98 protein-coding genes and 1 tRNA gene (2 of these 99 only partly in view) are annotated in these 113,173 nt (G+C 67.5%); 48 read left to right on the top strand and 51 right to left on the bottom strand.

All coding sequences use genetic code 11. The features are described from left to right. The 3 genes in view from rfbD to rfbC are tightly spaced (at most 20 nt apart) and all read left to right on the top strand, a layout consistent with a single transcriptional unit that may run on beyond the window. Positions 1 to 85: the 3' end of a dTDP-4-dehydrorhamnose reductase gene (rfbD, locus tag METFAM1_RS0106415; protein WP_019918779.1), read on the top strand. Its footprint begins 809 nt before the window's first position; only the last 85 of its 894 coding nucleotides appear in the window; its start codon lies off the left edge, out of view; the stop codon is at positions 83 to 85. 20 nt (positions 86 to 105) lie between these two features. Next, entirely contained in the window at positions 106 to 987 is an 882-nt protein-coding gene (gene rfbA, locus METFAM1_RS0106410) for a glucose-1-phosphate thymidylyltransferase RfbA (protein ID WP_019918778.1), read from the top strand. Continuing rightward, positions 987 to 1,538 (top strand): dTDP-4-dehydrorhamnose 3,5-epimerase, encoded by a 552-nt coding sequence (gene rfbC, locus METFAM1_RS0106405; RefSeq protein ID WP_019918777.1) that lies wholly within the window; start codon positions 987 to 989, stop codon positions 1,536 to 1,538. The genes rfbA and rfbC overlap by 1 nt, the downstream gene beginning before the upstream one ends. 152 nt (positions 1,539 to 1,690) lie before the next feature. On the opposite strand, the gene ylqF is transcribed toward rfbC, so the two are convergent. Beyond that, on the bottom strand, positions 1,691 to 2,593 hold the full coding sequence (gene ylqF, locus METFAM1_RS0106400) for a ribosome biogenesis GTPase YlqF (protein WP_020647623.1): 903 nt from the start codon (positions 2,591 to 2,593) through the stop codon (positions 1,691 to 1,693). 115 nt (positions 2,594 to 2,708) lie between these two features. Between ylqF and METFAM1_RS0106395 the strand changes: the two genes are divergently transcribed. After that, positions 2,709 to 3,143: a BLUF domain-containing protein gene (locus tag METFAM1_RS0106395; RefSeq protein WP_019918775.1), complete on the top strand. Its 435-nt coding sequence runs from the start codon at positions 2,709 to 2,711 to the stop codon at positions 3,141 to 3,143. A gap of 18 nt (positions 3,144 to 3,161) precedes the next feature. On the opposite strand, the gene METFAM1_RS0106390 is transcribed toward METFAM1_RS0106395, so the two are convergent. Both METFAM1_RS0106390 and METFAM1_RS0106385 read right to left on the bottom strand, forming a co-directional pair. Further along, positions 3,162 to 3,917, bottom strand: a complete 756-nt coding sequence (locus METFAM1_RS0106390; RefSeq protein ID WP_019918774.1) for a DUF1223 domain-containing protein — start codon at positions 3,915 to 3,917, stop codon at positions 3,162 to 3,164. Positions 3,918 to 3,983: 66 nt separating this feature from the next. Continuing rightward, complete coding sequence (locus tag METFAM1_RS0106385; protein ID WP_019918773.1) at positions 3,984 to 5,573, bottom strand: gamma-glutamyltransferase family protein; 1,590 nt, start codon at positions 5,571 to 5,573, stop codon at positions 3,984 to 3,986. 187 nt (positions 5,574 to 5,760) lie between these two features. Here METFAM1_RS0106385 and METFAM1_RS0106380 point away from each other — a divergent pair, with 187 nt between their 5' ends. Continuing rightward, positions 5,761 to 7,119: a chloride channel protein gene (locus METFAM1_RS0106380; RefSeq protein WP_019918772.1), complete on the top strand. Its 1,359-nt coding sequence runs from the start codon at positions 5,761 to 5,763 to the stop codon at positions 7,117 to 7,119. Here the strand turns inward: METFAM1_RS0106380 and METFAM1_RS0106375 are convergent, their stop codons facing one another. From METFAM1_RS0106375 to METFAM1_RS0106365, 3 genes are all read right to left on the bottom strand, one after another. Continuing rightward, the gene (locus METFAM1_RS0106375; protein ID WP_019918771.1) at positions 7,120 to 8,151 is read right to left on the bottom strand and encodes a fatty acid desaturase; all 1,032 of its coding nucleotides are present in this window, start codon (positions 8,149 to 8,151) and stop codon (positions 7,120 to 7,122) included. A 29-nt stretch (positions 8,152 to 8,180) separates the two neighbouring features. Beyond that, entirely contained in the window at positions 8,181 to 9,404 is a 1,224-nt protein-coding gene (locus METFAM1_RS0106370; protein WP_019918770.1) for a cytochrome P450, read from the bottom strand. A gap of 131 nt (positions 9,405 to 9,535) precedes the next feature. Further along, complete coding sequence (locus METFAM1_RS0106365) at positions 9,536 to 10,612, bottom strand: SGNH/GDSL hydrolase family protein (protein ID WP_232419669.1); 1,077 nt, start codon at positions 10,610 to 10,612, stop codon at positions 9,536 to 9,538. Between the two features lie 673 nt (positions 10,613 to 11,285). On the opposite strand from METFAM1_RS0106365, the gene METFAM1_RS0106360 reads away from it, so the two are divergent. The 10 genes from METFAM1_RS0106360 (at position 11,286) to METFAM1_RS0106315 (ending at position 32,944) form a co-directional block, all read left to right on the top strand. Beyond that, complete coding sequence (locus METFAM1_RS0106360) at positions 11,286 to 18,023, top strand: SDR family NAD(P)-dependent oxidoreductase (RefSeq protein WP_051102846.1); 6,738 nt, start codon at positions 11,286 to 11,288, stop codon at positions 18,021 to 18,023. Between the two features lie 21 nt (positions 18,024 to 18,044). Then, the gene (locus tag METFAM1_RS0106355) at positions 18,045 to 19,382 is read left to right on the top strand and encodes a flavin-containing monooxygenase (protein WP_019918768.1); all 1,338 of its coding nucleotides are present in this window, start codon (positions 18,045 to 18,047) and stop codon (positions 19,380 to 19,382) included. Positions 19,383 to 19,416: 34 nt separating this feature from the next. After that, on the top strand, positions 19,417 to 24,657 hold the full coding sequence (locus METFAM1_RS0106350; RefSeq protein WP_019918767.1) for an alpha/beta fold hydrolase: 5,241 nt from the start codon (positions 19,417 to 19,419) through the stop codon (positions 24,655 to 24,657). Then, positions 24,657 to 27,374, top strand: a complete 2,718-nt coding sequence (locus METFAM1_RS0106345) for a beta-ketoacyl [acyl carrier protein] synthase domain-containing protein (protein ID WP_019918766.1) — start codon at positions 24,657 to 24,659, stop codon at positions 27,372 to 27,374. Before METFAM1_RS0106350 ends, METFAM1_RS0106345 begins: the two co-directional genes overlap by 1 nt. Further along, positions 27,371 to 28,516 (top strand): ACP S-malonyltransferase, encoded by a 1,146-nt coding sequence (fabD, locus tag METFAM1_RS0106340; protein WP_024300522.1) that lies wholly within the window; start codon positions 27,371 to 27,373, stop codon positions 28,514 to 28,516. Before METFAM1_RS0106345 ends, fabD begins: the two co-directional genes overlap by 4 nt. After that, positions 28,513 to 28,770 carry an acyl carrier protein gene (locus METFAM1_RS0106335; RefSeq protein WP_019918764.1) on the top strand — a complete coding sequence of 86 codons (258 nt, stop codon included), beginning with the start codon at positions 28,513 to 28,515 and terminating at the stop codon, positions 28,768 to 28,770. Before fabD ends, METFAM1_RS0106335 begins: the two co-directional genes overlap by 4 nt. Before the next feature lie 2 nt (positions 28,771 to 28,772). Continuing rightward, positions 28,773 to 30,557, top strand: coding sequence for a fatty acyl-AMP ligase (locus METFAM1_RS0106330; protein WP_019918763.1), 1,785 nt, complete (start codon positions 28,773 to 28,775; stop codon positions 30,555 to 30,557). Next, a complete protein-coding gene (locus METFAM1_RS0106325; RefSeq protein WP_019918762.1) occupies positions 30,547 to 31,311 on the top strand; it encodes a thioesterase II family protein in 765 nt (254 codons plus the stop codon). Before METFAM1_RS0106330 ends, METFAM1_RS0106325 begins: the two co-directional genes overlap by 11 nt. Before the next feature lie 2 nt (positions 31,312 to 31,313). Further along, positions 31,314 to 32,027 (top strand): 4'-phosphopantetheinyl transferase family protein, encoded by a 714-nt coding sequence (locus METFAM1_RS0106320; RefSeq protein ID WP_232419667.1) that lies wholly within the window; start codon positions 31,314 to 31,316, stop codon positions 32,025 to 32,027. 107 nt (positions 32,028 to 32,134) lie between these two features. Next, a complete protein-coding gene (locus METFAM1_RS0106315) occupies positions 32,135 to 32,944 on the top strand; it encodes a DUF6502 family protein (protein WP_019918760.1) in 810 nt (269 codons plus the stop codon). Positions 32,945 to 32,954: 10 nt separating this feature from the next. On the opposite strand, the gene METFAM1_RS0106310 is transcribed toward METFAM1_RS0106315, so the two are convergent. Continuing rightward, positions 32,955 to 33,605 (bottom strand): SGNH/GDSL hydrolase family protein, encoded by a 651-nt coding sequence (locus METFAM1_RS0106310; protein ID WP_024300520.1) that lies wholly within the window; start codon positions 33,603 to 33,605, stop codon positions 32,955 to 32,957. 340 nt (positions 33,606 to 33,945) lie between these two features. Here METFAM1_RS0106310 and METFAM1_RS0106305 point away from each other — a divergent pair, with 340 nt between their 5' ends. After that, positions 33,946 to 35,610: a methyl-accepting chemotaxis protein gene (locus METFAM1_RS0106305; protein WP_019918758.1), complete on the top strand. Its 1,665-nt coding sequence runs from the start codon at positions 33,946 to 33,948 to the stop codon at positions 35,608 to 35,610. A 35-nt stretch (positions 35,611 to 35,645) separates the two neighbouring features. Beyond that, the gene (gene cybH, locus METFAM1_RS0106300; protein WP_019918757.1) at positions 35,646 to 36,350 is read left to right on the top strand and encodes a Ni/Fe-hydrogenase, b-type cytochrome subunit; all 705 of its coding nucleotides are present in this window, start codon (positions 35,646 to 35,648) and stop codon (positions 36,348 to 36,350) included. On the opposite strand, the gene METFAM1_RS0106295 is transcribed toward cybH, so the two are convergent. Both METFAM1_RS0106295 and METFAM1_RS0106290 read right to left on the bottom strand, forming a co-directional pair. Then, positions 36,322 to 36,981 carry a PEP-CTERM sorting domain-containing protein gene (locus METFAM1_RS0106295; RefSeq protein WP_019918756.1) on the bottom strand — a complete coding sequence of 220 codons (660 nt, stop codon included), beginning with the start codon at positions 36,979 to 36,981 and terminating at the stop codon, positions 36,322 to 36,324. The genes cybH and METFAM1_RS0106295 overlap by 29 nt on opposite strands. A 154-nt stretch (positions 36,982 to 37,135) precedes the next feature. Then, positions 37,136 to 37,759: a c-type cytochrome gene (locus METFAM1_RS0106290; RefSeq protein ID WP_019918755.1), complete on the bottom strand. Its 624-nt coding sequence runs from the start codon at positions 37,757 to 37,759 to the stop codon at positions 37,136 to 37,138. A 155-nt stretch (positions 37,760 to 37,914) separates the two neighbouring features. Between METFAM1_RS0106290 and METFAM1_RS0106285 the strand changes: the two genes are divergently transcribed. Beyond that, a complete protein-coding gene (locus METFAM1_RS0106285) occupies positions 37,915 to 38,574 on the top strand; it encodes a pyridoxamine 5'-phosphate oxidase family protein (RefSeq protein ID WP_019918754.1) in 660 nt (219 codons plus the stop codon). Positions 38,575 to 38,595: 21 nt separating this feature from the next. On the opposite strand, the gene METFAM1_RS0106280 is transcribed toward METFAM1_RS0106285, so the two are convergent. Continuing rightward, positions 38,596 to 39,702, bottom strand: a complete 1,107-nt coding sequence (locus tag METFAM1_RS0106280) for an FUSC family protein (protein WP_019918753.1) — start codon at positions 39,700 to 39,702, stop codon at positions 38,596 to 38,598. 263 nt (positions 39,703 to 39,965) lie between these two features. Next, entirely contained in the window at positions 39,966 to 41,210 is a 1,245-nt protein-coding gene (locus METFAM1_RS0106275) for a methyl-accepting chemotaxis protein (protein ID WP_019918752.1), read from the bottom strand. Between the two features lie 213 nt (positions 41,211 to 41,423). Between METFAM1_RS0106275 and METFAM1_RS0106270 the strand changes: the two genes are divergently transcribed. Next, positions 41,424 to 42,395: a catalase family peroxidase gene (locus tag METFAM1_RS0106270; protein WP_019918751.1), complete on the top strand. Its 972-nt coding sequence runs from the start codon at positions 41,424 to 41,426 to the stop codon at positions 42,393 to 42,395. A 10-nt stretch (positions 42,396 to 42,405) separates the two neighbouring features. Here METFAM1_RS0106270 and METFAM1_RS0106265 read toward each other — a convergent pair whose 3' ends face one another. The 9 genes from METFAM1_RS0106265 to METFAM1_RS0106225 form a co-directional block, all read right to left on the bottom strand. Continuing rightward, a complete protein-coding gene (locus METFAM1_RS0106265; RefSeq protein WP_019918750.1) occupies positions 42,406 to 42,879 on the bottom strand; it encodes an OsmC family protein in 474 nt (157 codons plus the stop codon). Positions 42,880 to 42,947: 68 nt separating this feature from the next. Continuing rightward, the gene (locus tag METFAM1_RS0106260) at positions 42,948 to 43,412 is read right to left on the bottom strand and encodes a hypothetical protein (protein WP_019918749.1); all 465 of its coding nucleotides are present in this window, start codon (positions 43,410 to 43,412) and stop codon (positions 42,948 to 42,950) included. Positions 43,413 to 43,424: 12 nt separating this feature from the next. Beyond that, positions 43,425 to 43,865 carry a DUF1810 domain-containing protein gene (locus METFAM1_RS0106255; RefSeq protein WP_019918748.1) on the bottom strand — a complete coding sequence of 147 codons (441 nt, stop codon included), beginning with the start codon at positions 43,863 to 43,865 and terminating at the stop codon, positions 43,425 to 43,427. Continuing rightward, positions 43,862 to 44,632, bottom strand: a complete 771-nt coding sequence (locus METFAM1_RS0106250; protein WP_019918747.1) for a hypothetical protein — start codon at positions 44,630 to 44,632, stop codon at positions 43,862 to 43,864. Before METFAM1_RS0106250 ends, METFAM1_RS0106255 begins: the two co-directional genes overlap by 4 nt. 70 nt (positions 44,633 to 44,702) lie before the next feature. After that, positions 44,703 to 45,572, bottom strand: a complete 870-nt coding sequence (locus METFAM1_RS0106245) for a PEP-CTERM sorting domain-containing protein (RefSeq protein WP_019918746.1) — start codon at positions 45,570 to 45,572, stop codon at positions 44,703 to 44,705. Between the two features lie 135 nt (positions 45,573 to 45,707). After that, positions 45,708 to 46,886: a PepSY-associated TM helix domain-containing protein gene (locus tag METFAM1_RS0106240; protein ID WP_019918745.1), complete on the bottom strand. Its 1,179-nt coding sequence runs from the start codon at positions 46,884 to 46,886 to the stop codon at positions 45,708 to 45,710. Positions 46,887 to 46,928: 42 nt separating this feature from the next. Further along, positions 46,929 to 49,334, bottom strand: coding sequence for a TonB-dependent siderophore receptor (locus tag METFAM1_RS0106235; protein ID WP_019918744.1), 2,406 nt, complete (start codon positions 49,332 to 49,334; stop codon positions 46,929 to 46,931). 93 nt (positions 49,335 to 49,427) lie between these two features. After that, the gene (locus METFAM1_RS0106230) at positions 49,428 to 50,417 is read right to left on the bottom strand and encodes a FecR domain-containing protein (RefSeq protein WP_019918743.1); all 990 of its coding nucleotides are present in this window, start codon (positions 50,415 to 50,417) and stop codon (positions 49,428 to 49,430) included. Continuing rightward, complete coding sequence (locus METFAM1_RS0106225; RefSeq protein WP_019918742.1) at positions 50,414 to 50,908, bottom strand: sigma-70 family RNA polymerase sigma factor; 495 nt, start codon at positions 50,906 to 50,908, stop codon at positions 50,414 to 50,416. The genes METFAM1_RS0106230 and METFAM1_RS0106225 overlap by 4 nt, the downstream gene beginning before the upstream one ends. Before the next feature lie 219 nt (positions 50,909 to 51,127). Here METFAM1_RS0106225 and METFAM1_RS0106220 point away from each other — a divergent pair, with 219 nt between their 5' ends. The 3 genes from METFAM1_RS0106220 to METFAM1_RS0106210 all read left to right on the top strand — a co-directional run bounded on the left by METFAM1_RS0106220 (position 51,128) and on the right by METFAM1_RS0106210 (position 54,722). Then, the gene (locus METFAM1_RS0106220; protein WP_019918741.1) at positions 51,128 to 52,948 is read left to right on the top strand and encodes a DUF1800 domain-containing protein; all 1,821 of its coding nucleotides are present in this window, start codon (positions 51,128 to 51,130) and stop codon (positions 52,946 to 52,948) included. A gap of 45 nt (positions 52,949 to 52,993) precedes the next feature. Beyond that, positions 52,994 to 54,190: a DUF1501 domain-containing protein gene (locus METFAM1_RS0106215; protein WP_019918740.1), complete on the top strand. Its 1,197-nt coding sequence runs from the start codon at positions 52,994 to 52,996 to the stop codon at positions 54,188 to 54,190. Between the two features lie 100 nt (positions 54,191 to 54,290). Further along, positions 54,291 to 54,722 (top strand): hypothetical protein, encoded by a 432-nt coding sequence (locus METFAM1_RS0106210; protein ID WP_024300519.1) that lies wholly within the window; start codon positions 54,291 to 54,293, stop codon positions 54,720 to 54,722. Here METFAM1_RS0106210 and METFAM1_RS0106205 read toward each other — a convergent pair. From METFAM1_RS0106205 to METFAM1_RS0106195, 3 genes are all read right to left on the bottom strand, one after another. After that, positions 54,715 to 55,446 carry a hypothetical protein gene (locus METFAM1_RS0106205; protein WP_024300518.1) on the bottom strand — a complete coding sequence of 244 codons (732 nt, stop codon included), beginning with the start codon at positions 55,444 to 55,446 and terminating at the stop codon, positions 54,715 to 54,717. The two genes, METFAM1_RS0106210 and METFAM1_RS0106205, sit on opposite strands and share 8 nt — an antisense overlap. 197 nt (positions 55,447 to 55,643) lie before the next feature. Beyond that, complete coding sequence (locus METFAM1_RS0106200; protein WP_019918737.1) at positions 55,644 to 56,255, bottom strand: DUF502 domain-containing protein; 612 nt, start codon at positions 56,253 to 56,255, stop codon at positions 55,644 to 55,646. Between the two features lie 490 nt (positions 56,256 to 56,745). Continuing rightward, entirely contained in the window at positions 56,746 to 57,579 is an 834-nt protein-coding gene (locus tag METFAM1_RS0106195; protein ID WP_019918736.1) for a class I SAM-dependent methyltransferase, read from the bottom strand. 228 nt (positions 57,580 to 57,807) lie between these two features. Here METFAM1_RS0106195 and METFAM1_RS0106190 point away from each other — a divergent pair, with 228 nt between their 5' ends. Then, a complete protein-coding gene (locus METFAM1_RS0106190; RefSeq protein ID WP_269745046.1) occupies positions 57,808 to 58,800 on the top strand; it encodes an AraC family transcriptional regulator in 993 nt (330 codons plus the stop codon). A 135-nt stretch (positions 58,801 to 58,935) separates the two neighbouring features. Here METFAM1_RS0106190 and METFAM1_RS0106185 read toward each other — a convergent pair whose 3' ends face one another. The 10 genes from METFAM1_RS0106185 to METFAM1_RS0106150 all read right to left on the bottom strand — a co-directional run bounded on the left by METFAM1_RS0106185 (position 58,936) and on the right by METFAM1_RS0106150 (position 67,222). After that, positions 58,936 to 59,262: a hypothetical protein gene (locus tag METFAM1_RS0106185; RefSeq protein ID WP_019918734.1), complete on the bottom strand. Its 327-nt coding sequence runs from the start codon at positions 59,260 to 59,262 to the stop codon at positions 58,936 to 58,938. Positions 59,263 to 59,412: 150 nt separating this feature from the next. Continuing rightward, the gene (locus tag METFAM1_RS0106180; RefSeq protein WP_019918733.1) at positions 59,413 to 59,835 is read right to left on the bottom strand and encodes a type II toxin-antitoxin system VapC family toxin; all 423 of its coding nucleotides are present in this window, start codon (positions 59,833 to 59,835) and stop codon (positions 59,413 to 59,415) included. Beyond that, positions 59,835 to 60,068 (bottom strand): antitoxin, encoded by a 234-nt coding sequence (locus METFAM1_RS0106175; RefSeq protein WP_019918732.1) that lies wholly within the window; start codon positions 60,066 to 60,068, stop codon positions 59,835 to 59,837. Before METFAM1_RS0106175 ends, METFAM1_RS0106180 begins: the two co-directional genes overlap by 1 nt. Positions 60,069 to 60,336: 268 nt before the next feature. Then, positions 60,337 to 61,956, bottom strand: coding sequence for an NACHT domain-containing protein (locus tag METFAM1_RS20555; protein ID WP_269745056.1), 1,620 nt, complete (start codon positions 61,954 to 61,956; stop codon positions 60,337 to 60,339). A gap of 27 nt (positions 61,957 to 61,983) precedes the next feature. Next, positions 61,984 to 62,628 carry a hypothetical protein gene (locus tag METFAM1_RS20805; RefSeq protein ID WP_157256673.1) on the bottom strand — a complete coding sequence of 215 codons (645 nt, stop codon included), beginning with the start codon at positions 62,626 to 62,628 and terminating at the stop codon, positions 61,984 to 61,986. A 199-nt stretch (positions 62,629 to 62,827) separates the two neighbouring features. Then, positions 62,828 to 63,271 carry a cyanase gene (gene cynS, locus METFAM1_RS0106170; protein WP_019918731.1) on the bottom strand — a complete coding sequence of 148 codons (444 nt, stop codon included), beginning with the start codon at positions 63,269 to 63,271 and terminating at the stop codon, positions 62,828 to 62,830. A 23-nt stretch (positions 63,272 to 63,294) separates the two neighbouring features. Then, entirely contained in the window at positions 63,295 to 64,158 is an 864-nt protein-coding gene (locus METFAM1_RS0106165) for an ABC transporter ATP-binding protein (protein WP_019918730.1), read from the bottom strand. 116 nt (positions 64,159 to 64,274) lie between these two features. Then, a complete protein-coding gene (gene ntrB, locus METFAM1_RS0106160) occupies positions 64,275 to 65,126 on the bottom strand; it encodes a nitrate ABC transporter permease (RefSeq protein WP_019918729.1) in 852 nt (283 codons plus the stop codon). Further along, on the bottom strand, positions 65,123 to 66,484 hold the full coding sequence (locus tag METFAM1_RS0106155; RefSeq protein ID WP_019918728.1) for a CmpA/NrtA family ABC transporter substrate-binding protein: 1,362 nt from the start codon (positions 66,482 to 66,484) through the stop codon (positions 65,123 to 65,125). The genes ntrB and METFAM1_RS0106155 overlap by 4 nt, the downstream gene beginning before the upstream one ends. A 27-nt stretch (positions 66,485 to 66,511) precedes the next feature. Further along, positions 66,512 to 67,222, bottom strand: a complete 711-nt coding sequence (locus METFAM1_RS0106150; RefSeq protein WP_019918727.1) for a DJ-1/PfpI family protein — start codon at positions 67,220 to 67,222, stop codon at positions 66,512 to 66,514. A 232-nt stretch (positions 67,223 to 67,454) separates the two neighbouring features. Between METFAM1_RS0106150 and METFAM1_RS0106145 the strand changes: the two genes are divergently transcribed. Next, the gene (locus METFAM1_RS0106145; RefSeq protein WP_024300517.1) at positions 67,455 to 68,126 is read left to right on the top strand and encodes a PEP-CTERM sorting domain-containing protein; all 672 of its coding nucleotides are present in this window, start codon (positions 67,455 to 67,457) and stop codon (positions 68,124 to 68,126) included. Between the two features lie 675 nt (positions 68,127 to 68,801). Here METFAM1_RS0106145 and METFAM1_RS0106140 read toward each other — a convergent pair. The 5 genes from METFAM1_RS0106140 to METFAM1_RS0106120 form a co-directional block, all read right to left on the bottom strand. Next, positions 68,802 to 69,566 carry a TIGR01458 family HAD-type hydrolase gene (locus METFAM1_RS0106140; RefSeq protein ID WP_019918725.1) on the bottom strand — a complete coding sequence of 255 codons (765 nt, stop codon included), beginning with the start codon at positions 69,564 to 69,566 and terminating at the stop codon, positions 68,802 to 68,804. A gap of 123 nt (positions 69,567 to 69,689) precedes the next feature. Continuing rightward, entirely contained in the window at positions 69,690 to 70,331 is a 642-nt protein-coding gene (locus METFAM1_RS0106135; protein WP_019918724.1) for a response regulator, read from the bottom strand. After that, on the bottom strand, positions 70,328 to 71,491 hold the full coding sequence (locus tag METFAM1_RS0106130; RefSeq protein ID WP_019918723.1) for a sensor histidine kinase: 1,164 nt from the start codon (positions 71,489 to 71,491) through the stop codon (positions 70,328 to 70,330). The genes METFAM1_RS0106135 and METFAM1_RS0106130 overlap by 4 nt, the downstream gene beginning before the upstream one ends. 138 nt (positions 71,492 to 71,629) lie before the next feature. Next, positions 71,630 to 73,036, bottom strand: coding sequence for a sigma-54-dependent transcriptional regulator (locus METFAM1_RS0106125; RefSeq protein ID WP_019918722.1), 1,407 nt, complete (start codon positions 73,034 to 73,036; stop codon positions 71,630 to 71,632). Further along, complete coding sequence (locus tag METFAM1_RS0106120; protein WP_027491019.1) at positions 73,033 to 74,460, bottom strand: sensor histidine kinase; 1,428 nt, start codon at positions 74,458 to 74,460, stop codon at positions 73,033 to 73,035. Before METFAM1_RS0106120 ends, METFAM1_RS0106125 begins: the two co-directional genes overlap by 4 nt. 433 nt (positions 74,461 to 74,893) lie before the next feature. On the opposite strand from METFAM1_RS0106120, the gene ccmA reads away from it, so the two are divergent. The 9 genes from ccmA to ccmI all read left to right on the top strand — a co-directional run bounded on the left by ccmA (position 74,894) and on the right by ccmI (position 81,656). Next, a complete protein-coding gene (ccmA, locus tag METFAM1_RS0106115; RefSeq protein WP_019918720.1) occupies positions 74,894 to 75,544 on the top strand; it encodes a cytochrome c biogenesis heme-transporting ATPase CcmA in 651 nt (216 codons plus the stop codon). Then, entirely contained in the window at positions 75,538 to 76,206 is a 669-nt protein-coding gene (ccmB, locus tag METFAM1_RS0106110) for a heme exporter protein CcmB (protein WP_019918719.1), read from the top strand. The genes ccmA and ccmB overlap by 7 nt, the downstream gene beginning before the upstream one ends. A gap of 116 nt (positions 76,207 to 76,322) precedes the next feature. After that, positions 76,323 to 77,111, top strand: a complete 789-nt coding sequence (gene ccmC, locus METFAM1_RS0106105; RefSeq protein WP_019918718.1) for a heme ABC transporter permease CcmC — start codon at positions 76,323 to 76,325, stop codon at positions 77,109 to 77,111. Then, positions 77,108 to 77,305, top strand: a complete 198-nt coding sequence (ccmD, locus tag METFAM1_RS0106100) for a heme exporter protein CcmD (RefSeq protein WP_019918717.1) — start codon at positions 77,108 to 77,110, stop codon at positions 77,303 to 77,305. The genes ccmC and ccmD overlap by 4 nt, the downstream gene beginning before the upstream one ends. Continuing rightward, complete coding sequence (gene ccmE, locus METFAM1_RS0106095; RefSeq protein ID WP_019918716.1) at positions 77,302 to 77,748, top strand: cytochrome c maturation protein CcmE; 447 nt, start codon at positions 77,302 to 77,304, stop codon at positions 77,746 to 77,748. The genes ccmD and ccmE overlap by 4 nt, the downstream gene beginning before the upstream one ends. A gap of 63 nt (positions 77,749 to 77,811) precedes the next feature. After that, entirely contained in the window at positions 77,812 to 79,815 is a 2,004-nt protein-coding gene (locus tag METFAM1_RS0106090; RefSeq protein WP_019918715.1) for a heme lyase CcmF/NrfE family subunit, read from the top strand. Next, the gene (locus METFAM1_RS0106085; protein ID WP_019918714.1) at positions 79,812 to 80,339 is read left to right on the top strand and encodes a DsbE family thiol:disulfide interchange protein; all 528 of its coding nucleotides are present in this window, start codon (positions 79,812 to 79,814) and stop codon (positions 80,337 to 80,339) included. The genes METFAM1_RS0106090 and METFAM1_RS0106085 overlap by 4 nt, the downstream gene beginning before the upstream one ends. Position 80,340: 1 nt before the next feature. Further along, complete coding sequence (locus METFAM1_RS0106080) at positions 80,341 to 80,814, top strand: cytochrome c-type biogenesis protein (RefSeq protein WP_019918713.1); 474 nt, start codon at positions 80,341 to 80,343, stop codon at positions 80,812 to 80,814. Next, on the top strand, positions 80,811 to 81,656 hold the full coding sequence (gene ccmI / locus METFAM1_RS0106075; protein ID WP_024300516.1) for a c-type cytochrome biogenesis protein CcmI: 846 nt from the start codon (positions 80,811 to 80,813) through the stop codon (positions 81,654 to 81,656). Before METFAM1_RS0106080 ends, ccmI begins: the two co-directional genes overlap by 4 nt. A 508-nt stretch (positions 81,657 to 82,164) precedes the next feature. Here the strand turns inward: ccmI and METFAM1_RS0106065 are convergent. Both METFAM1_RS0106065 and METFAM1_RS0106060 read right to left on the bottom strand, forming a co-directional pair. Continuing rightward, complete coding sequence (locus METFAM1_RS0106065; RefSeq protein WP_019918711.1) at positions 82,165 to 82,653, bottom strand: DUF7931 domain-containing protein; 489 nt, start codon at positions 82,651 to 82,653, stop codon at positions 82,165 to 82,167. Then, the gene (locus METFAM1_RS0106060) at positions 82,646 to 83,773 is read right to left on the bottom strand and encodes a cupin domain-containing protein (RefSeq protein WP_019918710.1); all 1,128 of its coding nucleotides are present in this window, start codon (positions 83,771 to 83,773) and stop codon (positions 82,646 to 82,648) included. Before METFAM1_RS0106060 ends, METFAM1_RS0106065 begins: the two co-directional genes overlap by 8 nt. Before the next feature lie 81 nt (positions 83,774 to 83,854). Here METFAM1_RS0106060 and rlmD point away from each other — a divergent pair, with 81 nt between their 5' ends. Next, positions 83,855 to 85,177: a 23S rRNA (uracil(1939)-C(5))-methyltransferase RlmD gene (rlmD, locus tag METFAM1_RS0106055; protein ID WP_019918709.1), complete on the top strand. Its 1,323-nt coding sequence runs from the start codon at positions 83,855 to 83,857 to the stop codon at positions 85,175 to 85,177. An 83-nt stretch (positions 85,178 to 85,260) separates the two neighbouring features. Here the strand turns inward: rlmD and METFAM1_RS0106050 are convergent, their stop codons facing one another. Beyond that, positions 85,261 to 85,950: a Bax inhibitor-1/YccA family protein gene (locus METFAM1_RS0106050; RefSeq protein WP_019918708.1), complete on the bottom strand. Its 690-nt coding sequence runs from the start codon at positions 85,948 to 85,950 to the stop codon at positions 85,261 to 85,263. A gap of 140 nt (positions 85,951 to 86,090) precedes the next feature. Between METFAM1_RS0106050 and METFAM1_RS0106045 the strand changes: the two genes are divergently transcribed. Continuing rightward, positions 86,091 to 86,180: transfer RNA gene (locus tag METFAM1_RS0106045), tRNA-Ser, on the top strand. Positions 86,181 to 86,228: 48 nt separating this feature from the next. On the opposite strand, the gene METFAM1_RS0106040 is transcribed toward METFAM1_RS0106045, so the two are convergent. Both METFAM1_RS0106040 and rlmM read right to left on the bottom strand, forming a co-directional pair. Continuing rightward, positions 86,229 to 87,677, bottom strand: coding sequence for a DEAD/DEAH box helicase (locus METFAM1_RS0106040; protein WP_019918707.1), 1,449 nt, complete (start codon positions 87,675 to 87,677; stop codon positions 86,229 to 86,231). A 339-nt stretch (positions 87,678 to 88,016) separates the two neighbouring features. Beyond that, positions 88,017 to 89,117, bottom strand: a complete 1,101-nt coding sequence (rlmM, locus tag METFAM1_RS0106035; RefSeq protein WP_019918706.1) for a 23S rRNA (cytidine(2498)-2'-O)-methyltransferase RlmM — start codon at positions 89,115 to 89,117, stop codon at positions 88,017 to 88,019. Between the two features lie 98 nt (positions 89,118 to 89,215). Here rlmM and METFAM1_RS0106030 point away from each other — a divergent pair, with 98 nt between their 5' ends. The 4 genes from METFAM1_RS0106030 to ugpQ are packed head-to-tail and all read left to right on the top strand — an operon-like array spanning position 89,216 to position 92,617. Then, positions 89,216 to 90,265 (top strand): aldo/keto reductase, encoded by a 1,050-nt coding sequence (locus METFAM1_RS0106030; protein WP_019918705.1) that lies wholly within the window; start codon positions 89,216 to 89,218, stop codon positions 90,263 to 90,265. 47 nt (positions 90,266 to 90,312) lie between these two features. Then, the gene (locus tag METFAM1_RS0106025; RefSeq protein ID WP_019918704.1) at positions 90,313 to 91,686 is read left to right on the top strand and encodes an extracellular solute-binding protein; all 1,374 of its coding nucleotides are present in this window, start codon (positions 90,313 to 90,315) and stop codon (positions 91,684 to 91,686) included. Further along, positions 91,656 to 91,892 (top strand): hypothetical protein, encoded by a 237-nt coding sequence (locus tag METFAM1_RS0106020; RefSeq protein ID WP_019918703.1) that lies wholly within the window; start codon positions 91,656 to 91,658, stop codon positions 91,890 to 91,892. Before METFAM1_RS0106025 ends, METFAM1_RS0106020 begins: the two co-directional genes overlap by 31 nt. Next, positions 91,889 to 92,617, top strand: coding sequence for a glycerophosphodiester phosphodiesterase (gene ugpQ / locus METFAM1_RS0106015; protein WP_019918702.1), 729 nt, complete (start codon positions 91,889 to 91,891; stop codon positions 92,615 to 92,617). Before METFAM1_RS0106020 ends, ugpQ begins: the two co-directional genes overlap by 4 nt. 3 nt (positions 92,618 to 92,620) lie before the next feature. Here ugpQ and METFAM1_RS0106010 read toward each other — a convergent pair whose 3' ends face one another. Continuing rightward, on the bottom strand, positions 92,621 to 93,454 hold the full coding sequence (locus METFAM1_RS0106010; RefSeq protein ID WP_019918701.1) for a substrate-binding periplasmic protein: 834 nt from the start codon (positions 93,452 to 93,454) through the stop codon (positions 92,621 to 92,623). Between the two features lie 187 nt (positions 93,455 to 93,641). Between METFAM1_RS0106010 and METFAM1_RS0106005 the strand changes: the two genes are divergently transcribed. Beyond that, positions 93,642 to 95,024 (top strand): HAMP domain-containing sensor histidine kinase, encoded by a 1,383-nt coding sequence (locus tag METFAM1_RS0106005; RefSeq protein ID WP_019918700.1) that lies wholly within the window; start codon positions 93,642 to 93,644, stop codon positions 95,022 to 95,024. Further along, entirely contained in the window at positions 95,021 to 95,671 is a 651-nt protein-coding gene (locus METFAM1_RS0106000) for a response regulator (RefSeq protein WP_019918699.1), read from the top strand. The genes METFAM1_RS0106005 and METFAM1_RS0106000 overlap by 4 nt, the downstream gene beginning before the upstream one ends. A 7-nt stretch (positions 95,672 to 95,678) precedes the next feature. Here METFAM1_RS0106000 and glpK read toward each other — a convergent pair whose 3' ends face one another. Further along, entirely contained in the window at positions 95,679 to 97,190 is a 1,512-nt protein-coding gene (gene glpK / locus METFAM1_RS0105995) for a glycerol kinase GlpK (RefSeq protein WP_019918698.1), read from the bottom strand. A 192-nt stretch (positions 97,191 to 97,382) separates the two neighbouring features. Here glpK and METFAM1_RS0105990 point away from each other — a divergent pair, with 192 nt between their 5' ends. From METFAM1_RS0105990 to METFAM1_RS0105980, 3 genes are all read left to right on the top strand, one after another. After that, a complete protein-coding gene (locus METFAM1_RS0105990; RefSeq protein WP_019918697.1) occupies positions 97,383 to 98,405 on the top strand; it encodes an LLM class flavin-dependent oxidoreductase in 1,023 nt (340 codons plus the stop codon). A 97-nt stretch (positions 98,406 to 98,502) separates the two neighbouring features. Continuing rightward, positions 98,503 to 101,121, top strand: coding sequence for an alanine--tRNA ligase (gene alaS, locus METFAM1_RS0105985; protein ID WP_019918696.1), 2,619 nt, complete (start codon positions 98,503 to 98,505; stop codon positions 101,119 to 101,121). Then, a complete protein-coding gene (locus METFAM1_RS0105980; protein ID WP_019918695.1) occupies positions 101,118 to 101,411 on the top strand; it encodes a hypothetical protein in 294 nt (97 codons plus the stop codon). Before alaS ends, METFAM1_RS0105980 begins: the two co-directional genes overlap by 4 nt. Before the next feature lie 63 nt (positions 101,412 to 101,474). On the opposite strand, the gene METFAM1_RS0105975 is transcribed toward METFAM1_RS0105980, so the two are convergent. From METFAM1_RS0105975 to METFAM1_RS0105960, 4 genes are all read right to left on the bottom strand, one after another. Further along, the gene (locus METFAM1_RS0105975) at positions 101,475 to 102,314 is read right to left on the bottom strand and encodes an HDOD domain-containing protein (RefSeq protein WP_019918694.1); all 840 of its coding nucleotides are present in this window, start codon (positions 102,312 to 102,314) and stop codon (positions 101,475 to 101,477) included. Positions 102,315 to 102,333: 19 nt separating this feature from the next. Continuing rightward, positions 102,334 to 103,569 (bottom strand): EAL and HDOD domain-containing protein, encoded by a 1,236-nt coding sequence (locus METFAM1_RS0105970; RefSeq protein ID WP_019918693.1) that lies wholly within the window; start codon positions 103,567 to 103,569, stop codon positions 102,334 to 102,336. A 119-nt stretch (positions 103,570 to 103,688) separates the two neighbouring features. Then, on the bottom strand, positions 103,689 to 105,065 hold the full coding sequence (locus METFAM1_RS0105965; protein WP_019918692.1) for a phosphomannomutase/phosphoglucomutase: 1,377 nt from the start codon (positions 105,063 to 105,065) through the stop codon (positions 103,689 to 103,691). Positions 105,066 to 105,173: 108 nt separating this feature from the next. Beyond that, the gene (locus METFAM1_RS0105960; RefSeq protein ID WP_019918691.1) at positions 105,174 to 105,743 is read right to left on the bottom strand and encodes a TetR/AcrR family transcriptional regulator; all 570 of its coding nucleotides are present in this window, start codon (positions 105,741 to 105,743) and stop codon (positions 105,174 to 105,176) included. Positions 105,744 to 105,859: 116 nt separating this feature from the next. Between METFAM1_RS0105960 and METFAM1_RS0105955 the strand changes: the two genes are divergently transcribed. From METFAM1_RS0105955 to METFAM1_RS0105945, 3 genes are all read left to right on the top strand, one after another. Next, a complete protein-coding gene (locus METFAM1_RS0105955; protein ID WP_019918690.1) occupies positions 105,860 to 106,612 on the top strand; it encodes an electron transfer flavoprotein subunit beta/FixA family protein in 753 nt (250 codons plus the stop codon). Between the two features lie 10 nt (positions 106,613 to 106,622). Next, entirely contained in the window at positions 106,623 to 107,558 is a 936-nt protein-coding gene (locus METFAM1_RS0105950; protein ID WP_019918689.1) for an electron transfer flavoprotein subunit alpha/FixB family protein, read from the top strand. A 78-nt stretch (positions 107,559 to 107,636) separates the two neighbouring features. Further along, positions 107,637 to 109,421 carry an acyl-CoA dehydrogenase gene (locus METFAM1_RS0105945; protein ID WP_024300515.1) on the top strand — a complete coding sequence of 595 codons (1,785 nt, stop codon included), beginning with the start codon at positions 107,637 to 107,639 and terminating at the stop codon, positions 109,419 to 109,421. Positions 109,422 to 109,774: 353 nt separating this feature from the next. On the opposite strand, the gene METFAM1_RS0105940 is transcribed toward METFAM1_RS0105945, so the two are convergent. Continuing rightward, entirely contained in the window at positions 109,775 to 110,371 is a 597-nt protein-coding gene (locus METFAM1_RS0105940; protein WP_019918687.1) for a response regulator transcription factor, read from the bottom strand. A gap of 5 nt (positions 110,372 to 110,376) precedes the next feature. Continuing rightward, complete coding sequence (locus METFAM1_RS0105935) at positions 110,377 to 112,308, bottom strand: sensor histidine kinase (RefSeq protein ID WP_232419665.1); 1,932 nt, start codon at positions 112,306 to 112,308, stop codon at positions 110,377 to 110,379. A 295-nt stretch (positions 112,309 to 112,603) separates the two neighbouring features. On the opposite strand from METFAM1_RS0105935, the gene METFAM1_RS21320 reads away from it, so the two are divergent. Beyond that, a protein-coding gene (locus METFAM1_RS21320) for a methyl-accepting chemotaxis protein (protein ID WP_269745044.1) crosses the window boundary here: on the top strand, positions 112,604 to 113,173 show its 5' portion. It continues 582 nt past the right edge of the window; the window shows 570 of its 1,152 coding nt (coding positions 1-570); its start codon is at positions 112,604 to 112,606; the stop codon falls past the right edge of the window.

Here is a 113,173-nt window from a genome sequence, read left to right as displayed (position 1 = left end):
TACCCGTCGGTTGCGCGAGGCCTTCGGTCTCGTGCTGCCGCCCTGGCAGCAGGGCGTGGACCGCATGCTGGCCGAAATCCTCTGAACAGAATCAGGAGCACCCACATGACACGCAAGGGCATCGTACTGGCCGGTGGATCCGGCACGCGCCTGCACCCGGTGACGATCGCGGTATCGAAGCAGCTGATGCCGGTCTACGACAAGCCGATGATCTACTACCCGCTGAGCACGCTGATGCTGGCCGGCATACGCGAAGTGTTGGTGATCTCGACGCCGCAGGACACGCCGCGCTTCCAGTCGCTGCTGGGCGACGGCTCGGCCTGGGGCATGAAGATCGAGTACGCGGTGCAGCCCAGCCCGGACGGTCTGGCGCAGGCCTTCATCATCGGCGAGGACTTCATCGGTGGTGAGCCGTCGGCGCTGGTGCTCGGCGACAACCTGTTCTACGGTCACGAATTCGCGCATGACCTGAAGTCGGCCAGCGCACGCGAAGCGGGGGCCACCGTGTTCGCCTACGGCGTGACCGACCCGGAACGCTACGGCGTGGTCGAGTTCGACGCAAACGGACGCGCGATCAGCCTCGAAGAGAAGCCGGCCAAGCCGCGCAGCCGCTACGCGGTGACCGGGCTGTACTTCTACGACGGCCAGGCGAGCACGATTGCCAAGTCTCTGAAGCCCTCGCCGCGCGGAGAACTGGAAATCACCGACCTCAACCGCGTCTATCTCGAGCGTGGCGAACTGGAAGTACAGGTGATGGGCCGCGGCCACGCCTGGCTGGACACCGGCACGCACGACTCGCTGATCGAGGCCGCACAGTTCATCCAGACACTGGAAAAGCGTCAGGGCCTGAAGATTTCCTGCCCGGAAGAGATCGCCTGGCGGCAGGGCTGGATCGACTCGAAGCAACTGAAGAAGATCGCCACACCGCTGGCCAAGAGCGGCTACGGCCAGTACCTGCTGCGCATCATCGACGAACAGGTGTTCTGATGAAGGTGATCGAAACAGGCATCGCAGGGCTGCTCGTGCTCGAGCCGAAGGTGTTCGGCGACGCCCGCGGCTTCTTCATGGAAAGCTTCAACGCGCGCACCTTCGCCGAGGTGACCGGGTTGAAGCTGGATTTCGTGCAGGACAACCACTCGCGCAGCGGACGCGGCGTGCTGCGTGGGCTGCACTACCAGGTCAGGCAGCCGCAGGGCAAGCTGGTGCGCGTGTCGCAGGGGCGGGTGTTCGACGTCGCGGTCGATCTGCGCAAGTCCTCGCCCACCTTCGGCAAGTGGTACGGGGTGGAATTGAGCGGCGAGAACCACCGCCAGTTCTGGGTGCCGGCCGGCTTTGCGCATGGTTTCTACGTGCTGAGCGAGTCGGCGGACTTCCTGTACAAGACGACCGACTATTACGCCCCCGAGTACGAGCGCAGCCTCGCATGGAACGACCCGACGGTGGGTGTGCAGTGGCCGCTGGACGGCGAGCCGCTGCTGTCGGCGAAGGATCTCGCGGGCAAGCCGCTGGGTGAGTGCGAGGTGTTCGAGGGGCTTTGAGTCGGGCGTGCTTTTCGTGGGAGCGACCTCTGGTCGCGATGCGGCTTCTGCAGGCTGCCGGCTTCGGTTCAGGCCGCCATCGCGAGCAAGCTCGCTCCCACGGGAGGCCCGGCTCCGGCTAGGGGGCTGGCGTCCGCCCGCATACCTGACTGTCAGGTTTCGCCGCTGTTCTCTGCTGCCGCGGCGGCCTTCGCCGCTTTCTCCTCGGCCAGCATCTGCGCCCTCGTTTCCGGCGTTTCCAGGCTGACGCGGCCGATCAGGCCGTCGCGGTAATCCTGCAGCAGCGTGAACGCAGCCTTTTCCAGATCCGGTGCACCACCCTTGATGCGGTAGCCGCGGCGGGCGGCGATGTGTTCGATCACCGCCACGCCGTCCATGTCGGCCGTGCAGCCGTAGCGCGCCGCCAGCATCTGCGGATAGCGGGCCTGCAGCAGGTTGCCGAGAAAGGTTGCGACCTCTTCGTCGATGATGGCGTTGCGGCCGATGGCGTGGCTGGCGGCCAGCATCAGCCCGTCGCTCTCGTGCTCGATCTTCGGCCACATCAGGCCGGGCGTGTCGTAGAGCGTGAGTCGCGGATTCAGATGAATGCGCTGGATGCTCTTGGTGATCGCCGGCTCGTCGCCGGTCGCCGCCACCTTCTTCTTCACCAGCGCGTTCATCAGCGTCGATTTGCCGACGTTCGGAATGCCCATGATGATGACGCGCAAGGGTTTCAGGTTGTCGTCGCGGTGCGGCGCCAGCGACTGCGCCAGCGACTGGATGCGTCCCGCGTCGCCCGGCTTGCGCGCCGAAATGGCGACCGCCTTGGTGTTCGGCTGACTGTTGAAGAACTTCAGCCAGGCCGCGGTTACGTCCGGATCGGCCAGGTCTGCCTTGTTCAGCAGCTTCAGGCAGGGCCGGTTCCGGTGCGTGCGGATGGCGTGGATCATCGGATTGCTGCTCGCCTCCGGCAGGCGCGCGTCGAGCACCTCGACCACGACGTCGATCGATTTCATCGCGTCGGTCGCATGCTTGCGCGCGGCGGTCATGTGACCGGGGAACCACTGGATGGACATGTGAGGCGGGCGGGACGGCGGGAAAGGTCGCCATTCTACCGGTCGACGTCGCGCATCGCCCTGAAACACCGGAACCCCTGATGCGGTCGAAGCGGACACTTCACAGGAGACCGCCATGCTCGTCCGCCTCATCTACGCCAGCAAGGTCCGCGACGGCCTCGCTCCCGGCGACATCGACGACATACTCGCCCGTTCGCAGGCGAACAACGCGCGCATCGGCGTCACCGGGGCGCTGTGCTACACCGGTGGCGTGTTCCTGCAGTGCCTGGAGGGCGGAAGACGGGAGGTGAACGAGGTCTATCACCGCATCGTTGGCGACCCGCGCCACCGCGATCCGGCCATTCTCGGCTTCACCGAGGTGACGGCGCGCGACTTCGCCGACTGGGCCATGGGTTACGTCGGCTACACGGCTGACAACCGCGCGCTGTTCCTGAAGTACGGCCCGCGCCCCGAATTCGACCCCTACGCGATGAGCGCCGCATCGGTCGAGGCGCTGCTGCATGAATTGCTGGGCGTCGCGCGCTGGAAGACCGTGCGCGCTGCCGGCTGATGCCGGCAGCAGGCCGCTTCATCCGGCGCATCCTTCGATCGTCGCTCCAAGCAGGCTGGCGCCGGAACCGGCGTCCGCCGCGATCAGCGCTACGCCAAGATCCGCGCGCTTCCAGCCGGCGTCGAGCATGAATTCGTGCTTCAGCGCGAGTCTGGCGTCGCGGTCCGCACTGAACGGGCCCGAGAGCTTGCGCACGACGAAGTCGTGGCGGAGGCGGTGGCCGGCGTTCTCTCCGCGGCTCACGTTCGAGACGAGGTGGCGCTCGTAAAGCGCCAGGTACCCGACCGTGTGTGGCGGCAGGGTCGCCACCGCGCGGACTTCGGCACGATGCCCGCTGGTGTCGAGCGCAAGCTCGACCGGCACGGATTTCTGCGGTGTATGCAGTGCGATCCGTGTACTCACCTGGCCGGCCGATCGCCAGCCGCGGAAATCGTCGCCGGCCAGCCTGACCTGAGGCGTATAGACGACGCTGCCACCCTCCGCCTGCGCCAGGCGTCGCTGGTGCGCGGAATGCGCCGGGTCGGCAAAAGGATCCGTCCAGCCGATGTAGTTCCAGTAATCGACATGAAAGGCCAGCGGCACCACCCGGTGGGCGGCGGCTGCATCGTCCAGCGAGCCCAGCCAGGCCTCGGCCGGCGGGCAGCTGCTGCAGCCCTCCGAGGTATAGAGCTCGATCACAGGCGCCCAGGTGCGGCTCGCCCGGCAGCTTGCGGCATCGGCGCTGGCAGCGGCAAGGCAGGCAGCCAGCGCAAGCAGCAGGGCAGTCGGTTTCATCGCTGTCTCCGGTCAGTTGTTCCTGCAGTGGACCGATGACCGGCGGCTACCCTTACATCGTCGGCCTCAATCGGTGCCGACCGCCGCTCCGTCCGACCGTGGGTCTGCTGCGCCTTCGACGCGGCCATCCGGATACCGCACGATCAGTCCCGCGTGGCCGGCGCTGTCGTCGAAATCGCTGAGCGACTCGATCACATGGCCGCGAGCGGTCAGCTGCTCGAACACCTCGGGGGCGAAGCGCGATTCCAGCTTGAGCGTCTCGCTGGCCGATCCCCATGTGCGGCCGAGCAGCCAGCGCGGTGCCGAAACGGCGTCCTGCACGCTGTCGCCGAACACGAGATGGCGGGTGAACACTGTGGCCTGGAACTGCGGCTGACCGTCGCCACCCATGCTGCCGTACACCACGGTGCGTCCGTCCTTCAGTTGCGCCATCGGCGGGTTCAGCGTGTGGAAGGGCTTGCGGCACGGGTCGAGCGCATTCAGCGCGCCCGCCTGCAGCGAAAAGCTGACACCCCGGTTCTGCCACAGCACGCCGGTATCGCCGGCCACCACGCCGCTGCCGAACTCGTGATAGATGCTCTGGATGAAGCTCACCGCACGACCTTCGCCGTCGACCACGCCGAGCCAGACGGTGTCGCCGGGCGCCGTGTTCACGCGGCCGCCGGCGCGCTCGGGATCGATGCCGTCGGCCAGGGTGTCGAGGCACTCCGGTGACAGCAGCGATTGCGCGTCGACACGCATGCGCGCCGGGTCGGTCAGATAGCGGTCGCGGATGCGGAAGGCCTGACGGGTGGCTTCGACCACGCTGTGGATGTAGTCGACCGATTGCCCGTGCAGCCCCTTCAGATCCAGCCGGTCCAGCTGCCCCAATATCAACAGCGACAGCAGGCCTTGGGTCGGCGGTGGCATGTTGTAGATGCGCCCCAGGCTGTGCTCGAGTACCAGCGGTGTGCGCCACTGTGCGCGGTGCGCCGCGAAATCCGACAGGCGCAGCGGGCTCCCCGCACGCTCCAGCGCCGACGCCATGCGCCGGGCCAGTTCGCCGGTATAGAAATCGGACAGACCCTCGCGCGCGAGCTGAGCCAGCGTATCGGCAAGCCGCAACTGGTAGAGCGTGCTGCCGGCTGCGGGCAACTCGCCGTCGGGCATGAAGTTCAGCGCGAAACCGGGCTGCGGGCCGACTTCAGGTTCCTTCACGCGCAGGCTGCGGGCCAGGTTCTCGGTCACCCTGACGCCGTGCCGCGCGTGGTGTTCGGCGTCGCGCAGCAGGCGCGACAGCGGCAACCGGCCCCCGGCTTCCGCCGCCGCCTGCAGTGCGAGCTGCCAGCCCGACACCGTGCCGGCCACGGTCAGCGCGGCCAGCGGACCGCGGTTCGGAATGCGCTCCCGCACGTCCTGATCGGCGTACCAGGCGCGGCTGGCCAGCGCGGCGGATGCGCCGCAGGCGTCGATCGCGCGCGGCGCTTCGCCCGGCTCGGCGATCAGCCAGAAACCGTCGCCGCCGAGCGCATTCATGTGCGGATAGACGACGGCGATGGTGGCCGCTGCGGCGATCATGGCCTCGATCGCGTTGCCGCCCTCGCGCATGATGTCGCGCGCGGATTCTGCGGCGAGGTGGTGGGGGGCGACGGCGATGCCGCCCGTGTGTGAAGTCATGTCTGGCTCCTGGTTCGGGTGGGCGCGAAGTAACGCCGTGCGCCTCTATGGTGCATCAGTCGCGTCCGCCGTGCATCCTGGACGCTGCAAAGGGGTATAACGCCCTGAATCGGCGGGCAAACGCGCGGCATGTATCTTGCACGTGTCGCTCGAAGCAGCTTGCCCACCTCCGACAACGACGTCCGACATGGCCGATCAGAAAACATTGCGTGCCCGGCTGACCGCTGCCTGGCTACGCCTGAAGAATCCCATCCTGCGCCGGCGTCATTACGCCTATCTGAAAGTCTGGCTCGGACGCCTCGTGCTGTGGGGCGGCGCGGTCGGCGTCGGACTGCTGGCGGTCGGCTTTGCGCAGCTTTCGGACCATGCGGTGCACCTGTTTCGTGACACCACGTCCAGCCACCCTTGGTGGCCCTTCGTGGCGGCACCGCTCGGTGGAGCGCTGTGCGTATGGATCACGCGCCGCTGGTTCGCCGGTGCAGAGGGCAGCGGCATTCCGCAAACCATCGCCGAAATGTCGAGGCCCGAAACGTCGGGCTGGCGCCCGCTGCTGACGCTGCGCATCATCGTCGGTAAGGTGTTCATCGGCGTCGCGGCCGTCGGCAGCGGCTTCTCGCTCGGCCGCGAGGGCCCGACGGTGCAGGTCGGTGCTTCGCTGATGAATGTGCTGCATCGCTGGCTGCCGGGCGCACTGCACATTCCGCGTACCCACATGCTGGTGGCTGGCGGCGCGGCCGGCATTGCCGCCGCCTTCAACACGCCGCTGGCCGGCATCGCTTTCGCGATCGAGGAACTGACGCGCAGCGTCGAAGCACGCATGAGCGGTCTCATCATCACCGCCATCGTGCTCGCCGGCATCGTGTCGCAGACCTTTCTCGGCAAGGCCAGCTATTTCGGACAGATCGTCATCGCCGGCAGCGACCGCGACATGGCGCTGGCCGTTGCGGTCACCGCACTGGTGTGTGGCGTAGCTGGCGGCCTGTTCTCGCGCATGCTCATCATCGGTTCGACCTCGTGGCGAGGGCCGCTGGCCGATCTGCGCGCCCGCCGCCCGGTGCTGTTCGCAGCGGGGTGCGGTCTGCTGGTGGCGGCGCTCGGCTTCGTCAGTGGCGGCCTCAGCTTCGGCAGCGGCTACGCCGAGACCCGCGCACTGCTCGAAGGCAATACCGAGCTTGCGTGGTACTACGGGCCGGTCAAGTTCATCGCCACGCTGATCGCCTACCTGAGCGGCTTGCCGGGCGGCATCTTCGCGCCCAGCCTCGCCATCGGTGCCGGCATCGGCCACGACCTGGCACCGCTGCTCGGTCAGCAGGACGCTCAGGGCCTGCTGCTGGTGCTGTGCATGGCCGGCTTTCTCGCGGCCGTCACGCAGGCGCCGATCACCTCCTTCATCATCGTGATGGAAATGGTCGACGGCTACTCGGTCATCATCGGCCTGATGGCGGTGTCGCTGCTGTCGGCCGGCGTGTCGCGCTTCTTCAGCCAGCCGCTCTATCACACGGTGGCGCGGCACATCATTGCCCGCAATACCGCGCCGCCTCCGTGATCAGCCGCGCGGGAAGGGCATCCAGACGTGGCGGCGGTAGTCGTACATCTGGCAGTCGTTGAGCACGGTCAGGAATTCCTTCAGCGTCAGCTTCACCTTCTTCACGTTGCCGCTGAAGGTCTGTTCCAGTGAAGCCTGCGTCTTGACCAGCCGGTAGAGCGGAATCTTCTTGTCGACGTGGTGGGCGGTGTGCTGGAACACGCGGGCGAACGAGAAATCCAGCCAGGCCGGTACTTCCGTGTGGATGGACCCTTCGACCTGGGCGCGGAAGTAGTTCCACTCGTCACGGTTGTCGTACCACCGTATGGTCGGGTAGGTGTGGTTCTGGATGGTCACGAAGGTCATCACGTAGTTCCACACCAGGAAGGGCAGCCCGACGCACAGCACGAGGTTCCACGCGAACCCGGCCGCGTCGGCGGCGAACAGGTAGGCCATGAACACCTCGAAGGCGAGGAAGCCGAATACGGCGACGAAATCGGCCAGCGCGACGGCTGGCGGAATTTCCTTGCCGTTTTCCGAGCGCCGCAGGATGAGCACCTTCCACCAGATGTCGAACAGGTAGTAGCAGCCGAAGCCCCAGATGCTGCGGTAGAAGCGATGCACGCGCTTCTGCCACGGTGACAGCGCGGCGAACTCGTCCGGCGACATCGGCGGATACACCGGATCCATGCCCTTCAGATTGGTCCAGCCGTGGTGCATCTTGTTGTGCTCGATCTTCCATGTGCACACCGGATGCAGCGAAGGCATGAAGGCGAGCGTCGCGTACAACCGGTCAAAGAAGGGCCGGTTGGTCAGTGATCCGTGCGCGGCGTCGTGACCGATCACGAACATGATGCCGATGGCCTGGCCGCTCATGACGCCGAACAGCGCCTTGAGGGCCAGATTGTCCATCGACAGCGACAAGGTCCATAGGCCCGCGAACAGGCTGGCTACCGTCAGAAAGAGCAGGCTGCCGAGCGGCAGGCTGTAGGCGTAGGCGATGTCGGGCAGCGTGGAACGGACATCGAGCGGGGTCGGGCAGCGTTCGGTCACGGAAGTACTCCTGCAGTGGATTGAGGGCGTCAGACGGCGACGGCGTCGGCCGGCTGGGTCTGCATGTCGAGGCGAAGCGTGCTCAAGCCGCGGAAGCCGAAGTTCGCCAGCCATTCGGGGCGCGCGTCGACGGCGGAAATGTGCGGGCAGCGTGCGAGCAGCGCGTCGAAGGCGATCTCCGCTTCGAGCAGCGCGAGCCGTGTGCCGATGCACACGTGCGGCCCGTGGCCGAAGGCGAAATGGGTGGTGTCGGCGCGACCGATGTCGAATCGGTCAGCGTCGGCATGACGCGCCTCGTCGCGGTTGCCGGAGGCGATCAGCGGCACCACCATCTGCCCGCGCCTGATCTGCGCGCCGGCGTATTCGAAATCCTCGGCAGCAATCCGGGTGAGGTATTGCACCGGGCTGTCGTAGCGCAGCATTTCGCGCACCGCGTTCGGAATGCGCGAGTGGTCCTCGCGCAGGGCCTGCATCTGTTCGGGGTGGCGCAGCAGCGCGAGCATGCCGTTGCCGAGCAGGTTGCGCGTCGTTTCGTGGCCGCCGAACATGAGCATCGAACACTGCGATGCCACCTGTTCGCCGTTCAGCGCTTCCTCGTCCTCCTCGATGCGGATGAGCAGGCTGATCAGGTCGTCACCGGGCGCGTGCCGACGCTGCTCGACCACCGCCTCGAAGTAGCGCGTCATCGCCAGCAGGCTGTCGCGCCCACGATAGGCGACTTCGAGCGAACTGGCCGGATTGCCGAAGAAGCGCGCGATGGCGTCCGACCACTCGATGAATTCGGCCTGATCGCGCGCGTCGACGCCCATCAGTTCGCAGATGACCAGCGCCGGGAAAGGGTGGGCGAAGCTGCCCATGTAGTCGACGGTGCCGTGCGCGGGCAGGCGATCGATCAGCAGGTGCGCGGTGCGCGTGATCGCATCGCGCCACAGGTCCATCACCTGCGGCGCGAAGCCCTTGTTCATCAGCTTGCGCAGCAGCGTGTGTTCCGGCGCGTCCTGGAACAGCAGCCACATGCCGAACACGCGGTTGAATTCCGCGAACGCCGGCTGCGCCGGTTCAGGTAGCAAGGCGCTGTAGCAGTGGCTGCGCTGCGCGCTGAGCCGGCTGTCGCGCAGCACCGGGGCGATGTCGGCATGCCGAGGCAGCAGCCATGCACCACCGAGAAAGTCGCCATTCCAGTGCGCGGCGCCGGCTTCGCGCAGCGCACGGTAGGTCGGGTAGGGGTTCTCGATGAAATTCTGGTCGAACATGGTCGCGTCTCCGTCTGGGCGATGTCGGTCCGCGGATGCGGATCCGTATCGGATGTGAAAGGGCGGCAAGGTGAGGGGGCGCATCGCCGGCAGCGAGTCCGGGATGCAGGTGATTGCGAGGTACTTCAGCGTCAGGCCGCCTTTGCGGTCGTCACGCGTCGTCGGCGAAGCAGGAGCAGCAGGCCGCCCGCAGCCATCAGTGCTGCGGCCGAAGGTTCGGGCACCGGCGCGGCGGCGACGCCTGCGAGTTCGCCGGCCAGCATCGAGTACGCCGCGGTGGTGAGGTGGATCGAATCCCAGAAGAAGTACTCGTCCGGCGCACCGCAGGCGGCGAAGGCGCTGCCGTTGAAGTCGAGGCAGGCGGACACGGCGTTGGTCAGTCCTCCCGGTGCGTTGCCGGCCAGCACGGCGGCAATCGTGTCCTCGTACCAGTCCTGCGCGTCGAAGCGCATCAGGTTCAGGGCCTGCTGGCTGCTGTCCAGCGTGTCGAGCAGGTTGTCGAGCTGGATGTTCATGGTGTCGACGCCCTCGTGCAGCAGGGCGCGCAGGTTGGGATCGGCGGCGAAGGCGCTCGCCCAGAAAGGCTCGTGTTCAAGCGCAATGCTGTTGAGCACGAGGATGTTGCGGGCGCCGGCGTCGACCAGCGCATCCACGTTGGCTGCGATGTCCTGCGCCGCCGTCAGGCCCGCCTGCTGGAGGGCTGCGCGGCGCGTTTCGTCGCCGAGGGCGGCGGGCAGGGCCTGGCCCAGGCCCCAGAAGTCGTTGTGTCCGCCCCAGACGAAGTACAGCGCGTCCGGATCGGCACTGCCGGTGAGCGAAAGGTGAGTGTCGACCTGGTCGCGCAGCCCGGTCGCTCCGAAGGCGGTGTTGACGAAGGGCAGCACGTTGCCGTGGCCGCTGAGCGCACCGGTCCAGGCGTAGTTGGTCAGACCGATGCCAAGCGCGCCGGCGAGGTGCTCGACGGCCGACAGGCCATTGGTGGGACGCCCCTCGAAGAAGCCGTCGGCGTAGCCGGGAATGGAGAAGGGCGGCCACCAGGCGAGCACGTCCTCGATCGGCCGCGTGGACAGCGCACCGACCAGGTTGCCGGTATCCGATAAGCTGTCTCCGAACGCGTATATCGCCGAGTACGGTGACGCCGCCCAGACGGATGACGCACCCCCGGCAATCGCGGCCGCCATGGCCAGCCGGCACATGAACCTTCTCATCAGATATGTCCTTCCATGGGTGAGGATCGATCGTTCGCCGACGGCGCACATGACCGGATTTCTGTGTGTGCGCCGCACAAATATCGATGTTCGTCCGGTCGCGGCTGCAGCGTCAGCAATACGCATGCCAGAGGCATCGGCAGTGCCGCGCCAGGAGAATCGGAAGGGGAGGAAGGGGCACCCGCCGGGGCGGCGGAAATCGCCGTGACCAGGGCCTCCGCATGCTGGATCGAAGCGGGGAAAGGCTGCGGGGAACGATTTCGTGCGAGGAGCGAGGGCCAGCGATTCGTGACCGTGCTCGCGTGAATCATTTGCCTACGAATGTCAATGCGATATCAAAAAAGCATTTATTTGACCATCGTCTTAGGCTAAAAGTAGTACATGTGTCGCAATGCTGGACAGATTGTGTCCAACTGCAAACTTCGATGCCGAAGTCATTCGTCACCGTGCGCGGGGTGAATCACCTGTCATGACATCTTGTTTCACTTCCGGAATCTGACCTGCGTTTTCCTTGCGCAGCCGATGTTTCGTGTCCGTGTGCCCGGTCCGATGGAGCGCTGGTCGGACTGCACTTCCGTGCGTCATTTCACATGTTGCAGCGAAGCATAAATGCCCTGGCACGGTAATGGCTATTGAGCGCTCCGGCGCCGTGCGTTCTGCACGGATGGGTGTCATGAACGGGGCGGTGATCGGCGTGGAACTGCAGAACGACAACTTGCTGGCGTGGCTCATCGATCGATTTGCCGATGTACTAGGGCATGACGCATCGCGCATTCATCCGCACGGCACGCTGGAGGAACTCGGACTCGAGTCGATGTCCGTGGTGGCCATGGGGCGCGTGCTCGAAGCGCACTTTCCGATGCTGCCCAGGACCTTCCTGTACGACTGCAGGACGGTGGCCGATGTCCATGACTATCTGCGCACGCACTTTCCCGGCGAGGCCGCGCGGCTGTCGGCGTCGCTGACGCCGGTTGCCACGCACGCCGCCGCGGCGCCGCGCTTCAGCGACCAGTGGGAAACGCTGGACGAAGTTCCGGCCGATGCCGGCGTCGCGGCGATGGATCAGGCGATCGCGATCGTCGGCGTGGCCGGGCGCTACCCCGGGGCCGCCGACCTGGAGTCGTTCGCCGCTGCCCTGGGAGCCGGCGTCGATGCCGTCGGCGAAGTGCCGTCCGAACGCTGGTCCGCCGACGGTCTGTTCAGCCGCGATCCGGTGGCCCGCACGCAGTGGGCCAGCATGTCGAAGTGGGGCGGCTTCCTGCGCGACGTCGATGCCTTCGATTCGGCCTTCTTCGGCGTGTCGGCGGTCGATGCCGACGTGATGGACCCACAGGAGCGGCTGTTCATCGAGTGCGCGTGGCACGCACTGGAACACGCCGGCCTCGGGCCGGAGCGCCTGCCGCGCTCGCAGCCCGGAGCGGCCGCGCGCGTCGGCGTGTTCGCCGGCACCACCACGCTGTCCTATCCCTTGCTCGGCGAGACGCACTGGCGCAGCGGCGGCGGTCAGGTGCCGACGGCCATGCCGTGGTCGGTCGCCAACCGCCTGTCCTGGCTACTCGATTTCGACGGCCCCAGCATCGCGCTCGACACCGCCTGCTCGTCGTCGCTGACCGCGCTGCACCTGGCCTGCGAAAGCCTGCGCCGCGACGAGTGCGCGGTGGCGCTGGCCGGCGGCGTCAATCTTTACCTGCACCCGTCCAAGTATGTTCAGCTGAGTCAGCAACGCATGCTGTCGCCCACCGGTCGCTGCCACGCCTTCGGCGACGCGGCGGACGGCTTCGTGCCGGGCGAGGGCGTGGGCGTCGTCGTGCTGCGCCGACTCGCCGACGCACGCGCGGCCGGTGACCGCATCCTCGGCGTGATCCGCGCCACCGGCATCGCGCACGGCGGCCGCACCACCGGCTACACGGTGCCCAGTTCGCGCAGCCAGGGTGTGCTGATCCGCGACACGCTGGCGCGCGCCGGCCTGGGCGCATCGCGCATCGGCTATGTCGAGGCACATGGCACCGGCACCGGGCTGGGCGATCCGGTCGAGGTCGAGGGCCTGCTCGCCGGTTGGGCGGGCGAGCGGCCGCAGCGCTGCGCGCTCGGTTCGGTCAAGGCGAATATCGGTCATCTCGAATCGGCCGCCGGCGTCGCCGGACTGACCAAGCTTCTGCTGCAGTTCCGCGCGCGCACGCTGTTCGCCTCGCTGCACTCGGCGCGGATCAATCCGGCCATTGATCTGTCACGCACGCCGTTCCGCATTCCGCAGCGCACTGAGCCCTGGCCCGACGAGGCGCAGCCGCGCTGTGCCGCGCTCAGTTCATTCGGTGCTGGCGGCGCCAACGCGCACGTGATCGTCGAGGAGTGGGTCGATGTACCGGCGGACGTCGCTGGTGGCGCCGTCGCCACGGTGTTTCCGTTCTCGGCCGGCGACGACGAACAGCTCGATGTGGTGCTCGCGCGTTTCCGTGACTGGCTGGCGCCGCGTCTGGCAGAACTCGATACACCGACCGGACGCGCCCGCGTCGCGGCGACGCTGCAACTCGGACGTACGCCACTGCGCGCCCGGGCACTGGTCGTCGCCGCCTCGCTGGCCGAACTGTTGCAGTCGCTGTCGGCCGGTGACGTGCAGCGGGGCCTTGTCGGCGGCGCGTCTGCGGCTGCGGATGCAGGCACCGGCGACCCGCTCGCGCTGGCGGCGCGCTGGCTGTCCGGCGCGCCGGTGCAGTGGTCGGCGCTGTGGCTGACGACGGGACCGGTCATGCCGCAGCCGCTGGATCTGCCGGGCTATCCCTTCCGCCGCACCCGCCACTGGATAGGCGGCGCGCAGACACCGTCCGCAGTGCGTTTCGACGTCGCGCCGGCGAGCGCAGCGCTCGCGGGTGCGCTGCACATTGCGCCGGACGACTGGCGCGCGCGCAACCACGTGGTCGACGGACACGCGGTTTTTCCTGCGGCCGGCTTCCTGCAGTTGCTGGCTGCGCGCCTGCCCGGCAGCGACGCCATCGAATTCCGCGACCTGATGTGGGGACGCCCGCTGGTGCTCGACGCGCCGGCTGACGTGACGGTGGAGCTGGAAGCCGATGGGCGCTGCGCCGTGCGCAGCGGTGGCAAGGACAGCGGCGCGGCTCATCTGCGCGGATCGCTGCGTGCGGCCGTGACGGAGGCGTCACCGCTCATCATCGGCCGGCCGTCGGGAGCGTTCGACCGCGACGCCTTCTATGCGCGCTTCGAACGGATGGGGCTGCGCTACGGGCCGGACTTCCAGCCGGTACGGGCACTGATGCGCGATGCGTCACACGCCGTCGCCGAACTGTCGGTCACTCCGCGCGACGACGTCGGCCGCATCGATCCGGCCCTGCTCGACGGCGTATTCCAGTGCGCGGTGGCGTTGGCCCCGGACGCCGTGCTGGCGGCCGGGCGCGCCTTCGTACCGTTCTCGATGCGCCGCCTGACGCTGCACGCGCCGCTGCGCGAACGCGCCGTCGTGCGCATCGACTATCGCGGCACGCCGGCACCGGGCCTGCACGCCTACGACTTCCGTGTCTGCGCAGACGACGGCAGCGTTCTGGCCGACATCGAGGGCTTTTGCTTCCGCGCCTGGGACGGCGCGCGCACGGCGCCGCTGCATCTGCTGCAGCGACAGTGGGTCGTCGCCGACGGGCGATCGCCTGCTGGTCTGGCTGTCTCGCCCATGCTGCTCGCAGGCGCTGCCGGGGTCGGGCTGGGCGGACTTGCCGCCCGGCTGCGTCGCCTGTATCCCGCGCAACCGCTGTGGAGCGTCGAAACGGCATCGCGCTTCCGCTTCCACGACGGGCACTGCGTGGATATGGACGCGAGCGACGCCGCCCATCGGCGCACCCTGCTCGAACTGCTGCAGCACGGTGACGCCTTCCCGGCCACCGCGGTCTGGATGAGCGGCAACGCGCGCGGCTCCACCGAGGCCGACGCGCGGCGCTTCGTCGCGCTGGCGCAGTTGCTGGTGGGCGCGCTCGGCGCACGCTCACTGCGACTGGTCTATGTGGGCACGCCGTCGTCCGACGACGGACGCTGTTTCCACGCCGCGATGGCCGGCCTGCTGAAGAGCCTGCATCTCGAGGCGCCGCGGGTGTCCGCCGCGCTGCTCGAATTGGATGCCGCCACCCTCGACGACCCGGTGCGCCGCGCCGACGCGGTCGCCGCAGTGCTGGCCCGCCCGCTGTCGCCCGGGCATGTCCCGCGTCTGCGCATACACGAGGGCTGCATCGAAGAGGAGCGCTTCGCCTGGCTGGACGCGCCGCAGGACGGCTGGTTGCCCACGCGCGGCGCGACCTATCTGATCACCGGCGGCATGGGCGCGCTTGGTCGCACCTTCGCGCGCTGGCTGGCTGGCTGCGGCGTGCACGTCGCGCTGGTCGGGCGCAGTCCGCTCGACGACGAAGGCGCACGCGCAGTCGCGTCGCTCGGCGGCGAGGGCGCGTCGGTCGTCTACGTGCAGGGCGACGTGACCGACGCCGCATCGCTGGCCGGTGTGCTGCAGCAGGTGCGGGCGACGCTGGGCCCGGTGCGCGGCGTCATTCACGCGGCCGGCGTGCTGCGCGACGCCTTCTTCGTCAAGCACGGCGACGACGACTGGCAGGCCGTGCTGGCGCCCAAGATCACCGCCGCCCGCCTGCTCGACGAGGCCACGCGCGACGATCCGCTCGAAGCTTTCGTGCTGTTCTCGTCGCTGGCCGGCGCGCACGGAAATGTCGGCCAGAGCGTCTATGCCTACGCCAATGCCTGGCTGGACGATTTCGCCGAGCTGCGGGCGCAGGCGGTGGCCGGCGGCGCCCGCCGCGGTCGCACGCTGGCACTGGCCTGGCCGCTGTGGCGCAGCGAAAGTGGCATGCAGGCCCCGCCGCCGGTCATGCAGTGGATGGCCGAGCGCGGCCTCGAACTGCTCGACGCGGAGCAGGGCGTACAGGCGCTGCGCAGCGCGATGGCGAGCGGCGCGGCCGGCGTGGTCGTCTGCAGCGGCCGGCGCGACGGCGTGGCCCGACTGCTGGAGGTCGAGCCGGCCGCGGCGCAGCCGCTCGTGCAGCCGCCGGCATCCGTCGCGCCGACCAGCGCCGACACGACGGCGGCGCTGCGTGACCGGCTCGGCGACATGCTGGCCCGAGCCTGCGGCATTGCACGCGCCCGCGTCACGCCGGCGACCCCGCTGCAGTCGCTCGGACTGGATTCCATCATGGTGATGGACCTGAACGGCGAACTGGACAAGCACTTTTCATCGCTGCCGAAAACGCTGCTGTACGAAGCCGACACCGTGCAGGACCTCGCTGCGCGCATCGCGTCGGCTGAGCCGGAGGCCGCGGCCCGCTTCGTCGGCGTCGCCGCTGCGCCGCCGGTGGAGGCTGCACCGCCGGCCGTCGCGGTGGCGTCTGCGGCGCCGGCGCCATCCATCCAGCCGGAAGCCGAGGCCCAAGGCACGGAGGCGGGGCACGGCCTGGCCATCGCCATCGTCGGCATCGCCGGCCGCTATCCGCGTGCCACCGACCTCGACACCTTCTGGGACAACCTGCTGCAGGGCACGGACTGCGTCGGCGAGCTGTCGCAGCGCTGGCCGGACGATCCCGCCTTCACCCGGCGCGAGGGTGAGGCGGGGAAGAGCGGCGCCTACGCACGCTGGGCCGCGCTGATCGACCAGCACGACTGTTTCGATCCGCTGTTCTTCGGCATCGCGCCACGCGACGCCGAGCGCATGGACCCGCAGGAGCGGCTGTTCCTCGAAGCGTCCTGGCTGGCGATCGAGGACGCCGGCTACACCCCGCAGACCCTGCAGTCGCCGCCGTCGCGTGACGGAGAGCGGGCGCGCGTCGGCGTGCTGGCGGGTGTCATGTACGGCGAGTACCAGTACTACGGCGCCGGTGGCTCGGCCACGCTGACCAATTCGTCCTACGCCTCGATCGCCAATCGTGTGTCCTACACGCTGGGTTTCAACGGCGCCTCGTTCGCACTGGACAGCATGTGCTCGTCCTCGCTGACCGCGCTGCACACCGCCTGCCTGCTGCTGCGCGCCGGCGAGTGCGACGCGGTGCTGGCGGGCGGCGTCAATGTGTCGGCCCACCCGTATCGCTACCGCATGCTGAGCGAACTGCAGTTCGCCGCCAGCGACGGCCGCTGCCGCAGCTTCGGCGCTGGCGGCGACGGTTATGTGCCGGGCGAGGGCGTCGGCGTGGTGGTACTCAAGCGCCTGGCCGACGCCCTGCGCGACGGCGACCACATCCACGGCGTCATCCGCGGTTCGGCCATCGGCCACGGCGGGCGCACGTCCGGTTTCACCGTGCCGACACCGGTCGGGCAGAGCGAGGTGATTGCGGATGCCTTCGCCGCGGCCGGCGTGCCGGCATCGCGCCTGGGCTATATCGAGGCGCACGGTACCGGTACCGGCCTGGGCGACCCGATCGAGCTGCGCGGCCTGGCGATGGCGCTCGAAGGCGCGCTGGATGACGCAGTGGTGCCGATCGGTTCGGTGAAGTCGCAGATCGGCCATCTCGAATCCGCAGCCGGCGTGGCCGCGCTGAGCAAGGTGCTGCTGCAGATGCGGCATGGCCGGCTGGCGCCGTCGATACACAGCGAGCCGGCGAACCCCAATATCGATTTTTCGAAGCTGCCGTTCCGCGTGCAGGCCACCGCGGCCGACTGGCCGGCGCCGCGCGACGCGGCCGGACGCGCGCTGCCGCGGCTGGCGGCGGTCAGCTCGTTCGGGGCCGGCGGTTCCAACGCGCACCTGGTGGTGGAGGAATGGCCGGGCGTGCCGCAGGCGGATCTGCCCGGGCCGCACATCGTCGTGCTGTCGGCGCGCACGCCGGACACGCTGCGCACGATGGCGCAGTCGCTGGCACGCCATGTCGAGCGTGCGCTGGAACGCGGAGAGGCGCTGTCGCTGGCCGATCTGGCGGCGACGCTGCGTGTGGCGCGCGTCGCCCAGCCCAATCGGCTCGCCGTGATCGCTGACGACCTGGGGACGCTGGCGGCGCAGTTGCGCGCCAGTCTGGAAGGCGAGTTCTGGCAGCTCGACGCCTCGGCGCTTCCGGCCGGCGTGTTCAAGGGCGTGGCGGACGCCGACGGCGCGCCCGCGGAGGCGGGCAGCGATCCCGCGGCGCTGGCGCGTGCCTGGGTCAGCGGTGCCTTCGACGACTGGAGTGCTCAGCCGGTACCGCCGCTGCGTCGGCGCGTGCCGCTGCCCGGCACCGCCTTCCAGCGCCGGCGCTTCTGGGCGCAGCCGGTCGCGGCCGCCTCGGCCCCGCAGATCGAACAGCCGGTGGCGGCCTACGTCGCCACACCGTCGGCACCGCCTGCGCTGTCGCCGCGCGACATCCTCGAACGCGTGAAGACCGGTCGCATGGCGCCGGACGAAGCCAAGCGCCTGCTCGCCGGCATGCGCACCACCGCAGACCAGTAAGCGCACACCGCAAGGACAGACATGACGAATTTCGATCACAGCGTGGGCATCATCGGCGGCGGCGCCTCGGGCATCGGCGTCGCCAAGGCGATGACCGAAGCGGGGCTGGATTACGAAGTGCTGGAGGCCAGTGGTGGCCTGGGCGGCAACTGGCAGCCGGAGGGGCCGGCGTCGAAGATGTACGCGTCGGTGCACCTGATCAGCTCGCGTCGCAACACGCAGTTTTCCGACCTGCCGATGCCCGACAGCTACCCGCACTATCCGCGGCACAGCCAGATGTACGCCTACCTGATGTCGGTGGCTGCGCGCTACACGGTCGAGGCGCACACGCGCTTCCACACCCGGGTCGTCCGCGCGCGGCCCGAGGGCGGTGGCTGGCGCTGCGAGCTGGCTGACGGCGGCGTGCGCCGCTACGCCCATCTGGTTGTCGCCAACGGCCTGCTGCGCATTCCGCTGGTGCCGAAGTTCGACGGCCATTTCGACGGCGAAAGCGTGCACTCCGGCGACTACCGCTCGGCCGACCAGTTCCGCGGCAAGCGCGTGCTGGTGGTGGGCGGCGGCAATTCGGGCTGCGATATCGCGGTGGACGCCGCACTCAATGCCGACGCGGCTTTCCACTCGACCCGGCGCGGTTACCACTACATGCCGAAGTTCGTCGATGGCAAGCCGACGCAGGAATGGCTGATGGACATCGCGCCGAAGTTCACCGACGCCCAGGCCTACTGGGACCACGTCGGCGCGGTGTTCAAGCTGGCCGGCTTCGACGGCACCGACTTCGGCCTGCCGGCGCCGGACCACCGCATCGATGCAGCACACCCGATCATGAACTCCCAGGTGCTCTACCACATCGGTCACGGCGACCTGGCGCCCAAACCGGACATCCGCCGCATCGACGGGCGCACCGTCGAATTCGCCGACGGCAGCCGCGAGCAGATCGACCTCATCCTGTGGGCGACCGGCTTCCGCACCGATCTGTCCTTTTTCGATGCGGCGGATTTCGATCCGCGCGTCGATCTCGATCGCCTGTTCCTGCGCATGGTGCCGCAGCGCCACGAAAACCTGCTGTTCGTCGGCTATCTGAACACGCCGTCCGGCCTCGGCAACGTACTCAACATCACGGCGCGCTTCGTCGCTGCCTGCCTGCGCGCGCGCATCGCCGGCAGCGACAACTTCCGTCGCCTGCAGCAGATGAAGCAGCAGCCCGAGCGGCTGGATCTCGGTCAGGGCCGCTTCATGGACACCGACCGCCACCGCTACGAGGTCGACCTGTGGAAGTACATCCGCGCGGTCAATTTCGTCACCGGAAAGCTGCTCGACGGCGCCGCGCAGACCGCGCCGGCCGAGGCACTGCCGGCATGAGCACCGACTTCACCACGCATACCGGGGGTTCCGCATGGACATGAGCATCGCCGACGAACTTTCGCCGGAAGAGGCACTGGCGCTGATCGAAGGACTGGAGATGGACGCGGCACCGCCGATCGCACCGACCGTCGTGCCGCCGTCACCGCCCATCTCACCCACGACCTCACCGGCTGCGCCGGCGCCCCGCCTACCGGCTGTGCGGCCGGCGCTGGAAGTGGCGCTGGAGCACGATCTGGGCACGCTGGTCATGGACGTGCTGAAGCTCGAAGCCGCCGATTTTTCACCGACGCGCTCACTGATGGACTACGGCATGGATTCGATCTCGTCCACCGAGATCGGCAACCGTTTCACCGCGCGCTTCGGCATCGTCATTCCGCCCACCGTCTTCTTCGAGTTCCAGGATCTGCGCGGCCTCACCCGCTATCTGCTGAAGAATCACGACGCCGACGTGAAGCGCGTGCTGGGTGAACTCGAAGGGTCGGTTGCCGTCGCGCCAGCCGCCGCCGCTGCCCGTGCCCCCGAACCTGTCCGGACAGCTCCGGCCCCGGCCCCGACGCCCCGCCCGGCGCCCGTTGTCGCGGCGCCGGCCACGCGGGTAGTGCCCGTGGCGGCCGACGCGCCGCTGTCGATCGAGGCGCTGTGGGCGGAGCAGGGTGGGGCCGCTGCGCCGCGGGCCGTCGTTCCGCCTGCACCCGCTCCCTTACGAGTACCGGTCGCCCGCGCACAGGACACCGCCACCCCCGAAGGCGGCGTCCGCCAGCCTTCGCGCGAACATCTCGATGCACAGCAGGTCTTCGTCGACCAGGCGCGTTCGGTCAGCGTGCAGGGCCGCTCCGGCCGCACCATCGAGGCGGCGGTCTACGGCCAGGGGCGGCCGGTGCTGCTGCTCGGCGGCCTGGTCATGCACACCTCGGTCATGTGGCGGCTGCAGTTGCGCGAACTGGGCGAGCACTACCGGCTGATCGCCTATCACATGCCGGGCTGCGGCCGCACCGACTTCTACAGCCCGCTGACGCTGTCGTCGATGGCGTCCGACGTCGCCGAACTGCTCGACGGCCTCGGCATCACCGACGCACTGCCGGTCATCGGCTATTCCTTCGGCGGCGTGCTGGCGCAGCGCTTCTGCCTTGACCATCCGCAGCGCGTGTCGGCGCTGGTGGCGACGGTCACCTCGCCGTTCGCGCAGGGGGCGAACGACTTCGCGACGCTGATGCGCGAGCTGCAGATGAGCGAGCGCTTCATGGAACTGAACCGCGGCTGGAACATTCCGTCGCTGCCGGCCTACCAGGCCGTTGTCGGCGCCTTCGACCACCGCGAGGCGCTGTCCGCGCTGCGCTGCCCGGCACTGGTGATCAGCGGGCGCGAAGACCGCTACATGCAGCCGGCCTACGGTCGTGCGCTGGCCGACGCGCTGCCCGGTGCGCGCTACGTCTGCTTCCCGGGCGCCGGGCATCTGCTCGGCTTCACCCATTTCGAGGCCTACAACCGTCTGCTGCTGCGTTTCCTCGACGAGGTGGCACCGGCGCGCGGCGAGGTGGCGGGTGTGCCCGCACTGTCGCCGGCCAGCGCCTTCGCGCCGGCCGACGCCGACGCGCTGCAGGTGCTGGAAGATTACGTGCGGCGCGGTGACCAGGGCCACTGCGCCATCCTGTCGCCGCAGTCGGCGCAGGTCGCGCTGCTGCTCAACCGCATCCACGCGCAGAACAAGACCGGCGACGAGGACTATCGCTGCCTCTTCCTGACCTCGCAGCACGAGGCGCTCGACGCCGCGCTACGCCTGGCCCGGCATCGCGCGCGCAACCGCGACGCCGACAGCAGCGGCGAACTGCTGCTGATCGACGCGGGAGAAGGCTGGCGTCGTTACTTCGATCCGCTCGACGCCGGCCCGGACGACGCACTGGTTCCGGGTGTGGCGTTCGTGTCCACCGTGCTCGAAGCGATCGAGCGGCTGGAAGGCGGCGCCTCGCCGGTGGCGGCCGTGCTGGTGTGCGACGCCTTCACGCCAACCGAGGACGCCGACCGCCTGATCGCCGCCTGCGCCGCGCGCGAGGTGCTCAGCGTGCTGGTCGACAATAACGATCCGGACACGGCGGCTGAGGCGTGGATCGCGCCGTCCTGCCGCGAGCGCGCCGACATGATCGTGCTCGGCGAATCGATGGCCGCGAGCCAGGTGCCGGTGGCCGCCTGCATGGTGCGTGCGCCGGTACACCAGACCTGGAGCATGACGCCCAGCGAAAGCTATGTGCGCAACGTGATGACCAGCTTCGGCTTCCCGTTGGCGGTGGCGCGCGAGGTGTTGCTGGCGCGCTTCGCCGACGCGATCGACGGCGACACGCACCGGCTGATGCGGCGCATCGACGCCGATGTCGACGCCTGCTACGACGCCCACCTGCGCTGGGGCAATTCCGGCTACGCCCGGGTGGCGCGCCTGCACGGCTTCGACGCGCGCTTCGAAGCGGCACGCGGCATGAAGTCACTGCTGCGCGACCGCGACGGTAGCGCGCGCACGGTGCTCGACTGCTTCGTGAACGTGGGCACCAGCCCGCGCGGCCTGAACCCGCTGGACGTGATCGACGGCGTGGTGCGCGCGCACGACGCGAACACCGATTACTGGGGTGAACTGGCCGCGCTGCTGAGCGAGCGCACCGGCCTGCCGTATGCCTTCCCGGCGTCGAGCAATGTCACCGCGGTCGAGGTGGCGCTGACGCTGGGTGCGCTCGCGAGCCCGCAGAAGCGCCGCATGCTGTTCTTCTCCGGCGGACTCGGCTTCTCGATGCTGAGCGCGGTGGCCTCGCACGACGCGGTGTTCGACATCTTCCGCAAGCCCTTCGAGCCGCTGTACCGGCACAGCGTGTTCATCGACGCGCACGCGCCGGACGCGGCGCAGAAGCTCGAAGCCGAACTGCTGTCCGGCGACATCGGTCTGGTGTGGTTCGAAACCATACAGGTGGACGCCAACGCCACCCGCCCGCTGCCGCCGCATCTGGTCGAGCTCATCGTCCGTCACCGCGAAGCCGGCGGCTATCTGGTCGGGGTGGACGAAACCCAGACCAATCTGATGACCGGCCGCCTGCTGCACAGCGCACCGCAGGTGCCGTCGCCGGACCTGATCGCGCTCGGCACTGCGCTGTGCGATTCGCTGGTGCCGACCGGCGTCGTGCTGTGCAGCGACGCGCTGCGGCAGCGTGCGCTGGCGCGGTCCCCGGCGCGCCTGCAGGAACTGGCCGGCCGCCAGCGCTGCCCGCTGTCGGCGCACATATCGCTGCATGCGCTGCGCAAGGTGTTCGAGCAGGGGCTGGACGTCCGCGCGGCAGCCACCGGCGCGTCCTTCCGGGCGAAGCTGACGGCGCTGCAGCGCGAACTGCCGATGATCACGGCCGTGCGTGGCGAAGGCCTGCTGCTTACCATCGATCTCGACCTCGCCGGGGCTGATCCCTTCCTTCAGCGCAGCTTCGGCTACCTGCTGTGGGGCGCCATGCTGCGCGACCCGGTGCAGGGCGTGGCGGTCGCGGTCTGCCCGATCCACAACAACAGCCTGCGTTTCCTGCCGCCGCTGGACATCGCCGACGCCGAGGTCGACCTCATCGTCGACAGTCTGCGCCGCCATCTGTCCGGCGGCATCGCGCCGGTGGTGCTCGACTGCGCCGCGCATTCGGCGCGCATCGGTGAAGCGCGCACCGCTGCATTCCTGAAGTCCCTCGTCCCCACCGAAAACAAGGAGGTCCGTCGCATGAGTGCTCCCCGTTCACTGTCCGCGCCGCCGGTCGCACGCGAATTCACCCGCGCCTTCGTCGAACGCATTCCGGGCGGCGCACGCATGCTCGAACGCCTGCGCGGCAAGGGCCGCTCGCCGCGCCAGCTGCCGCGCGTGTGCGTGGTCGGCGCCGGCGTCGGCGGCATTTCGATCGGCAAGGCGCTGACCGAATACGGCATCCCCTTCGACTGCTTCGACGGACGTGACCGCATCGGCGGCATCTGGGCCTTCGATCCGGATCGCAAGTTCACCTCCGTATGGCACGCGATGAACCAGAACACGCCGCGCGGCCTGTACCAGTACACGGATTTCCCGATGCCGGACGACTACCCGGATTTTCCGTCGCATCAGCAGGTGCACGCCTATCTGGAGAGCTATGTCGATCACTTCGGCTTCCGCGACCGGATACAGCTGAACACCCAGGTCAAGCGCGCCGAGCGCTTCGGCGACAAGGGCTGGCGGGTCACGCTGGACAGCGGCGAGGTGCGCCACTACGACGCGCTGGTGGTGGCCAACGGTCACCACAACGAACCGAATTTCCCGGATTACTACTACCGCGACGTGTTCGACGGCGAGGCCATCCACTCGCAGCACTACCGCTACCGCGAGGACTACCGTGACAAGGACGTGCTGGTTGTCGGCGTCGGCAACAGCGGTTCGCAGGTGGCGGTGGACATCAGCCACGCCGCGAAGTCGACCTGCATTTCACTGCGCCGCGGCGTCTATGTGCTGCCGCACTACCTGTTGGGCCTGCGCATGGACCGCGCGATGGCCTTCCTGAACGACTGGTGGTTCAAGAAGATCCTGCCTTACCCGCTGTTCAACCTGGTGCACACCGGGCTGTACAAGGCGCTGATCCAGCGCCACAGCAGCATGGGCATGCCGAAGCCGGATCACCTGATGATGTCCAGCCTGCCCACGCTGTCGGAGAACTTCGCCAACCGCATCGGCGACGGCAAGCTGAAGATCGTGCCCGAGGTGAAGCACATCAAGGGGCGCAAGGTGTTCTTTGCCGACGGCAGCGTGCGCGAGTTCGACGCCATCGTCTATTCGACCGGCTTCAAGACCACCTTCCCCTTCCTCGACAAGCAGTTCCTGAACGCCGACGACAACAAGGTGCCGATGTTCAAGCGCATCTTCGTGCCCGGCGTGGACAACCTCGCCTTTATCGGCCTGTTTCAGGCGGTGACCTGGGGCTTCCTCGACATGATGGAAGCGCAGTCGAAACTGGTGGCCGAGCACTTCGCCGGCTTCTATCGCCAGCCCGACATCGCCGCGCAGAAGCGCGACATCGAACGCGAGCAGAAGATCATCCACCGCGAGTACCTGGCGACGCTGCGCAACAACTACGAAATGCACGGCCCGACCTATATGCACGAGCTGGCGAAGGAGCATGCGCGTGGCCGCACCCGCGCGCGAAAGGCCGGATTGCCGATGCCGTGCGCGGCCAGCGGCGTGCCGGTGACCGACGAGAGCGCGCTGCAGGACGTGCCGGCGCTGGCCGGAGCGACGGTGTGATGCAGCCGTCCGCTGCCATCGCCATCGTCGGCCTTGCGGCGCGTCTGCCCGGTGCGCCCGATGTCGCCGGCTTCTGGCATGCGCTGCTCGGCGACGCTGCGGCCATCGCCGAGGTGCCGCCGTCACGCTGGGACTGGCGCGCGCATTACGCGCCGCCGGGTGGTGCGGCGAATACCGCGTATTCCACGGTGGGTGGATTCATCGACGACGTGGACGCCTTCGATCTGCGCCACTTCGGCATCGCGCCGCGCGAAGCCGAAGCGATGGACCCGATGCAGCGGCTTTTCCTGCAGTCCGCATGGACCGCGCTGGAGGACGCCGGTATCGCGCCGCGCAGCCTGTCCGGCCGGCGTGTCGGCGTGTTCGCCGGCGTCGGCAATGCCGAATACACATCGCTGATGCGTGCCGCGCACTGCGACAACGACGCCTACCGCGCCACCGGCATGGCGCTGACCCTGGTCGCCAACCGGCTGTCCTATGTGCTGAACCTGAGAGGTCCGAGCCAGGTGGTGGATACCGCTTGCTCCGGTTCGCTGGTCGCGGTACATCGCGCCATCGAGCAGCTGCGCCTCGGCCAGTGCGAACTGGCACTGGCCGGCGGCATCAGCCTGATGCTGAGCCCGGAGCTGCACGTCGCCTTCAGTCAGGCGGGCATGCTGAGTACTTCAGGGCGCTGCCGGCCCTTCGACGCGGAAGCCGACGGCTATGTGCGCGGCGAGGGCGTCGGCGTCGTCGTGCTGAAGCGGCTGGATGATGCGCTGCGCGATGGTGACTTCGTCCATGCCTGCATCCTCGCCTCTGCCGAGAACCACGGTGGCCGCGCGCACAGCTTGACCGCGCCCAGCTTCAAGGGGCAGGCCGAAGTCGTCGCCGCGGCCTGGCAGGCGGCCGGTCCGGCGGTGCGTCATCTGTCGCACATCGAGACGCACGGCACCGGCACGCCGCTGGGCGATCCGATAGAGATCGCCGGGCTGAACGAGGCGTTGCGGCAGTGCCGCGCGGCCGACCCGGACCGCACGCCGGCCGGCGACATCCGCCTCGGTGCGCTGAAGTCGCGCATCGGTCACCTTGAAGCCGCAGCCGGCATCGCCGGTCTGATCAAGACCGTGCTCGCGTTGCGGCACGGGCTGATTCCGGGCCATCCGGCTTTCGTCCGCGCCAATCCCCAACTCGAACTGAGCGGCTCGCCGCTGCGCATCGCAGGCGGGCCGCAGGCCTGGGGCGAAGGGCCGCGGGTGGCCGGGGTCAGTTCATTCGGTTTCGGCGGCGTCAATGCGCATGTCGTGCTGCAGGCGCAGCCCGTGCCGGTGTGGCCGGCCGGTGCTGACGAGGCCGAAGTCGTTCTGCTGTCGGCGCGTGACGCCGACACGCTGCGCGCACGCGCGGCGCAGCTGTTCGACTACCTGTATCCGGATGTGCAGCCGCGCGTGCTGCTCGCACTTCAGCAGGCCAGCGGCGCACTCGATTTCGACGCGCAGTGGCCGGCACTCGGCGTTGATGCGGACACGATGACGCGCGCCGCGCAGTCGGCAGCGCAGCGGCTGGGCATCGACCCCGCGCGGCTCGATCTGCGCGACTGCATGTGCTGGGGCGAAGTCGCCGCCGCATTGAGCGAGGCGCTGCCCGCCGCGGTGCCGGATCGCCTGCACGCCCGCGCCAGCCTGTCGCGGACGACGCTGGCGCCGACGCTGCAGGCGCTGGCCAGTTCGCTTTTTCTCGGCCGCGATCTGCAATCGCATCGGCTTGCTGTCGCGGCGACGGACGTCAGTGGGCTCGCGCTGCAACTCGCGGCGTGGCTGTGCGATGCGCCCGCCCCCATGGTGGTCGTCGCGCAGAGCGCGAAGGACGGAGGCGGCGAGCGGCCGCTGCCCGACTGGCGGAGCGCAGCGGGGCTGGCCGACTGGCTGCGGGCGGAGCTCGCATTCCCCTCGCTGAGCGAACAGCTGTCCGCGCGCTACGCCGTGGGTTGTCCGGCGCGGGTGCCGCTGCCCACGCTGCCTTTCCGCCGCGATCGCGTGTGGTTCAGGGCGGTGGCACCGGTTGCGCCGCAGCCTGCCGCCGATGTGCCGCCCGCCGATGTGCCGCCCGCCCTTGTGCCGCACGACATCGACGCACTGCTCGGCCCGTGGATCGGCTTGTTCGGTCGCAGGCCTGCCTGCCTGCCGTCTCTGCTGCCGTGGCCGGGTCATGTGGCGACGAGCGGCGCCGTCAGTTTCATCGACGTCGCCTGGGCGGCCGCGTCGCCGCGTCACCGGCGCGTGCTGCCGACCCGTGCCGACGGCGGCCTGCGCTACCGCGCGCAGGCGGACGATGGCGCGCAGACATTGCTGCGCGTCGAGCGCATCGTCACCGGCGAGGCTCTGGAGGCGGCGGCGGGTGGTCCGCCGGCCTTCGTGATGGACGTCGCCCCGTCGTCAGACGATCCGCGCGCGCTGTGGATGCACTGGACGGTGGCCGTCGCCCGCGCACTGCAGGGCATGTTCCGCGACGCCACCACGGCGCCGCTGCTGCCTTACCGCGCGGCGCGGGTGAGCTGGGCCGAGCTGCCGACCGCGGGACCGCAACGCCTGCTGCTGAGCGCGGACGCTGACAGCGGTCGCCTGGGCGTGCGCGGCGAGATCGACGGCCGCATCGTGCTGCAGATCGACGGCCTTGAACTGCGCGAGGCGCGCTGGTTGGCACAGCCATCGAAGACCGGCGCGGAGATGCTGTCGTGAAGGCGGTCGTCTTTCCAGGGCAGGGCGCGCAGCGCAAGGGCATGGGCGTCGAACTGTTCGAGCGCTATCCGCGACTGGTGGAGCAGGCTGATGCCGTGCTCGGCTACAGCCTGCACGAACTGTGCACCGACGGCGCCGACCGTCTGATCGACACCCGCTATACGCAGCCCGCGCTGTTCGTCACCGGCTATCTCGGCTATCTGGATCACGAGCACCGGCACGGCGCGCCGACCATGCTGGCCGGACACAGCATCGGTGAATTCGTCGCGCTGGCGGCGGCTGGCGCGCTCGACTTCATCGACGCACTGCGTCTGGTCGACCGTCGCGCCCGCATCATGGCCGCCATCCGCGACGGCGCGATGGCGGCTGTCATCGGCCCCGGGCGCGACGAGGTCGACGCGTTGATCGTGCGGATGGGCGTCGATGGACTGGAGATCGCCAACGAGAACAGTCCCACGCAGACCATCGTCGCCGGCCTGTCGGGCGAAATCGACACCTTCGTCGAACGCTGCCGCGAGGCGGGCACGCGGGCGGTGCGCCTGCGCGTCAGCGGCGCCTTCCATTCGCGCCACATGCGGCCGGCAGCGACCGAGTTCGCGCAGGCGCTGCGCGAAACGTCGTTCCAGCCCCCGCGCATTCCGGTCATTGCCAACGTGACCGCACGACCGCACGACGCGCAGATCGCCGACGTGATGGCGGCCCATCTCTACAGCCCGGTGCGCTGGATGCAGTCGGTGCACACCATGCTCGACGCCGGCGTCAGCGAATTCGTCGAGATCGGCCCGGCGCCGGTGCTCGCACCGATGATCGACGAGATCCGCGCCGGCTGGCGCCCGCAGCGACGCGCAGCGGTGGCGGAGGTGCACTGGCCCGAGTTCGCGCCGCCGCCGGTTGCGGGTGCCCACGCCGCACTGGCTGCCGCGCTGCACCGGCTGTACGTCGAGCCGGCTGCCAGTGCAGCCGACTGGGCAGCGCTGTGGACGTGCGGACTCGATGTCGCCGGCTGGCCGCCGCTCGAGCTGGCGGCCACGCCGCGCAGCGTGCGCCGGCAGGTCCGCCGCGCACTGGAAACCCTGATTCCGGCGGCCGCGTCCGCGCAGCATGCCGACCCGTCTTCACCCTTGCACGGACGACACCCATGAGCACCGAACACGATATCGCGGACTTCATCACCACCTTCATCGCCGACCGCACCGGCGTGCCGGCGCACGACATCGAGCCGGAGGAGAACCTCGGCAGCTACGGACTGGGGTCGATGCAGGCGGTCGATCTCGTCGGTTCGCTGGAGGACCGCTACCGCGTGTCATTGTCGCCGGCACTGGTGTTCCAGTACCCGACAGTGGCCGAACTGTCGGTGGCCGTCGCGCAGCGCGCCGCTGCCACCGCGGGAGCCTGACGATGTACGCGCGCATCGAAACCGACGATCTCGCTGCCGGCCTCTACGACGAGGTGTCGACGCTGTCGGTCACCGACATCCTGCAGCGCCGTGCGGCGCGGCACCCGCAGCGCGTGCTTTTCCGCTTCCTCGACGAGCACGGCCGCGAGGAGGACCTGCTCACCTACGGCGACGCCTGGCGGCGCAGTACGGCGATCGCGGCCGTGCTGGCTGCGCACGGCGGGCCGGGCGACCGGGTCGCGCTGTTCTATCCGGCCGGTCTGGATTTCATCGTCGCCTTCCTCGGCTGCCTGCTGGCGGGGCGCGTTGCCGTGCCGCTCAACCTGCCGAGCAGGCGGCGCGTCGATCGCTGCCTGCGCATCCTGCGCGACTGCGGTTGCCGGCGCGCGCTCACCGTGTCGTCGCTGGAAGCGGGGCTGCGCGACATCCTGTCGGTCGACGCCGACCTGCCGCTGGCCTGGCTGGCGACCGACATGCTGCGTAATGAAGCGACCGCAGCCGGCATCGTGCCGCCGCCGGCCGACGAGCGCATCGCCTTCCTGCAGTACACCTCCGGCTCGACCTCGCATCCCAAGGGCGTCATGGTGAGCCAGCTCAACATCACCACCAATCTGCGCATGATGCGTACGGCCTGGGTGCTGGATCACACGTCGAACACCGTGTTCTGGCAGCCGCACCACCACGACATGGGCCTCATCCTCGGCCAGTTGCTGCCGGTCATGCTGGGCAACGAAACGGTGCTGATGGGCCCGAACACCTTCGTCCGCCAGCCCTTGATCTGGCTCGACGCGATCTCGCGCTACCGCGCGGTGCTGGCCGGTGGGCCGAACTTCGCCTACGAACTGGCGGCCCAGCGCTGGCAGCCGGGCCGGCTCGAAGGCTGCGACCTGTCCAGCTGGCGCATCGCGTTGAATGGCGCCGACGTCGTGCGCGCGGCCACGCTGGAACGCTTCGCCGCCACCTTCGGCCCGCTCGGTTACCGGCCCACCACCATGCTGCCGTGCTACGGGCTGGCCGAGGCGACGCTGTTCGTGTCTGGCGGCCCGGTCTGCGAAATGCCGCGCGTGCGCAGCATCGACGCGCATGCGGCCGAGACCGAAGGTCGCGTGCGCGAGGACCTCGGCGCCAGCGGACGCACCGTGGTCGGCTGCGGTCTGCCGTCGGACGAGATCGAGGTCGCCATCGTCGATCCGGCAAGTGGCGCGCGGCTCGGATGCGATCGTCTGGGCGAGGTATGGGTGTCGGGCGACACCAATGCGCTGGGCTACTGGCAGCTGCCGGAGCAGAGTGCGGCCACCTTCGGCGCCGAGATCGCCGGCGAGTCGGGGCGCCGCTACATGCGCACCGGCGACATCGGCTTCATCGGTGCCGACGACGGCCAGATCTATCTGTGCGGGCGGATGAAGGACCTGCTCATCGTCGATGGCCGCAACCTGCACCCGGAGGACGTCGAATACACCATCGTCGAGTCGCACCCGCTGATCAAGCCGCAGAGCTGCGCCGTGTTCGAGGATGACCGCGGCGAGCAACGCCGGCTGGTCGCGGTGATCGAAGCCGACCGCGAACTGAAGCGCGCACTGCCGGAGATCGGCAAGGCGCTGCGCATGCAGGTACGGCGCGCGGTGTCGGAAGAGCACGGCGTGGCCATCGCCGACATCGTGTTCATCGCACCGGCGACCTTGCGCAAGACCACCAGTGGCAAGGTGCAGCGCAGCCTGATGAAGCAGCTGCACCAGCAAGGCGGGCTCGACGTCATCGACGTGGCGGTGGCGCTCGATGCCGCCTGAGTCCGCCGGGCGGCTGGTGCGCATCTGCGACGCAGGTGCCGGTGCACCGGTGGTGCTGGCCGTGCCCTACGCCGGTGGCAGTGCGCAGTCCTTCTTCGCCTGGAAGCCGCTGCTCGACGGGCAGCTGACGCTGCTGGCACTCGAACTGCCCGGGCGCGGTCGCTGCTACGGCCAGCCGATGCCGTCGTCGCTGCTGGCGCTGGCCGACGGGCTGGTGCAGACGCTGGTCACCGAAGGCGTGCAGCCCGATCTGCTGTTCGGTCACAGCCTTGGCGCGCTGATCGCCTTCGAACTGCTGCGCGCGCTGCGCCGGCGTGGCCGGTCGCTGCCGGCTGCGGCGCTGATGTCGGGCCGCATCGCGCCCTCGCATCCGCGCACTTTCGGGCTGCCGCGCTTCGGGCGTGAGGATCTGGTCGAGTATCTGCGCGACCTCGGCGGCACGCCGGACAGCGTGCTGAACAACGACGCGGTGATCGACATGATGCTGCCGGTGCTGCAGCAGGATCTCGAACTGATCGCCGGCTACGACTACGCGCGGGCGGCGCCGCTGGATATCGACCTGAACACCGCCGGCGGTTTCGACGACGACCGCGTGCCGCTGTCCGGCCTGCTCGGCTGGCGCGATGAATGCACCGGGCGCTTTGCGCTGCACATGCATCCGGGCGGCCACTTCTTCGTCGAAACCGAGCGTGCCGCGATGGCCGCCCTGTTGTGCGAACTGGCCGCGCGCGGTCCGCGCGCCAAGGCAGCCTGACCGTGCACAGGCTTCCCTCGGGCACGGTGCGGGTGTTCGTATCGCCGATGGCGGCCTACGATGCGGTCAGCCTGCGCCAGCTCGAACGCGCGGTGCTGGTGCCCGAGGAACAGCGCCGCGCGCGCGTCATCCTGCGCCCACCCAGTCGCGACGCCTTCATTGCAGCGCACGCGCTGAAGCGTCTCGTAGTGCGCGCGCTGCTCGGGCACGCCCCGAGTTTCGCCTGTGAGGCGGGCGGCAAGCCGGTGCTTGCAGGCGATGCGCTGCACTTCAACATCAGCCACTGCGACAGCCATGTCGCGCTGGCGCTGTGCGGCAGCGCGCCGGTGGGCGTCGACGTCGAGTCGGTGCCCATGCGGGTGTCGATGCCGCAGGTGATGCAGGCCGCTCTGACGGCGAGCGAACGCTCGCGCGTGATGGCGGAAAGCGACCCCGAGCGCTCCTTCCTGATCCACTGGACGGCCAAGGAGGCCTACGTGAAAGCCACCGGCGAAGGTCTGGCGCGCGGTTTCGACACGCTCACGCTGGGTGCAGGTGCCGGGCCCCTTCATCTGCTCGGCGAGCGGGTCGCCGCGCACAGTCTGCACTGCCGCTCAGCCCGCGAGCACGTGTTGTCGGTCTGCGCCCTGGGCGAAAAGGAAGACGCGGTGCAGCAGGTGCGGATCGAGTCGGTCATCTGTTCGCTGCGCGGTGTCGAGGTCCTGCACTCGCGCTAGCACAGTCCCGGTGCCGCGGCCGTCGGTTACGAAATGATGGGAATGATTCGTACTCCTGTTTAACCGGACTGTGGGATACTTTTGCGCACCCGAATCCGGTCCCGCAAATGACAGACCCATCCAGCTCTGCCGTCCTGACGTCGACGCTGCGTGCCGTGCTGCGCCCGGTGGTGCGCCTGATGCTGGCGCGCGGGGTCACCTTGCCGCTGGCGGTCGAACTGCTGAAGCGCGTTTACGTGCAGGTTGCGCTCGAGAATGCGGGGCGCGACGGACCGGTCACCGACAGCCGGGTGAGCCTGCGGACCGGCGTGCATCGCAAGGACGTCAAGCGGCTGCGCAGTCTGCCCAGCGCGCACGCTGATCTGCCGCGCAATGTGTCGCTTGGCGCGCAACTGATCAGCCGCTGGCTGGGGCAGGCGCCGTGGCGTGATGCGACCGGCGGCGCGCGGCCCTTGCCGCGGCTGGCGAGCGCCGGCGGCGGCACCTCGTTCGAAGCGCTGGTTGCGTCGGTGAGCAAGGACATCCGTGCGCGACCCGTGCTGGACGAGTGGCTGCGACTGGGCATTGCCCACCTGAATACGCGCGACGAGGTGGTGCTGAATACCGGTGCTTTCGCGCCGCAGGAGGGCGCCGACGAGCAGCTCGCGCGTTTCGCGCTGCACGTCGGTGACCACGCGATGGCGGCCGTCGACAATCTGCTCGGTCAGGGCGATTCGTGGTTCGAGCGCGGCGCGCATTATCGCGGGCTGTCGGCGGCGGCGGCGGCGGCGCTGCATGCCCGGGCTTCGGAACTGGGTGCAAAGGCCCTGCAGTCGCTGGAACGCGACACCGCTGCGGGCGCCCGGTCAGCCGACGATGCAGGTCGGCGACTCACGGTCGGCATATACGTCTACGCGGAACACGACAGGCAGCGCTGAAGCGGGCGCTTCAGCGCGCACTCAGCACGCCCAGTTGTTCGACCTCTTCGGCCAATGCAGCACCGAGCAATGCGTGCTGGTCGGCATCCAGGTGCACGCCGTCGTGCGGGCTGGCGCTGATCAGGCGACCGGCGTCGAAGAAGGCGCAGCCCAACTCATTGCACACCGCCTGCAGCGCATCGGCCAGACCGACGCATTTCGTTTCCCCGCCGACGAATTTCTCGGCGATCGGGCCTTTGGGCGAAGCGATCGGCGGCGGTGCGACGACCAGCACCGGCGGCACCGGCATGCCGGGTTCGATCGGCGCTTCGCGGATCGCGCGCACCAGCGTTGCCGTGCCCTGGGCCGAGTGCCAGGCGGTGTGCGGGTGCATGGACTGGAAGTCATTGGTGCCCAGCATCAGCACCACCAGCGACAGCGGTGAGTGGATCTCGATGCGCTGGGCCAGACCGGAGAGACCGTTGCGGCCCGGCTTGAAGGGGTCCTCCCACACAGTGCGGCGCCCGTTCAGACAGTCCTCGATCACGCGCACGCGGCGCTGGTCGCCGTTGAGCGCGTTCTCCATCACGCCCGGCCAGCGGCGGTCGAAGTCCAGCCGCCGTCGCGTGGTCGGCACGATGCCCCAGGACAGCGAATCGGCATAGACGAGTATCTGCTGCATCAATGCCTCCATCAAAAAATTAAATGAATGCGTGGGCCAGTTTGACACGCTACGGATGCTGCGATGCGCAAATGCCGTGCGCGTGCGCGTTGCCGACGGTCATCGTCGGGCGATCGGCCTTGTGGGGGCGCTGGAGGCGTGAATGAACATGTCCGTGGAATGTCATTTCGATGTTTGTGGTGTTCGGCCGAAACGGCTTGCAGACGTCGTTTGTCACTGATTTGGTGACAGGTTGAGGCGCTCAAGGCGATCCGGCGGACGCCGTAAAGTCGGTCGTTGCCTGCACTGGAGGAGAACCGGCCGGCAGCGACTTCCGCCCCTTACCGCTGGAGAGATAACGATGACAACGCGCTCGACGAACTTGCCCGACAGCCTGGCCGAGCAGGCCGCTCCACCGGCGCAGCGCGTGGATCTGCGCCGCGCGAATCACCTGCGCATGGGCAGCTTTGCCTTCTGTGCGCTGTTCTTCGCGCTGTTCGGGCTGGCGGCCGCCTTCGGCTGGGTGGACCCGCGCGCCGCGGCGCTGCTCGCCTGTGCCGCCGGCGCGATGATCGCCTTCGCCGATGCGCTCTACATCCGTCAGATGGACCACACGATAGGGCTGATGGCCGATGCGCTGGCCGACAGCGGACGCAATGTGAACGATCTGTCGAGCGAGTTCGTGCTGCCGGAAAGTTCGCCGGTGAAGGCGATCAGCAAGCTCATCGCCGAGCGCGACGGCCGCGTCCGCGACATGGTGTTCCGCGTGCGTCGCGGCACGCTGGGCGCGGCCTGTCATACCGCCCACCTGACGCGCTCGTTGCGCGATACGGCCGGTCTCGCGCAGTCGCAGCGGGCGCTGGCCGAACAGGTGTTCGCCGCCAGCGAAACCTCGCGCAGCGCGGTCGACAGTGCGCGCCAGCACGCCAATGATCTCGACGAAGCAACCACGCGCCACCTGCAGGCGGCACGCGTGTCGCTGGAGGAGCTGCAGTCGGCGGCCGCGCGCGTCGATGAGTTCGAGGCCCGCGTGCAGGCCTTCAACCGCACCGTGCAGCAGCTGCAGAATCAGTCGGCGGAAATCAGTCAGGTGGTGCAGATCATCAGCAGCATTTCCGACCAGACCAATCTGCTGGCGCTGAACGCCTCGATCGAGGCGTCGCGCGCCGGCGAGAACGGCCGCAGCTTCGCGGTCGTGGCCGACGAGGTGCGCTCGCTGGCCGAGCAGGTCAAGGCGGCGACCGAGGGCGTGAGCCAGAACATCGACCGAATGAACCGGCTTGTCGCCGGCACGCGCAGCGAGACCGACGACATCCGCGACCACATCCTGGCGACCGGCGAGGCGGTGCGGCGCGCCTCTGGCCGCTTCGGCAGCATGGTCGGCGAGTACGAGGTGATGGGTGAGCGGATCGCCCGCACCGGCGACGCGATACGCAGCCTGAGCGACACCAACGACCGCATCCATACGCTGGTCAGCGACATCCATACCGGCTGCGACCAGGTGGCCAGCCTGATGCTCGATGGCGAACAGAACCTGACTAAGGTGAGCCGTTCGACCGAACGCATCCAGGATCTGGCGGCCTCGTTCCGCGTCGGCTCCGACCAGCTCGAATCCATCGTCGGCGCGCTCGGCCGCTACCGCGACGAATGCAGCGCCGCGGTCGCCGGTGCTGCCACCGTGCTGGTTGACGACGACGGCGAGGAGGTCGCCCCGCGAGCCGGTCGCGTCGCCGCGCTGCCGGAGGTCACGCGCGCGCTCGGCGCATTGAGGGGCGAGGTCAGCGCATTGCGCTATGCGCTGGTGACCAATCCGGCGGGGCAGGTGCTGGGCAGTACCGGCAACTGTCCGGCGCCGGCCGATATCGCCCAGCGCGCGGCGAAGAGCGAGCGCGCGCTGCTTATGCAGCCCTTCGCGGCCGACGACGGCACGCTGTATTTCGACATCGCGCTGCCGATCCGTCGCGGCGAGCGCAACTGGGGCACGCTGCGCGCCGGCGTGCCGGCCGAACTGATGCTGGCGGCCTGAGCCGCCGCCGCGACAACCGAGTTCGGGAGAACAGCATGCTTTCGCACGAGCAGATGCAGCAGGCCGCCCAGGGCGGCCGCACGCAGCACGCGGTCTATGTCTATGAAGCACCGGTGCGGCTGTGGCACTGGATCACCGTACTGGCGATGACGGTGCTGATGGCCAGCGGCTACTTCATCGGTACGCCCTTCCTGATGCTGCCGGGCGACGACGCCGGCATGTATCTGATGGGCTATGTGCGCTTCGCCCATTTCGCCGCCGGCTACATCCTCGCCATCGGCTTCGCCGGGCGCATCTACTGGGCGCTGGTCGGCAACGAGCACGCACGGCAGATCTTCATGCCGCCGCTGTTCAAGCTCGCCTGGTGGAGCGAGGTCATGTTCGAACTGCGCTGGTACTTCTTCCTCGAGGACAGACCGAAGAAGTACGTCGGCCACAACCCGCTGGCCGCGGTGATGATGTTCTTCCTGTTCGTGCTCGGCACGCTGTTCATGATCTTCACCGGCTTCGCGCTGTACAGCGAAGGCGCCGGCCACGGTCACTGGAGCGGTGTCGCATTCGGCTGGGTACTGTGGCTGATCGGCGACAGCCAGACGGTGCACAGCCTGCATCGCCTGGGCCTGTGGCTGCTGCTCAGTTTCATCCTCGTCCATGTGTATGCCGCGTTGCGCGAGGACATCATGAGCCGGCAGAGCATCATTTCGACGATGATCAGCGGCTGGCGCTCCTTCCGCGACTGACGCGCGCTGCGCGCAGACGGCGGCTCAGCACGACGCAGGCAAGTACCGACAGGCCGGCCGCCAGCATCTGCAGCGCCGACGGTTCGGGCACCTGGGCGACGACGGCGTTGAACACGACGTCGTCCACCGTTGCCTCGCCCTGCGCCGCGTTGCCGGACAGCTGGCCACCGGCGGCGATGACGATGCGGTGCATGCCGGCGACCGACAGCGTCAGCGTTTCGAACAGTGAATCGCCGGGGCAGGCGAAGGCAGTCGCGCAGCCGGACAGCACTTGGGCGATCTGGTTGCCATCGAGGTCGTAGGCGGTCAGGCCGTTGCCGGGGATGTCGATGTCGCCCAGCGTGATACTTAAGAAGTCGGTCACCGCCGGGCGGAACATGTTGCCCGGATCGACGAAGGTGAGCGTGATTCCGCGAAAGCCGCCGCCGTTAAGCGTGTTGACGCCGCTCGCCGCGCAGCAGCCGTCGAAGACGGTCACGGCGCCGTAGTCCGACGCGATGAGCAGGCCGCGATCAGCGTACTGGGTGCTGACGACGGCGTCGCGCAGCAGCTCCTCGAAATCCAGCGTCACCGGGGCGGCACGCACCAGACCGCTGCACAGCAGCAGCGCAATCGTCAGCAGGGCTTTCATGCGGATCTCCGGCGGGTGGCTATGCCGCGGACGGGTGCAAGAAGCGCGCCGCATTTGCAGGCGGCTGATTCAAATGAAAATTTCTGTATCGGGCCCGATCGCCGGGCGGGCGTTGTCAATTCCTTCGACATGCGCCCGCCGGCTGCGCGCAGGATCAGGCGCCTTCCGGCCGCACCTTCGGAATGCTGCCGTCGGAGCGCCCCTTCAGATAGGCGTACAGGTCGTCGAACTTGTCGGCGAGGTAGGGGTGGCCCGGCATGCCGCGCTCCAGCCGGCCGTCTATCACCGCGTGCCGTACTTCGTCCTTCGAAAGCTTCTTCAGCGATTCGATCAGCGACGGGCCGACCATGCCCTCCTGCGCCGGACCGTGGCAGCGCTCACAGGCGGCCGAGCGCCAGGTCTTCCAGCCCTTCACGATATCGCCACCGGCGACCGCCGTGCCGTCCGCCGGCGCGGCGCTCGAAGCCGGCGCAGGAGCCGGCTGACCGGACGGAATGGGACGAGCGTTCTCCGTGGTGTCGGGCGGGGTTTTGCCGTTCGGCGTGGTCGGTGCGTTCTGCATCGTATCGGCCGGGGTGGGCGGCGTCGCGCTCGGGCTGGGCGCATCGGGCAGCGGTGACGCGGCGGGGGGCGAAGGCAGTGCCGGGGCGGCGGTATCAGCCGCGGGTGCGGCGGCATCGGCCGACGGGGCAGTGATGGGTTTCGGCGGATCCTGCGGCTTGTCGCAGGCGGCGAGCAGCAGGGCAAGGCTTGCGACGGCGAGATGCGTGGTTTTCATGGCGATCCTCCAGTCTGTTGTGGGTGGGAATCGATCCCTGTAGACGATGGTAGGCCGGATGTGACCGGCTGGTGCGCGATGTAGTCCTGTGCCGACGCTTTGCCGCTTCGTGGCATGCTGCGTGTTCAACAAGAACCACCCGAGGAGACGCATCCGTGAGCAGACTGTACGACCCGCAGCACCGCAGCTTCCAGGACGAGTTCGGTACTCGCGCGATGGCCGACCGCATCGAGGAACTGGCCTGCCGCACCGAATTCGACGACGACAGTCGGGGCTTCATCGAATCGATGGACATGTTTTTCCTGTCCACCGTCGATGCGCGCGGTCGTCCGACGGTGTCGTACAAGGGCGGCGACCCCGGCTTCGTCCGCGTGGTCGATGAGAGGACGCTGGTGTTCCCGAGCTACGACGGCAACGGCATGTTCTATTCGGTCGGCAACATCGCGCAGAACGCCGAGGTCGGCCTGCTCTTCATCTCGTTCGAGAAGCCGCACCGTATCCGCGTGCAGGGCAGGGCCACGGTGTCGCGCGACGACCCGATGATGGCCTTCTACAGCGAAGCCGATTTCGTCGTCCGCGTCGAACTGTCCGAGCTGTGGCAGAACTGTCCGCGCTATATCCACCGCTACCAGCGCGTCGACCGCTCGCGCTACGTGCCGCGTCCCGACTGCGAAACGCCGCTGGCCGAGTGGAAGCGCATCGACCTCGTGCAGGACGTGCTGCCGCCGGCCGATGCGGCGCGTGCCCAGGCCGCCGGCACGGTTGCGATCGAAGAGTGGATGGAAAAAGTGAAGACCGGCCACCCGGAGGCCTGACCCGGCTTCGCTCGCACCGGCTCAGCGCAGCAGGCGAGACGGGATGAGGCGGCGCAGCGGCCCGCTGGCGATCTCGCGGAAGCGAGGGCTGTGCAGGCAGATGCCGCCGGCCAGTCCGACGATGCAGCCGAGCAGGGTGTCAAAGAAGCGCGCCAGCACCAGCGGGCCAGGCACGGTGTGGCCCAGTGTGCTGGCCTCGGCCAGCAGGATGGTGAGCGGCGTGATGAACACCACCGCGATGCCGTAATGACGCACCACCATCGCCTCGATCACGAAGCTCAGCGCCATCACGCCCAGGCCCACGCTCCACGGACCCAGCGGCAGCATCAGCATGCCCCACGCTAGCACCATGCCGATACCGGTGCCCAGCACCCTTTGCAACTGCCTATTCCACACCGCGCGCAGCGACGCGCCTTGGATCACCGCCAGGCAGCTCACCGGCACCCAGTAGGGCTTGTCCAGCTGCAGTGCCTGGGCCAGCGCCAGCGAAATGCCGACGAACACGCCAATCACCACCGAATCGAACACGACGAAGTCGAAGCTTGGCGCCGGCGGCGGAACCACCGGTGCCGGCGCACGACGGCGCAGTGCGTGCAGGCTGTAGACGAAGCCGATCAGGCAGGCGAGCAGGCAGCCCAACGCGATCAGGCCGACTCGCGCCGGCAGCGTTGCCGGTTCGACCGGTGTATAGACGCCGATCGCGGCCGCCATGACGAAGAACAGGCTGCCAGGCGGCCCCATGCCATAGACGCGGCACACCATGGTGACGACGATGGCGACGAAGGTCAGCACCGGAATCAGCAGCGGCGCCAGCGACGGTGGCAGCAGATGACTCAGCGCGCCCAGCGCGTAGCAGGCGACCATGCCGAAGGCGCTCGCCATCAGGGACACCATGCGATGTGACAGCGGTGTCGCCGGCAGGTAGAGAAAGACCAGACCGCCCAGAGAGGCGACCAGTCCGTCGGCCAGACGCCCGTAGTGCGCGCCGGCCAGCAGCGGCAGACCGGTGGCCAGTGCGGCCGCAAACGGCATCTGCCAGGCGCGGTCGCTCGCGTGCAGCGTAGTGAGCTGACGCACTTCGGCGACGAGTGTCGCCCTCAGGCGGTTCCAGGCGCCCGGTGAAACCATCGACAGTCCTTCTGGAGGTGGATCTGTCCGACAGGTTAATCGGTCGGCACCGTCGGCGGGAACGCCGCCGCCACATCGCCTGGTCGGCAGGTGCTCAGCGGCCGGGGAGTCCGCGTTCTGCGCAGTTCGTGTCGCGAAAGGGGCCACGCACCGTCAATCTGGCGCCCTGCCGGGTCCGGACGCAGGTTGTTTCCTGGCCGTTCAGCGTGCTGCGCCAGACGTATCGCGGTGCCGGCGCAGCAAGCGCGCATCGCATCAGGGGGTTACAGGCGGAAGCGCCCGGTCAGTTCGTCGAGCCGGGAGGCCAGGGACTGCAGGTGGGTGACCGAGCTGGCGAGCGTGTCGACGGCCGACTGGTTCTGTCCGGACATGCTGGCGATGTGCTCGACGTTGCCGGCGATGTCGCTGGCGGCGCGGCTCTGCTGTTCCAGCGCCCGGTTGATGGCGCGTACCTCGTCGGCGGCGACCGATACGGCGTGGTGCGCGACGGTGATGACGCCGGCGGCCGAGTCGCTCGACGACTCGGCGACGCCGACCGCGTTGCGCCCCTGTGTCAGCGCGTCCGACAGACCGGCGGCCCGCTCCGACAGCGAGCGCGTGATGGTGTCGATCGCTGCCGCCGACGTGCCGGACTTCTCGGCCAGCTTGCGCACCTCGTCGGCCACCACGGCGAAGCCGCGGCCCTGTTCGCCAGCGCGTGCGGCTTCAATCGCGGCATTCAGCGCGAGCAGATTGGTCTGGTCGGCGATCTCGCGCACCTCGCGCGTCATTTCGGTGATCTGGCGGGCGTTCTCGACAAAGGCGTCGGCAGCGCCCGACACCTCGTTCATCACGCTGGCGGTGCGGCCGATCGAGCCGCGCAGTTCGGTCAGGTGGGTCTGCGCCCGGGTCGATTGGTCGAGCGACTCGTCGGCCTGCCGCGCCGCGTTGCCGGCGTTGTCCGCCACCATGCGGATGCCGGCCGTCACCTCCTCGATCGACGACGCGGTCGAACTGGCCGCCTGGGTCTGCGCGCTCGAGGCGGTAGCCACCCGCTGCGATTCGCCGCCGACCACCGACGAGGCCTCGACCAGCGAGTGGGCGGATTGCTTGAGCTGCAGCACCAGTGCGCCCAGGTCCTTGCGGATGCGCTCGGCGCTCTGCGCGATGGCTCCGAGCTCGTCGCGCGTGGTGCAGGCGACCGGCTGGTGGAAGTCGCCGCTGGCCAGCCGTTCGAGATCGGACGACAGGGTCTTTGCCGGGCCGATGATGGTGCGCTGAAGCGCCCACATGAAGAGGCCGAAGGCGACGACCACGACGACCGCGAAGGCGGCGCCGGTCAGCATGAGCTTGTTCAGCGTGGCGGCGCGGATCGCCAGCGCCTCGGCGCGCGTGATGTCGCCGGTCAGCGTGTCGATGGCCGACCACTCAACGCCGAGGCCGACCACCGCGGCGACCAGCAGCGCAGCGGTGCCGCCGCCGCAGATGACCAGGAGCTTGTTGCGGATGCTGCGGGAGATGAAGTCCATTGCGGTGTCCGGGGATGCGCTGTGCGTTAACACGCGGGTTAACGACCGCTATCGCGCAAACTTGCGCCGATCGGGGGGCTCTCCGGCTGACAGTTGACCTGCATCAGCCGGACGCGAGATGTCGGTGGGCGCTGCCCGGCGAACCGCTTGCGGCGTCTGTGGTCTGTCCCGCGTCGCGGCGCGTTCCAGTCGCCGCAGTCTGGAGAGTCATTCATGTATCGGCGCATCCTCGTCATTCTCGCCCTTGCCGCACTCACGCCTGCGCGGGCCGAGGACCGGCCGGCGCAGGCTGGAGATTTCATCGAGGTATTCCAGGGTCTGTTCGGCGAGCACCGGGGCGAGCGCAAGGGCCACGCCAAGGGTGTCTGTGCGGTCGGCAGCTTCACCGGCAGCGCCGACGCCGCCCGGATGTTCAGGGCACCGCTGTTCTCGGGTACGCGCTGGCCCGCGCAGATCCGCTTCTCGATGGCCGGAGGCGACCCAGCGGTCGCCGACAACGCACGTTCGCCACGCGGGCTGGCCGCACAGTTCGAACTCGACGACGGCCGAGTGCACAACATCGCCACGCTGAACACACCGGTGTTCGGCGCTGCGACGCCCGAGAGTTTCCTCGGCCTGCTGCGCGCCTCGCTGCCCGGCCCGGACGGCCGGCCCGATCCCGACAGGGTGGCCGCCTACCGCGCTGCGCATCCGGACACGCTGGCGCAGTTCCGCTGGCTGCAGCAGAACCCGCCGCCCTGGAGCTATGCCAGCGCGCAGTACTTCGGACTGCATACCTTCCATTTCGCGACGGCAGAGGGTGAGCGCGCGGTGCGCTGGCGCCTTCAGCCGCGCGACGGCGTGCGCGGCCTCACCGACGACGAGCGCGGCGCCGCCCCGCGCGATTTCCTCGCCGCCCGGCTGGCCGAGCGGGTGGCTCGCGGTCCGGTCCTGTTCGACTGGATCGTCACCCTCGCTCAGCCCGGCGACAGCGAGTCCGACCCGTCAAGGGCCTGGCCGGAAGGTCGCACCGAACTGGTGGCCGGCACACTGACGGTCACTGCCGTCGGCGGCGATGCCTGCACCGGTCTGAACTTCGACCCGAACGTGCTCAGCGAGGGGATACGGGCGGGCGATGATCCGATCCTGAAGATGCGCTCGCCGGCTTACGCGATTTCCTTCGGCAAGCGTCTGGGCGGCCGCTGAAGCGGCCACTTCAGTCCGCTGACTGGCGAGGTTCGCAGCGCACCTCGGTCAGCACCGAGTTGGCGATGAAGCACTGCTCGTGCGCCGCGTGGTGCAGCGCCGTCAGCTCGGACGTCGTCGGAATGTCCGGGCCGGCGAAGCGGACCGCCGAGCGCAGCGTGACCGTCGCCACGTACATCCGGCCGTCGGCCTTGCGTGCCAGTTCGCCCTCGGCCGCATCCTCGTAACGATCCACGACCAGCCGCTTGAGCGCCGCCAGCTGCAGGAAGGTGAGCATGTGGCAGGACGCCAGCGCGGCGACGAACGCCTCTTCCGGATCGACCGCGTCCTCGGCGGAATACGGCAGCGGCACCACATGCGGCGACGACGACCCCGCCACCTCGACACCGCCGTCGAAACGGATCAAGTGGCGCCGGCTGTAGCGCTTGTCGATGAAGGGCTGGTCCCCGCGGGTCCAGAGGATTTCGGCGGTGTGTCGGGACATGGCTGCGGCGGACGATGGTCGTGCGACAAGCGTGCGGTCATCGGCCACGGCGCGCAAGTGCGGCGCGCTCACTGCCAGCGGCAGCCGCGCTCGTAGATCAGCGGCTCATCTACCAGCACCCCTTCGGCGACCGTGTCGTGCTGCATCGCGTCGATCAGCACCGGGCGCCCTGTCGCGCCGTCCAATTGCAGCAGGTAGCGGGCGCCGGCGGCGAGGTTCGCCTGCATCACGTAGCACTTCAGATGCTGCGGAAAGAAGGGAAAACCGTAGGGCACATCGCTCAGCCACAGCACGCGTTCGCCGGGATGCAGCACATAGCTGAAGGCGCGGGCGCGGCTGGACACCTGCACGCCCGGCAGCGGATTCTCGTCGACCGCGCGCAGCAGCACGGGGTGGTCGGTATCGATGTCCAGGCGCACTGCGCCGGTGTCCGCCAGGTCGGCACCGTCGACCGGCACGATACCGCGGCTCAGTGCGACGCAACCGTGCAGTACGAGGGTCAGTGTCAGCAGAACGAAGCGGCGGAATCGCATCGCCGGGTGTGCTCAGCTGCCGCGCTGGCCAAGCAGCCGCAGCGTTTCGCCGTCCGGCTGTCCGTCGTAGAACGCCGCGAGCGCGGCGCGGAAGCAGGGCTGGTCTGGCGCCACTTCGGCAAACAGGGTCAGGCAGGAGCGGAATTTCAGTGCATCGACCGCGTCGAGGATGTCTTCGGGGCGCTGCCCCGCATGGCCGAGCACCGCTTCGACGCATTCGAGCAGACGCCTGCCCAGCAACGGGTGCGCGATGTAGGCGGTCGCTTCTGCGCGGTCGGCGATGCCGTATTCGCGCGCCATCTGGCTGCGGCCGAGGGCGCGCAGTTGCGGCAGCACGTACCAGATCCAGTGCGTGCGCTTGCGGCCTTCACGCAGTTCCTGCAGCGCCTGCGCGTAGTCGCGCGCCTGGGCCTGGACGAAGCGGTCGAGCGGATCGGCTGCCAGCGGGTTCATGTGCGCGATTGTGCGCCGACGAGGCCCTGCACAGTCGTTACCTTGCTGCGGCGCTCGCGCGGAAAACGGATGCTCTGGGGATCGAGGAAATCGAGCACGTCCACGAGTGCGTTCTGCAACGCGACCAGCCGTGGGCGGGCTGCGGCCGGATCGGCGCCCAGCGCGCGCACGTCCGTGCGCAGATTCTCGACCAAGGGGTCGTGGCCGACAGCCAGCCGGTCGAGGAAGGTGGCGTAGCCGACGCACGATGGCCCGCGGGCGTCCTCGACAATCATGCGCTCGCCTATCGCCCGCTGCTCGCCGGCGAAGACGCGGAACAGGCGCGAATGTCGGTCGGTCTGGAAGGTGCCGGTAAGGTCGTCCTGGATCTTCGCCAGTCGCCGTGTTGCCTCGTCCTGCCCGAGATCGATGTACTGGATGTCGCGGCGGACGATTTCCGTCCAGGCGAAGTACTGGGCGATCAGGAATGCGGTGTTGTCGATGACGTAGGCGCGCTCACGCTCGTCGCCGCGTTCAAGATGCACCGCCAGAAGGTTCTGCTGCAGGATGTTGTACAGCCTGCTTTGCAGATCGTAGGCCGCTCGCGCAAGCGGCTCGCGGTAGCGGGCGGTTGCCCGTTCGGCATCGAAGCGGCGTTGTTCGGTGACACGCAGGCCCTCGAGATCCGCCGCCAGCCGGGTGGTCCTGACCTGGCCCCACAGTGCAATGGCGGCGGACGCCAGCGCGACCGCGGCCGAGATCAGGGCAAGAACCAGTTCGATCTGCATGCGTCCGCTTCCTCCGGTCGATACTTGCGAGTGCAGCGGGGCTCCGTTGCCGGCGCGCAGTGTGCCGCCCCTACCGCCTGATCGTCCGGCGACGCAGAGCGACAGCGACCAGGGACATGCCGCCCGCGAGCAGCACGGCGGCAGAAGGCTCCGGTACGGCACTGACCCAGGCTATCGGTTGTGCAGAAGTGAGCGTGACGCCATCCGGCAAGGTCATGCGCAGGCTGACGGTCGAGGTGGCGTCGATCGTGGCGAGCGAGCCGTCGTCGACGCTGACCGATCCGGCGAACTCGAACTCGAAGTCCGCACGGCCGCCGGGGGCGATGGTCAGTTCGCCGAAGGACATGCGGTAGTCGATGCCGCCGACCTCGTTCATCGTGACGTCGAGCAGCGCGTCGCCGGTCGTGCTGGCGCCCGGCAGCAGGTTGCCGCCGGCGCTCAGGGGCGATTCGAAATAGGTCTGGCTGAACAGGCTCTGTCCGCCACTGCCCGCCGTGCCGCTGACCTTGAAGAAACCGCCGACTGTGCGTTGCACACCTGAAATGCCGCTGCCGACCGAATGCGAAAGCACGGCGTCGACGTCGACCTCAATCGACCGCGCGGCGAAGGTGATTGGCACCTCGCCCGGATTGACGACGCTGAAGAAGAAGCCGACCGATGCCTGCCCGCCACGGATGCCGTTGCCCGCCGGGCCGGTCGTGTAGAGCTGGCCAAGTCCGCTGCCGAAGTCGAAGCGCGCCGACGACACGCCCACCTCGGCCTGCGCCGACCACGGATCGCGGTCGTCGATCGCAGCCGCGGCGCCGAGGCTGGAATCGAAGGCATAGGCGGCGGCTTCGGTGAATGACAGGTTGAGCAGCAGTGCGTCGGCCCGGACGGGCGTGGAGACCAGCAGGCTGATGACGGCGGCGGCGGCGAGCCAGCGGGGGCGGACGGACATGATCGGTCTCCTGTCTGGGCGGGCCGGTGCCGCTCCGGTGGCGGTTGGCACTGCGCCATGACTGAAAGCTAGTTATGCCGCACCGATCATGTCAAGAAAATGAACCGTCCGTCGCCGCGTGTCATGGCGCCATCGTCAGCGCTTCGCCGCGCGCGCCTGCCGCTTCCGCCACCAGATGACGAGGCCGGTGACCGACAGCGTGGCGACCGCCAGACCCATCAGGGAAATCAGGATGCGGCCGGGCAGGCCGATGATGCGGCCGGAATGCAGCGGAAATTGCGCCTGCAGGAAGATGTCGCCGGCGCTGCCTTCACCCGGCACGACCTCGCCGGCAAGCGCTCCGCTGTGACCGTCGAGGTAGAGCCAGGGCACGCCCAGTCCGCCGGTGCCGTGGTCGTCGCCGGGGGCGAAGAAGCCGACGCCGTACAGACCGTAGCCGTCGGCGTAGAAGATCGCCCCGGCCGGCGCCGTCCAGCCACGACGTGCCGCTTCGGCGCGCGCCAGTTCGAGCACCGCTGCGCGATCCAGCGTCGGTTCGATCGGCTGGTCGCGTGGCCGCGGCGTCATGCTGTCGAAGGGGTTGGGACTCAGCGTCGACAGCATGCCGGTCAGCGGTGCGACGACCTGGCTGCGCAGATTCATCGATACCGAAGTGACGGCCAGCAGCAGCACGAGTAGCCACAGCCAGACGCCGCCCGAGCGGTGCAGGTCAAAATTGAGCCGGTAGCCGCCCTGGCGCCAGCGGAAGGCGAAGGATTTGCGCCACGGCGACGCCTTCGGAAAGCTGATGTAGAGCGCGATCAGGCAGTCCACCGTCCAGCCGATGGCGATCAGCCCCATGAACCACATGCCCAGCTCGATGCCCCAGCCGTCCGGGATGTGCATCGAGTAATGCAGCTTGTAGAGGAAGGGCAGCAGGTTTTCGCGGCTCAGCGAAATGTCGCCCCACATGCGGCGGCTCTGGATGGCGCCGCTACCCGGGGCGACCGCCAGCTGGTTGAAGCCGGGTTCGTAGCGCCTGGCGGTCGCCGGATCAACGCGCGGTTCGACCCAGATCTGCTGGGTGTGACCGGGTTCGGCAGCCAGCGGCAGGTAGTTCACGCGCAGCCGCGGGTCGGCGGCTTCGATGCGGCGCGCCAGTTCGAGCGCGGGGACGGGTGTGTCGGTGGCCGGGGCGTCGAAGAACTGCGGATTGAGCCACTCGTCCAGCTCGTGATCCCAGGAAATGACGGCGCCGGTCAGCCCCGACACGAACAGGAAGACGGCGGCTGCGAGGCCGAACCAGCGGTGCAGCAGGGTGAGGAAGGTGCGCATGTGCGTGTGCGGGCAGCGGGCGGCAGGCCGCCCGCACGCCGCTTACCAGCGGTAGTTGAGACTGGCCATGACGAAGCGGCCACGGCCGCGGTAGCAGTAGCCGTCGTGGCACATCAGGTATTCCTTGTCGGTCAGGTTGTTGGCGCGCACCGCGACGGTGGCGCCGCGCAGCAGGCTGCCGAGGTCATAGCCGACGCGGGCATCGATCAGCGTGTAGCCGCTGTTGGTGCCGGTGTTCTGGCCGTCGGAATAGGTTTCGCCTATCCAGCGTGCACCCACGCCGACGTCGAGGCCGCCGATGAAGGAATACTTGCCCCACAGCGACGCCATCTGGCGCGGAATGCCGACCGGTCGCTTGCCTTGGTTGCCGTCGTTGGAGCGGGTCACCTCGACGTCCTGCAGCGTGTAGGCGCCGATCAGCTCAAGCCGCTTGAACAGACGCGCGTTCGCTTCGAGCTCGATGCCGCGGCTGCGCGTCTCGCCGGTCTGGATCTGGTTGTTGATGTTGTCCGGGTCGCGCGTCAGCGCGTTCTGCTGCACGAGGTGGAACACGCTGGCGGTCAGCAGCATGCTGCGGCCGGCCGGCTGGTACTTGATGCCGCCCTCGACCTGCTTGCCCTCGGTCGGCCGGAACGCATCACCAAGTATGTTCGTGCCGAACTGCGGCGAGAACGAGGTGGCGTAGCTCACGTAGGGTGCGAGGTCGGGCGTCAGCATGTAGAGCAGGCCGATGCTGCCGGTCGTCGCCTTGTCGGTCTGGCCGCTCGACGTGCCGGCGATCAGGTCCTTCTGCGTCTGCTCGGCCCGGTCGCGGCGCAAACCGGCGGACAGGCGCCAGTCGCCCCAGCGCACCTGGTCCATCGCATAGACGCCGGTCTGCGTGCCGCTGACGTCCTGGTGCACCAGCAGCGTGGTCGGCCGGGCGATCGTCTGGTGGTGATCTGGATTGCTCAGGCTGATCGATGGCGCTGCGCCGGACAGGTAGCGGATGTCGCCGTCGAGATCGGCATGGTCGACGCCGGTGATCAGCGTGTGCTGCAGCGGACCGGTCGAGAAGCGCGACTGAAGGGCCGTGTCCACGCTGAAGTTGTGCATGTTTTCGTACACGCCGAAGGTGCTGCGCTGGATGGTGTCGCCGTCGGCGTCCAGCGTGCCGCTGGTGTACTGGTTGTCGGTGTCGACATGGCCGTAACGCAGGTTCTGGCGCAGCGTGAACACATCGTCGAAGCGGTGTTCGGCTTCGTAGCCGGCCACGTACTGCGTCTGCTTGAGACCGTCGAAATCCACGTCACCCGCCCACACCTTGCTCAGTTCGCCGGACGGCAGCTGGAAGGGGCGCGGCGAACCGGCGGTCTCGAAGTGCTGCGCGTGGCCGAGCAGCGTGATGCGTGTGCGGTCCGACGGCTGCCAGGTCAGCGCCGGCGCGAAGTACAGGCTGTCGTCATTGACGCCGACCGTGTCCGATTCGCTGTCGCGCGCCAGTGCGGTCAGGCGGTAGGTCCATTCGCCGTTGTCGGTCAGTGCGCCGCCGAAGTCGCCCTGTGCCTGGTAGTGGTCGTCGCTGCCGTAGCGGACTTCGACTTCGCGCAGCGTTTCGCGCGTCGGGCGCTTGCTCACCCGGTTGATCAGGCCGCCCGGGCTGATCTGGCCGAACAGTACCGAATTCGGCCCCTTCAGCAGTTCCAGCCGCTCGAGGCCGTAGGGTTCGGTGCGGAAGTAGGACAGCCAGCCGGTATTGGCCTGGCGCAGGCCGTCGCGGTAGTCGGCGGTGGTCGTCACATCGAAGCCGCGCACGGTGATCTGGTCGAAGCGCGGGTCGTTGCCCCAGGCGGCGACCTGCACGCCGGCCGTGTAGGCGACCGCCTGTTCCACGTTCAACGCACCGCGGTCGGCGATCTGGTCGGCGGTCACCACGGTGACCGAGCGCGGTGTTTCCAGCAAGGACGTATCGGTTTTCGTCGCCGAAACCGCACGCCGGGCCAGATAGCCTTCGACCCGGCCGGTGGCTGATTCGGCCCGGTCATCGAGGTCGGCGGTCACCTTGACCATGGGCAGCGTCGGCACCTCGGCCGCGTTCGTCGTGGCCGGCAGCTTGCGCAGCGTGTAGCTGCCGTCGCCGCGCGCTGCCGGGGCCAGCCCGGTGCCCTGCAGCAGGCGGCGCAGGGCGTCTTCGAAGCCATGACTGCCCTGCAGGCCGGCGGTACGCAGATCGGCCACCAATGCGGGATCGAAGCTCAGCAGCACGCCGGCCGTAGCACCCGCCTGGTTGAGCGCGGCCGCCAGCGGGCCGGCCGGGATGTCGAAACGGAAGGTCGCGGCGCTGGCCTGGGCCATGGCGGCGGACGGCAGCAGGCCGCCGGCGACATGCAGGCTGCCGACGAACAGAGCGAGCGCCAGCGGGAGCGGGCGGCGAGCGGGGCGGCAGAGACGGCGGCGTGAAGTGGACACGGAAGACAGTCCTCGAAAGGGTTTGAAAGGGGTGTTCTCCTTCCATGCCAATCGAGCGCGGAAAAAGTACAGCGAGTACAGCGCCTGTCCGTATCAGTCGGCGGCCACAACTATCCGGCCGCTCGCCGGGTCGCCGCTGCGCAGCGCCTGCAGGCGCACCGGCAGCGTCGCGCACAGCGCCGCCAGCGCGCGGTCGGTGTCGGCCAGCGGATAGGTGCCGGAAATGCGCAGCGCGCGCAGTCCGGGCGCCAGCACCAGCGGTGTGCTGCGGTAGCGCGCCAGTTCGGCGACGAAGGCCTCCAGCGGCATCGCGTCGGCGATCAGCATGCCCTGCGTCCACGCGCTGTCGCCGACCCGTGTCGTGCGCCGGTCTATCACGCCGCCGCGGTCGAAGCGCGCGTGCTGGCCGGCGGACAGAACCGGCGGGTCGCCGCGCGCCGCCTCGGCATGCAGGGCGACACGGGCTTCCAGCACGGCGACCTCGGTCAGTCCGTCGCGTTGCCAGACGGTGAAGCGCGTGCCCAGCGCCTGTACGCGGCCCTCGGCGGTCTGTACGAAGAAGGGCGGCAAAGCCTGCGCACCATGCGCGGTGGCGATCAGCACGCGGCCACGGCGCAGGCGGATCAGACGTGCGTGAGCGCTGAAATCGATGTCGAGCGCGGTGTCCGTGTCCATCTGCAGCCGGCTGCCGTCGGCCAGCACGATGTCGCGCCGTTCGCCGACGGCCGTGCGTGCGTCCGCCGACAGGTCGCTGCGCAGCCAGCCTTCCCGCCCGATGAAGGCGGCGACAAACAGGCCGGCGATGCCGCCCAGCGCGCGGCGCCGGCCGCGGCTGAGCGCGGGGCGGCGCGCCAGGGTGTTGGCCGACACCTGCAGATGCTGCTCCGGAATGCGGCCGAACAGCGCGGTCGCCGCTTCGGTCCGGCGCCAGCCGGCTTCGTGGCGTGCGTCGGCGGCGCGCCAGGCTTGCCAGCGGGCGCGGTCCGCCTCCGATGCTTCGCCCGAGGCGAGCAGCACGAACCATTCGGCCGCTGCGGCAAGGACGTCTGGGTCGGGTTCGTGCGCTGCGACTCGATCGTTCATACGAGCTCCGCGCGCATGCAGTGCGTGATGCCCTGCAGCATGTACTTCTTCACCATGCTGAGCGACACGCCGAGCCGCTGTGCGATTTCGGCATAGCCCAGGCCCTCGAGCTGGGACAGCAGGAAGGCGGTGCGCGCCTTCGGCGGCAGGCCGTCGAGCAGGGCGTCGATCTGTTCCAGCGTTTCCAGTATCAGCGCGCGTTCTTCCGGGCTCGGCGCCAGCGGTTCGGGCTGCAGCGCCAGCGTTTCGAGGTAGGCGCGCTCGATCTCCTGCCGACGGAAGTGATTGACCATCAGTCCGTGCGCCACCGTCGTCAGGTAGGCGCGCGGCTCGCGCAGCTCCCGCAGGCTGCCGGCCTTGATGATGCGCACGAAGGTGTCGTGCGCCAGATCGGCGGCGCGGTGCGTGCAGCCGAGCTTGCGGCGCAGCCAAGCATGCAGCCAGCCGTGGTGGTTCGAGTAGAGGTCGGCGACGGGATCGGCGGCGGACACGAATGCTTCCTGGGCGGGGAGGAACCGGCGCGCCGGTTGTTAGTTAATGATAAGCGTTCTTATTTTCTACCCGATGTGTGTCGACCGTCAATCGCGGGCCGGTCGAGCCGTCGCCCGCGTGACTCCAGAAAATCCCTAGCGGGCGGAGGGTGATTTGCACTGGAGCGACCGTGCCCGGCGGCTCTACGCTGCACGCCTGTTCATCCCGGATGTGCCCTCATGGTCCGTATCGCTCCTGTTGCGCTGGCTTTCGCCGGTGCAGTGTTCAGCGCAGTCACGTTCGCGGCTTCGCCGTGGGCCGGCGACCTGGCCCCGATTGCCGCGGCCGACTGGAACCGCGCCCGCGCCGCACACCTGCTCGAACGCGCCGGCTTCGGCGGCACGCCGGCCGAGGTCGACGCCTTCGCCCGGCTGACGCCGACACAGGCCGTGCGGCGTCTGGTGTATTTCGAGGGCGCGCCCGCGGCCGAGCTGCCGCCCTTCGATCACTCGGGCGTATTCGAGGCGGGGCTGGACCCCTTTCCCGCCAGCCGTCCGGCCACCACCGACCTCGCGCGCGACAGCGGCGAAGCGCTGGGCGTCGCCGTGAAGGCCGGCGGCAACCGCCGCATGCAGCCGGTGGTGAACAAGTTCTTCTACTGGTTGCGCGCCAGCAAGCTCGAAACCGACCGCGTTGCCTACTGGTGGGCGAACCGCATGCTCACGTCGCCGCGTCCGCTGCAGGAGAGGATGGCGCTGTTCTGGCACGGCCATTTCGCCACCAACGAAGACAAGGTGCGTGACTACCGCAAGATGCTGAACCAGCTCGAACTGTTCCAGCAGAAGGGTCTGGGCGACTTCCGCACGCTGATGATAGGCGTCGCGCAGGACCCGGCCATGCTGTCCTTCCTCGATGCCGCAGTGAACGTGAAGGGCGCGCCGAACGAGAACTTCGCGCGCGAAATCATGGAGCTGTTCACGATGGGCGTCGGCCACTACAGCGAGCACGACATCCGCGAGGCGGCGCGCGCTTTCACCGGCTGGAACTACCAGGGCGTCGCCTTCCACATCGACACCGCCAAGCACGACGGCGGGCCGAAGGATGTGCTGGGCCGGCGCGGCAACTACGACGGCGTGCAGGTGATCGACATCATCCTCGACCAGCCGGCCACGCCGCGCTATCTCGCCAGCAAGCTGTATCGCCACTTCGTACGCGAGGACGTCGACCCGGCGCTGGCGGAAGAACTGGGCCGGCGGTTGAAGGCGGTCAATTACGACGTCGCCGCCTTCCTCGAAATGCTGTTCATGTCGCGCGATTTCCATGCGCCGGAATCGGTGGCGACGCGCATCAAGGGGCCGGTCGAACTGGTGGTGTCCACCTACCGCAAGCTGGGCCTGACCGAAGTGCCGGGCGTGCCTGACTTCAACGAAACCACCACCGCGCTGGGCCAGCGCCTGATGCACCCGCCGACCGTGGCCGGCTGGGCGCAGGGCCGCAGCTGGATCACGCCGGGGCTGCTGCTGGAGCGCGGCAATTTCGCGCTCGACGTCGCGCTGCCCGACATCAACTACATCCCCGGCGACCGCTACCCCGGCGCGCAGGCGGGCTACGAAATCCGCAACATCCACGAGCGCGTACGCAGCGGCCTCGATCTGAGCACCGCCACCAAGCCCGGCGGCGCCGATGGCGGCGTCGACATGATGGCGATGTCGAGCATGAACGGCGACCGCGACGAGGATTTCAACACCCGTTACGGCAGCTACCGCGGCTGGCAGATGGCGGTCGAGCGGGTGAAGCCCATCCCGCGCACGGTGGCGCGGCTGGATCTGACCGGCATGGTGCTGAAGGCCGGCTGTCGCACGCCGGAAGAGGTCGTCACCTATCTGGAAGGCCGCTTCCTGTCGGTGCAGCTCGACGGCTCCACGCGGGACAAGCTCGCCGCCTTCCTCGAAAAGGAGCTGGGTACGCGCGACCTGCCGGCCGCCGCCAGCTACGCCGAAGATCCGCTGCGCCTGCTGCTGCACGTGCTGCTGAGCCGTCCGGAATATCAACTGGGTTGAGGCGAGGGCAGGGCGGGTGCCCTGCCGCTCCGCTGGAGAACGCATATGAACATCGATCACAAGCGCCGCAGCATCCTCAAGGCCTCCGCCGGGCTCATGGTGCCCGGCGTATTCGGCACCATCGCGCGCGCGGCTGCCGCCGCCGAAGCGGAGGACCGCATCCTCGTCGTCTTCGAAATGTCCGGCGGCAACGACGGCCTGAACACCGTCGTGCCCTACGCCGACGACCGCTACTACCGGCTGCGGCCCAACATCGGCATCCGCCCGGACAAGCTGCGCAAGCTCGACGAGCGCTTCGGCCTGAACCCCGGCATGGCCGGCTTCGAGCGGCTGTGGAAGGACGGCCAGCTCGCCATCGTGCATGGCTGCGGCTACGACAACCCGTCGTTCTCGCACTTCACCTCGATGGCCTACCTGCACACCGCCGCGCCGAACAGCGGCGACGACTACGGCTGGGTCGGCCGGCTGGCCGACACCATGTCGCCGGCGCCGGTGCCCAACTATCTGCTCAACATCGACGCCACGCAGTCGCTGGCGGTGCGCAGCCGCATCCATACGCCGGTGGTGTTCGACGAGCCGGAGCGTTTCATGCGCAGTGCGCTGCACCCGACGCGCGCGCTGCTCGACGACGTGAACGTTGCGAGTACCGACAACCCGTCGCGTCGCTTCCTGGAACAGGTCGCGGTCAGCGCGCGCGAATCGTCGCTGGCAGTGCGCGAGGCGTGGTCGAAGTACTCGACCAATCAGGATTACGGCATCGCGCCGCTGGGTCTGCCCAAGGTGGCCGCCTGCATCGCCGCCGGCCTGCCGACGCGCCTGTACTACGCCGGCTACCGCAACAATGCCTTCGACACCCATGTGCAGCAGGCCGACCTGCACCAGCGCCTGCTTACCTATACGTCGGATGCGATCAGCGGCTTCCTGCGCGACATGGAACGCCTGGGCCAGGCCGACCGCGTGAGCCTGCTCATCTTTTCCGAGTTCGGTCGCCGGGTACCGGAGAACACCAGTCTCGGCACCGACCACGGCACCGCCAACGTCATGTTCTTCGCCGGCAAACAGGTGAAGGGCGGCCACTACGGCACGCCGTCCGACCTCGGCGCGCTGGACGCGGGCGACAACCTCGTCCACACCACCGACTTCCGTTCGGTGTACGCCAGCGCCATCGATGGCTGGCTCAAGCTGGGCGCGGCCGACAAGGTGCTGAAGGGCCGCTTCGCGCCGCTGCCGGTATTCGGGTGACGGCGGCGGTCGTCATCGCGGCGCGTCGTGACAAGACGCCGGAGGCGGTCTAGCGTCAGAAGGGGCGCTCGCAACGGAGCGAGGGCCGGAGGAGATGACCATGCCGCCATGGGAACATGCGTATTTCCGCGCCGTGCTGAATGCCGCGCAAGACCATGCCGACGCCATGCTCGCCTGTGGCGGTCCGCTGCGCCCGACCGGGCTGTTGATGCGCATGGCGGCCGCGGACCGCATCGACGACGCCGCGCTGGTCGATCTGGCCGGCCTCGATCAGGCCACGCTGCAACGCTTCGTGCAGGCCAATGCCGCGCGCCCGGACGTCGACGCAATCGGCCTGAGCCGCATGATGCGGCTCGGCGAGCTGGTCGATGTGCCGGCGCCGCCTGACGCCGGTGCACGCGATGTGCTGGTGATTTACCTGATCGCCCGTGGTCGCGAAACCTGGGTGGTGAACGATATCGACACCGCCACCCACCGGCTGCAGCGCGGCGAACTTGACCTGACGCGCATTAGCCGGACTTTCCTCAATTGAGGCGATGGCGCACGGCGCCGTCCCGGCGGCGCGTCGCCCGCAGCACGGCCAGCGCAGCGCCGGCCGTCAGGAGCAAGGCGGGAGGTTCGGGTACTTCGTTGACCGGCCGAAAGTCGAAGGTCGCCGCGAAGGCGAGATCCTGCCCGGCCGTGAATCGCCACTGACCCGACAGCAGCCCGTCGAGATCGCTGTCGGCATCCCAAGGGATGTTATAGGCGCCGCCGCCCAGATCCGTATTCGCGGTGGCGAGGCGCAGGCGCGAATCGTCCGGAATGCGCAGTTCATAGTTGTTCGCGAACAGGAACATCATGTAGGTGTTGCCGGCCGTCACCTCGGCATCGATGTCGAAGGTGTAGGTGTCGAAATCCAGGCCGCTGGTCAGCGGCACCGTGACCGGTGCGCTCGAATAGAGCAGCGGCCCGACGACATAGCGCGTGAAGGGGTTGTACTGCACCAGATGTGCCGTGAAGGTGACCGGTATCGCATTCGTATTGCTGCCCTTGAGCGCGTCGCTGAGCAGGAAGGTGAAGTCGAGCATTCGGTTGCTGCCGGTCGGCGCCACCAGAAACTGCCCCCAGCCGGAAAAGCCGGAGGAACCGAAGTCGCCGATACTGCTGCTGCCGTCCCACGACGACAGCGTGCTTACAACGATGGGCGCGGCCAGCGCCGGCGTGCCGCCCGCGACGCCGAGCAGCAATGACGCGATCAAGACGATTCTCTTCATGTGGTGATCCCCCGGTCAGAACGGTCCGCGACCTGCGACCGCCCGCAGGCGTAACGCAGGCTTGCCGGAGGCCGTGCCCACGATCACGCGGGGCCGCCTCCGGAGCGCGGTGCTCATTCTGGTCGGGTGGCTCGCTTCGACGCAATACGCATATGCGCGTAGTGCGCGCCGGCCGGGGCGGTGAGGCGGCGAGGCGTTCAGCGCGCCTCGGGATCGCCCCGGTTCGACGTCATGTAGGCGATCAGCGCCATGCGCATGGCCTCTTCGACCGACATGTCGACCGGCGTCACCCAGGCGCGCGGCACGAACACGGTGTAGCCGCCGATCATGTAGCCCATGGGCAGGTACACCGCGACCTGGTCCGCCAGCTCCGACAGCCCGGGCGGTAGCCCGCCCATCGACTGCCGCGTCACCAGGCCAACGATGCCCATCTCGTTGCCGGGCATGCGCAGCAGCACCACCTGCTGGGCGGATTCACCGGTATGCGGCGCGAAGTAGTCGGCGAAGTTCTTCAGCGACGAATAGATGCTCTTCACCACCGGAAGATTGGTGAAAGGCAGTTCCACCAGCGACAGCAGGCGGCCGGTTTCCGGTCGCGACACCAGCATGCCCAGGCCGACGATGAGCACCGCGCTAAGCGCGATGCCCAGGCCCGGCAGGTAGAAGTCGCCGGTGATCGGCCGCACCAGCATCATCGCCAGACTTTCGGTCCAGGTGACGAACAGCACCAGCACATAGACGGTCAGCGCCAGCGGCAGGAAGGTGATCAGGCCACGGAAGAAATACTGGTAGAGGCGGTGCTTGGTCATGGCTGGAAGGTCGGAACGGAGGCGTGCGGAGCATACCGCGTGCCGCAGGCGCATGCCGGCCTGCGCCTCCGTGTGGGAGGCTTCCAACCCCGGATCGGGCGCGATCCCTGTGGGAGCGGCCTTGGCCGCGACGCGGCGGATGTGTGCCGCCGGCTTCGATCCAGGCCGCAGTCGGGGTCAGAAGACCCCTCCCACAGAAACCCGGCTCATGCGCCGGCTGCGGATCGAGCGTGGTCCCTGTAGGAGCCGTCTTCTGACCGCGACAGAGCCGGTGATCCAGCGCTGCCTCATGCTTGGGCACCGCAGTCGGGTCAGAAGACCCCTTCCACAGAACCCCGGCTCGGGCACATGCCGCGGATCGGGCACGGTCCTTGTAGGAGCGGTCTTCTGACCGCGACGGGGCAGGTGATCCCGCACCGCCTCATGCTTGAGCGCCGCAGTCGGGATCAGAAGACCCCTCCCACGAGAACCCAGGCGCCATCGCGCCCCGTCACGCCCTGGTGATGACCACCTCGAGGTACTCGCCCGGCACCACCAGCGCATCCCGACCGCCGACATTGAGCTCGCCCAGCAGGGCGAGGATGTCGCGCTCAAGTGCCGGGCGGACGTCCGGCGCGACGGCGCCGAAGGCCTTGTGCATCGGCCCGTAGAAGGTGCGGAACACCTCCAGCCAGTGAGCGGCCGAGCGGTAGCGGAAGTTGAAGTGCCGGCGCTCGCACTTGAGCTGCGCAGCGCGGGGGCCGAACAGTTCGATCATGTGCGGCTCGGTGCCCCACAGTGAAGGTGACTTCACGCCCGGCGGCGGTGGTACGTAGGCGCCGATGATCTTGAACAGGCGCCCGATGAAGCCCCCGGGCGTCCAGCTGGCGAGTGCGATGCGGCCGCCGGGGCGCACCACGCGCAGCATTTCGCTGGCCGCCGTCGCGTGATCGGGCGTGAACATGACGCCGAAGGTCGACATCACGATGTCGAAGCTTCCGTCGTCGAAGGGCAGCCGCTCGGCGTCGGCGACGCGGAACTGCACGCTCAGGCCGTCGGCGGCGGCGCGGATGCGCGCCTTGTCGAGCAGCGCCTCGACGTAGTCGGTCGATGTGACTTCGGCGAAGCGGCGTGCGGCGGCGAGGGTCGCGTTGCCGTTGCCGGCGGCGACGTCAAGCATCCGTTCGCCGGCGCGCAGGTCGGCGGCTTCGGCGAGGTTTTCGCCAACGATTTGCAGCGTGCTGCCGATGACGGCATAGTCTCCGCTCGCCCAGGTGGCATGCTGGCGTTGTTTGATGGCATCGAAATCGGGCGTGGCATTCGGGGTTTCAAGTACGGCTGACATGGCGATCTCCTGAACGGATTGAGGGCGCGCCGCGCTCGCCTTGGCCCGACGGCCGGGCCGCACAGGCGGTGAGCGACGACCGGGCCATTCTTCATATCCGGTCTGCCGGGCGATTCACCGCATGTCGTTGAAACTTGCTCGTGGCTCCGCGATCGCGTGAACAGCTGACCAGGCGTCCGCGCCGCTTGATCGCGACGCCGCCGGGGAGGGGCGATGCAAGGCGATCCGTTGTCCGATGTGCTCACGAGTGTGCGTCTGCGCGGCGCCATCTTCTATTACGTGAGCTGTGACGATCACTGGGTGGCAGACACGCCACCGTCGCCGGAACTGGCCGACGCGCTCAGTCCGGGTGCCGAGCACGTGATTGCCTATCACATGATCCTGCGCGGAAACGGCTGGGTCGGCATGGAGGGCGAGACGCCGACCAGGCTGCAGGCGGGCGACATCGTCATGTTCCCGCGCGGCGATGCCCACGTGCTCTCCAGCGCGCCCGGCATGCGCGCGGCCGGCGGCGATCAGTCCTGGCGCGCCACGACGCGCGACCACCCCCAACCGGTCCTGATCGCCCTGCACGACGGCGTGTGCGAGCTCGATGCCGAAGTGCCCTCGAGCCGGGCCAGCAGCACCATGGTCTGCGGCTTCATCAGCTGTGATCTGACGCCCTTCAACCCATTGATCCAGGCCCTGCCGCCGATGCTGCACTTGCCAGCGACCGGGGTCGGCGCCTGGGTGGCACCCATGCTCGAACAGGCCGTGGCCGAGTCACGCCACCGGCGTGCGGGCAGCGCGGCAGTGCTCGAGCGCGTCAGCGAAATGGTGTTCGTCGATGCGGCACGCCGCTGTCTCGAAGCCTTGCCGGAGGAGGGCGGCAGCGGCTGGCTCGCCGCGCTGCGCGATCGCTACATCGGGAAGGCGATCGCGCTGATGCACGCGCGCCCGGCGGAGGACTGGACGGTCGATGAACTGGGCCGACAGGTCGGCCTCTCTCGCTCCGCCCTGCACGAGCGTTTCGTCGACCGCGTCGGCATGCCGCCCATGCAGTACCTCACCCACTGGCGCATGCAGCTCGGCGCCAACCTGATGCGTGAAAGCCAGGCCTCGGTCGCCACCATCGCGCAGGAGATCGGCTACGAATCAGAAGCCGCGTTCTCGCGGGCCTTCAAGCGACTGACCGGGCAGCCACCCGCGACATGGCGGCGCGCGCAGCGCGGGGCGGGGTAGCGGAGGAAAACGGCTTGGGAATCGGCGACGGAAAACCGGGGCGCGGGCCGAAGGCGTCATCTGTCCGCCGTGGCGCCTGCTTCTCGGCCTCTGTCCGTCTGCCCGGTCCTGACGCGGCGCGCCCGACAGCGGTCGCTAAGCTTCCTCGCTGGCGAAGAAGTTCGCCAGTCCATCCACCAGGCGGAATATTTCCGACCTCTCCTCATCGGACAGGCCTTTCAGCCGCACCGTCCAGGCGCTGTCGCCATCGACGGCGGAGAAGCCCGTTGAATCCATGAAGCCTTCGAGCCTGAAGAGTCGCGAGCGGATGGTTGAATCCAGCTTCGAGCGGTTCATCCGGTGCAGGCCGATACGACACTCGATCAGCGCCATTTCCAGCGCTGCATGCTGACCGTCCGGGTGCGGCTGCATCAATGCATCACGGGCGACGGCGAATCTTTCGGCCGGAAAACTGTAGCTCATCGACAACTCCTCTTCTGAGGGGGCCGATTGCCATGTTCGGCCCTCTGTTTTCTTGTCAGCAATCCTGATGGGTGCGAGACGACATGCCGACCGACGTTTCCCTGGCTGATTGATCCGAGGCAAGGACGGCGGGGTACGGGACATCGGTGCTCATGTCGCGGGCGATGGCGCAAGCCAGTCTTCCACCTTCAGCCCGGGCACGCGCTGGAACTCGCGCAGGTTATGCGTCACCAGCGTCAGCGCACGTGATCTGGCATGTGCCGCAATCAGCATGTCATGGCTGCCTATCGGGGTGCCGGCACGCTCAAGCGTGGCGCGGATGTCCGCATAGTGCGCGTCCGCCGGCTCGTCGAGGGGCAGCACCACCATTGCATCCAGCAGTGCATCCACACGTTCGGTCAGTACTGCAGAGCCCTTTCGTTGTGCGCCGAAGCGCAACTCGCAGGCCACCACGATGCTGGTGCACACCACGTCTGGCGCCACATCGGAGAGGCGCTGCATCACCGGGCCACGCGGGTCGCGGATCAGTTCGGACAGTGCGTTGGTATCCAGCATCCAGAGCGGTTGCGCCATCAGAAATCGGCCCGTTCCTGGGGCGGCAGGTCTTCCACCTCGGGCAGACCTTCGTCCAGCGGCGCCCACGAAGCCAGAAGGTCGAGAAGGCGGTTCTTGCGGATGGGCGTGAGGATGAGGCTGTCGCCTTCCTTCCGGATCAGCACCTCGGCACCTTCAAGTTCGAACTCTCGAGGGATGCGTACCGCCTGATTGCGGCCGTTACGGAACAGTGAGGCGTGGCGTTCGATCATGATCGATCCTGGGGTCTGGTTGGCATATGGCAAAACATATGCCTTGGTTCGGCGGCGGTCAAGTCGGAGAGCGCGCGGGTCCTGTGTTGCCCGAAAAACGGGCGAATCCTGCTTTGGGAATGTTGCTGCGTCCGCCATATCAGCCCTGACGCTCTTGATGCCTGCGCGTGGGAAAGCTTTCGGGCAAAGCCCGCGAGGATCCCAGTAAATATTGCTGCGTCCCCTATTGTTTACTATTACCACCCCCCTATTGGTGTTAACTTCCTTTCTATATCAGCTTTGGTGAGTTCGAATCCATGGAACCAGAGTAAAGCTCTCTTATGTATTTTTGAAGGTTAGGGTTGCCTTTTCGAGATTTTGAAACTCGCTTGATTAGTCGCCCCACGTGATCGAGTTTTATTTTGCTTTCCTCGGCAACATGTTGGACTCCGAGCTTGACTACCCATGGTAACTCTCCAAGATCCTGCCTTGCGAGAAATGTAAATGTATCTGGGTCTTTGAGGCCCGCTCGAACAGCGTCGATGAAGAAGCTAGCGATAGTCCGTTCGTCCGTGCTAAGGGTCAAGTCACACTGGCACTGAATTTGCGCGGTCTCCAAGGCTTTACGGAAATATTGATACTCAAAGCTCTCTTTTAAAACGTAACTGAGGGTTGCGAAGAACTGCAGTTCGGGGAGTCTGGATAAGGATGATTTTATCTCTCCGGACTTGACGCCAAGAAAGTGCTTTGCCATCTCTATAAATACGTGGTAGACGGACTTCTCTATATGCTCATATTCAGTTTGATACGCGGATAGCATAAGATTTCCGAAATTTAGAAGTCTTAGCATTTTTTCTCGCTCGGTATCGAGTTGCAGTGCCGATAGTTTGTCTATGCGCTTTCCTGCGTCTTGTATTAGCCCAAGGTAAAAATACTCCACGCCGAGCCAATAGCCTGCGAAGGGGTTGGTGAAAGGTGCGTTGCGCCCGTGATATTCCTTTTGATGTAGGGCGAGTAAGTACTCTGCCAAGCTTTTATGCCGAAAGCTGAATGTTTGTCTATCGTGATTAATTACCACAACTTCGGAGCGCGCAGATATTCGCTCAAATATCAAAGGCGCGGAAGGTAATCCCTCTCGGGTTTTTGTGTACTCCCCGAGCATTCCAAGGACCTCATTTACTGCGATCTCTTGTAGTTCATTGTCGAGCATGTACTTCGCGACTCTTGATAGTACCGCGACGACGACGGGATATTCACGCTCGGTCATTAGGCCTTTTCCGATATCCCAGCGACCGAGCGCCAATTCAACATACTTCGAATACAACTCAGGTAGTGTTTGTGGGATCTCTTTTGCGTTGGCAGTTAGTACCCGCGTGAGAAGTATTGCGCTCATCGGTGTTCTGGGAAGCGCTTTTATTAGAGTGGACTTTGCTAGGTCCCCTCGGAGTTTTTCACTAATTCCGAGTGACGCGCAGTTGTTTTGAACAACTTTGTATATTTGCTCGAGTGAGAGTGGGAGTATTCTGAAGCGCACTACGTGCTTAAGGATTTCTTCTCCCTCTTCGATTGTCCATACGGGTCGAGAGCTTAATACAATCGTAAGATTTAGATTCGATTGAACGATGTTGGAAAGTGTTCTCGTCATGCAAACGAGCGATTTCTCTGTTGCTTCTCTAACCTCATCTATCCCGTCGAGTATGAGCAGAATCTTTTTTTCGGCTGTTGGGGCGTGAATCGAATTCATTTCCTCTAATAGATGAGCGATTTTTTTCTCGATGTCGTCAGCGACTTCAGAGAAATGGACTAACCTGGGTAGTGTCTGTTCGCGCTGAAAGGTCGCTGGGTCACAAAGAGATTTTACGTAGCGGCGAAGGAGCGTTGTTTTTCCGGAGCCCATTCCTCCTTCGATAAGAATGAACCGATGCTTTTTCAGCGCCTACTCTAAAGAGTAATGGAGGGATTTTTTGTACCTTACGACTTTACTTCCGGACTGGGTTTGCTCAATTTCGTAAAGTTCTTGAGTTACCTCGATTGCTACTGAGTTTGCCCCCAGTGTGTTGTATGACTCCGCCTTTGTCGTTTCTATGAGTGCATTTTGAAGATAAAGCCCGAGATTGGTTGGTATTTCATTCCAAAAGTGTGGGTAGTTTTGATCAACGAGGGCGGCGAGTCGATCAATGTCTATGAATTTAATGTTTCTGTTCTTGTAGTCCTCGTGGATTTTTCTTTCTGCTCCGTGTGATACTGCTCCGTTGCATACTATCCATATTTCGTTAAGGTATATTTTTCTTTTTCCTCCGTCAAAATATCGTTCGACGGCGCATTCTTCTATTTGTCTTCGGATGTCGGTGTGGTCTTGTTTTATGCTCCCGCATTTTGCAATTACGCCAACGTAGTTTTCATCCCCGAGTGTTGGGTCAAGTCTTGCAAGAATAAAATCTGCTCCCATTTCGCTTTGGCCGTGAGTGTACTCCAGCCGAGTAATGGTCTTATCGGTTGAAAAGACGGCTCGCAGCAATGGGTGGAGAGCGCCCACTTCATCACTAATGTTTTTTAATTTTTCGATTTTCCAGGTTTCCATTTTTTCCTCTGGCTAAATATGTCTGTGAGATTTTTTTTGGTGTTTCAAATTCTGTGGATCCTTGACGTGAATTTGAGCGAGGGATGAAATTTGATAGTGGACGTCGTGGGCATAAAAAAGCCGCATGCCCTTCCGGGAACATGCGGCTTCCATATGACCAGCGCGTGCCGCGCCGGTCAAGCACTTCGCATCAGTACCTTCAGTACGTCTTGTACGGCAGGAACTTCCCACTCATCGTAATGCTCACGCGGTCCCCCGCCGGGTTCGCTTCGCGCGCCAGGTCCATCTTGAAGTCGATCGCGCTCATGATGCCGTCGCCGAATTCTTCATGGATGAGTGCCTTGAAGGTGGTGCCGTACACATTGATCAGTTCGTAGAAGCGGTAGATCAGCGGGTCGGTGGGCACGGCGGTGGGCAGTGAGCCCTTGTACGGCACGACCTGGAGCTGGGTGACGGCTTCTTCCGGCAGGTCCAGCATTTCGCCGATGGTCTTGGCCTGTTCGGCGGTGAAGGTCATCTGGCCGAGCAGGCCGGCGGTGACCCATTCCTTGCTGAGGCCGATGGCCTTGGCGAGGTCGGCCCACTTGAGGCCCTTGGCAACCTTGCGTTCGACGATGAGATCGGTGACGTCTTCGCGTTTCATGTGAGTCTCCTTTGAGGTGGTGTTCAGGCGGGTTGGCTGGATTGGCCGGGGTGGACGAGAGGCGGGTTCTTCGCGTCCCAGCCGGGGCCGGGCTGGAATTCGCGCGAGCGCTTCACCAGGAAATCGACGAGGTGATTGCGCAGCGTGTAGAAGGCGGGTTGCTGGTGCAGGGTTTCGCGCACGCGCGGCCGGGCCAGCGGATTGACGACGATTTCGGCGATCTTGGCGCGCGGGCCGTTGGTCATCAGCACGATGCGGTCAGCCAGCAGGATGGCTTCGTCGACGTCGTGGGTGATCATGAACACGGTCTGCTGCGTGGCTTCGACGATGCCGATCAGCTCGTCCTGGATGCTGCCGCGGGTGAGCGCGTCGAGTGCGCCGAAGGGCTCGTCCAGCAGCAGCATCTTCGGTTCGATCGAGAAGGCGCGGGCGATGCCGACGCGCTGCTTCATGCCGCCGGACAGCTCGGCCGGCTTCTTGTCGAGCGCGTGGCCGAGGTGCACCAGTTCGAGGTATTTCACCGCGTGCTCGCGCACCTGATGCGCCTTCCAGTCCGGATGACGGCTGCGCACCGCGAACTCGACGTTCTTCAGCGCGCTGAGCCAGGGCATCAGCGCGTGGCCCTGGAACACGACGCCGCGATCGAGTGAGGGACCGCGCACTTCGCGGCCGTCCATGATGACGTGGCCGGCGCTGGCTTCGTCCAGCCCGGCGAGGATGTTCAGGATGGTGGTCTTGCCGCAGCCGGAGTGGCCGAGCACGCAGACGAACTGGCCGCGCTCGATGCCGAAATGCACGTCTTCGAACACCGGTGCGGGGTCGGGGTTGCCCGGCTGCGCAAACTGCCGCTTCAGGCCCTCGACCTTGAGGAAGGGTTGGGTGCTCATTGTGATGGGGCCTTTTTTCTCTGCGGACGACCCGGACTCGGGCGGCGGTGCGATATCCACCGGGTCGCGGGTCTGCGTCTTCAGGGGGACGACGGGTGCGAGGGCTGCGCTCATATTCATTCCCTCCACGAAATCGCGCGTGCCACCCAGGCCAGCAGGTGATCGAGCAGCATGCCCACCAGGCCGATCAGCAGGATGGCGGTGATGATGTTGGTGATCGACAGGTTGTTCCACTCGTTCCAGACGAAGTAGCCGATGCCGGTGCCGCCCACCAGCATTTCCGCGGCGACGATGACCAGCCAGGCGATGCCGATGGAAATGCGCATGCCGGTCAGGATGGTCGGTGCGGCGGCTGGCAGGATGACCTGGAAAGCCTTGCGCAGCGGGCTCACTTCCAGCGTGCGCGCCACGTTCAGCCACTCGCGCCGCACCGAGGCGACGCCGAAGGCGGTGTTCACCAGCATCGGCCACAGCGAGCAGATGAAGATGACGAAGATGGCGGAAATGCCCGAATCCTTGATCGTGTAAAGCGCGAGCGGCATCCAGGCCAGCGGCGAGATCGGCTTCAGTATCTGGATGAAGGGGTCGAGCGCCTTGTAGATCAGCGGCGACATGCCGATGACGAAGCCCAGCGGGATCGCCACCAGCGCCGCCAGCAGGTAGCCGGCGAGCACGCGGGCGATCGAGTAGGCGATCTGTATGCCCAGCCCCTTGTCGTTGGTGCCGCGGTCGTAGAAGGGGTCGCTCACGTGCTCCCAGATCTTGGCCGCGACCTCGCCCGGGCCGGGCATGGCGGACTGGCCGCCGGCCTGGGCCTGGGCGCCCATCAGCGCCGCGTACTCCGGGTCCATCGCCGGCGCGGCGCCACCGCCGCCGGCCGACGCGGTGGTCGCCAGATACCAGGCGCCGACGAAGAGCGCGAAGAACAGCGCCGACAGCAGCGGCGCCAGCCAGGGTTTCCTCGTCATGCTGCAGCCTTCCGGATCTTGAAGCTGTTGAGGTATTCCTCCGGCTTGGCCGGGTCGAATTCCTTCTTCATCACCGAGAACTTCTTGGTCGTCGTGCTCGGCACCGGCAGGCCGACTTCCTTCATCAGCGCCGCGGCATCGGTGGCGAGGAACACCTCCTTGGCTACCTTCTGGTAATCGACGTCGCCCTTGATCTGGCCCCAGCGCTTCATCTGGGTCAGGATCCACACGGCAAACGACTCCCACGGGAAGGGCTCGAAGCCGATGCGGCCCGGCACCTTCTGCACGCCGCCCAGGCCGTCGGCGTAGGTGCCGGTAAGCACCTGCTCGACCACGGTGACCGGCTGGTTCAGGTAGTTGGCGGGCGCGATCGCCTCGGCGATCTGCTTGCGGTTGGCCGGGTTGCTGGCGGTCGCGGTGGCCGTGATGATGGCGCGCAGCAGGGCCTTGTAGGTGTTCGGCATGGTCGTGACGAACTCCTTGCTGGCGGCGAAGGCGCAGCAGGGGTGGCCTTCCCAGATGTCCTTGGTGAGGGTGTGGATGAAGCCCACGCCGTCATACACGGCGCGCTGGTTCACCGGGTCGGGAGCGAGGAAGCCGTCGATGTTGCCGGCGCGCAGGTTGGCCACCATTTCCGGCGGCGGCACCGAACGGATTTGCACGTCGGTGTCGGGGTCGAGGCCGTGCTCCGCGAGGTAGTAGCGCAGCAGGTAGTTGTGCATCGAGTAGTCGAAGGGCACCGCGAACTTGAAGCCCTTCCAGCCCTTCGGGTCGCGCTTGTCCTTGTGCTTGACCGACAGCGTGATGGCCTGGCCGTTGATGTTCTCGACCGCCGGCATGGTCCAGGGGATGGGGTTCGAGCCGGCGCCGATCGAGATCGCCAGCGGCATCGGCGACAGCATGTGCGCGGCGTCGTATTCCTTGGCCAGCGACTTGTCGCGGATGACCGCCCAGCCGGCGGTCTTCACCACTTCCACATCGAGACCCTGCTTCGAGTAGTAGCCCAGCGGGTGCGCCATGATGATGGGCGTGGCGCAGGTGATCGGGATGAAGCCCACCTTGAGCTTGGTCTTTTCCAGCGGGCCGGGCGAGGCGAAGGCGTCCTTCACCGTGCCCAGCGGCAGGAAGGTCGAGATCGCCGCCATCGCCGTGCTGGCGCCGACCGCGCGGATGAAGTTGCGCCGCGTTTCGTCGTGCGGGAACAGCGCGCGCATCACCGCACCTTCGACCACGCGGTCCAGCATCGCCTCTTCGGACAGCGCTTCGGCCTGGTCGTGTTCAGCCTGGCTGTGGTGGCGGCCGCAGGAGCAGCCATTCAGTTTCACATTGGGGTCGAAGGGGTTGCGGAAGGTGCTCATTGCGGGACTCTCCTTGTTCTGGAAACTTCAGTGGGCGAAGCAGGGGACCGGATTCGGTGCGTACTCGATGTCGTGCGCGTAGGTGTCGTAGGCGGCGCTGTATTCCATGCAGCGCGCCACGTCGCGGATGAAGCCTTCGTCGTAGCCGGCGCGGCGCAGCAGGTGGAAACCCAGCTCCATGCCGGAGGCAATGCCGCCGGCGGTGACGATGCGGCCGGCATCGACGACGCGGGCGTGCGAGATGCGGCAGGCCGGCGCGATCTCGGCGAGGCGGTCGATCGGCAGCTTGCCCAAGTGCGAAGCCTCGACCCGGTCCGGTTCCTTGCGGTTGGTCGCCGGAATGCCGTCGAGCAGGCCCATGCGGCCGTAGATCCAGGAGCCGGTGCACACGCTGGTGAGCAGGCAGCTGGCGGGCAGTGCGTCAATGAATTCGTGCAGCCGGCCGTTCCAGGTTTCCTGCCGCGTGCCGGCGCCACCGGGAATCAGGAAAGCATCCATCGCCGGGCGGTCGGCAAAGCTGTAGTTGGGCAGCACGGTGAAACCCGCCTGCGCCTGCACCGGCCGCTGCGCGTCGGCGATCAGGAATACCTCCAGTTCGGGGTCGAAGCGCCGCGCCACCGAAAAGACGCCGTGCGGTGCGGTGAAGTCGACGATCTCGGCGTCCTTGAAGACGTAGATGCCGAGCCTGAAGCCGCGCTTGCGCTGCGATCCCACCGTGTAGATCTCCCGTGCGTTCATGGGACGAATGCTAGGGAGCGGGGTGAGGGGCCGGTATCACTACGGATGTGATTGTCGTGTAGTGCGGGCACTACACGGCCGGGCGGACACCTGCGCGCTTGCAGGGCGACTGTCGCGATGCTTTACACCCGGCGGTTGGTCGTTGACGAAAACGCTTTGTGCTCAAACATTTGGCATGCGAGGGCCGAATCTTGCTTGGGTCGCCGCCGTATCGATCCAACAGGAGTGTTTGATGGGCTTTCACCGTATTCCAACTGTTTTCGCCATGCTGGGTCTGAGCGCGCTGCTGGCGTCCGCGCCTGCTGTCGCCACCGACGTGCTGCTCGATTTCTCCGGCAACATCTGCGGCGATGCCACCAATGCGGCCTGCACGAACGGCGCCGGCATCGGCCAGGGCTATGGCGACGTCGCCGGCTTGCTCGACGTGTCGCATCGTTCCTTCGTGACCGCCACCGGCACCACCGTCAACAGCAGCCTTTTCTACTGGTCGACGTCCTACTCCGACCTCATGGATGTAGCCTGGGGCGGCAGCAATCCGGACAGCCACAGCGCCGAATTCGTGTTCACGCCGGGCGCCGGCTACGCAGTCACGCTGAACTCGATGGATTTCGGCGATTACCTGAACCGCAACGACGGCTCGTCGGCCGTCGTACTCGACCTGCTCACCGGCCAGACCCTGTGGAGCGCGGGCGCCTTCGACGCCGGCGTGACGCGACTGTCCTTCATGCCCGGCGTGTCGAGCGCCAACGGCCTGGTGCTGCGTTTCGGCCCGGACAGCTACAACACCGGCATCGACAATATTTCGCTGACCGTCACCGCGGTCCCCGAACCGGGCACCTGGGCGATGCTCGCCGCGGGACTGGGCGTGGTCGGTGCGCTGCGCCGCCGGCGGGAGACGGTCTGAGCCTCCTGTGGTTCCGGGACAGCTCTCTGTGGGAAGGGTCTTCTGACCCCCGACAGCGAACTGTATCGAGGCCGGCGGCCCGCATCTGCCGCATCGCGGCCAAGGCCGCTCCCACAGGGATCGCGCCCTATTCGTAGCCGGGGCCGGGGTTTCTGTGGGAGGGGTCTTCTGACCCCGACAGCGGCCTGTACCGAAGCCCGCGGACCGCAACGGTCGCGTCGCGGCCAAGGCCGCTCCCACAGGGCTCACGCCCTATCCATAGCCGGAGCCGGGGTTTCTGTGGGAGGGGTCTTCTGACCCCGACAGCGGCCCGTACCGAAGCCCGCGGACCGCAATGGCCGCGTCGCAGCCAAGGCCGCTCCCACAGGGATTGCGCCCTATCCGTAGCCGGGGCCGGGGTTTCTGTGGGAGGGGTCTTCTGACCCCGACAGCGGCCTGTACCGAAGCCCGCGGACCGCAATGGCCGCATCGCGGCCAAGGCCGCTCCCACAGGGATCGCGCCCTATTCGTGGCTGGAGCCGGGGTTTCTGTGGGAGGGGTCTTCTGACCCCGACAGCGGCCTGTGCCGAAGGCCGCGGACCGCAACGATCGCGTCGCGGCCAAGGCCGATCCCACAAGGATCGCGCTCTATCCGTGGCCGGAACCGGGGTTTCGGTGGGAAGGGTCTTCCGGCCCCTATAGCAGACGTTCGGCGAAGCGCGCGAAGTCGTCGTCGATCGCCGCGGGCCGGATGTCCGGGTTCTGTTCGTCGGCCGGGCTGTATTTGCCGGTGCGCACCAGCACGCCGGCGATGCCGGCGGCCTGGGCGCCGCCGATGTCGTCGCGCAGGTCGTCGCCGATCATGATGGCTTCGTCGGCGCGCACGCCGGCGGTGTCGAGTGCGGCCTGGAAGAAGGGGACGGCCGGCTTGCCGGCGATGTCGGCCTTGACGCCGGTGCTGTATTCCAGCCCGGCGACGAAGGCGCCCATGTCGAGCGACAGGCCGTCCTCTTCCTTGAAGTGGCGGTTGCGCGCCATCGCGATGAAGGGCAGGCCGCGCATGATGAGGCGGAAGGCGGTGTTGAGCTGCGCATAGTCGAAGCAGTGGCCGGCGTCGCCGAGCACCACCGCATCGGGTTCCGTGGCATCGGGCCCGACTTCGTCGCGCAGGTCGGGATGGACGATCCAGTGCGGATGCAGGCCGCGGCTGCGCACCAGATTCATCGTCGCGCCGGGCGCGGTCAGCAGTTCGTCGTCACGCACGTCCAGACCGAGGGCCTGCATCTTCGCCACAAGCGTGCGCCGCGGCGTGCGGGTGGTGTTGGTCAGGAACACGAGCTTGAAGCCGGCGCTGCGCAGTCGCGCCAGCGCTTCGATGGAACCGGGGATCACTTCGTCACCGACGTGCAGCACGCCGGCGAGGTCGATCAGCAGGGCCTTGGGGTTTGCGGGCAGAGACATGGCGTTCTCCTTCGTTCGATGCGGCGCGCCGTCCTTGCAGGAGCAGTCTTCTGACCGCGACCATAGCGGAGGTCAAGGAGCCTGCGCGTGATTACAGGCTCTGTCGCGGTCAGAAGCCCGCTCCTACAGGGCCACCAGCTGGTGCCGTGCCGCGAAGCTCACCAGTTCGACCGGATTCTTGATGTCGAGTTTGTCGAATAACCGCGCGCGGTATGTGCTGATGGTATTCGCCGACAGCGACAGTTCCCGTGCGATATCACCGACCGTCTGACCGCTGGCGAGCAGCTTCAGCACCTGCATTTCGCGGTTCGACAGGCTGTCGAGCGGGCTGGCCGGGGTATCGGCGCGGACACCGAAGGCGAGGCGTTCGGCCAGCTCCGGGGTGACGAAGAGGTGACCGCCGGCGACGCGGGCGATGGCGTCGAACAGCTGGTCCGGCGAGCAGCCCTTGTTCAGGTAACCGGCGGCGCCGCTTTTGAGCGCGCGCACACCGAACTGCGATTCCGGGTAGGTCGACAGCATCAGTACCGCGACTTTCGGAAATTCGGCGCGCAACTGCTTCAGCACGTCGAAGCCGTCGCGGTCGTTCAGTGCGATGTCGAGCAGCACGACGTCGGCGCCGTCGCCGCGCAGCAGGCGCATCAGGTCGGGCCCGCCGGCGGCTTCGCCGACCACGTCGATGGCCGGATTCTCGCCGAGGATCTGTGCGATGCCCCGGCGCAGCATCAGGTGGTCGTCGACGATGATCACGCGCACCGGCTTCATCGCGTCGACTCCGGTACGCGCAGATGCACGGTGGTGCCGGCGCCCGGCGTGCTGTCGATGCGCAGTTCGCCGCCGAGCGCGCGGGCACGCTCGTACATGCCGAGCAGGCCGAAGGAGGTCGGTTGCGCCGGCACCTGCATGCCGCGGCCGTTGTCGCGGATGCACAGTTCGATCGCGCTGGCCTGGCCGGTCACTTCGACATTCACTTCGCTCGCTTCGGCGTGGCGGGCGACGTTGGTGAGCACTTCCTGCACGATGCGATAGACCGCGATTTCGGCGCTGCGGCCGAGACGGCGCTCCGGCTCCGCGTCGTTCATCGTCAGCGTGCAGCGCAGGCCGCGACGCGACTGCATCTCCTGCAGCTGCCATTCGATGGCGGCCCATAGCCCGAGATGGTCGAGCACGCCGGGGCGCAGGTCGGTCAGTATCCGACGCACAGCACCCAACGCCTGCTGGGTGACCGACATCATGTCTTCCAGCTTGCGTTCGAGCGCGTCGTCGTGCGCGAGACGGGGGCGCAACCAGTTCAGGTCGAACTGCAGCGCGGTCAGCGAGGCGCCCAGTTCGTCGTGCACCTCGCGCGCGATGTGCGTGCGCTCGTCCTCGCGCACCTGCTGCAGGTGGGCCGACAGTCGCTGAAGAGCGCTGTGCGACTGCTGCAGACGGGCATTGGCGTCCTGCAGCGCGGCGGTGCGCTCGGACACGCGGCGCTCCAGTTCCACCTGGTTGGCGCGCAGCACGGCCTCGGCGCGCTTGCGTTCGGTGATGTCGGCGAAGGTGACGACGGCGCCGACGATCTGGCCGGCGTCGCGGATCGGGTAACTGGTGTATTCGGCGGGGAAGGCGCTGCCATCGCGCCGCCACAGCACTTCCGACTCGATGCGCACGCCCTGGCCTTCCTGGAAGGCGCGGAAGATCGGACACTCATGCACGTCGTAGTTGCGGCCGTCGGAATGCGCGTGATGAATCAGGTAGTGCATGTTGCGGCCGAGCACTTCGTCCGGCTCGAAACCGATCAGTTCGGCGCCGGCGCGGTTGATGAAGATGCAGCGGCCGTTCTGGTCCACGCCATAGATGCCTTCGCCAGCCGACTCGAGCAGCATTTCGAGCTGGTGGCGCCAGGCGGCGTGATGCGAAAGATGGTGGAGATTGGCGAACACGTCGTTGCGTCGGCACAGGGGTGCCGCTGCCTTGCATCAAGCGTGCCACGCCGTTCGCCTCGCTGATATCACGGCGCGGCGCGGGTTTGCGCGGGGCGCGACCGGCTGGCGCCGGCGCTGCGCCCCGTTGTGGTGCGCTCAGGCCGGTACGTCGCGCACGCGCAGTGCGCCGTCGGCCTCGTCCGCTTCGATCAGGCCCTGTTCCTCGTAGCGGCGCAGCTTGCGCCACAAGGACACGCGGTCGATGCCGAGCAGGCGGGCGGCCAGCGCGCGGTTGCCGCCGACGCCAGCCAGTACGTCGAGGATGTGGTTGCGCTCGACCGCCTCCAGCGTGCGCACCTCGTTGCTGCCGCGACCGGCGGCGTGGCCGGCCGGGGTGCCGAGGCCGGGCGGCAGATCCTCCTCGGCCAGCATGGTGCCGCCGGCTAGCGCGACGCCGCGCTCGATGATGTTCTCCAGCTCGCGCACATTGCCCGGGTAATCGTAGGCGCACAGCTTCTGCATTGCCGGCGGTGCGATGGCGGTGACCTTCTTGCCCATGGCCTGTGCCGCGCGGCGCACGAACTGCTGCGCCAGCAGCGGGATGTCGTCGCGCCGGTCGCGCAACGGCGGCAACTGCAGCGTCACCACGTTGAGGCGGAAATAGATGTCCTGCCGGAACTGGCCGGCCTCGACCGCGGCGCGCGGCTCACGGTTGGTGGCGGCGAGAAAGCGCACGTCGGCACGCACCGGTTCGGTACCGCCGACGCGCAGGTATTCGCGCTCCTGCAGCAGACGCAGCAGCTTCACCTGCATCGCCGCCGACATTTCCGTCACCTCGTCGAGGAAGAGCGTGCCGCCCTGGGCCGCCTCGACCAGACCGCCGCGCGACTGCTGGGCGCCGGTGTAGGCACCTTTCTCGTGGCCGAACAGTTCGTTGGCCAGCAGTTCCTCGTTCAGCGCGCCGCAGTTGATCGCGACGAAGGGGCCGCTGGCGCGCCGGCTGTGCGCATGCACGTGGCGGGCGAGCAGTTCCTTGCCGGTGCCGGTCTCGCCGACGATGAGCACATTGCAGTCTGTCGGCGCCACACCGCGCGCGATGTCGAGGATGGCGCGCATGCCTTCGTCGCGCGTGATGATGCGTTCGTCGGCGGCGTGCTCGACCAGCTGGCGCAGGCGCTGGTTCTCGGCGCGCAGCTGCGCCTTGTCGGCGGCCTCGCGCACCAGCTTGCGCACCTCGCCGAGGCGGAAGGGCTTGGATACGTAATAGAAGGCGCCGGTGCGCATCGCCTCGACCGCCGATTCGGTGGTGGCGAAGCCGGTCACCACCAGCACCTCCATCGCCGGCCAGGCCTCGCGTGCGCGACGCAACAGTTCGAGCCCGTCCATGCCGGGCATCTTGACGTCGGTCAGCAGCACTTCGTAATCGTGCTGGCGCAGCAGCGCCAATGCTGCGTCGCCGTTGTCGGCGGTGGTGACGTCGAGGCCGTCGCGGCGCAACGCGGTGGCCAGGCCCTCGCGCGCAACCGCCTCGTCGTCGACGAGCAGTACATGTGCAGTGCTCATGCTTTCTCCTCCGCCGGTATCCAGAGCGTGACGCAGGTCCCGCCGTCCGGTTCGTTGTGTATGCCTGCCTTGCCGCCGTGTTCGGCGGCGATTTCATGCACCACGAAAAGCCCGAGCCCCGAGCCCTTGCCGACCGGTTTCGTGGTGAAGAAGGGGTCGAACACGCGCGGCAGGTTGCGCGGTTCAATGCCGGGGCCGTTGTCGCACACCGAAATTTCGGTGCCGCCGTCACGCGCGCTGCCGCGAACTGTGATGTGTGGCGCGATGCCCGCTTCGACGCAGGCTTCGAGCGCGTTGCGGATCAGGTTCAGCAGCGCCTGCTGGATGCGCTGGCCGTCGGCGTGGATATGCAGTTCGGGCTCGATCTGCAGCGTGACCGCGTCGGCCGCATCGGGACGCTCTGCGCGCAGCAGCGCGACGGTTTCCTCGACCAGCGGGCGCAGCGGCTGCCGAACCAGCGCGAAGCGGCTGTCGCGCGCGAAGTCGAGCAGGGTGCGCACGATGCGTTGCGCGCGCTGCACCTGGTCGTCGATCTGCTCGACGAAACTATTGATCTGCGCCGGGTCGCACACGTCGCGCTCTTCCAGCAGCAGCTGCGCGTTCAGCGAAATGTTCGAAAGCGGATTGTTGAGCTCGTGCGCGACGCCCGACAGCATGGTGCCGAGCGAGGCAAGCCGCGCCGTGCGCAGCACCGCGAGCTGGCGCTCTTCGAGGTCGCCGAGCGCGCGGTTGAAGGCGGTGACCAGCGCGGCGATCTCGTCGTCGCGGTCGCGCGGCGTCAGGCGCGCGAGATTGCCGGTGCCGATGCGCGCCAGATCGCTTTCGACCTCGCGCAGCGGCGCCACCACGCGCCGCGTCACCAGCTGGCCGATCACCAGCACCAGCGCGACGGCGGCGATCATGATTGTGTACAGCTGTGATTCCTGGCCGGACAGCGCGCGCCGCATCGCTTCGCGCGCCTGATCGGACAGGCGCTCGCTTTCCTCGAACGCCTGCTTGCCGACCTCGGTCATGCGCTCTTCCAGCGGCGAGATCGGATCGGTCGGGCGGATGCGGCGCTGCAGCCGGTCGTCCAGCAGGTCACGCCAGTCGTGCAGCGACTGTTCGAGGTCCTCCAGCGCAAAGCCGGGCGCGGCGCGCTGCATCAGGGCGCGATCGCGCTCGATCAGGGCAAGGGCCTCTTCCGCCTTGCCGACCGCGGATTTGAGCTCGGACGGCTTGCGGAACAGCAGGTAGTTCTTCTCCAGCCGCCGTGCTTCGCGCACCACGTCGTGCATGCGCGTCACATGGTGTTCGTCATCGACGCGCGACAACAGCAGGCGCACCTGTTCCAGCGCGGCGAACACCAGCAGCACGAACAGCGCGCCGAGAACGATGTAGCCGAGCAGGATCTTGCCGTGCAGGGAACGAGGCAGCAGTTTCATGAATTGCATGCTGCAACGTCGCGTTGCGAATTTCAACAGCGACCACATGCGCGCAAGCGCCTGTTTCATGCGGACTTTCGGCGGGTGATCGTAGGGGCGTGCGTGGGCGCGCTGCAAGTTGCAACGAACGCCGGCGGTCCATACGAGGGGTGGGGTGTAAAGCATAAATAAATCAATGCTTTGCGTTTTTGATTGGAGGTGGCACAGCGCCTGCTAGGAAATCCGTGCCAGCCTCGCAGTAACGATTTTGAAGGCTCCTCGGGTCGTTGCTGCGGCGAGGCTTGCAATGGGGAGGCCGGTCGACCTAGCGGACAGCACCGGTTCTTTTGGCGGCTCGCGAGCAATCGCGAGCCGTTTTTCTTTGCGTCGCACGCCGCCTGGCGGATTCGGCGATAATTCGCCGCCTTTCACCGCCCCGCACCCCGCTTCCCGCATGACCGATCACGCCGTCCCGCTGATTTCGACGCACGCACTGGCGTGCACGCGCGGCACGGCACGCCTGTTCGCCGGGCTGGACCTGGCCGTTGGCGAGGGCGAGTTGCTGCACGTGGCCGGCGCCAATGGCAGCGGCAAGACCAGCCTGTTGCGCATCCTGTGCGGGCTGTCGGAAGCCGAATCGGGTGAGTTGCGCTGGTGCGGGCAACCGGCCGGCAAGGTGAAGGACGAGTGGCGCGCCGGTCTGCTCTATCTCGGTCACCGCAACGCGGTGAAGGACGACTTCACGCCACTGGAGAACCTGCGCGCCAGCGCGGCCATCGCCGGTGAGGCGATGAACGACGACACGGCGCTGCGCGCGCTTGTCGACATCGGCCTCGGCGCACGCCTCGACGTGCCGGCGCGCAGCCTGTCGCAGGGGCAGCGCCGTCGCGTCGCGCTGGCCCGTCTGCTGTGCGGCACGCGCGCCCGGCTGTGGATACTGGACGAGCCCTTCACCGCGCTCGACGTGCGCGCGGTGGCGCAGCTGGCCGAAGCGATGGCCGCGCACATCCGTCGCGGCGGCGCCGTCATCTACACCACGCACCAGCCGGTGGATATCGACGTGCCGCGCCGCGCGCTGCTCAATCTGGACGATTACTCATGCTGAGCGTGTTCGCCGCCGTGCTGCGTCGCGACCTGCTGCTGGCCTGGCGCCGCCGTTCCGACGTGCTGACCGCGCTCGGTTTCTTCCTGCTGGTGACCAGCCTGTTCCCGCTCGGCGTCGGGCCGGAGCCCGACCAGCTTTCGCACATCGCGGCCGGCGTCATGTGGGTCGCGGCGCTGCTCGCCACGCTGCTGTCGGTGAGCCGGCTGTTCGAAGCGGACGAGGCGGACGGAACCCTTGAGCAGATGCTGCTGTCCGTGGAGCCGCTGGCTGTGATCGTGCTGGCCAAGGTGTGCGCCTACTGGTTGCTGACCGGATTGCCGCTGGTGCTGATCGCGCCGCTGATCGCGCTGCAGTTCAGCCTGACGCCGGACGAGACGCTCATCGTCTGCGCGACGCTGCTGATCGGCACGCCGACGCTGTCGCTGCTCGGCGCCGTCGGTGCGTCGCTGACGCTGGGGCTGCGCGGCGGTGGTGCGCTGATCGCACTGCTGGTGCTGCCGCTGTACGTGCCGGTGCTCATTTTCGGCGCCGGCGCGGTGGACGCCTGGCGCGCCGGTCTGGGCATCGATGCGCACCTGGCGCTGCTGGGTGCCTGCCTGCTGGTGGCGCTGGCCGTGGCACCGCTGGCGAGCGCGGCCGCATTGCGCATCGCCCAAGATTGATAGGGGGCCAAACCGCACTCGGTTAAACTTGCGGTTTTGCCGTCGGCCCCCGCCGAGACACGCGCGTTGTATCTGCGCACACCGAGTAATCAGAACCTGGGCTAGCCGCTTCGTTGATGTCCGAATCACAGTCTTCCGCCGCGCGCGCGCCGTCGTCCGGCTTCAACTTCTTCCACTACGCCAGCCCGCAGACCTTCTTCCCGCTCGCCGGCAAGCTGCTGTGGCCGAGCTGGATCGCCGCCATCGCACTGACGCTGGCCGGCCTCTACATCGGCTTCTTCGTCGCGCCGACCGATGCCACCCAGGGCGACAGCTACCGCATCATCTTCATCCACGTGCCCGCCGCCTGGATGTCCATGGTGGTCTATCTGGCGATGGCCTTCTGGTGCGCGGTCGGGCTGGTGTTCAACACGCGTCTGTCCTTCATGATGTCGACCGCACTGGCGCCGACCGGCGCGATGTGGGCCTTCGTCGCGCTGTGGACCGGCGCGCTGTGGGGCAAGCCGACCTGGGGCACCTACTGGGTGTGGGATGCGCGGCTGACTTCCGAACTGATCCTGTTCTTCCTCTACTGCGGCTACATGGCGCTGCAGGCGGCCATCGACGACCCGCGCCGGGCCGATCGCGCCGGTGCGCTGATCGCCATCGTCGGCGCGGTGAACGTGCCCATCATCTATTTTTCGGTGAAGTGGTGGAACACGCTGCATCAGGGCGCGTCTGTAAGCCTGACGGCCGCACCGACCATGGCCACCACCATGCTGACCGGCATGCTGGTGATGGCGCTGGCGGCCTGGGCTTACACGATAGGCGCGGCGCTGGTGCGCGTGCGCGCCATCATGATCGAACGCGAGCGGAACACCGACTGGGTGCGCCAGCTCGCCAGCAACGGAGACAGCAAGACATGAACTGGGAAAGCGCCAGCCATTTCTGGGCGATGGGCGGCTACGGCTTTTTCGTCTGGGGTTCCTACGGCGTGACCGCTGCGGTCATCGCGGCCGAGCTGTTCGCGCTATCCCGCCGCATGACGAAGGCCCGTGCGCAGGCCCGGCGCGACGTTGCGCTGGAGCGCCTCGACGCCGACAAGCGGGGGCGCGCATGAAGCCGCGTCACAAACGTTTTGCGCTGGTCGCCGCCGGCATCGCGCTGCTGGTCGGCGCGGTCACGCTGGTGCTGAATACCTTCAGCGACAACATGGTGTTCTTCTTCAGCCCGACCCAGGTCGCGGCCAAGGAAGCGCCGCAGGGCCGCACCTTCCGCATCGGCGGCATGGTGCAGGACGGCAGCCTGGAACGTGGCGCCGACGGTACGTCTGTCCGCTTCATCGTCACCGACACCGCCAACACGATCACCGTCACCTACAAGGGCGCGCTGCCTGACCTGTTCAAGGAAGGCAAGGGCGTGGTCGCCCAGGGCAAGCTCGGCGAGAACGGCGTGTTTGCGGCCAGCGAGGTGCTGGCCAAGCACGACGAGAACTACATGCCGCCCGAGGCCGCGCACGCGCTGGAACAGGCGAAGAAGGCGCAGAGCACGGTCGTTCAGTAAGTCGCATCCACTCCGCTCCGGCGCCTCGGGCCGGAGCACCACGTTTCATGGGCAGGAGCCATCATGTTTCCCGAACTGGGCAATTTTTCGCTGTCGATCGCGCTGGCGCTGTCGGTGCTGCTGGGCGTCGTTCCGTTGGTCGGTGCGCAGCGCGGCGACGCGCGGCTGATGGCGGTCGCGCGACCGCTGACGCAGGGCGTGTTCGTGTTCGTCGCCTTCGCCCTGTTCTGTCAGATCCAGTCCTTCGTGCTGAACGACTTTTCGGTACTGAACGTCGCCACCAATTCGAATTCGACGCTGCCGCTCGAATACCGCGTCGCCGCAGCCTGGGGCAGTCACGAAGGCTCGCTGCTGCTGTGGACCTTCATGCTGGCGCTGTGGGCGCTGGCGGTCAGCGTGTTCTCGCGCCGTCTGCCGCCCGAAATGGTGGCGCGCGTGCTGGCCGTGCTGGGTTGGGTCGGCGTCGGCTTCCTCGCCTTCATGCTGGCCAGTTCCAACCCCTTCGACCGCCTGCTGCCGGCCGCTGCTGACGGGCGCGACCTGAACCCGCTGCTGCAGGACCCGGGCATGATCTTCCACCCGCCCATGCTCTACATGGGCTACGTCGGCTTCTCGGTCGCCTTCGCTTTCGCCATCGCGGCGCTGATCGGCGGCCGCCTCGACGCCGCCTGGGCGCGCTGGTCGCGGCCGTGGACCACAGTGGCGTGGATGTTCCTGACGTTGGGCATCGCGCTCGGCAGCTACTGGGCCTACTACGAACTGGGCTGGGGCGGCTGGTGGTTCTGGGACCCGGTCGAGAACGCCTCCTTCATGCCTTGGCTGGTCGGCACCGCGCTGATTCATTCGCTGGCGGTGACCGAGAAGCGCGGCGCCTTCAAGAGTTGGACCGTGCTGCTGGCGATCGCCGCCTTCTCGCTGTCGCTGCTCGGCACCTTCCTCGTCCGTTCCGGTGTGCTGACCTCGGTGCACGCCTTCGCGACTGATCCCGAGCGCGGTGTATTCATCCTGGCGCTGCTGGTGTTCGTGATCGGCGGCTCGCTGCTGCTGTTCGCGATCCGCGCGCCGTCGGTCGGGCTGGGCGGCGGCTTCGCGCTGCTGTCGCGCGAAACTTCGCTGCTCGCAAACAACGTGCTGCTGGCGGTCGCAACGTCGGCAGTGCTGCTCGGCACGCTGTACCCGCTTTTCCTCGACGCGCTGGGCATGGGCAAGATTTCGGTCGGCGCGCCGTACTTCGACGCCGTGTTCGTGCCGCTGATGACGCCGGTGCTGTTCCTGATGGCCATCGGGCCCTTCGTGCGCTGGAAGAAGGACGAGGCGCCGGGGCTTGTATTGCGCCTGCGCTGGGCCTTCGCAGTGAGCGTCGCCGCTACGCTGGCGACCATGGTGGCGACCGGGCACTACACGGCGATGCTGGGCCTGGGCGCCTTCACCGTCGTATGGATCGTCGCCACCAGCGTGCAGCATCTGGTCGAACGACTGCGCGGCCGCAACGGCGACGGCAGCTGGCTTGCACGCGCCCGCGCGCTGCCCGGCGGCTGGTGGGGCATGTGGCTGGCCCACCTGGGTGTGGCGGTGAGCATCGTCGGCATCACGCTGGTCAAGGGCTTCGAACAGAACGCCGACCTCAAGATGGCGCCGGGCCAGACGGCGACGCTGGCCGGCTATACCTTCAAGTTCCACGGCGCCTTCGAGCATGACGGCCCCAACTACGACGCCGCCCGCGGCCGCATCGAAGTGACGCGCGACGGCAGGCCGGTGGCGATGATGCACCCGGAAAAGCGCATGTACCGGGTGTCGCAGATGCCGATGACCGAAGCCGCCATCGACTCCGGTTTCACCCGCGACGTCTATGTGTCGATGGGCGAGCCGCTGCCCGACGGCAACGCCTGGATCGTCCGCATCTTCTACAAACCCTTCGTGAACTGGATCTGGGTCGGCGCGCTGATCATGGCGCTGGGTGGCGTCATCGCCGCCGCCGATCGCCGTTACCGCAAGCTTGCCCAGCGTGACGCGAAACAGGGCGCGCGCGATGGCGTGGCGCCGCCGGTACGGGAGCAGCACGCATGAAGCGCTATCTCTGGCCGCTGGGTCTTTTCCTGGTGCTGGCGGGCTTCCTGTTCGCCGGCCTCTACCTGAACCCGCGCGAGGTGCCGAGTCCGCTGATCGGCAAGTCTGTGCCGGCTTTCTCCATTCCGCAGCTGGCGGCGCCCGACAAGACCTTCTCGCCGGCCGACATGAAGGGCAAGGTGTGGCTGGTGAATGTGTGGGCGTCGTGGTGCGTGTCCTGTCGACAGGAGCACCCGCTGCTGGTCGAGCTGGCGAAGACCGGGCTGGTGCCGATGGTCGGCCTGCACTACAAGGACGAGCGCGACGCCGGCATGAAGTGGCTGGCCGAACACGGTGATCCCTATCTGCTGTCGGCGCACGACCGCGACGGCCGCGTGGCCATCGATTTCGGCGTCTATGGCACGCCGGAAACCTTCATCGTCGACAAGACCGGCGTCATCCGCTACAAGCACACCGGCCCGCTGACGCCGCAACTGCTGCGCGACGACATCCTGCCGCGCGTCAAGCAACTCGAGGCGTCCTGACATGCGCAGTCTGATCGTGTTGCTGGCAGCGCTGATGCTGCCGATGTCCGCGCTGCACGCTGACGAAGCGAAACCGCTGGCCGACGACCCGGTGGTCGAGGCGCGGGTGCAGAAGCTGGGCGAGGAACTGCGCTGCCTGGTCTGCCAGAACCAGAATATCGCCGACTCGCACGCCGACCTGGCGATGGACCTGAAGAAGCAGTTGCGCGAGCAGATCGCCGCCGGCCGCAGCGACGGCGAAATCAAGGAGTTCATGGTCGAGCGCTACGGCGATTTCGTGCTTTACCGTCCGCCGCTGAAAGCCACCACCGTACTGCTGTGGGCCGGCCCCTTCGCGCTGCTGCTGATCGTCGTCGTGCTGCTTCTGCGTCGCCTGCGCAGCCGCACTGAACGTGCCGCAGTTGCCAACACACTGAGCGCCGATGAACACGAGCGCGCCCGCGCGCTGCTCGCCGGCGAGGAGAACAAGGTTTGACCACATTCATGATGGGCGCGGCGGCGATGCTTGCCGTCGCGCTGGCTTTTGTCGTCCTGCCGCTGCTGCGCGGCCGCCGCACTCAACCGGCCGACGCGCAACGCGCGCTAACGCTCGCCATCCACCGCGATGCGCTGGCCGAACTGGACCGTGATCTGGCGGCCGGCCTGATCGACGACGCGCAGTACCGCATTTCCTGCGCCGAACTGGAGCGCCGGGTGCTCGACGAGGCCGGTGCTGCAAAGTCGCCCTCAGCGAAGGGCAGCGGCCGCTGGGTCGCCGTCGTGTCGGCGCTGATGGTGCCGGTGATCGCTGTTCCGGTGTACCTGGCGCTCGGTCACCCGCAGGCCATCGATGCACCACGCAGCAGCCCGCCGCAGGCCGAAGGCGAAGTGACGCCGGAACAGATACAGGCCATGGTTGCGCGACTGGCCGAGCGGATGAAGGCGGAGCCGGACAACGCCGAGGGCTGGTCGATGCTGGCGCGTTCGTACTTTGCGATGGGGCGCTTCGACGAAGCTGCAGACGCCTATTCCAGACTGGTGAAGATCGTCGACGGCGACGCGCAGGTGTGGACCGACTACGCTGACGCGGTCGCCATGAAGCAGGGCCGCAATCTGGCCGGCGAACCGGAACAGATGCTGAAGAAGGCGCTTGAACTGGATCCGGACAACGTGAAGGCGCTGGCGCTGGCGGGCAGTGCCGCGATGCAGCGTGGGGATGCGGCTGCCGCGCGCGTGCATTGGGAACGTCTGCTGAAACTTCTGCCGGCGGATTCGCCGTTGATCCAGCCGATCAAGGAAAGCATGGGAGACGCTGCAGCGGGCGCTGCGGCGAAGTAGGTGCGCGGGCAGCGCTTGCCGCGGCGAATGCTGCGGCGATGCGAAAAGGTCTTGTGTCAGGGAAGCACCAAAGAAAAAAGCCGGCTTGCGCCGGCTTTTTTCATGCTCGCAGAAGAATTACTTCTTCTCTTCAGCCGGGGCAGCCGGGGCAGCCGGAGCAGCAGCGTCAGCCGGAGCGGCAGCGTCAGCCGGAGCGGCCGGGGCAGCGTCAGCCGGAGCGGCCGGAGCAGCGTCAGCCGGAGCGGCCGGGGCAGCGTCAGCCGGAGCGGCCGGGGCAGCAGCCGGAGCGGGTTCGGCGGCCGGAGCCGGGGCTTCTTCCGGCTTCGAGCAAGCGGCCAGGGCAGCGGCGAGGATGGCGGCGAGGAGGAGGGACTTTTGCATTTTGATTTCCTTGGCTGTTGGCTACATCGTGAATTCGGTACAACACCCGATCGAGCTAGCGACCTCGATCAGCCCAAAATAGTAGCACGAGCGTCACGGATCAAGTTGCAGCGCTGGAAACAAGGTTTTACAAGCCAAGCTTTGTTGTGCTTATGCAACATGAACAACTGTCCCAGATCTCGGCGAATCGACCGCTGTAGCCGGCGATCTCGGCGGTATGGGCGCGCACGTGCTTGCCCCGCCAGTGCGCGAGATGAGTGCGGATCACCGCGTCAGCCGATCCGTTCAGCATGAATGTCTCGCTCAGATGCCGCAGCGTGCGCGGCAACTGACGGATGTGCAGGCGGTGCGATTGTGCGGCGCACAGCGCCCACAGGCGGGGCATGTGGTGCTGCAGCGGCCCGGCGTCGTGCAGCACGATGCGCACCTCGGCGCGCGGTGACTGTGCCAAGGCTCGAGTCAGTGCCTCGACGGCGTGGCGCGAATCGAGCGCGGTGTCGCGCAGATCGGTGTCGAAGATGTCGAGCGATCGATCGATCTGTGCGATCAGTGTGCCGATCGCTGCCTGATAGCCGGCACGATCGTCGAAACGGAAGACACCCGTTTCCTCAGTCAATGGCGGCTCCGGTGTGCAGAAAGCCGTCGCAGTACCAGTCGTAGAGCAGGTCTAGCGTGCCTTCGTGGTCGGCCACCCGCGCCAGGCTGCGTGCGCTGGCGAGTTCGCGCAGCGCGTCGGCGCTGTCGGCCGGCAGGTCCACCGGTTCTCCGTTGATCCAGAAGTGTTTACCACTGCGCAGCAGCAGCGTCCGGCCGTCCAGTCGCACGCCGTGTTTCGACACCTGCTGTGCAAAACGCTTCGGCGTCAGCGGATCGTCCGGAGGGTCGAAGAACACGTGCGGCTTCGGTTCGCTCAGATAGCCACCGAGGAAGGCCTCGACGTCCTTGCGCGACCACTTGATGGTGTTCAGCACCGCCTCGACCCTGTCTATCATCGCCGCCGGCAGTTGGGCCGGATCGGCCTGCAGTGCGAGGTCGGGGTCGGCGTACATGCCGGGCATGCAGATCTCGTCGCGCAGGTAGTCAAGGAAGCCGCTGGCCAGTTCCTGCATCGACGGCGTGCGGAAGCCGATAGAGTAGGTGGTGCATTCGCCCTCGGCGATGCCGTTGTGCGCACACTTGGGCGGCAGGTAGAGCATGTCGCCCGGTTCCAGCACCCATTCGTGCTCCGGCACGAAGTTCTTCAGGATGCGCAAGGGCGCGCCATCGACCAGCGTCAGGTCGGTCTGTTCGCTGATCTGCCAGCGGCGCTTGCCGGTGCCCTGCAGCAGGAACACGTCGTAGGAATCGAAGTGCGGACCGACGCCGCCGCCATCGGTGGCGTAGCTCACCATCACGTCGTCCAGCCGGGCGTAGGGCACGAAGCTGAAACGGCGCATCAGCGCGTCGGCTTGCGGCAGCAGCATGTTCAGGCCCTGCACCAGTACGGTCCACGGTTTCGTTTTCGGGCGCCGGATCAGCGAGGCGGGCAGGGGGCCGCGCTCCATTTCCCAGTTGCGGCCGTCGTGCGCGATGAAGCGCGATTCGACGTCTTCGTCACGTGCGAGATCGAGTAATTGCTCGCGCGGCAGCAAGCCGTTGAAGCCGGGGATGGCGCCGCGGATGAGCAGCGGTTTCTTCTGCCAGTAGTCGCGCAGGAAGGTACGCGGGCTGAGCCCGCCGAGCAGTGTCTTGTCCATGGGTGCGGATTATCCGCGATGGCGCGGCCGCGGCGCATGCAGCAGGTAAAATCGCGCCCTTTCGCTCTCGCAGGACACGTCATGCCGGTCGCCCGTATCGAATCGCTGGACCACGAAGGTCGCGGCGTCACCCATTACGAAGGCAAGGTCATCTTCGTCGATGGCGCCTTGCCGGGCGAAACCATCGATTTCTCTCCCTACCGCAAGAAGGCGTCCTACGAACTGGCGCAGATCAGCCGCATCGTGCGGCCGAGCGCCCAACGGGTGACGCCGCGCTGCCGCCACTTCGGCAACTGCGGTGGCTGCAGCATGCAGCACCTGGACGTCGCTGCCCAAGCTTCGGCCAAGCAGCGCGTGCTCGAAGACGCTTTGTGGCACGTCGGCCGCGTCAAGCCGGAAACGGTGTTTGCGCCGCTGGTCGGTCCGGGCTGGGGCTATCGCTACCGCGCGCGGCTGTCGGTGCGCTACGTGCCGCGCAAGGGCGGCGTGCTGGTCGGTTTCCGTGAAAAGAAGTCGAGCTACGTCGCCGACATGGATTCCTGTGAGGTGCTGCCGCCGCACGTGTCGGCGCTGCTGCTGCCGCTGCGCACACTGATCGACGGCTTTTCGCTGCGTGACCGACTGCCGCAGATCGAGGTCGCCATCGGCGGCGAGCGCGAAGAACAGATGACGGTGCTGGTGTTCCGCATCCTCGAGAAGATGACCGCCGACGACGAGGCTGCGCTGCGCGCGTTTGCCGACGCTCATCGGCTGCACATCTACGTGCAGCCGGGTGGCCCGGACACGGTGCTGCCGTTCTGGCCGATTCCGATGCCCGAACTGGCCTACTCGCTGCCGGATTTCGGCGTGAAGCTGGCGTTCGCGCCGACCGAATTCACGCAGGTGAACCACGGCATCAACCGCTCGCTGCTGCGTCGCGCGATGTCGCTGCTGGCGCCGCAGCCGGGCGAGCGCATCGCCGACATGTTCTGTGGCCTCGGCAATTTCTCGCTGCCGATCGCGTCGCTCGGTGCCGACGTGGTCGGCATCGAAGGTGCCGATGCGCTGGTGAAGCGCGCTGCGCGCAACGCGGCGGCCAACGGGCTGGCCGAGCGGTCGAGCTTTGCGGTCGCCAATCTGTTCGAGATCACGCCCGAGTCCTACGCCGCGCTCGGCCGCTTCGACAAGATGCTGATCGATCCGCCGCGCGAGGGCGCGATGGAACTGGTGAAGTCCCTGCCGCACTCGGCCGACGAAGCGGCGCCGTCGCGCATCGTTTATGTGTCGTGCAACCCGGCCACGCTGGCGCGCGACCTCGAAGTGCTCATCGTGCAGAAGGGTTACCGCCTGCGCGGCGCCGGCATCGCCAACATGTTCCCGCAGACCTCGCACGTCGAGTCGATCGCACTGATCGAACGCGCCTGACCCCGCCGCGGCTTCGCGCACAGCAAAGAAAAAAGCCCCGCAGGGCTCGCGCCCGCGGGGCTTTCGGCTGAAACGAGTTTCGCTTATTCGCGCTGACCGGTCAGTGCCATCAGCAGGTTCAGCAGGCTGACGAACATGTTGTACAGGTTCAGATAGACCGACAGCGACGCCGACACATAGTTGGTCTCACCGCCGCGCACGATGCGCTGGATGTCGTACAGCATCCAGGCGGCCGAGATCAGCACGATGGCAGCGGAAATCGCCAGATGCAGGCCCGGCATCTGCAGGAAGATGTTGGCGACGATGGCCAGCAGGATGACAATCATGCCGATCATCAGGAAGCTGCCCATGTTCGAGAAATCGCGCTTGGTCGTTGCAGCGACCGACGACAGCACGAGGAAGGTGACCGCCGTACCGCCGGCCGCCATCGCGATGATGGAGCCACCGTTCGAGAAGCCCAGCGCCACCTGCAGGATGCGGCTCAGCATCAGCCCCATGAAGAAGGTGAAACCGAGCAGCAGGGCGACGCCGAGGCCGCTGTTCTTGTTCTTCTCGATCGCCCACATGAAGCCCCAGGCGATGCCGAGGAAGAGCACGAAGGAAATGAGCGGACTGCCGGAGAAGAAGCTGAAACGCATCTGCACGCCGACCAGCGCGCCGAGCAGCGTCGGCACCATGGACACGGCCAGCATCATGTAGGTATTGCGCAGCACGCGGTTCTGGCCGGCGGACAGCGAACCGGTGGTCTGCATGCTCTGGAATTGCGGTTGCATCAATGTCTCCCGAAGGATGATTAGTGTTCTAAAGACTATCGCACAGGGTGCGAAGTTTCAACGCTGCTCATCATGCTAGACTGCGCGCCTCATCCGTAACCCTTGTCTGGCGCCATTGTGCGCATGACAGGCGGCATCCAGGAAGCGTGGCAGAGTGGTTGAATGCACCGGTCTTGAAAACCGGCAACGTCGCAAGGCGTTCGTGAGTTCGAATCTCACCGCTTCCGCCAACACCAAAGAAAACGGCGCCATCGGCGCCGTTGTCGTCTCATCCCGCCTCAGCGTTTTCCGCTGCCGCCGAGCAGTGCGGCGACCTGACGCTTGCCGCTGCGCTTGGCCGGCGTCGGTGCCGAGGTGCTGTCGCCACCGTCAGCAGGGGCGTCGGGTGTCGCCGATTCGTAGGGCTTGCTGAAGTCGAAGCCGTCGGCGGCGACCGTCGATGCGCTGGCGCGGGGCGCACGCGGGGCGCGGGGCGCGTCGCCGGTTGATGGGCGGCTGCGCCGTTCGCCGCGCTCACCGCGTTCGCTGCGCGCTGCACGTTCCGGACGCTCGGAACGCGTTTCGCGCGTTCGCGCACGCGCCGGGTCGAAACCTTCCGGCACGACGATTTCGATCGGCTTGCGGATCAGCTTTTCGATGTCCGCCACGCGACCCTTTTCTTCGGGCGCCGCCAGCGAAATGGCTTCGCCCGAGCGGCCGGCACGGCCGGTGCGGCCGATGCGGTGCACGTAGTCTTCGGCGTTGTGCGGCAGTTCGAAGTTGATCACGAAAGGCAGGTCTTCGATGTCGAGGCCGCGGGCGGCGACGTCGGTCGCCACCAGCACGCGCACGCTGCCGTTCTTGAACGCTTCCAGCGCTTCGGTGCGCTGCTGCTGGCTCTTGTCGCCGTGGATGGCGTCGGCGGCCACGCCCTGGCGTACCAGGTGGTGAGCGAGCCGGCTGGCGCCGAACTTGGTGTTCACGAACACCAGAGCCTGGCGGTCGGCGTAGCTGTCCTGCGTGAGCAGGTGGGTCAGCAGTGCGCGCTTGTCGTCGGTGCCGCAGGCGTGCACACGGTGGGTGATGGTTTCCGCGGTGGCGTTGCGGCGTGCGACCTCGATCAGTTGCGGGTCGCGCAACATGGCTTGGGCCAGCTTCTTGATCTCTTCCGAGAAGGTGGCGGAGAACAGCAGGCTCTGGCGTTGCGCCGGCAGCAGCGCGAGGATGCGCTTGATGTCCGGGATGAAACCCATATCCAGCATGCGGTCGGCTTCGTCCAGCACCAGCATCTGCACCTGGCTCAGGCTGATGGTCTTGCCTTCGACGTGGTCGAGCAGGCGGCCCGGCGTGGCGACGACGATTTCGCGGCCCTGGCGCAGTTCGGCGACTTGCGCCTTCATGTCCACGCCGCCGTAGATGCACACCGAACGCAGCGGCAGGTGTTTCGAATAGGTCTTGACGCTCTCGTGCACCTGCATCGCCAGTTCGCGCGTCGGGCAGACGATGAGCGCGCGCACCGGATGGCGGGCGGGCGAGGGCGAGCTGCTGGCGTGCGGTGCGAGGCGCTGCAGCAGAGGCAGCGTGAAGCTGGCGGTCTTGCCGGTGCCAGTCTGGGCGCCGCCCATCACGTCACGGCCGGCCAGCACGATGGGGATGGCCTGCGCCTGGATGGGGGTGGGCGTGGTGTAGCCGGTATCGGCCACGGCACGCAGCAGTTCGGGAATCAACCCGAGTTCTTCAAACGACATGGATGCGAAGCTCTCTTGTGCAGAAGCGCGCGCCGGGCACATTGCCGCGGTGCGTGTTGCTTCTGTGGACTTCCGCCTGGCATGCCGGTTCAGGCTGGGGAAATCGGTTCCGGAAAACCCGGCGCGAGGCGCGCGGCGAGGGTGCCAGCGCGAATGTCGTGCCCGGGGGCGCAGGCGCCAGGGCGGGGGAAGTGGGGATCGGCCGTGGATTCATGGCCGGATCGGAAACTCCGGGCCGCGCCATAACCGGCGAGGCGACTGCGCGCGCATTATCGCACAGGCGGGGCGGGCGCTTGTGGCTGATCTTGAGGCCGGGCCGCCGCCCCGCCGCTCAGCGCCTCAGCGCTTGCGTTTGCGACCGCCACCCGCCTTGCCCGGCACGCCGAGGTAGCAGGTCACCTCCTCGCGGTCGTGATAGAGCTGGCGGCAGCGCAGTTCGTGCTTCTTGTCGACCGAGGCCAGCGCCTCGCCAATCAGGTCGGTACAGAGCTGCAGCTCGTCATAGCGCCGCTTCATCGGCAGCTTGAGGTTGAAAATGACGTGCTGGCACAAGCCCTGCGCAATCCAGCGGGCGACCAGCGCGGCGACGCGGCGAGGCTGTTCGACCATGTCGCACACCAGCCAGTCCACCGGCTTGCGCGGCACGAAGCGGAAGCCGTCCTCGCGTTTGTGGATCACCAGGCCGGTTTCCAGCAGTTCCGGATTCATGCGACCGTTATCGACCGCGGTTACGTGGATGTGGCGCGACACCAGCTGCCAGGTCCAGCCGCCGGGCGCTGCGCCGAGGTCGACCGCGGTCATGCCCGGCTTGAGCAGGCGCTCCTGTTCGTCCTCGCTCAGCAGCGTGTGGAAGGCTTCGGCCAGTTTCAGCGTCGAGCGCGACGGCGCTTCGCGCGGCATGCGCAGGCGCGGTATGCCGTTCAGCCATTCGCTGCGGCGGTTCGGCCAGCTCAGCGCGACCGTCGCGCGGTCGGCGGCGGTGAACAGCACGTGCAGGCGTGGCGCCGACGGATCGTCGGTGAAGGCGCCGGCCTGTTCCAGCGCCTCGCCCATGTGCGGCTCCAGCTTCTTGGTCATCGACGACAGCGACTTCGCGCCGTCGGTGTCCGGCGTTTCGATCAGGAAGTCGCTGTAGCCGTCGCACAGCGCGCGCGCCGCCTCGACGATGGGCGTCACGCGGTCACCCGGGCTCATGCCCTCGACCGTGCGGCCTGACCACAGCAACTGGCGGGCGAAACAGAGGTCCTGCCAGCGCAGCACGCGGGTCAGTGCCCACAGCGCGCCGCCTTCGGCGCGCGCTTCGACCCAGCCGCTGTTGGCTTCGGCCTGCACCTCGACCAGGTGGCCGGCCTCGCCGCAGCGGTCGGCGACTTCCTGCGCGCATTCGCGCTCGAAGCCGGGGCGGCAGTACAGCAGCAGGCCGTGAAGATTAGTTTTCAAGGTATTTCCGATCAGCGGGAATCGACGTCGCAGGTCGCGGTCTGTGGTACACGTCTGGCCTTCGCCTGACGACACACCGTCTCACGACAAGCGACGAAATGAACAGCAAGGATATCGCGCGGCGCCAGCTCGGGCGCTCGACGCTCGAAGTGCCGGCCATCGGCCTCGGCACCATGACCTTCGGCCAGCAGGTCGACGAACGCAGCGCACATGCGCTGATGGACGAAGCCTTCGAAGCCGGCATCGATCTGCTCGACGCGGCCGAAATGTACCCGGTCCCGGCGCGCGCCGAAACCTCCGGCGCCACCGAACGCATCGTCGGCAGCTGGCTGACGAAGAAGCCGCGCGACAAGGTGATCGTCGCCACCAAGGTGGCCGGACCGGCGCGCGGCATGCCCTGGATACGCGGCGGCCCGCTTGCGCTGGACGCGGCGAACATCCGCGAGGCGGTGGAAGGGTCGTTGCGCCGGCTGGGCACAGACTACATCGACCTCTACCAGATCCACTGGCCGGCGCGGAACGTGCCGATGTTCGGCCAGTACGAGTACGACCCGTCGGCCGAACGCGACGCGGCGCCCTTGCGTAGCCAGCTGGAAGCGATGGCGAAGCTGATCGACGAAGGCAAGGTGCGCCACGTCGGCGTGTCGAACGAAACACCGTGGGGCCTGATGAGCTGCCTGCGTCTAGCCGACGAAGGCCTGCCGCGCGTGGTCAGCATCCAGAACGCCTATCACCTGATGAACCGCACCTTCGACATGGGCCTGTCCGAAGTGTGCGAGCGCGAACAGGTGTCGCTGCTGGCCTATTCGCCGCTGGGCTTCGGTCATCTCAGCGGCAAGTATGTCGCTGACGCGCAGGCTGCCGGGCGCATCACGGCCTTTCCGCAGTTCGGCCAGCGCTACTTCAAGGAGAATGTCGCGCCGGCCTCGCGTGCCTACGCCGAACTGGCGCGTGCGCACGGCCTGACGCCGGCTCAGCTCGCGCTGGCCTTCTGCTACCGGCGGCGTACCGTCGCCAGCACGCTGATCGGCGTGACGTCGGCAGCGCAGTTGCGCGAAAATATAGAGGCGTGGAAGGTTGAGCTGACCGACGAGGTCACCGCCGCCATCGACGCCATTCACCTTCGCTACACCAACCCGGCACCCTGACCGGGCGCTGCAGCCGTATCGCACGGCTGCGAACAGGAGAACAACGGATGCTCAAGAAGTCGTTTGCCGCGCTGCTCGCGGCCAGCGTCGTGTCGTGGCCGCTGATGGTGCATGCGGCCGCCGAAGTGAAGAAGCCGGCGGCGAAGGCGACGAAGTCGGCGACCAAGCCGGCCACCAAGTCGACGGCAAAGTCGGCCGCAAAGACCGCGGCGCCGCAGGAGCCGGCGGAGATCGAACTGGCGCATGGCCTGGACGAAGCCGGTACTGCCGCGCTGCAGACGCTGGTCGACGAATTCAACGCCAGTGGCAAGGGCAAGCAGAAGATCGTGCTGGCGCCGCTGGGCGGCACCGGCGAGAAGCCGCCGGCGATGCAGGTGCTCGACGACGAGGCGCGTCAGCATTTTCTCGAAGGCAAGCCGCGTTACACGCCGCTGCACGAGGTGATGACCAAGGCGAAAGAGAAGTTCGCTGCTGTGCCGATCCCGGCGCCGATGCCGCCTTACCTTGCCGGCACCAAGGGCCGTCTGAATGCGCTGCCGATCGGCCTCACCACGCCGGTCATGTTCTACAACAAGGATGCCTTCGCCCGTGTCGGCCTCGACCCGGCCGCGCCGCCCGACCACTGGTTCACGCTGCAGGCCGCACTCGGCCAGCTGCGCGACGGCGGCTATGCCTGCCCGTACACCAGCGCACGGCCGACGCAGATCCACGTCGACAACATCAGCGCCTGGCACAACGAGCCCTTCGCCCGCAAGAACGGCAAGAAAGGCGAGGCGCTGGCGATCAACGGCCTGGTGCAGGTGAAACATCTTGCGCTAATGTCGTCCTGGTACAAGAGCCGCTACCTGCACATCTTCGGCCGCGGCGACGAAGCGGTGCCGATGTTCTCCGGTGGCCAGTGTCAGGTGTTGACCGCGCGTTCGTCGGCCTGGCCGCAGATCAAGCGCGACGCCAAGTTCGAGGTCGGTGTCGCGGCGCTGCCCTACCACGACGACATCCGCCAGGCGCCGCGTCACACGCTGGCCGACGGCGCCAGTCTGTGGGTGAGTGCCGGCCGCAGCGCGAGCGAAACGCAGACCATCGCGCGTTTCGTCACCTTCGTGCTGGATCCAGACCGCCAGGCCCAGTGGGCGCGCGCCACCGGCTTCATTCCGCTGAATCGCGCGGGCATGGTGGCGATCAGTCCGGTCGATGCGCCGACCATCGATGGCGTGGCGCGGGTGGCGCTGCGCCAGCTTTCTAGCAAGCCGGGTACCGCCGAATCGCATCAAAGCGCGGTGGCCGACAATCCGAAGGTGCGCGCCGTGCTCGACGAGGAACTGGAAGAGCTGTGGGCCGACCGCAAGCCGGCCAAGGCCGTTCTCGATACCGCAGTGCAGAGGGTGGGCCCATGTGCGGCAGCGAACAGCTTGTCCTGCTGATCCGCGCGGCGCGCGAGGACTCATCGGTACGTGAGCCGCTGCTCAAGCTGCTTGCGCTCGATGATGACGCCCGCGTGCGGGCGATCGAGAAATGGGTCAAGGAGGGCGTGGCCGCGGGGCAGTCGATCGAACTGCTGTCGGCCATCGCCTGGCTGACCGACGGCGACGTGGCGCGCGAGGCGCGCGACGTGCTGGCCCAGTCGTGAGCACCTGGCCCCGGCCGCTGTGGATTGCCCACCGCGGCGGCGGGGCCGCCGCACCCGAGAACACGCTCGCGGCGATCCGTACCGGCGCGGCGGCGGGCTTCCGCATGGTCGAGTTCGACGTGATGCTCAGTCGCGACGGCCTGCCGCTGCTGATCCACGACGAGACGCTTGAGCGCACGACCGACGGCGCTGGCCTCGTCTGCGAGCACGACTTCGCAGCCCTGCAGCGACTCGATGCGGGCAGCTGGCACGGTCCGGCCTTCGCCGGCGAACGCCTGCCCGCGCTCGAACAGGCACTCGACCTGCTGCTGGCACTGGATCTGGACGCCAATATCGAAATCAAGCCTGCCCGTGGTTTCGAGCAGGCGACCGGCGAGACGGCAGCCCGTCTGATCGCGGCGCGCTGGCCCGCCGAGCGGCGCCCACCCTTGCTGTCCTCCTTCGACTTTCCGGCGCTCGATGCCGCCCGTCGCGTCGCGCCGCAGTTGCCGCGAGGCCTGCTGTTCGAAGAGGTGCCCGAGGACTGGCGCGCGCAGATGCAGGCGCACGAGGCAGTGTCCATCCATTGCGACCACAGCCGCTTGATCGATGAGCGCATGCGCGACATCGTGTCGGCCGGTGTGCCGCTGCTCTGCTACACGGTCAATGATGCCGCACGTGCGGCGGCGCTGATCGAGGCCGGCGCAAGCGGCCTGTTCACCGACCGCCTCGATCTGCTGACCTGACGCCTACAGTGGCGGCATGCGGGTGACCGCGTGCTGCTTGAAGATGCGGTCCAGCGTGCCGTCGCGTTCCAGTTCGGCGAGCGCCGACTGCAGCGCCTGCGCGAGCGCCTCGTCGCCGGCGCCGACGGCCAGCCCGAGCGCCCATCCGGCCTGCGGCAGGCCGGGCAGCGCCGGCGGCATGCTCATCGTGAAGCGGCGGCCGGTGGCCGCCATCATCGGCTCGACCTGGCTGCGCATGCCGAGAAAGCCGGCGATGCGCCCTTCTTCCAGCGCACGGCGCGCGTCGTCCATCGAGTGGAAGTGCTGCACCTGGCTGCGCAGCCGCCCGCCATCTGACGACAGCAGCGCCATCGACATGATGGATTCGTTCTCCGCCCCCAGCGCCTGACCGTCGATGTCGGCCACCTTGTCCAGCTTGGGCAGCAGCTCTGTGGAGCGGATGGCGGCCAGGGTTTCGCGGTGGTAGGCGCCGAAGATCTTCACCTGCGGATTGCGTGCGCTCATCGTCGCATCGACCGGCACGTGCATCATCACGTCGGATACGCCCGGACCAAGGACGGTGCCTTTCCAGACGATGTTGCGCAGGTCGTCGTTCATGTTCTCGTCGGCGTCGTAGCTGCGCACATCGGCCTTGACGCCCAGTCGCTCGGCCAGCGCGCGGCCGAGGTCGACGTCGATGCCGCGCCCGGCGTCGGCGTAGGGCGAGAAGTCCTTGTAGACCCCGATGCGCAATGTGCCGCTTGAACGGACTTCAGCGAGGTCGCGCGCTTCGGCGCTTGCGCTGGTGAAGGCGCAGGCGGCTACGATCAGGGCGGTGGCGAGGGGCAGGGCGGACATCGGCAGACTCCAGTGGTGAGGTAGCGCGAGCTTATGGGCCCGCCCGTCTGCCGGCACCGGCGTTCTGCAGTGCGCTAGCCAGTCAATTTGCCCGCAGTGCGTTTGCGGCGTCCGGCCTATCATTGCCGCCGCTGCCGCCCTGTGCGCCGCCAGCGTGTCCCGGTCACCCTCTCGATTGTCCCTGCCGATGAAACGCGTCGACCTCAAGCGCATCCTGCTGCTGCGCATCACGCTGTTCGCGCTCGTGCTGCTGCTGTGCGCCATCGCGGTCACGCTGAAACAGACCCGCGACCGCCTCCACGCCGACCTGCCGCGCACTGGCGGCACGATGAAGCAGCTGATCGAAACCGAAATCGCGCGCGAGACGCCCCCTTTCGTGCGCGATCTGCACGGCATCGAACTGACCGGGCTGGAGGGGATAGGGCGGCTGGTGCACTTCTGTGCAGCGGTGACCGACATCTACAGCCGGCCGGTGGTGCAGCGCTGCTTCGGCGACGCCGAGGCGCCGCGCTGGCTGCCCGCGTCGCTGATGCGCAGCGTGGTCGGCGAGGAGGCGCGTTATATCGGCCCGGTCGGCAAGTATCCGGGCATCAAGGTGGGCGAGCTGACGGTGACGCCGAATTTCGCCAGCGTCGCGCAGTCGGTGTGGTCGGACATCCGCAATCTGCTGATCATCACCGCCGGCGTGCTGCTGCTCAACGTGCTGGTCTATCTGCCGGTGCGCCGCGTGCTGCGGCCGACCGACGACATCCTGCGCGGGCTCGGGCGGATGGAGGCGGGCGACCTGTCGGTGCGGTTGCCGTCCTTCGAGCTGATCGAACTGCAACGCATCAGCGACGTGTTCAACCACCTGGCCGAGCGGCTCGAGAACACGATGGGCGAACAGCGCGAACTTGCGCGCCGGCTGCTCGAAGTGCGCGAGGAGGAGCGGCGCCGGCTGGCGCGCGAACTGCACGACGAACTGGGACAGTGCCTCACCTCGATACAGGCCGAAGCCGCCTACGCGCGCGAACTGGCGCACGACCAGCTGCCGGCGCTGACGCCCAGCGCCGAGGCCATCTCGCGCATTACCGCGCACATGATGGAGGTGCTGCAGCTCATCCTGCGCGAACTGCGGCCGGTCGGGCTGGAGGCCTTTGGCCTGGCGGCCACCCTGGAACAGCTGATCGACAGCCGCAACCGCAGCAGTCACGGCCGCTGCCTGCATACGCTGACGATAGACGGCGACATCGGCGGTCTGGCCGATAACCTGAACGTGAGCCTCTACCGCATCGTCCAGGAAAGCCTGACCAATGCGCAGAAGCACGCCGACGCGCGCCACATCGCGGTGACACTGCGCTGCGATGGCAACGAACTGCGGCTGTGCGTCGACGACGACGGCCGCTCCGTACCGGGCGCCACCTTTGACGGCGGGCTGGGCGTGCTCGGCATGCGCGAGCGCGTGCAGGCGCTGGGCGGCCGGCTGACGCTGACGCCGCGCGCCGAGGGCGGCCTGCGCGTCGAGGTCGTGGTGCCGGCCGATGCAGGACGGCCGAGTCCGGCCGCGAACGTACAGGAGATGCACACATGATCCGTCTGCTTCTGGTCGATGACCACGCCGTGGTGCGCGAGGGCTACCGGCGCCTGCTCGAACGCCGCGCCGACCTGCGCATCGAGTCCGAAGCGGCCAGCGCGAACGAGGCGCTGACCGCCTTTCGCGCGGTGCAGCCGGATGTCGTCGTGCTCGATCTCGGGCTGCCCGACATGGGGGGCGTCGAACTGGTGCGCCGGCTCGTGCAGCGCGATGCGCGCGCGCGCATCCTGGTGTTCAGCATGCACCGCGACCCGCTGTTCGCGTCGCAGGCGCTGCGCGCCGGTGCGCTCGGTTACGTCACCAAGAGCTGCGCGCCCGACGTGCTGATCGATGCGGTCTACCAGGTCGCGGCCCGCCGCCGCGTGCTCAGCCCTGACATCGCACCCGAGCTTGCACTGGCGCTGTTGAACGACGCCGACAATCCGCTCGACGCGCTTTCGCCGCGCGAATTCGAGGTGCTGCGCATGCTGCTCGACGGCCGCTCGGCCGACGAGATCGGGCAGGCATTGCACATCAGCCCGAAAACCGCGCAGAACACGCACTACCAGATCAAGGCCAAGCTCGGCACGCGCACCGACATCGACCTGGTGCGTCTGGCGATGAAGTGGGGCTTGGGCGCGAACGAAGGGCAGACCGACGCGTGAGTGCAGGTCAGGCGGTGGCGCGCGCGTAGTCCAGCGTGGCTGCGATGGCTGCCTGCCAGCGCGGCGCCAGGCGGGCGTGAAGATCGTGCTGTTGCGCTTCGAAGGCGCGGCCGTCGTCCTCTGGTAACGACATGTCGACACCGCAGCCGCGCGCCGCCAGCAGCGCGGCGCCAAGCGCTGTCGTTTCCTGTGTCGGCGCCACGCGCACGGTGCAGCCGAGCAGGTCGGCCTGCATCTGCATCAGCAGCGCGTTGGCGGTGCCGCCGCCATCGACCCGCAGTTCGCGCAGCGCGGCGCCGGCGTCGGCTTCCATCGCCCGCATCACGTCCAGCGTCTGCAGCGCGATCGATTCGAGCGCGGCGCGCGCGATGTGGGCGCGTGTCGTGCCACGGCTCAGACCGAACATCGTTCCGCGCGCCGCGGCCGACCAGTGCGGTGCGCCCAGCCCGGTGAAGGCCGGCACCACGGTCACGCCGCCGCTGTCCGGCACGCTCGCAGCCAGCGCCTCGACGTCGCCCGCGCGGGCGATCAGACCGAGCCCGTCGCGCAGCCACTGCACCAGTGCGCCGGTCACGAACACGCTGCCTTCCAGCGCGTACTCGATCGTGTCGGCGGTCTGCGCAGCGCAGGTGGTGAGCAGGCCGTGCCGCGACGCGATGGCGTGGCGGCCGGTGTGCATCAACATGAAGCAGCCGGTGCCATAGGTGTTCTTCGCCAGACCGGGCGCGTTGCAGCCCTGGCCGAACAGCGCCGCCTGCTGGTCGCCGGCGATGCCGCTCACCGGCAGTGCGCGGCCGAACAGCGCGGCGTCGGTTTCGGCCAGCAGGCCGCTGGACGGCACGACCTCGGGCAGCAGCGCACGCGGCACGCGGAACAGCGCCAGCAGCTCGTCATCCCAGCGTCCGTTGCGGATGTCCAGCAACTGGGTGCGGCTGGCGTTGGTGAGATCCGTGATGTGACGACGACCGCCGGTGAGCTGCCACACCAGCCAGCTGTCCATCGTGCCGCAGGCCAGTTCGCCGCGTTCGGCCCGTTCGCGCGCGCCCGGTACGTGGTCGAGCAGCCAGGCGATCTTGCTGGCCGAGAAGTAGGGGTCGAGCACCAGTCCGGCCCGGCTGCGCACGAAGTCCTCGTGGCCATCGGCCCGCAGACGGTCGCAGATGTCGGCAGTGCGCCTGTCCTGCCAGACGATCGCCGGCGCCAGCGGGGTGCCGGTTGCGCGCTCCCACAGCAGCACGGTTTCGCGCTGGTTGGTGATGCCGATGGCGGCGATTCCGTCCGCCTTCACCGCGGCGCGCAGCAGGGCTTCGTGCGCGCAGGCCAGCGTGTCGGTCCAGATGCGCAAGGCGTCGTGTTCGACCCAGCCGGGCTGCGGATAGCTTTGCGGCAGTTCGCGCTGCGCCATCGCGACGACGCGGCCGGCGGCGTCAAATACCAGCGCGCGCGAACTGGTAGTGCCCTGATCGAGCGCGAGAATGAAGCGCTGTGCAGTATTCGAAGAGGCGGTCACGGCGGTCATCCTCCATTCGCGGGTCGATGTGACTGTGGCGGGTACGCGCGCGCTGGCGGCAGGCCCGACGATACCGGGCCGGCGCGTGCTTGCAAACTTTCGCGCCGCCCCGATATCCACTGACATGCCGGCGAGCAGCGCAGGCAGGGCGCGCCGCGCCGACGCCCGCCCTCACCGCAGTACTTTCAAGTTGGAGTCCCGATGTCCGAACCGTTCACCATTCCGCTGTCCATGCTCGACCTGGTGCCGGTCCGCCAGGGCGGCAGCGTGGCCGATGCCTTGCAGGAATCCGTCGCGCTGGCGCGTCATGTCGAGGCGCTTGGTTTCAGGCGCTACTGGCTGGCCGAGCACCACAATATGGACGGCATCGCGAGTGCGGCGACCGCCGTGCTGATCGGCCACGTGGCCGGCCAGACCTCGCGCATCCGTGTCGGCTCGGGCGGCGTCATGCTGCCCAATCACGCGCCGCTGGTGGTGGCGGAAAATTTCGGCACGCTGGCGACGCTGTACCCGGGGCGCATCGATCTGGGTCTCGGCCGCGCACCGGGCGCCGACCGCGCGACCATGCGTGCGCTGCGCCGCGATCTGTCGAGCAACGGCGACGACTTCCCGGAGCAGGTGGCGGAGTTGCGTGCCTTGCTGGCACCGGCGCAGCCGGGTCAGGCGGTGCGCGCGATGCCGGGCGAGGGCACCGAAGTGCCGGTGTGGCTGCTCGGCTCCAGCCTGTTCAGCGCGCAGCTGGCGGCCCAGCTGGGCCTGCCCTATGCCTTCGCCGCCCATTTCGCGCCACGCATGATGCTGGAGGCGGCCCGTCTGTACCGCGAGCTGTTCCGGCCATCTGCCGTGCTAGAGCGGCCGCATCTGATGCTGGGCGTGCCGGTGGTGGCCGCCGACAGCGACGACGAGGCGCGCTGGCTCGCCACTTCGTCGCAGCAGCGCGTGCTGGCGCTGTTGCGCGGCGAGTCGCTGCGGCTGCGCCCGCCGGTGGCCGACATGACGCCGCTGTGGGCCGGCCACGAGAAGGCCTCGGTCGATGCCTTCCTCGCCGAAGCGGTGGTTGGCGGGCCGGATACCGTGCGCCGCGGCCTCGCGTCGCTGGTCGAGCGCACTGGCGCGGACGAGCTGATGGTGGTGACCGACATCCACGATTTCGCGTGGCGCCTGCGTTCCTGCCGCATCGTCGCCGAGGTGGCCGGCGTGAGCGCTGTGCCGGCCGTCGCCTGAGCGCTGTCGCGGCAATCCGGCCGGCGGCGGCGCGAATGCTAGAATCCGCGACTGTTTTCGCGCCGCAGCGCGCGCCCTGAAATCCTGATTGCCGACCATGAACAGCGCCGATATCCGCTCCGCCTTCCTGAATTTCTTCGCTTCCAAGGGCCACCAGATCGTGGCGTCAAGCTCGCTGGTGCCACACGAGGACCCGACGCTGCTGTTCACCAACGCCGGCATGAACCAGTTCAAGGACGTGTTCCTCGGCTTCGACAAGCGCAGCTACAACCGCGCCACCACCTCGCAGAAATGCGTGCGCGCCGGCGGCAAGCACAACGATCTGGAAAACGTCGGCTACACCGCGCGTCACCACACCTTCTTCGAAATGCTGGGCAACTTCAGCTTCGGCGACTATTTCAAGCGCGACGCCATCGCGTTTGCGTGGGAGCTGCTGACCGACGTGTTCAAGCTGCCGAAAGACAAGCTCACGATCACCGTCTATGCCGAAGACGACGAAGCCTTCGACATCTGGACGAAGGAGATCGGCGTGCCGGCCGAGCGCGTCATCCGCATCGGCGACAACAAGGGCGCGCGCTACGCCTCGGACAACTTCTGGATGATGGGCGACACCGGCCCCTGCGGCCCGTGTACCGAAATCTTCTACGATCACGGCGCACACATTCCGGGCGGTCCGCCGGGTTCGCCGGACGAGGACGGCGACCGTTTCATCGAAATCTGGAACAACGTGTTCATGCAGTACAACCGCGACGAGGCGGGCGTGCTGCATCCGCTGCCCAAGCCCAGCGTGGATACCGGCATGGGTCTGGAGCGTATCGCCGCGGTGCTGCAGGGCGTGCACAGCAATTACGAAATCGATCTGTTCGTCGCGTTGATCGCCGCCGCCGCGCGCGAAACGAACACCACCGATCTCGACAATCCGTCGCTGAAGGTGCTGGCCGACCACATCCGCGCCTGTTCCTTCCTGATCGCCGACGGCGTCATTCCGGGCAACGAAGGTCGCGGCTACGTGCTCCGCCGCATCATCCGCCGCGCCATCCGCCACGGCTACAAGCTGAGCGCGCGCGCCGCCTTCTTCCACCGCATGGTGCCGGACCTGGTGGCGCAGATGGGCGCCGCCTACCCGGATCTGGCGGCGGCGCAGCAGAAGGTGATGGACGTGCTGCGGCAGGAGGAGGAACGTTTCTTCGCCACCATCGCCAACGGCATGGACATTCTCGAATCGGCGCTGGCCGCGCTGGCGCAGGGCGCCGCGCTGGACGGCGAGACGGCGTTCAAGCTGCACGACACCTACGGCTTCCCGCTCGACCTGACCGCGGACATCTGCCGCGAGCGCGGCGTGACCGTGGACACCGAAGGCTTCGACGCCGCGATGGCGCGCCAGAAGGAACAGGCGCGCGCCGCCGGCAAGTTCAAGATGGCGACCGCGCTGGAATACGACGGCGTGCAGACCACTTTCCGTGGCTACGACATGCTGGACGCGGCGGGCAAGGTGGTCGCGCTGTACCGCGACGGCGCGCCGGTGAATGAACTGCACGAGGGCGAACTGGGCGTCGTCGTGCTCGACGAGACGCCGTTCTACGCCGAATCCGGCGGCCAGGTCGGCGACCGCGGCGAACTGCGCGCGGCGCAGGGCATTTTCAAGGTTGAGGACACGCTGAAGATCCAGGCCGCAGTGTTCGGCCACCACGGCGTGGTCGGCACCGGCCGCATCGCGGTCGGCGACAGCGTGAGCGCGCGCGTCGATGTGCGCGCCCGCGCCGCCACCGCGCGCAACCACTCGGTCACCCACCTGATGCATAAGGCGCTGCGCGAGGTGCTGGGCGATCACGTGCAGCAGAAGGGCTCGCTGGTCGATGCCGACAAGACCCGCTTCGACTTCGTTCACAACGCGCCGATGAGCGACGACGAAATCGCCCGCGTCGAGCGCATCGTCAATGCCGAAATCCTTGCCAACGCGGCCACCCAGGCGCGCGTGATGGCGATCGAGGACGCACAGAAGTCGGGCGCGATGATGCTGTTCGGCGAGAAGTACGGCGACGAGGTGCGCGTGCTGGACATCGGTTCGTCGCGCGAACTGTGCGGTGGTACCCACGTCGCGCGCACCGGCGACATCGGCCTGTTCAAGATCACGGTCGAAGCCGGTGTGGCCGCCGGCATCCGCCGCGTCGAGGCGATCACCGGCGAGAACGCGGTGGCTTTCGTGCAGCGTCAGGACAAGCTGGTCAGCGAAGCGGCTGCCGCATTCAAGGCGCCGGCGGCCGAACTGCCGGCCAAGATCGCGCAGGTGATCGACAACGTGCGCGCGCTGGAAAAGGAAATCGCCCGCCTGAAGAGCAAGCTCGCCGCCAGCCAGGGCGACGAACTGGCCGCCCAGGCGGTGGCCGTCGGTAGCGCGAAGGTGCTGGCCGCGGTGATGGAAGGTGCCGACGTGCCGGCGCTGCGCGAAACGCTGGACAAGCTGCGCGACAAGCTCGGCTCGGCCGCCATCGTGCTGGCCGCAGTGAACGACGGCAAGGTGAGCCTGATCGCTGGCGTCACGCCGGATCTGACGGCGAAGGTGAAAGCCGGCGAACTGGTCAATTTCGTCGCCGGTCAGGTTGGCGGCAAGGGCGGCGGCAAGCCGGACATGGCGCAGGCCGGCGGCACGCAGCCAGAGAACCTGCCGGCGGCGCTGGCCGGCGTCGGCAAATGGGTGGAAGGAAAGCTCGGATGAAAATCGCTGCAGTGTTGCTGATGGCGCTGGCGTCGGCCGGCGCGCTGGCCGGCGAGGGCGCGGTGATCGAGGCGACCACCGCAGCTGGCGACAAGGTCGAACTGATGCCGGACGGCCGCTGGCGCTTCATCGATCAGGCCAAGCAGGCCGAGGCGAAGAAGGTGGCCGACACCTACCCGCAGAACCACCTGCGGCCGGAAGGCGCGCAGGGCGGCTGGTTCGGCACCCGCACCATCCTGCCCGGCGACAAGGACTACAACCGCGGCACGCTGAACCCGAAGATGCGCTGAACGCCGGAAACGAAAGAAGCCGCCCGCGGGCGGCTTCTTTCGTTGGTGCGGTGCTGGGCGTCGTCAGTCCGCCTGTCCGTCACCCGCCGCGTGCTCGGCGCAGGCGCGGATATCGTGCAGGATGCCGGCGGCGTCGAGCCCGCACATGTCGGTCACCGTGCTGTCCAGCCGCTGCACGATGTCCTCCGGCGCGGTCTGCTGTTCGAGTTCGAACGCGCACTGCGCAGACACGTAGGCCAGACGCGCCAGCAGGCTGGCATCGGGATTGCGCGGCTGACAGTAGTACTCCAGCGCGCCGGCAATGTCGTCCGGGAAGTTCCAGCGCATCGCCAGCTCAGCACCGACTTCGCAGTGGTTGGTGTTCAGCTTGTGCTGCTCCACCGTCGCGCGTTCGCTCATGCCCAGCCCCTGGCACTCACGCAGGATTTCATCGGCGACGCGCGGGAAGGCGATGTGGATCATCAGCTGGCCGACGCGCAGCATGAGCCCAGCGCTGTAGGCGCGCTCCGCGTTCTCGCCGGCACGCTTCGCCAGTTGCGAGGCGATCGATGCGGTAAGCAGGGCATGGCGCCAGAAGACCTGCAGATCGACGCCCGGCACCTTGGGGAAACTGCTGCTGATGCCGGCCGAAATCACCAGCGTGCGCATCGCCCGCGTGCCGATCAGCGACACCGCCTCGTCGATCGACCCCACCGCGCGGCGGCTGCCGTAGTAGCCCGAATTCGCGAGTTTCAGCACGCGCGCCGAAATGGTCGGGTCGGTGCGGATTTCGCCGATCAGCGGCAGCAGGTCGGCGTCTTCGTCGCGCAGCGTTTCTATCATCTTCTGCACGACGCGCGGAATGCTCGGCAACTGGCCGGCGGCGGCGAAAAGGCGTTCGATGGCGTGGGTACGGGAAATCATTGCTGCCTCTTTCCGGCAATCATTGTCCGAGGCCAGCGGCCCAGCTCATGGCTTCGGACACGGCAACGGTGAAGTCTTCGCCGCTCAGCGGCGGCAGGGTGGCCAGCGTGGCGGCGAAGTCGGTCACGGCGTTTTCTTCCCAGCTGCGCAACAGCCGGAGCAGTGCGCCCAGCGTGCCGGAGCCGTCGGTCAGTGCGCCGTGGATCGCTGGATCGACGGCCAGCGTCTTCAGCACCTCGTCCATCGACACGCCCAGCAGGGCCGGCAACAGCGACAGGATGCCGGTCAGGAATGCACTGTCGGGGTCGCCATCGCGCATGTCGCAGCGCTCGGCCAGCAGCTCCATCGTGCGGGCACGCGTCGCGACCATGTTCAGCAATGGCATCTGTGCCTTGCTGTTGCCCTGCGTACAGAACAACAGCAGTTGCAGCCAGCGCTGAAGCTGACGGCGGCCGAGCAGCGTGATCGCCTCGCGCGCGGTCGAGATCTGGCGATTGCTGCCGCTGCCGATCGAGTTGGTGATGCGCATCAGGTTGACCAGCAGCGCCGGCTCCTGCTTGATCAGTGGTTCCATCGCCGACGTTTCGGCATCGCCGATCACCATGCCGAGCAGGCGCAAAAGGGTGGTTTCGCCGGCGCTCAGCGTGCGTGTGCTCAGCACGCTCGGGCGGGCGAAGAAATAGCCCTGGAAGTACGTGAAGCCCAGTTCGTGGCAGCGCCGGGCCTGTTCTGCGCTGTCGACCTTCTCGGCCAGCAGCTTGGCCGAATAGGGACGGAAACGTTCGACCACATCGGGCAGTGCGTCGGCGGCAACGCCCAGCAGGTCGATCTTGATGAAGGAGGCGATCTCGACCAGCGGCTTGTAGCCTTCTTCGAGGTCGAGCACGTCGTCGAGCGCCAGCCGGAATCCCTTGCGCACCAGTTCGCGCGCACGATCGATGACTGCGGGCGTTGGCGGAATGGTTTCAAGCAGTTCGATGACGATCTTGTCGGCGGGTAGCAGTTCGAGCGCTTCGGACATCAGCATGTCTTCGCTGACGTTGATGAAACCGAAGGCGTCGCCCAGCGCCTGCTCGAGGCCGAGTTCGTTGAACACCGAGGTGATCACCCGCGCAGTGGCGCTGACTTCGCACTGAACGTCAGCGTGTTCCACGTGGCCGGAGCGGAACAGCAACTCGTAGGCGTAGAGCGCCTGGCTCCGGTCCAGTATGGGCTGGCGGCCAACGTAGATGTTGTTTGTGGCTGCGGTGAGCATGCTTCTGTTGTCGGCATGCCGGCCGCCACATTTAGGGTGCCGCAAGAGTTTATTTCACGCCGGTGACGGTCGCTGGAGAGCGCCGGAAACCGGCGCCCGGGCGCCGGAGCGGATCGCCTTCAGAACGGCAGGGCGAGGTCGGGGCGTGCACTGCCAAGCACGCGGCGGAAATCGGCCTGGATGCGTTCGAGCGCCGTGGTGTTGTCCGCCTCGAAGCGCAGCACGACCACCGGCGTCGTGTTCGATGCCCGCATCAGCCCGAAACCGTCGGCGTATTCGACGCGCAGTCCGTCGATCTTGATGATGTCGCGCGCGCCGTCGAACACCGCCGACTGCTGCATTGCGGCAATCAGCGCGTGCGGCTCGCCCTCGTTCATCTTCAGGTTCAGTTCCGGCGTCGAGGTGGCGGTCGGCAGTGCCTTCAGCACGGCATTGCCGTCCGGCGAGGCGGACAGGATTTCCAGCAGCCGCGCGCCGGCGTACAGGCCGTCGTCGAAACCGAACCAGCGCTCCTTGAAGAACATGTGGCCGCTCATCTCGCCGGCCAGCGCGGCGCCGCTCTGCTTCAGCTTGGCCTTGATAAGTGCATGGCCGGTGTTCCACATGACCGGCTCACCGCCATGTTCGCGCACCCAGGGCGCCAGCAGGCGGGTGCATTTGACGTCATAGACGATCTGCGCGCCCGGCTGGCGCGACAGCACGTCGGCGGCGAACAGCATGAGTTGGCGGTCCGGGTAGATGATTTCACCGTCGCGGGTGACCACGCCCAGGCGGTCGCCGTCGCCGTCGAAAGCGAGGCCGATCTCGGCGTCGCCGGCGGCCAGCACGCGGATCACGTCTTCGAGATTCTCCGGCTTGGACGGGTCCGGATGGTGGTTGGGGAAGTTGCCATCGACCTCGCAGAACAGCGGCACCACTTCGCAGCCCAGCGCTTCGAACAGGCGCGGCGCGATATCGCCGGCGACGCCGTTGCCGCAATCGATCACCACCTTCATCCGGCGCTTGAGCTTCACGTCGGAGGTGACGCGGGTGATGTAGGTATCGCGCACGTCGGCGTGGCGGGTGGTGCCCTGACCGTGCACCAGATCGTTGTCGATGATGCGGCGGCGCAGGTCCTGGATCATGTCGCCGTACAGCGTCTGACCGCCCAGCACCATTTTCAGGCCGTTGTAGTCGGGCGGGTTGTGGCTGCCGGTCACGCTGACCGCGCTGTCGGTGCCGAGGTCGAAGGCGGCGAAATAGGAGAGCGGTGTCGGCACGCAGCCGATATCGAGCACGTCGACGCCAGCGGCGTTGATGCCTTCGGCCAGCGCGCCGGCCAGTTCAGGGCCCGACAGGCGGCCGTCGCGGCCGACGGCGATGGTGCGCTGACCGCGCTTCACCGCCTCGGAGCCCAGTGCGTGACCGATGGCGCGCACTGCGTCGGCGGTCAGCGTCTTGTCCACGATGCCGCGGATGTCGTAGGCCTTGAAGATTTCGGGTGCCGGGAAGGACATCGGTTTTCCTTTCTGCGTTCTGTTCTGTTGTAGGCCCGCACGGATGCGGCATTGCATCAATTATCCCGTGCGAACGATGACGGCCGCGCGGCATTGTTTTGCAAAATATCAACGGCCCGTGATCAGGTTGGCGATGAACTGGCGTGCCGCCGCCGGTCTCGCCGTGTCACGCGGAACATCCATCATGCCCAGGCCGAACACGTAGGCATACAGCAGCAGGCTGCGATTGGTCGCTTCGTCGGCGTCGCAACCGGCGGCGCGGAACAGCGCGGCGGCGCATTCCAGCCGCACGCTGTCCACCTCGTCGACGGCGGCGCGAGCCGCTTCGTCGTGGCGCGCCCAGTCGCGCAGCGCCAGTTCGACCTGCATGCCGCGGCGGTTGCGCGCCAGGCTGTAGGTGTCGATCACGTGCTGCAGTTGCGCGATTTCGTTGCCGGGCGCAGATTGCGTGCGGTTGCGGATGTCGTCGATGCGGCCGGCGCGCCAGTGCTCCAGCACGGCGTCGAGCAGGGCGCGGCGGTCCTTGAAGTGCCAGTAGAAGCTGCCCTTGGTCAGGCCGAGACCGCGCGCCAGCGTTTCCACCCGGACGCCGTCGACGCCGCTGTCGGCCAGGGTCTGGGTGGCCGCGCGCACCCAGGTGTCGCGGTCGGTCTGCGGGCGGGCGGCGGTGTTGGGCATGGCGGTATTCCTGCGGCGTGGTTGACCTCTACGGGAAGCATACGGTAGCGTATGGGCTGAACATACGCATCCGTATGGGTGCGTGCAACCGTGAGCGGCACACAGGAGGCACAGGCATGAAGATTGTGGTCCCGGTCAAGCGGGTGATCGATTACAACGTGAAGATCCGCGTTGCCGCCGATGGCAGCGGCGTCGAAACCGCGAACGTGAAGATGTCGATGAATCCGTTCGACGAAATCGCGGTGGAAGAGGCGGTGCGGCTGAAGGAGGCGGGTGTGGCGACCGAGGTGGTCGCGGTGTCCTGCGGCGTCGCGGGCTGCGTCGATACGCTGCGCACCGCGCTGGCGCTGGGTGCCGACCGCGCGATCCACGTGAATACCGATGTCGAACTGCAACCGCTGGCGGTGGCCAAGCTCCTCAAGGCTGTGGCCGGTCGCGAACAGCCGCAGCTGGTGATCTGCGGCAAGCAGGCGATCGACGACGACGCCAACCAGACCGGCCAGATGCTGGCTGCGCTGCTGGGCTGGGGGCAGGCCACCTTCGCATCGAAGGTCGGCGTCGCCGACGGTCGCGCGACCGTGACGCGTGAAATCGATGGCGGTCTGGAAACCGTCAGTGTGGCGCTGCCGGCGGTCGTCACCACCGATCTGCGCTTGAACGAACCGCGCTTCGCCAGCCTGCCCAACATCATGAAAGCGAAGAAGAAGCCGCTCGACACGGTGACGCCGGACGAACTGGGCGTCGATGTCGCGCCGCGCCTGAAAACGCTGAAGGTGGCCGAGCCGCCGAAGCGTCAGGCCGGCATCAAGGTGGCCTCGGTGGCCGAACTGGTCGCGAAGTTGCGCGACGAAGCCAAAGTGCTGCGCTGAGGAGCCCCACATGAGCATTCTGGTCATTGCAGAACACGACAACGCCGGCCTGCGCCCGGCCACGCTGAACACTCTGGCCGCCGCGGCGAAGCTGGGCGGCGACATCACCGTGCTGGTCGCCGGCAGCGGCTGCGCGGGCGCCGCTGCAGCCGCTGCCGCGGTGCCGGGTGTTGCGAAGGTGCTGAGCGCCGATGCCGCCCATCTGGCTCACCCGACTGCCGAAGACCTCGCCGCAGCGGTGCTGGCGGTCGCCGCCGGCCACAGCCACGTGTTGGCACCGGCCGGCAGCTTCGGCAAGAACTTCATGCCCCGCGTCGCGGCGACACTGGACGTGGCGCAGATTTCCGACATCGTCGAGGTGGTGTCGGCCGACACCTTCGTGCGCCCGATCTACGCCGGCAACGCGCTGGCGACGGTGCAGAGCGCTGATCCGGTCAAGGTGATCACGGTGCGCGCGACCGCCTTCGACCCGCTGCCGGCCACTGGCGGTGCCGCGCCGGTCGAGGCGGTGACGCCACCGGCGGCGACCGGGCTGTCCGCCCATGTGTCGCAGGAACTGTCGCAGTCGGCCCGCCCGGAACTGGGTGCCGCGCGCGTCGTCGTATCCGGCGGGCGCGGGCTGGGCAGCGCCGAGGCCTATCACAGCGTGCTCGAACCGCTGGCCGACCGGCTCGGCGCCGCACTGGGCGCCAGCCGCGCCGCCGTCGACTCCGGTTACGCACCCAACGACTATCAGGTCGGCCAGACCGGCAAGATCGTCGCCCCCGACATCTATATTGCAGTCGGGCTGTCCGGTGCCATCCAGCACCTGGCCGGCATGAAGGATTCGAAGGTGATCGTCGCCATCAACAAGGACCCGGACGCGCCCATCTTCCAGGTGGCCGACTACGGTCTGGTCGGCGACCTGTTCGAACTGGTGCCGCAACTGGTGCAGGCGCTGGACTGATCCGCAGCGGGCGGCATCCGCCCGCGGCCGTCATTGATCAATTTCGAGGGCCGTCAGAGCCCGATGGAGGAGAGCCTCATGAGCGAATACGTCGCGCCGCTGCAGGACATGCGTTTTGCGCTGGAACTGGCGGGCCTGAACGAAGTGGTGACCTTGCCCGGTTACGAGGACGCGAGCCCGGACGTCGTTGACGCGGTGCTCGAAGAGGCGGCCCGCTTCACCGGCGAGGTGCTGTCGCCGCTGAATCGGGTAGGGGATCGCGTCGGTGCGAAGCTGGGCGAGGACGGCAAGGTCAGCATGCCGGACGGATTCGCCGAGGCCTATCGCGCCTATGCCGACAACGGCTGGAACGGCATGGGCTGCGACCCGGCGCATGGCGGCGCCGGCATGCCGCACCTCGTGGTGGCGCAGATACAGGAGATGGTGATGGGCGCCAATATGGCGTTCTCGCTGTGTCCGCTGCTGACCGCAGGCGCCATCGAGGCGCTGGCGCTGTGCGGCTCCGACGAACAGAAGGCGCTCTATCTCGAACGCATGGTGAGCGGCGAATGGACCGGCACCATGAACCTGACCGAGCCGCAGGCCGGTTCCGATCTGGCGGCGGTGCGCAGCCGCGCCGAGCCGCAGCCCGACGGCAGTTACCGCGTATTCGGGCAGAAGATATTCATCACCTTCGGCGAGCACGAACTGGCGTCCAACATCGTGCATCTCGTACTGGCGCGCACGCCGGGGGCGCCTGAAGGGGTGAAGGGCATTTCGCTGTTCATCGTGCCCAAGTTCATTCCCGATGCCGACGGCAACCCGGGCGCGCGCAACGACGTGCGCTGCGTGTCGCTCGAACACAAGCTGGGCATACACGCCAGCCCGACCTGCGTGATGGCCTTCGGCGATGCCGGCGGCGCGACAGGCTGGCTGTGCGGCGAAGAGAACCGCGGCATCGAATACATGTTCATCATGATGAACGCTGCGCGCTACGCGGTCGGTCTGCAGGGCATCGCGGTGGCCGAGCGTGCGTTCCAGCAGGCGCGCGAGTATGCCAACGAGCGGCGCCAGGGCGGCGAGGCGGGCGTGAAAGGCGGCAGCAGCGTGGCCATCGTGCGCCACCCGGACGTGCGCCGCATGCTGATGCGCATGAAGTCGCAGGTCGAGGCGATGCGCGCGCTGGCCGCGGTCACCGCGGCGGCACGCGACCGCGCGGCGCGCCATGCGGACGAAACCGAACGCACGCGAGCCCAGGCCTTCGTCGAACTGATGATTCCGCTGGTCAAGGGCTGGAGCACCGAAGGCGCGAACGAGATCGCCTCGCTCGGCGTGCAGGTGCACGGCGGCATGGGCTATGTCGAGGAAACCGGCGCCGCACAGTACCTGCGCGATGCGCGCATCACCAATATCTACGAGGGCACGACCGGCATACAGGCGAACGATCTGGTCGGTCGCAAGATCGCGCGCGACGGCGGCGCGGCCGCGCGCGCGGTGATCGCCGACATGCGCGATGTCGTCGCGGCGCTCGATGCGGCGCGGCTGCAGGCGCTGTCCGTGCCGCTGGACGAGGCGACATCGGCGCTCGAACGCTGCGTCGATTTCGTCGTCGCGAACTGGCGCAGCGATGTGCGTGCCGTGCTGGCCGGCGCGGTGCCGCTGCTGCTGCTGTTCGGCCGCGTGGCGGGCGGCTGGCAACTTGCGCGCGGCGCCCTGCTGGCGCAGCAGCGGCTGGCCGCTGGCGAGGGCGACGCCGACTTCCTGCGCGCGAAGATCGTTACCACGCGCTTCTATGCCGATCACGTGCTGAGCGAGTGCGGCGGTCTGGCGCACATGGTGTGCAGCGGCGCCGCCGCCACGCTGGACGACGCGGCGGGTCTGTAGTCCGGCCGCCATCCCGGAACCGGGATTCCGTGGGGGGCTTCTGACCCCGACGGCGGCCGGTGTCGAAGCCAGCGGACTGCAAAGGCCCTGTCGCGGCCAAAGCCGCTCCCACAGGGGCCGCTCCCGCATGGATCGCGCTCGACCCGCGGCCAAAGCCGGAATTCTGTGGGAGGGGTCTTCTGACCCCGACAGCGGCCGGAATCGAAGCCGGCGGACTGCAACGGCCCTGTCGCGGCCAAAGCCGCTCCCACAGGGGCCGCTCCCGCATGGATCGCGCCCGACCCGCGGCCAAAGCCGGGGTTACTGTGGGAGGGGTCTTCTGACCCCGACAGCGGCGCTGAAAGCGCGCCGCGCTACTTCCTCGCTGCCAGTACCTGCGCGAGCTCCACAGCCGAGCGCACACCCATCTTCTCGAAAATGCGGGCGCGGTGGACTTCCACGGTGCGCATGGTGACGCCGAGGTCGCTGGCGATCACTTTGTTCATCTGGCCGGCCAGCACGCGCTCCATCACCTCGATCTCGCGCTGCGTGAGCTGAGCGACGCGTTCCTCTATGGCCTGCGCGGCGGCGCGCTTCGACAGCTGTTGCTGGTGCATGTCCAGCGCAGCCAGCGCGCGGTCCACCAGTTCGTTGTCGTTGAACGGCTTTTCGACGAAATCGAAAGCGCCCTGCTTGATTGCGCCGACCGCCATCGGCACGTCGCCGTGGCCGGTCAGAAAGATGACGGGCATTTCATGGCCGTGCTCGTGCAGCCAGCCGAACAGCTCCAGCCCGCTCATGCCGTCCATCCGGATGTCCAGCAGCAGGCAGCCGCAATGCGCGATCTCGCCGCTGCCGATCAGTGCTTCGGCCGACGGCCAGGTGCGCACGGTGTGGCCGCGCGAGCGGAACAGCCAGCCCAGCGCGTCGCGGATGGCTTCGTCGTCGTCGACGATGAATATCTGGCTCATCGGCTTCACTCCCCGGCCGGCAGCTTCAGGATGAACACGGTACCGCCGCCGTCCGCGGATTCGAACCACAGCCGGCCGCGATGCAGTTCGACGATGGAGCGGCAGATGTTGAGCCCCATGCCCATGCCGTCCGGCTTGGTGGTGAAGAAGGGGGCGAACAGCTTGTCCGCCACTTCCGGCGGAATGCCGCTGCCGCTGTCGCGTACCGACACCTGCACCCCCTCTGCGTCGGCGCTGGTCTGGATCAGCAGGCGCCGCCGCTCTGGCGGGCAGGCGGCCATGGCGTCCATGCCGTTGCGGATCAGGTTCAGCAACACCTGTTCGATCATCACCCGGTCGGCGCTGACTAGGGGCAGGGCGCCGGCCAGCGAACTGGAGATGCGGATGTCGCGCTTGCGCGCGTCAGCCTCGATCAGGCCCAGCGCCTCTTCGACCACGTCGTTCAGCGAACAGGCGACGCGCTTCGGCTCTGAGCGGCGGACGAATTCGTGCACGCGGCGGATGATGGTGCCGGCACGGCGCGCCTGGGCGTTCATTTTCGCCAAGGGCTCCTTCAGGTCGGCCAGCGAGCCGCTGCCGTTATCGACCATGTTCAGGCAGGCGGTGCTGTAGCTGGCGATCGCCGACAGCGGCTGGTTCAGTTCGTGCGCCAGCGTCGACGCCATTTCGCCCATGGTGATCAGGCGGCCGGTGAACTGCAGCTTTTCCTGCTGTTGCCGGTACAGCTCCTCGGCCTCTTTGCGCTCCGTGATGTCGAGTACCGAACTCATCCAGCCGACGTGGTGGCCATCGGCGTCGACCAGCGGTGCTTCCGAAATGAGCACGTCGAAGCGCTCGCCGTTGCGGCGGATGAACTTCAGTTCCAGCGCTTCGTGCGCAGTCGCCCCACCGGCCAGGATGCCGTCGTGCAGTGCGCGGATGTGTTCGGCCTCTTCCGGCGCCCAGTAGGGCATGGGCGGACTCATCGCCATCAGCTCTTCGGCGCTCCAGCCGACCATGCGGCAGAAGGCCGGGTTCACGTGGGTGATGCGGCCGCTCAGGTCGCGTGCGCGCAGCCCGATGCTGAGCGAGTTCTCCATCGCCGAGCGGAAGGTGTGCTCCTCGCGCAGCGCCTGCTCGGCTTCGAGCCGGCGCACCAGATGGCGACGCAGCGCCCACAGGCTCCACAGCATGGTGAATGCCAGACCGACGATGGTGACCACGAGCAGGGCCGGCAGCAGCCGGGTGTCGCTGCGGTAGGCGGTGACGCGCAGCCGCAGGCCGTGGCCAGGTGGGTCGAACACCAGCGCGTAGTTCATTTCGTCGTGTTCGGCCGCCACCTTGGACTTGCTGGCCAGCACGGTTTCGGTGTTGTCGATCACGTCCAGCTTGTAGCGCTCGGCGAACCACCAGGGCACCGACTGCGCCAGCATCTGCTCGATCGAGTAAGTGCCGCGCATCCAGCCCTGGCCACCGCCGAGCGGCACCAGCACGTCGAAATGCACGTCGCCGTCGGCGGTCGCGTAGGGCGGCAGGTAGGCGGCCCGGCCGAGCTGCTCGGCCAGCCGCGCCGGTCCGGACAGATCGGGGTCGTTGGCGTCGATGCGCGCGATGGTGTCGACGCGCAGCAGGCCGTGGCCGTTGGCGATCAGGTTGCGCTGGCGCGCCTCGATTACTCGCGCGTCGAGCCGGCCATCGGCGGCCTCGCGGCCGATCTGCGCCATCTGCTCGGCGTTGCGATCGAGGTGGAAGCGCAGGTCCTGCTCCATCCACAGCACGTCGTTGATCATCGTCGAGCGCTGTTCGTCGAGGTCGTTGCGGTGCAGCCACCAGACCAGTGTGCCGATGGCGAGCAGGAACAGCGCGATGGCCACGCGCGGCACCATCCAGTACCAGCCGGGGGCGGACACCGGGGTGGCGCGAGGACGGAATGTGGACACGAACGAAGGACTGTTCATCTGGGACTGGGGCCCTGGTGGTGCAAACGGCGCCGACGGGCATCTGCGGCAATCATACGTCCGTGTTTGCGGGCGCCGATGTCGGATATCCACAGTCCGAGACTGCATGGCGAAGCGGGAAAAACTCCCGCTGATACGCGGTGCCGCGCCGCATATGAAGTTTTCAAAAAAGACGCCGGGGCGACCTAAAGTCCTCGGGCATCCGGACCGTTAGCCTGAACGTGGCCGCAGTGTCAATTACATATATAACAAGGCCCGGCCCGTCAATGTCTGCCATGCGAAACGGGAGAGTGAGTTGAACAGAACGATAGTCAGCGTGACCCATACGGTGGTCGCAACGCTGGTCGGAGCCTGGGCGGTTGCGCCGATCGAAATGCCTCTGTGGGTGCGTCTGACGGTCGGCATCGCGGTGGGCTGCGGTCTCGTGTGGTCGATGATCGTGCTCGGTCGCCGCGACGAGATCGCCCCCGCGGCGGACGTCCCCGCCGCCTCGGAACCCGATCCGCTCGCCCGTGCGCTGCATGGCAGTCTGGTGCTGGTGTCGTCCGAAGCCGCGCCGATCTGGAAGCGACAGATCAACGGCGTGCGCAAGCAGGCCGAGGTAGCGATCGGCGAGCTGATCCAGCGCTTCTCCGGTCTTGTATCCAGGCTCGATGCGGCCGTTGCAGCGTCGTCCGGAACGGGATCTTCGGCTGCGCAAGGTGGCGTGGATACCGTACTGAAGACGTCCCAGACGCAGCTTACCCAGGTGCTGGACAGCATGTCCGGCGCGCTCACAGACAAGAATCTCGTGCTGGCTCAGATCCGCGAACTGGCCAGTTACGCGGACGATCTGCGCGGCATGGCAACCTCGGTGCAGCAGGTT

This window comes from Methyloversatilis discipulorum (assembly GCF_000527135.1).
GTDB lineage: Bacteria > Pseudomonadota > Gammaproteobacteria > Burkholderiales > Rhodocyclaceae > Methyloversatilis > Methyloversatilis discipulorum.
Note: the sequence above shows the minus strand (reverse complement) of the source record. Positions and strands in the feature narration are given on the sequence as shown.

Bases quoted from the DNA above. Each gene is read 5' to 3' on its own strand.
- rfbA (WP_019918778.1), top strand. From the start codon at position 106: ATGACACGCAAGGGCATCGTACTGGCCGGTGGATCCGGCACGCGCCTG.
- rfbC (WP_019918777.1), top strand. From the start codon at position 987: ATGAAGGTGATCGAAACAGGCATCGCAGGGCTGCTCGTGCTCGAGCCG.
- ylqF (WP_020647623.1), bottom strand. From the start codon at position 2,593: ATGTCCATCCAGTGGTTCCCCGGTCACATGACCGCCGCGCGCAAGCAT.
- METFAM1_RS0106395 (WP_019918775.1), top strand. From the start codon at position 2,709: ATGCTCGTCCGCCTCATCTACGCCAGCAAGGTCCGCGACGGCCTCGCT.
- METFAM1_RS0106390 (WP_019918774.1), bottom strand. From the start codon at position 3,917: ATGAAACCGACTGCCCTGCTGCTTGCGCTGGCTGCCTGCCTTGCCGCT.
- METFAM1_RS0106385 (WP_019918773.1), bottom strand. From the start codon at position 5,573: ATGACTTCACACACGGGCGGCATCGCCGTCGCCCCCCACCACCTCGCC.
- METFAM1_RS0106380 (WP_019918772.1), top strand. From the start codon at position 5,761: ATGGCCGATCAGAAAACATTGCGTGCCCGGCTGACCGCTGCCTGGCTA.
- METFAM1_RS0106370 (WP_019918770.1), bottom strand. From the start codon at position 9,404: ATGTTCGACCAGAATTTCATCGAGAACCCCTACCCGACCTACCGTGCG.
- METFAM1_RS0106365 (WP_232419669.1), bottom strand. From the start codon at position 10,612: ATGAGAAGGTTCATGTGCCGGCTGGCCATGGCGGCCGCGATTGCCGGG.
- METFAM1_RS0106360 (WP_051102846.1), top strand. From the start codon at position 11,286: ATGAACGGGGCGGTGATCGGCGTGGAACTGCAGAACGACAACTTGCTG.
- METFAM1_RS0106355 (WP_019918768.1), top strand. From the start codon at position 18,045: ATGACGAATTTCGATCACAGCGTGGGCATCATCGGCGGCGGCGCCTCG.
- METFAM1_RS0106350 (WP_019918767.1), top strand. From the start codon at position 19,417: ATGGACATGAGCATCGCCGACGAACTTTCGCCGGAAGAGGCACTGGCG.
- METFAM1_RS0106345 (WP_019918766.1), top strand. From the start codon at position 24,657: ATGCAGCCGTCCGCTGCCATCGCCATCGTCGGCCTTGCGGCGCGTCTG.
- METFAM1_RS0106335 (WP_019918764.1), top strand. From the start codon at position 28,513: ATGAGCACCGAACACGATATCGCGGACTTCATCACCACCTTCATCGCC.
- METFAM1_RS0106330 (WP_019918763.1), top strand. From the start codon at position 28,773: ATGTACGCGCGCATCGAAACCGACGATCTCGCTGCCGGCCTCTACGAC.
- METFAM1_RS0106325 (WP_019918762.1), top strand. From the start codon at position 30,547: ATGCCGCCTGAGTCCGCCGGGCGGCTGGTGCGCATCTGCGACGCAGGT.
- METFAM1_RS0106315 (WP_019918760.1), top strand. From the start codon at position 32,135: ATGACAGACCCATCCAGCTCTGCCGTCCTGACGTCGACGCTGCGTGCC.
- METFAM1_RS0106310 (WP_024300520.1), bottom strand. From the start codon at position 33,605: ATGCAGCAGATACTCGTCTATGCCGATTCGCTGTCCTGGGGCATCGTG.
- METFAM1_RS0106305 (WP_019918758.1), top strand. From the start codon at position 33,946: ATGACAACGCGCTCGACGAACTTGCCCGACAGCCTGGCCGAGCAGGCC.
- cybH (WP_019918757.1), top strand. From the start codon at position 35,646: ATGCTTTCGCACGAGCAGATGCAGCAGGCCGCCCAGGGCGGCCGCACG.
- METFAM1_RS0106295 (WP_019918756.1), bottom strand. From the start codon at position 36,981: ATGAAAGCCCTGCTGACGATTGCGCTGCTGCTGTGCAGCGGTCTGGTG.
- METFAM1_RS0106290 (WP_019918755.1), bottom strand. From the start codon at position 37,759: ATGAAAACCACGCATCTCGCCGTCGCAAGCCTTGCCCTGCTGCTCGCC.
- METFAM1_RS0106280 (WP_019918753.1), bottom strand. From the start codon at position 39,702: ATGGTTTCACCGGGCGCCTGGAACCGCCTGAGGGCGACACTCGTCGCC.
- METFAM1_RS0106275 (WP_019918752.1), bottom strand. From the start codon at position 41,210: ATGGACTTCATCTCCCGCAGCATCCGCAACAAGCTCCTGGTCATCTGC.
- METFAM1_RS0106270 (WP_019918751.1), top strand. From the start codon at position 41,424: ATGTATCGGCGCATCCTCGTCATTCTCGCCCTTGCCGCACTCACGCCT.
- METFAM1_RS0106265 (WP_019918750.1), bottom strand. From the start codon at position 42,879: ATGTCCCGACACACCGCCGAAATCCTCTGGACCCGCGGGGACCAGCCC.
- METFAM1_RS0106260 (WP_019918749.1), bottom strand. From the start codon at position 43,412: ATGCGATTCCGCCGCTTCGTTCTGCTGACACTGACCCTCGTACTGCAC.
- METFAM1_RS0106255 (WP_019918748.1), bottom strand. From the start codon at position 43,865: ATGAACCCGCTGGCAGCCGATCCGCTCGACCGCTTCGTCCAGGCCCAG.
- METFAM1_RS0106250 (WP_019918747.1), bottom strand. From the start codon at position 44,632: ATGCAGATCGAACTGGTTCTTGCCCTGATCTCGGCCGCGGTCGCGCTG.
- METFAM1_RS0106245 (WP_019918746.1), bottom strand. From the start codon at position 45,572: ATGTCCGTCCGCCCCCGCTGGCTCGCCGCCGCCGCCGTCATCAGCCTG.
- METFAM1_RS0106240 (WP_019918745.1), bottom strand. From the start codon at position 46,886: ATGCGCACCTTCCTCACCCTGCTGCACCGCTGGTTCGGCCTCGCAGCC.
- METFAM1_RS0106230 (WP_019918743.1), bottom strand. From the start codon at position 50,417: ATGAACGATCGAGTCGCAGCGCACGAACCCGACCCAGACGTCCTTGCC.
- METFAM1_RS0106220 (WP_019918741.1), top strand. From the start codon at position 51,128: ATGGTCCGTATCGCTCCTGTTGCGCTGGCTTTCGCCGGTGCAGTGTTC.
- METFAM1_RS0106215 (WP_019918740.1), top strand. From the start codon at position 52,994: ATGAACATCGATCACAAGCGCCGCAGCATCCTCAAGGCCTCCGCCGGG.
- METFAM1_RS0106210 (WP_024300519.1), top strand. From the start codon at position 54,291: ATGCCGCCATGGGAACATGCGTATTTCCGCGCCGTGCTGAATGCCGCG.
- METFAM1_RS0106205 (WP_024300518.1), bottom strand. From the start codon at position 55,446: ATGAAGAGAATCGTCTTGATCGCGTCATTGCTGCTCGGCGTCGCGGGC.
- METFAM1_RS0106200 (WP_019918737.1), bottom strand. From the start codon at position 56,255: ATGACCAAGCACCGCCTCTACCAGTATTTCTTCCGTGGCCTGATCACC.
- METFAM1_RS0106195 (WP_019918736.1), bottom strand. From the start codon at position 57,579: ATGTCAGCCGTACTTGAAACCCCGAATGCCACGCCCGATTTCGATGCC.
- METFAM1_RS0106185 (WP_019918734.1), bottom strand. From the start codon at position 59,262: ATGAGCTACAGTTTTCCGGCCGAAAGATTCGCCGTCGCCCGTGATGCA.
- METFAM1_RS0106180 (WP_019918733.1), bottom strand. From the start codon at position 59,835: ATGGCGCAACCGCTCTGGATGCTGGATACCAACGCACTGTCCGAACTG.
- METFAM1_RS0106175 (WP_019918732.1), bottom strand. From the start codon at position 60,068: ATGATCGAACGCCACGCCTCACTGTTCCGTAACGGCCGCAATCAGGCG.
- METFAM1_RS20805 (WP_157256673.1), bottom strand. From the start codon at position 62,628: ATGGAAACCTGGAAAATCGAAAAATTAAAAAACATTAGTGATGAAGTG.
- cynS (WP_019918731.1), bottom strand. From the start codon at position 63,271: ATGAAACGCGAAGACGTCACCGATCTCATCGTCGAACGCAAGGTTGCC.
- METFAM1_RS0106165 (WP_019918730.1), bottom strand. From the start codon at position 64,158: ATGAGCACCCAACCCTTCCTCAAGGTCGAGGGCCTGAAGCGGCAGTTT.
- ntrB (WP_019918729.1), bottom strand. From the start codon at position 65,126: ATGACGAGGAAACCCTGGCTGGCGCCGCTGCTGTCGGCGCTGTTCTTC.
- METFAM1_RS0106155 (WP_019918728.1), bottom strand. From the start codon at position 66,484: ATGAGCACCTTCCGCAACCCCTTCGACCCCAATGTGAAACTGAATGGC.
- METFAM1_RS0106150 (WP_019918727.1), bottom strand. From the start codon at position 67,222: ATGAACGCACGGGAGATCTACACGGTGGGATCGCAGCGCAAGCGCGGC.
- METFAM1_RS0106145 (WP_024300517.1), top strand. From the start codon at position 67,455: ATGGGCTTTCACCGTATTCCAACTGTTTTCGCCATGCTGGGTCTGAGC.
- METFAM1_RS0106140 (WP_019918725.1), bottom strand. From the start codon at position 69,566: ATGTCTCTGCCCGCAAACCCCAAGGCCCTGCTGATCGACCTCGCCGGC.
- METFAM1_RS0106135 (WP_019918724.1), bottom strand. From the start codon at position 70,331: ATGAAGCCGGTGCGCGTGATCATCGTCGACGACCACCTGATGCTGCGC.
- METFAM1_RS0106125 (WP_019918722.1), bottom strand. From the start codon at position 73,036: ATGAGCACTGCACATGTACTGCTCGTCGACGACGAGGCGGTTGCGCGC.
- METFAM1_RS0106120 (WP_027491019.1), bottom strand. From the start codon at position 74,460: ATGAAACTGCTGCCTCGTTCCCTGCACGGCAAGATCCTGCTCGGCTAC.
- ccmA (WP_019918720.1), top strand. From the start codon at position 74,894: ATGACCGATCACGCCGTCCCGCTGATTTCGACGCACGCACTGGCGTGC.
- ccmB (WP_019918719.1), top strand. From the start codon at position 75,538: ATGCTGAGCGTGTTCGCCGCCGTGCTGCGTCGCGACCTGCTGCTGGCC.
- ccmC (WP_019918718.1), top strand. From the start codon at position 76,323: ATGTCCGAATCACAGTCTTCCGCCGCGCGCGCGCCGTCGTCCGGCTTC.
- ccmD (WP_019918717.1), top strand. From the start codon at position 77,108: ATGAACTGGGAAAGCGCCAGCCATTTCTGGGCGATGGGCGGCTACGGC.
- ccmE (WP_019918716.1), top strand. From the start codon at position 77,302: ATGAAGCCGCGTCACAAACGTTTTGCGCTGGTCGCCGCCGGCATCGCG.
- METFAM1_RS0106090 (WP_019918715.1), top strand. From the start codon at position 77,812: ATGTTTCCCGAACTGGGCAATTTTTCGCTGTCGATCGCGCTGGCGCTG.
- METFAM1_RS0106085 (WP_019918714.1), top strand. From the start codon at position 79,812: ATGAAGCGCTATCTCTGGCCGCTGGGTCTTTTCCTGGTGCTGGCGGGC.
- METFAM1_RS0106080 (WP_019918713.1), top strand. From the start codon at position 80,341: ATGCGCAGTCTGATCGTGTTGCTGGCAGCGCTGATGCTGCCGATGTCC.
- METFAM1_RS0106060 (WP_019918710.1), bottom strand. From the start codon at position 83,773: ATGGACAAGACACTGCTCGGCGGGCTCAGCCCGCGTACCTTCCTGCGC.
- rlmD (WP_019918709.1), top strand. From the start codon at position 83,855: ATGCCGGTCGCCCGTATCGAATCGCTGGACCACGAAGGTCGCGGCGTC.
- METFAM1_RS0106050 (WP_019918708.1), bottom strand. From the start codon at position 85,950: ATGCAACCGCAATTCCAGAGCATGCAGACCACCGGTTCGCTGTCCGCC.
- METFAM1_RS0106040 (WP_019918707.1), bottom strand. From the start codon at position 87,677: ATGTCGTTTGAAGAACTCGGGTTGATTCCCGAACTGCTGCGTGCCGTG.
- METFAM1_RS0106030 (WP_019918705.1), top strand. From the start codon at position 89,216: ATGAACAGCAAGGATATCGCGCGGCGCCAGCTCGGGCGCTCGACGCTC.
- METFAM1_RS0106025 (WP_019918704.1), top strand. From the start codon at position 90,313: ATGCTCAAGAAGTCGTTTGCCGCGCTGCTCGCGGCCAGCGTCGTGTCG.
- METFAM1_RS0106020 (WP_019918703.1), top strand. From the start codon at position 91,656: ATGTGCGGCAGCGAACAGCTTGTCCTGCTGATCCGCGCGGCGCGCGAG.
- METFAM1_RS0106010 (WP_019918701.1), bottom strand. From the start codon at position 93,454: ATGTCCGCCCTGCCCCTCGCCACCGCCCTGATCGTAGCCGCCTGCGCC.
- METFAM1_RS0106005 (WP_019918700.1), top strand. From the start codon at position 93,642: ATGAAACGCGTCGACCTCAAGCGCATCCTGCTGCTGCGCATCACGCTG.
- METFAM1_RS0106000 (WP_019918699.1), top strand. From the start codon at position 95,021: ATGATCCGTCTGCTTCTGGTCGATGACCACGCCGTGGTGCGCGAGGGC.
- glpK (WP_019918698.1), bottom strand. From the start codon at position 97,190: ATGACCGCCGTGACCGCCTCTTCGAATACTGCACAGCGCTTCATTCTC.
- METFAM1_RS0105990 (WP_019918697.1), top strand. From the start codon at position 97,383: ATGTCCGAACCGTTCACCATTCCGCTGTCCATGCTCGACCTGGTGCCG.
- alaS (WP_019918696.1), top strand. From the start codon at position 98,503: ATGAACAGCGCCGATATCCGCTCCGCCTTCCTGAATTTCTTCGCTTCC.
- METFAM1_RS0105980 (WP_019918695.1), top strand. From the start codon at position 101,118: ATGAAAATCGCTGCAGTGTTGCTGATGGCGCTGGCGTCGGCCGGCGCG.
- METFAM1_RS0105975 (WP_019918694.1), bottom strand. From the start codon at position 102,314: ATGATTTCCCGTACCCACGCCATCGAACGCCTTTTCGCCGCCGCCGGC.
- METFAM1_RS0105970 (WP_019918693.1), bottom strand. From the start codon at position 103,569: ATGCTCACCGCAGCCACAAACAACATCTACGTTGGCCGCCAGCCCATA.
- METFAM1_RS0105965 (WP_019918692.1), bottom strand. From the start codon at position 105,065: ATGTCCTTCCCGGCACCCGAAATCTTCAAGGCCTACGACATCCGCGGC.
- METFAM1_RS0105960 (WP_019918691.1), bottom strand. From the start codon at position 105,743: ATGCCCAACACCGCCGCCCGCCCGCAGACCGACCGCGACACCTGGGTG.
- METFAM1_RS0105955 (WP_019918690.1), top strand. From the start codon at position 105,860: ATGAAGATTGTGGTCCCGGTCAAGCGGGTGATCGATTACAACGTGAAG.
- METFAM1_RS0105950 (WP_019918689.1), top strand. From the start codon at position 106,623: ATGAGCATTCTGGTCATTGCAGAACACGACAACGCCGGCCTGCGCCCG.
- METFAM1_RS0105945 (WP_024300515.1), top strand. From the start codon at position 107,637: ATGAGCGAATACGTCGCGCCGCTGCAGGACATGCGTTTTGCGCTGGAA.
- METFAM1_RS0105940 (WP_019918687.1), bottom strand. From the start codon at position 110,371: ATGAGCCAGATATTCATCGTCGACGACGACGAAGCCATCCGCGACGCG.
- METFAM1_RS0105935 (WP_232419665.1), bottom strand. From the start codon at position 112,308: ATGAACAGTCCTTCGTTCGTGTCCACATTCCGTCCTCGCGCCACCCCG.